Raw genomic sequence first — 114,447 nt, 5'->3', positions numbered from 1 at the left:
CCGTTTGTTCTTCCCCGTGACGATGATGATGTCCTCGATGCCTGAAGCGACGGCTTCCTCGACGATGAACTGGATCGTCGGCTTGTTGACAATCGGCAACATTTCTTTTGGCATGGCTTTCGTGGCAGGAAGGAAGCGGGTGCCGAGACCGGCGGCTGGGATGATGGCTTTACGTACTCGTGTCATAAGCATGGGCTCCTTTACTCGTTATGTAGAGAGTATACCCAAATTTTGTGCAAACTGACACAAAAGAGAGGTCATGACAATGTTGTCATGACCAATCATCATTCCGATGCGATTTGAGATAGTACCAAATGCCGAATCCAATGAGCAATACCAAGAAAAGAAATCCAAGCATCATCACGAAAATCGCCTCCCCATTCATGCTTCATTTTCTATATTCCCGCTCCAGATTGTTTCAGAACCACTTCTGTCCATGCGTTCGAATAAACCGAAGTTCCTCTTGGTAATGATCGTAATGTCCTTCGTCAATCATCTTTTGGAAGGCGACGTCTCCTTCCGCAGCTTTTCGTTTCATCAAGAGACAGAGCGCTTCAATCCGTCGTTGTAACATATCGAACAAGTCGACCTCCGCTTGATCCCAACCATAGGCTTCGAGAAACAAAGATACCCGCTCTTTATAGATCGCATCGTCTCGATCGGCATCATAATAGATGACTTCTCCCGTTTCAGCTTGGTGGCGACGACTGAGCGGAACGAACGTATAAAGTGCATAGACGATATCCCAAGCACGCGGTCCGGGTGCGGCCAAGTCAAAATCGATGATTCCTGCCACTTTTCCTTCATGGAAAATTGTATTGTAGACAGCGAAGTCGTTATGGCAGATGACCTCTAACGGTTGTGGTGTGTGATCGATTGGCTCCCATTCGGATGTCCATTCAAAATCGATTGACGCATCATGCAGTCGTCTCATCAAGCGCGCGACGTCTTGAATCGCCTCATCAGCCCACATATAGGATTTGAGAGGATAGTCTGCCGTCTCCCCCTCGATATAAGTGAGCACCTCTCTTCTTGTTTCATCGATCCCGACAAAGCGTGGCACGCCAGACAGTTGCTTCGCCTCCAAATGCTTTAAATAGCAATGGATGCGTTCACTCCCCACTTTTTGTGAACGATAGACGTAGTTCCCTTTTCGATGAACGATGGATACGTTCCCGCCACTCAACCTTTTTTCTTGTTTATTCGATTGGTCCATCCAATCTCCCCCTACTTTTTGTCTTTTACGTTCAGTATACAACACGAGGTCTCAATGACTAAGAAGTTCGACACAGAACGTTCGCGTCCGTCGAAGCGGTACCGTGACTCTTGCAGGAAAGCATCGGTGCCGCAAAGACGGATAGACGACCAATCAGCTTTTCCACCGTTGATTAAACGGATAAAAAACACACAAAAAAACAGGCCCGCCGATTGGCGAGCCTGAAACAATTAATCAATTATTTTTTAAGGTTGTAGAACGACTTGATGCCGTCGTATTTCGCTACATCGCCGAGCATGTCTTCGATGCGGAGAAGTTGGTTGTATTTCGCGATACGGTCTGTACGTGAAAGTGAACCAGTTTTGATTTGTCCAGCGTTTGTCGCAACAGCGATGTCTGCGATTGTCGCGTCTTCTGTTTCACCAGAACGGTGTGAGACGACTGCTGTGTAACCAGCTTTTTTAGCCATTTCGATCGCGTCGAATGTTTCTGTGAGCGTACCGATTTGGTTAACTTTGATGAGGATCGAGTTTGCGATTCCTTTTTTTTTATCTTCAGCAAGTTTAGATGTGTTCGTTACGAAGAGGTCATCCCCAACGAGTTGAACTTTGTGTCCGATTTTGTCTGTGAGAAGCTTGTGGCCATCCCAGTCGTTTTCGTCACAACCATCTTCGATTGAGAGGATTGGGTACTTGTCAACGAGCTCAGCGTAGAAGTCTACAAGCTCAGCAGTTGTGAGTGACTTGCCTTCGCCAGCGAGTTCGTATTTACCAGTTGATTTGTCGTAGAACTCAGAAGATGCAACGTCCATTGCGAGGTAGACGTCTTCACCTGGTTTGTAACCAGCTTTTTCGATCGCTTCAAGGATAACTGTGATCGCTTCTTCGTTAGACTTCAAGTTTGGTGCGAAACCACCTTCGTCACCGACAGCTGTGTTAAGACCCATACCAGAAAGAACTGATTTGAGGGCGTGGAATACTTCAGCACCCATGCGGAGCGCTTCACGGAATGTTGGCGCGCCGACAGGCATGATCATAAACTCTTGGAAGTCCACGTTGTTGTCCGCGTGCGAACCACCGTTGATGATGTTCATCATTGGTGTTGGAAGTGTCTTCGCGTTGAATCCACCAAGGTATGTGTAAAGTGGGAGACCGAGCTCATCTGCTGCTGCGTGAGCTGCTGCCATTGACACACCGAGGATTGCGTTTGCACCAAGTTTTGCTTTGTTTGGCGTACCATCGAGTTCGATCATTTTCGCATCGATTGCGTTTTGGTCGAATACATCGTAGCCGATAAGTTCTGGTGCGATCGTGTCGTTCACGTTCGCAACTGCTTTCAAGACACCTTTACCGAGGTAACGTGACTTGTCGCCATCGCGAAGCTCAACTGCTTCGTGCTCACCTGTTGATGCGCCTGATGGGACGAGGGCACGGCCGAAACCGCCGTCTTCTGTGAAGACTTCTACTTCTACTGATGGGTTACCGCGTGAATCTAAAATCTCGCGTGCGTAAATTTCTGTAAAAATTGACATGAAAAATCGCTAATTTTCGTTTGAAAAATAGTTGTATTATTTTGTAACGATTGACGAACCAGTCATTTCAGCTGGTTGCTCTCCACCGAGAAGGTGAAGAAGCGTTGGGGCGAGGTCGCAAAGCGCGCCTTCGAGAACTGGTTTCAGTTCGACTCCCTCTTTTGTGACGATACATGGAACAGGTTCCGTCGTGTGCGCCGTCATCGGCGAGCCATCCGGGTTCGTGACGATGTCCGCGTTCCCGTGGTCTGCTGTGATGATGGCCGCTCCACCTTTAGCAAGTAATGCGTCCACTACTTTACCGAGGCATTCGTCGACCGCTTCGATCGCTTTCTTCGTCGGCTCAAGCTTCCCTGAGTGACCAACCATATCCGGGTTTGCGAAGTTGATGATGTATGCATCATACTCATCTGATTCGATACGCTCGAGCAAGCCGTCCGTGAGTTCATATGCGCTCATTTCTGGTTGTAAGTCGTACGTCGCGACTTTCGGTGAAGGGACAAGGAGACGATCCTCACCTTCAAATGGTTGTTCTTTTTGTCCGTTCAAGAAGAACGTGACGTGTGGGTATTTCTCTGTTTCTGCGGCACGGAGTTGTTTGTATCCTTGCGCAGAGAGCGTTTCCCCGAGTGTGTTTTTCAAATCTTCCGGTGGGAACACGATATCCGTGTCGATATCATCTGAGTACTTCGTCATCGAAACGAGGAGAAGGTTCTCAGGATGCTTGTCCGAGAGTGTGAAGCCTTTGAATCCGGCTTTCTCTTTGAACACTTTCGACAACTGGATCGCCCGGTCTGGACGGAAGTTGAAGAACATGATGGCATCGTTGTCTTGGATTGTCGCGACCGGCTTGCCATCTTTTACGATGACAGTTGGTAAGACGAACTCATCCGTCAAATCGTTCTCGTAAGATGTCTTGAGAACTTCGACTGGGTCCGTGCCAACTTCGCCTTTACCGTTTACGAGGACGTCGTATACTTTCTCGACGCGCTCCCAACGGTTGTCGCGGTCCATGGCATAGTAACGACCAGACACGCTAGCGACTTGACCGACACCGAGTTCAGCAAGCTTTTCTTCTGTTTCCTTGAGGAAACCAGCTCCTGATTTCGGATCACAGTCACGGCCGTCCGTGAACGCGTGAATGTACACTTTTTCGATGCCGTGGAGTTTTGCGAACTCAACGATGGCAAACATGTGATTGATGTGCGAGTGAATCCCGCCATCTGATACGAGACCCATGATATGGAGGCTCGAATCATGCTTCTTCACATGACCTGCCAAATGGTTCATCGCCTGACGGTCGAATAACGAACGGTCTTTGATTGCGTTGTTCACGCGTGAGAGTGACTGATAGACGACTCGGCCGGCACCGATGTTCAAGTGACCGACTTCCGAGTTCCCCATCTGTCCTTCCGGAAGACCGACGTACTCGCCTTTTGCGTTTAAGAGCGTATGTGGATACTGCTCCCAGTAGCGATCGAAGTTCGGTTTGTTCGCAGCCATGACTGCGTTTCCGAACGATTCGTCACGCATCCCGAAACCATCTAAAATGATGAGTGCGACTGGTCTAGCCATTTAAATCGCCTCCAACAATTTGAGGAACGAAGCGGCTTCAAGTGAAGCACCGCCGACGAGTGCGCCGTCGATATCTTCCTGTGCCATATACTCTTTGATGTTCTCTGGTTTTACAGATCCACCGTATTGGATGCGTACTGCAGCCGCTACGTCTTCACCGTAAAGACCTTTCACCACGTCGCGAACATATTTACAAGAGCTTTGTGCGTCCGCTTCGTCCGCTGATTTCCCTGTACCGATCGCCCAAACTGGCTCGTACGCGATGACGAGTTGTTTGACTTGGTCAGCAGAGAGGTCAGCGAGGCCGCCTTCGACTTGTGTTTTGATGACTTCTTCGAACTTGTCGCCTTCGCGCTCCTCGAGAGTTTCACCGACACAAACGATTGGCGTAAGACCGTGTTCGAACGCTTTTTTTTTTTTTCTGTTGATGAACGCATCTGATTCGCCGAAGTACTCGCGACGTTCTGAGTGACCGAGGATGACGTAAGTCACGCCGAGGTCAGCGACCATAGCTGGGCTAATTTCGCCAGTGTAAGCACCGCTATCTTTGTCGTACATGTTTTGTGCACCGAGCTTCAAGTTTGACCCTTTAGCTGCTTCTACCATCGGTGCGAGGAAAAGTGCTGGAGCACCAATCGCTGCATCTACTTTGTCAGTAGATGGGATGTTGTTTTTTACTTCCTCAACGAAAGCAACAGCTTCCGAGAGTGTTTTGTTCATTTTCCAGTTACCTGCAATAATCGGTTTACGCATCGATAACCCTCCTCTAAATTACTTGTCGTTCAACGCCTCGACACCTGGAAGTTTTTTGCCTTCCATGAATTCGAGTGACGCGCCGCCACCAGTTGAGATGTGACTCATCTTGTCAGCAAGACCAAATTTGGCTGCCGCAGCTGCTGAGTCGCCACCACCGATGATTGAGTATGCATCGCTGTCCGCAAGCGCTTGAGCGACACCTTTCGTTCCGTTTGCGTATTTATCGAGTTCGAATACGCCCATCGGTCCGTTCCATACGACAAGTTTCGATTCGCGAATCGCGTCCGCGTAAAGTTCGACTGTCTTCGGTCCGATATCAAGACCCATGTGATCCGCTGGGATCGAGTCGATATCGACTGGGCCGACATACGTTTCTTCGCCAAATTCTTTCGTGATGACGCAGTCGACAGGCATCAAGAATTTCACGCCTTTGTCTTCTGCTTTCTTCATGAATTGACGAGCGAGGTCAAGCTTATCCTCTTCAAGGAGTGACGTTCCGACTTCGTGCCCGAGTGCTTTCGAGAACGTGTACGAGAGTCCGCCACCGATGATGAGTGTGTCAACGATGTCAAGAAGGTGGTCGATGACCCCAATCTTATCCGCTACTTTCGACCCGCCGATAATCGCCGTGAACGGACGGTCTGGGTTTGAAAGAGCTTTACCGAGAACTTCAAGTTCTTTTTCCATCAAGAGACCAGCAACGGCTGTGTCCACGTGGTGCGCAATCCCTTCAGTTGAAGCGTGTGCACGGTGAGCCGCGCCGAACGCGTCGTTGACGTATACGTCAGCAAGTGCTGCGAATCCTTTTGCAAGTTCAGGGTCGTTTTTTGTTTCACCTGGGTAGAAACGAACGTTCTCTAAAACGACGACATCGCCTTCAGAGAGGTTAGCGACCGCTTCTTCTGCGACCGGACCGTATGCTTCTTCGACGAGCGGTACATCTTTTCCGAGGAGCTCAGCGAGACGCTTCGCTACTGGAGCAAGTGAGAACTCAGGGTTCTTCTCGCCTTTTGGACGACCGAGGTGGCTCGCAAGGACGAGTTTCGCACCACCGTCAAGCAAGTGCTTGATCGTTGGAAGTGCGGCTTGGATCCGAGTTTCGTCTTGGATGACGCCATCTTTGAGTGGAACGTTGAAGTCAACGCGGCAAAAGACGCGTTTCCCTTTTACATCGATGTCACGAATAGACTGTTTGTTCATAACTTTCGCCTCCATATGTCGTGCGTGTCATTTCATAAATAGAGCGGAGAACAATCTCTTGTTTCCGCTCCTATTTGATTCTATTTAGTTCACGAAATTACTTCGCGATGTTAGCGAAGTGCTTAACTGTGCGAACCAATTGTGCAGTGTAAGACATTTCGTTGTCGTACCAAGAAACTGTTTTAACGAGTTGCTTGTCGCCAACTGTCATTACTTTCGTTTGAGTCGCGTCGAAGAGTGAACCGTATGTGATTCCAACGATGTCAGAAGAAACGATTTCGTCTTCAGTGTAACCGAATGACTCGTTCGCTGCTGCTTTCATTGCTGCGTTTACTTCGTCAACAGATACTTGCTTGTCGAGTACAGTTACGAGCTCAGTGAGTGAACCTGTAGCAACTGGTACACGTTGTGCAGCACCGTCAAGTTTTCCTTGAAGTTCTGGGATTACGAGACCGATTGCTTTCGCAGCACCTGTTGTGTTAGGAACGATGTTCGCTGCAGCTGCACGCGCACGACGGAAGTCACCTTTCGGGTGTGGAGCGTCAAGCGTGTTTTGGTCGCCAGTGTAAGCGTGGATTGTCGTCATGAGACCTTCAACGATTCCGAACTGGTCTTGAAGTACTTTAGCCATTGGCGCCAAGCAGTTTGTTGTACAAGAAGCACCTGAGATAACTGTTTCAGTACCATCGAGGATGTCGTGGTTTGTGTTGTAAACAACAGTCTTCATGTCACCTGTAGCAGGAGCCGAGATAACAACTTTCTTCGCGCCAGCTTTCAAGTGAAGCTCAGCTTTTTTTTTTTAAGTGAAGAATCCAGTACATTCGAGAACGATGTCTACACCGAGGTCTCCCCATGGAAGTTCTTCAGGGTTACGGTTAGCAAGCGTGATAACTTTCTCTCCGTTTACGAGGAAGTGATCGTCGTGTACTTCAACTTCTCCGTCGAAACGACCTTGAGTCGTGTCATACTTGAGAAGGTGCGCAAGCATCTTCGTGTCTGTCAAGTCGTTGATTGCAACAACTTCGATTCCTTCGTTTTTGATGATCTCGCGGAATGCCAAACGACCGATACGTCCAAATCCGTTAATACCAACTTTTACTGCCATGTTAATTTCCTCCTTAGGGTAGAAGCTATTTATTGAAGAGCCAACGGGGGGTCAACTCTTTAATAACAAGTTAATAATTCTTTCGCCGCACCTTCGTCTGTGACGAGGATGATGTTCGACGTGTGTTTCGCATAAGCGGCGATCGCCTGTGCCTTCGATTTTCCTCCGGCAACCGCGATGACGGCATCCATGTCATCCAGCTCTTCGAGTTGGATTCCAACCGTCTTGACGCGATGGACGATCTCACCTTCAGCATTGAAATAATATCCGAATGCCTCGGCGACGGCGTCATGCCGTTCAATCATCCGCAAATGCTCCGGTGATGCGTGACGGCGCTTTGCCATCGTTTCTGCCTCACCAATTCCATGTACCACAATTCGCGCCGCTCTAATCATTTCCAACACATTTTTGATGCTAGGTTCCTCCACCATCCGGTCGAACGTTTCTTGTGATACTTCATCCGGAATATGTAGAAGATGATAGTCTGCGTGGGCCCGGTCCGCCATGCGTGAACAGACGGTGTTCGCCTGAAGTTCAAGCGTTTCGCCGAGACCTCCGCGTGCGGGCACGAAATGCATCGGGCGTTCTTTTTTATCGGGCGACATCATCGCCGCGACCGATGCCATCGTCGTTCCTCCCGTTACCGCAATCACATTATCATCCGGTGCGAGCCGCGCTTTTAGTTGCGTGACCGCCGCCCGTCCGATATCGCGTTGGACCCAGAATGTCTCATCCGAGTCACCCGGTACGATGACGACTTGGCGAACCCCTAATTTCTCTTCGAGCTCTCTTGCCACTTCTGAGATCCCGAGAAGTTCTCCCATGATCTCGTGCAAGTCTCGTAAGACGTTTCGTCCCGTCTCACTGAGGGAAATTCCTTGAGTAGCGACGTAAAGAAGACCTTGATCTTTCAAAAAGTCGACTTCTCGTCTGAGTACCCGTTCGGTCAGTCCCAGGCTCGTTGCGAGTGTCCTGCGGCCAATCGGCTGCATCAAGCGGACATAATGTAAGATATCGTAACGATGTCGGAGCGTATCGAGCAGGTCAGGGACAATTTGCTTCTGAACGTGAATCAGTTGCTGGATCATGCTCATACCCCCTCGACTTTCAGTGTGGACAACTTTTGTCCCACTTTTTTATTTGCGTCCCACCGCTACGAGTTCATCTTATCAATCACTTTTCCGTCTGGCAACCCCTTCAAACGTTTTTTTTCTTTGTAAGCGTATACTTAACAAAATCTTCAACTTTGTTGTCATCATATCGCCCTTGACTGATGACCACACCTTCATGTATGAGAACGGGGATTTCAAAGAGGTACTTTGCCTCGAGCACCTCATCCCCGGTGATGTCGATTTGTTCGAGTTCGATCGGATAATCTTCCTGTAACCATTCGAGCATGACGACCGCCTCGTCACATAGTGAGCAATTATCACGTTTATATAAAGTAAGTTTCATTTTCGTCATCCCTTCCATACCTGTCGCTCGCGCTCGCGCGAATTACCGAATCCAAGCTCTTCCCGATAGTTCGTCACCGTCCGCCGGGTCACTTGATATCCGTATCGAATCAATTCATTCGCAAGCGCCTGATCACTTTGTGGTGCCTTTTCTCGTTGAATCAGTTCTGCGAGTGCCCGTTTAATCATAAATGGCGAATCCCCGCGACTTGAAGAAAAAACAAAAAAGTGTCGCCATTCCATGATGCCACTCTCGGTCTTGGCGAACTTCCCTTGGATGGCTCGTCCGACCGTCGATTCATGTTTTCCGATGAGCTGCGCGACCGTACGTCGGGTCAACGGATTAAGGACAAGTTCCCCTTTGAGCCACTCGGTCTGACGTGCTTCAATGATTGACCAAATCTCACGCAGCGTTTCGTTCCGCATCGAAAGGGACGTCATCCACCATTTCGCCTCACGGTCATTCCCGACACGCGACTCGTCGAGTTCCGGACTGAGCCACGTCGTGACGAGTGTCCCCTCTTCATAGCGTACCACGACTTCCGGAAAAACGTGACCCGTTTCTTCATATAATAGAGGACGTTTCGGAAGTGTCGCGACGATTCGTTCCAGTCTTGCCAATTCCTCCTCTGAAATAGCAAGAGCAGTCGTCATCTGTTGAGGACCCACCCCACTCTCAATCGCTTCGAATACATCGACGATGCGAGGGTCCTCATGTTCGATCGCATGTCGATATTGACACTCCCGTTCTGTTCTCGCCCCGATCCCCGTCGGTTCAAGAAATAAAAGCGCCTGCCTCGCCTGTTCGATTCGAGTGACGTCGACACCGAGTCGTGTCGCCAACACCTCGTTCGCATCCGGCAATAATCCCCGATGGTCGAGCAAGAGGACGAGTTGTCGTCGCAACGCTTTCTCATCCTCACTGCCGCTACCCTCATGAATCTGTGTGAACAGCTTCTCCTCAAACGAGCTCGCCGCATCTGCAATCCAATCGATGCTCCCGCTCCCGATTTGAATGTTCGTGTTATGTCGCGCAAGACGCGCCAGCCGGAATGCGAGCGCAAGACGGTCCGCCTCAAGGACCGGTAACCGCTGCACGAGGTCTTGCGTCATCTGTTGTTGCTGGATTTGTTTTTGCTCCTGCCGTTGCATCGTTCTCCCCCCTCTTTTCTATTGTATCGAACCCGCTTCCGTCGCGCTCAAAAAAGCTATGTGAACAGGATTGCTTTTTCAATAAAACAAATGTATAATAAATTCGTGTCACAGATATGCACCCGTAGCTCAGGGGATAGAGCACTGGTTTCCGGTGCCAGGTGTCGGGAGTTCGAATCTCTCCGGGTGTATCAGATGTAGAGGTCAGGCAGATTGCCTGGCCTCTTTTTCGTTTCACGATAAGAAAATCGAGGAATAGGTGAAAAACGATGACTATCGTTTGACCATCATTGACTATACAGGTATGATGAAATTACAACCTACATAAAGGAGGCAGATTCAATGTTAATTCCAACAGTTATCGAACAGACAGGCCGTGGGGAGCGCGCGTATGACATCTACTCACGCTTGCTTAAAGACCGCATCATCCTTCTCGGAAGTGCGATTGACGACAACGTCGCGAACTCAATCGTCGCACAGCTCCTCTTCCTTGCGGCTGAGGACCCAGAAAAGGACATCTCACTCTACATCAACAGCCCAGGTGGTTCGATCACAGCGGGTATGGCGATCTATGACACGATGAACTTCATCAAGCCGAACGTGTCGACGATTTGTATCGGAATGGCTGCATCGATGGGTGCCTTCTTGCTCCAAGCCGGTGAAAAAGGGAAACGCTTCGCATTACCGAACGCAGAAATCATGATTCACCAACCGCTCGGCGGCACACAAGGCCAAGCGTCAGACATCAAGATTCACGCAGAACGCATCATCAAGATGCGCGAGAAGTTGAACCAAATCATGGCAGAAAATACTGGACAGCCACTTGAAGTCATCGAGCGCGATACAGAGCGTGACTACTTCATGGCAGCTGACCAAGCGAAAGACTACGGTCTCATCGACAAAGTCATGACACGTTAATTTTCCGAAAGACACACAATCCTAATTGGATGTGTGTCTTTTTTATTGACTTCTGAAACCTGCAAATTAAAAAGATATTGACCCTATTTTCTGAACAAGAGACCTATAATAAATAGGAATATATAGATAATGTAGACCAAATCGGGAGATTTATTTTGAAAAAATTATTACATTTCAGTTCAATTATTCCGTTTGATGATTCGGATAATCATACTTCATTACTGGAATATTGGATGCATTCACCTGAAGCCCTATGTGCTCTTACTAAAGATGATGAAATTTGGTTCGTCAACCCTTCGTTCGAAAAGTTGCTTTCAGAATCCATCGAAGAATTTGTTGAAATACTGTCAAACGAATTGGACCCTTTTGCGGAATCCATGACTTCGTTACACGATGGGATTCAAGTTCGTCTTCAACCGTCGAATCGTCTATTTCAATTGATGCCCGTCCCTATTTCTGTTCACCCTGAGATTACCTTAGTGTTCTCGGTGATGGAGCGAACATATGAAAATGAGCTCGCACAAGAACGTATGCGCTTTGATGCTTATCGTCAAGTCTTCGGCGACATTCACGGTCTCGCCCTCTTTGAGTTCAATTTAGAGACTCACTATTTCGAGACATTTGGATCATTGAAAGATATGTTCGGACTTAGCACTATTTCATCGGATACACATACACCGCTACTCTTCAAACAGTTACTCCATCCAGATGATTTAAATGTGTATTTAAAGATTCTTGGTGAGTTGATGATCGACCCTGAGATTGAGATGCGGGAGTCTGTTGTTCGAATCTTTCATTTAGAAGAATCGCAATACCACCATTATGTCGTACGTAGCCATTTATCTATGGATCGAAAACTACTTACATGCGCGGTGATGGATCAATCGGTCTACCAAACTGACAATGAGAAGATTGAGAAATTCAATCAGTTTATCGAAGCCGGGATGATGGAGTTTGATTTTCAGAGCGATACGTTCCAACACATTTCTCCTGGCCTATTCCGTATGATTGGATTTGAGATTGAGCCTTCTGATATCACGCTCGAATTTTGGAAGCAGTTTCTTCATCCAGAAGATTTGGAACTACTCACCTCATCACGTCATGAGACGTTACAAGGAGAATCCGCTACTTACATATATCGCGTTTATGTAAAGGATGAATTGAAGTGGGTGGAAGAAAAGCGTGAACCTATCTGGGATCAGAATAAAAATGTAACCGGTTACCGCTCCTATTTGAAAAATATTACGCGACTGCAAGAACAGGAGCAAGAAATCACCACATTACGGACAGTTGACCCGATTACGGGAATTGCCAATCGAGATACGTTAAAGACACATATCGAAGAACTATTAGAAGAGGCGCAATCCGTCACGATGATTGGAATTTCCTTCAACCACTATGCGGAGGTCAAACAAACACTAGGCTTTGAATTAGCAGATGAATGGAATGCCGTAACGATCGGCACGCTCCAACCTTACGTTCCTGATGATGCCTTATTAGCTGTCATTCATGAAGATTTATATTGCATCGTGATTCCTAGTTATTGGACCGATGAGAGAGTCCGGCGTTTCGGTGAAAAGTTGACCACCTTGTCCGAACGCGCTTACAGCATCAGTGAGTATGAAATCTTCCCACACGTTTCCGTCGGTGTCTGTCGCTCCCCACATGACGGGATGACGGCGAACGAACTGATTGCCCATACCGTTCAGGTGACGAATCACGCTTACACACAGGGACATTCCAATCTGGCGTTCTATTCATCGAGCGTTGACTTGCCATCCTTGCGTCGCTATACGTTGATCAATGATTTACGCACCGCCATCAAAAATAGGGAGCTGTTTGTTGTCTATCAACCGAAAGTCCATGCGTGGACCGGTGAAATTGTTGGCGCTGAGGCACTGATGCGCTGGACACATCCAACTTGGGGACCCATCTCGCCTGCTGAATTTATTCCGTTGATTGAGCACAACCAACAGATTGTGGAATTGACGGACTTTTTAATCGAGGAAGTCTGTCGATTTATGAATCAGCTTCCGACATGCATCCCGATTTCAATAAACATTCCGGCTTCCTATTTCTATCTAGATAACTACATGCAACAAATTCAACAATCCTATACGAGACACAACATCCTACCTCATTATTTAGAAATCGAAATTCCAGAATCGACGCTATTGGAGAACCGAGATCGAATGAAGTCCGTGTTTGAGACATTGAATGCATTCGGCATCACCGTGTCATTTGACGACTTCGGTACCGGTTATTCTTCACTCGCGTACGTACAGGATTATAATATCCAAATCATGAAGATCGACCGAATTTTCGCACACGGCATTCATCAAAATGTGAAATCACAAGCCATCGTCCGTAGCTTGATGTATATCGCAAAAGAATTTGGCATGGATATCGTCGTCGAAGGTGTAGAATGTTTCCGTGATTTGAATTGGTTGCGGGACCATGGTGTCCAAACGATCCAAGGTTATCTCTTCAGTCCACCGGTCGAGAGCGAGCAGATGATTCGTCTCCTTGATCAAACGTATTTGCCTCCGACGGAAGTGAGTTCACTCGAGGGCCATACGATGCTGATTCCCGTTCAAATGATTTTTTCTCGCATCCAATCGTTCACGTCCGATTTGGGTCGAGCACCTGCTCTAGTGTCGATGGAAGATCGTAAGTCGTTCAAATTATATACGACCTTGTTTTTACCACCGAACGATTTTTTACAGTTCTCCATTCTGATGAAATCGCAGGACCAACCGATTCCTGTCAACATCATCGGAACTCCCGACTTCGAGGACGGGATTTACACATATGAATTAGAGCCAATTGAACAGAGTTTACTAGAGGGCGCTACTGAGCACGCCTTCCATCTCACTCCGGAGCAAGCTAAAAATACGTTACATCTCCATCATTTTCTCTAAAAAAGAACGCATCGATGGATGCGTTCTTTTTTCTATTCGATGGGCATCCAAATCTCAATGATGTCGTCCGCTCCACCTTGACCGTGAATATAGCGCTCGAAGTCGACCGCGTCTCGTAGCGTCACATCTGGAACGTTTACTAGCTGCTCATACGTAGACGGAATCATCGGGATGCCTCCCTGCACCGTCGCGACGATATAGTTCCCTTTCGTCAGTTCGACACTTCGCGCACTTTCTCCCGACACCGGCTTCGTCATCCCCGCGACATAACCGTTCTCCTGCGGGAGACAGACCCCGTACGACTCGTCTGTCGTCAATTCTGGTTGAAGCTTGGCCCACATGTTCGGAATCTCCTCTAACGTACCACCATATCCATAGACGGAAATGGCTTCATTCAACATCTCATATCGAATCTTCATGTCGTTCCCTCCTGATTGCATCAATCGAATCTGCCTCTCGATTCGATGAAGTCGTTCGATTTCTGCCTGGACTTCATCCAATCGTGTTTCTAGTAATGTATCAACCGGTAGACCCGATTGAATTTGTTCTAGACGGAGTCCAATTTGACGTAATCGTTTGATTTCACTTAACCGTCGAATCTCTTCCATCCCGTACATTCGATACTGATTCTCGGTCCGCGTCGGGCGGACCAATCCGCGCGCTTCATAAAATTTGATCGCCTTGACCGACAATCCGGTCACATGGGCGACTCTTCCGATTGGAATCACGGTTTCCCCACCTCCTACTTTCACTGTACAGTTGCCCCTTAGAGGCAGGTCAACCATTAGTTTTCAGGGACCCGGACACCGAAGACGTATCGGCTATCTCCTTGCGACCACTCTCCGCCGACTTCATAGAGATAGATGCCCGGCTCATCAGGAACGACGAGTTCGGAAGAGACGAGTTCTCCATCCTCGATTCGATTGAAACTCGATGTCATCGGTTCTGCATGATAGACGACATCGATCCGGTCTCCCGGTTTGACAGTGATCAGTTGAAGATCGTCCGCTTCCGGTAGTCCGTAATCGGCGCATGTCGCTTGATTGCCGGTCTCCCAACAGTACGTCGATTGTTCCACTTCTGCCGATACCGAACCAACCCGAATCGTTGGAAGCGGCGGCTTGACACTGTCCTCTCCATCCCCAAATAAGGTCATGGCGAAATAAACGATTCCCGCCCCGACAAGTACAAACAGTAAGATCATCCACACACGTCGATTTCGTTTCACGGTCTCATCTCCTTTCTTCACTAGTTCCCTGTCACGAGATAAAATCCAAAAATTAACAAAAAAAGACCCACTTTCGTGAGTCTTGTGCGTCATTTCGGGCGACGCAGTCCTTTCATCATATAACCGCCTTTGAAGTCGATTGGGTCAAATGCGACGAGGAACGCTTTCGGTTCATGCTTCTCGACGAGTTCACGCAGTTCTTTCATCCGGGTACGGGCCGCCAATACGTCAAGACGGTAACGGACCCCGTCACGTCCTTGACCTTGATAATGCGTAACTCCATATCCGTTGTCACGCATCTGTTGGATGAGTTCCGCTGGATATTCTTTCGTATGGACTTGAATCATGTTGTAACCGATGGCGAGTTTTCGTTCGACGAAACCGCCAAGTAAGATTCCGAGCCCGAAGCCGACCGCATACACGATCATACCGACCGTCGTCAGATCCTGGAACACGATGCCGAGCGCAAAAATATAGATGAGCGTTTCTAACGTTCCGAATAGACCGGCGATGACGGTCTTCCCTTTCACGAGCATGATCGTCCGGAGCGTTAACACCGGAACGTAGATTAGTTGTAGTAGTAGGATGAGTAAGATTTGACCCATTTGATCGACCTCCGTTCCAATTCATTATCACCACTATTCCAAATTTCTGAAAGAGATGCAACTAAAAAAGGCTGACCGGAGTCAACCTTTCACTTAGTTATCTAGATTCTTTACGCTCGTGAGCAACTCGTAGTCTTTACGAATGACTTCGTAGATTGCGTTCTTGTCCCCGTTCAACAACTCTTCCGCACGAAGCTGGTTCAAGAAGAGGCTTGTAGCGAACGTGACGAGTGCACTTTTCGGAATTCCGATTTCTTTAGCACGCTCTGTGATGACCTGGTCGAGCTTAGCGTCAATCGTGAGCGATAATCTTTTCTTTTCATTCGACATAATGATGAAGCTCCTTTTACTCGCTTTTCATAAAACCTATACACAATTGCTTATTATATAGGAAGAATGGTTTTGGCGCAACCGCATCACGAGGATGCGATCTCATCGCCGCTGCGCACGCGCTCGGCAATCTGGTCAATTTTACGAAGTCTATGGTTGATTCCTGACTTCGAGATCGGACCGGACTCGAGCATCTCCCCGAGCTCTTGTAACGAGACGTCTTGATGCGTAACGCGCAGTTCGGCGATTTCCCGCAATTTTTTTGGTAAGACGTCGAGTCCGACCGTCCGCTCCAAGAACTTGATGTTCTCGACTTGGCGCAATGCCGCACCGACCGTCTTGTTCAAGTTGGCCGTCTCACAGTTGACGAGACGGTTGACGGAGTTTCGCATATCTTTGATGATTCGTGCGTCTTCGAACTCCAACATACCCCGGGTCGCCCCGATCAACTTGAGGAAGTCCGAAATCTTTTCACTTTCTTTCATATACAGGATATGCCCTTTTTTTCGTTCGTGCGTCTTCGCATTCAACTCAAACCGGTTCGCCAAATCACGTAGTGCCTGGTTATGGTTTTCGTACAAGCTATAGATTTCGAGGTGGTACGAGGACGTTTTCGGATGGTTGATTGACCCGCCTGCGAGGAAGGCGCCACGCAAGTAAGCGCGCGCTAAGTTCTCGTCCCCCGTCATATCCGAGTTCAGTGTCCGAATCATCTCGTAATTCTCTCCGAGGATCTCAAGATCCCGAAGCATCGTTTCCGCATGCTGTGACACTCGGACGATGTAGACGTTGTTCTTTTTCAAACGCATTTTCTTCCGTACGAACAAGTCTAACGGATGGTCGTAAAGGCGTTTCATCAACGAGTAAATCCGCCGGGCGATCGAGGCGTTCTCCGTCGAGACGTCTAAGGTCATGCCTCGTCCAAGGGCGAGCGAGATGACCCCGTTCATCCGAACGAGTGCCGACAGTTCCGCTTTCGCTTCCGCGTCGGTCACTTCGAGTTGTGTCAATTCTTTCTTCACATCTGATGCAAAGCTCATCGAGTCCCCCTCCTTTCTATCTTTCCAACAATCTTTATTTCAGTTCCAATTCTTGAAACGAGCGCGGCTTCTTGATGCGGAGTACCCGCTGCATGACGAGTCCGGCGATGGCGTCGGAATCATGACGGATATACTCCCGATTATAGTCGACGATGTCCCCAGCGAGAACGTTCGTCCCATAGTTCCGGAGCTTCTTCCGATCGAAGCGGACCTCTTCCGATCCATCCTCACGGTAACGCTCCAAATACTCTTCTTCAATCGGTTCGTTGTTGACGACAATCGTGTCAATCGATGCCTTCCCAAGGTACGACTCGATGACTTTCAAGTGTTTCATCGCGTCATAGCCTTTCGTCTCACCTGGTTGCGTCATCACGTTACAAATATAGACGACCGGGACTTTCGAGCGGATGATGGCTTCCCGTACAGCTGGGATGAGCAAGTTCGGGATGATACTCGTATAGAGACTCCCTGGACCGAGCACGATGACATCTGCCTCTTCAATCGCCTCGACGACGCCCGGGGCCGGTTCAATGCCTTCTTCGAGTAAAAACATCCGTTTGATCGGTTGCTCATGAAGGGGGATCTTGGATTCCCCTTGGACGATAGTGCCGTCCTCAAACTCGGCTGCGAGGGTCATGAGCGTCTCAGTCACCGGCAATACTTTTCCTTGTGCGTTCAAGAGCTGCGACATGACATCGATCGCTTTGACAAACGAGCCTTCGCAGATGTGGGTCGCCGCCGTGAGCATCAAGTTTCCAAGGGAATGCCCTTCTAAACCAAATCCCGTATCGAAGCGGTATTGTAAAATCTTATCCATTAACGGTTCGACTTCCGACAATGCCAAGATGACATTACGGATATCGCCCGGAGGCAACATATGAAACTCGTCACGAAGACGTCCCGAGCTCCCCCCGTCGTCCCCGACCGTGACGATTGCCGTGATATCGAGTGGATAATGTTTCAACCCACGAACGAGAGTGGACAATCCTGTCCCTCCCCCGATAGCGACTACTTTCCGATCTCGTCTCATGTCACTTCTCCTTCGTCGCGTGAGCGAGGTCTCGGTGGACCGTCTTCACGTTATAACGTTCAGCAAAGTGCTCCGACACTTTCTCAGCGAAGGTAATCGACCGATGCTTCCCACCGGTGCAACCGAACGCCACGACGACTTGCGTCTTGCCTTCCCGTTTATATTGCGGGAGAAGGAACTCGAGCATGTCGATCAACTTTTTATAAAATGCTCGTGCCTCCGGATGAGACATGACGTATTCCTGTACTTCTGTCGTCTGACCCGTGAGTGGACGGAGCTCAGGGATATAGAATGGGTTCGTGATGAAGCGAACATCGAACAACAAGTCGATATCGAGCGGAACCCCATGTTTGAAACCGAATGACATGAAGTTGACTGTGAACGGGATCCGTTCTTCGTTGAACTGTTGGAGGATGCGGTCCTTCAACATCTGAGGCTTCAATTCACTCGTATCATACAGCGTGTGAGCCCGATCACGGAACCCTTCTAACAGTTCGCGCTCCATCTTGATGCCGACAAGTGGCGCATCTTCCGGTGCGAGCGGATGAGACCGTCGCGTCTCTTTATAACGGCGAACGAGCACGTCGTCCCGCGTCTCTAAATACAACAGGTGCGGATGCACATTCTTTTTTTCCAAATCGTCGATGACGATGAATAAGCTATCGATAAAGTCTCGTGTCCGTGTATCGATGGCGACCGCGATTTTCGGTCGGACCGAGCTGATGACATCAATCAATTGTGGCAAGAGCACCGGTGGCAAGTTGTCGACACAAAAATAGCCGAGGTCCTCGAAACTATTCATGGCGACCGACTTCCCAGCCCCGCTCATCCCACTGATGATGATCAATTCTTCTAATCCCTTAAAGTCTTCCATCTCGCTGACGCCCCCTTAAAATTGACAACCGAGCCGTGTGTGTAGCTCTCTCCATCTAGTATAAAAAACGTCCGAAAAAAAGAGAAGGACCGCGGTTCCCCGCAGTCCTACCTTCTTGAATCATGCGTTTTGTTCTTGCAACGATTCGAGGAGCCCCTCGATGAAGTGTTGAGCATTCTGAGCGGCAATCGACCCGTCGTTCGTCGCTGTGACGACTTGACGGAGCGTTTTCTCACGGACGTCACCGGCCGCGAAAATCCCTGGGATATTCGTTTCCATCGCCTCGTTCGTGACGATGTAACCTTGTTCGTTCGTGATGCCGAGGTCTTGAACGAATCCTGTAATCGGGTTCATCCCGATATAGATGAAGACGCCGTCAATCTCGTGGTCTGTCTCTGTCCCGTCAACTGTGCTGACGAGACGAGCTCCACCGACTTTCCCGTCTTTCTCTGTGATTTCTTTCAATGTGTGGTTCCAAATGAAATCGATTTTCTCATTGTCGAACGCACGTTTTTGAAGAATCTTCTGAGCGCGAAGCTCATCGCGACGGTGAACGATCGTCACCTTGTTCGCAAAGCGTGTCAAGAAGACACCTTCTTCAACAGCCGAGTCGCCACCACCGATGACGAACAAATCTTTCCCTTTGAAGAACGCTCCGTCACATACCGCACAATACGATACGCCACGACCACCGAGTTCTTCCTCTCCCGGTACGCCGATTTTCTTATACTGAGCACCAGAGGCGAGGATGATTGCACGTGCTTTATAGTCACGGTTGTGCGCATGCACGATTTTATATTGTGTTTCATCCGAGATGCTTTGCACGTCCCCATATGCATACTCCGCACCGAACGCTTTCGAATGGTCGAACATTTTTTGAGACAAGTCAGGACCAAGGATGCTGTCATAGCCCGGATAGTTCTCGATGTCTTCCGTGTTGGCCATCTGACCACCTGGAATCCCACGTTCAATCATAAGTGTTGAAAGGTTCGCACGTGAAGCATATAGCGCAGCGGTCATTCCGGCAGGACCGGCACCGATGATAATGACGTCATAAATTTTTTCTTCTGTCATGTTGATTCCACCTCTGCAAGAAATTGATTGCCTTTAGTATAAGAAACCTGTAAGGGTATCGTCTATCTTTATGCTTGTTCGAGTGTCCGTTTGAACGAACGAACCGTCTCTGTCAACGTGTCGACCGAGAGATGGAAGGCGTCCGCACAATCTTCGAGAATCAATGCGTCCCGTTTCGTATAAAACATCCAGACGAGCGCAGCGGCCGATGCCGTTACGTCCATGAATGATTCATCAGACAACAGAAGCGTCGCGAAACGTTCATAGAAGTCGCCCTCTAGGCTCATCCGTTCCGCTTCTGATACATGTGCTTCAGCCAAAACGAGCGCATCAAACGCACGCTTGATCCGGACGTCTCCTTTGAACGGTTGCTGACAAAGGTCGGCACGACACATCTCTGCGAACGCACGGACCGTCTCGTTTTCCGTCACCGCATTCGTGAGCGCAAGCGCTTCGAACGCTTCGTCATCTTTTAAGTTGGCGATGATTCGGATAATCTCGATTCGAGCCAAGTCGCTCTCTTGACGCAATCCTTGGACGAGTGCCGAACGAAATTCGAGGTTTTCTCGGATGTCGAAGCTTTGTTTCTCTTCAAACTGTTTCATCTCTTCATTGTTCAAGTAGGTGGCTGCCTCTTCAAGTCGTCCTGTCTTATAGGCAGACACGCTGAGCCAATGCCCAAACAATGGGTCCCCACGGAATCCGCGGTCTTTCAATAGACGCAGTTCTTCATATGCACGGTCGTAATGTCCGACAAGCGCGAGTGTCGTCGCCAATTTATAACGTAAGTCAAATTGGAGTGGACGGACACGTGTGAGCGGTGTCGACAACTGCAGGGCCACTTCCGATTGACCCGCTTCATGGAGCAAGAGAATCGTGTTCAAGATTGCATGCAAGTTGCCTGGATTTTGGTCGAGCACGTATTCGAGCGTCCGGAATGCCGCTTGGTCATCACCAAGGTAAAAACTGACGACCGACAGATTGTTGTATGCTGGCCAAAACGATGGATATTGACCGATGAGACGCTCGAGTGTCGCCTTTGCCGCAAACAATCGTCCTTTATCGATTTGACGCTGCGCTTCCGTATGCCACGTGATCAATTCGTCTTCTTCCTCGTCCTCTAGCTCTTGTTCGAGTTCGATCAGTTCAAGAAGGGATTGCACGGCTTCCGTGAAGTGACCTTTCGTGTCACGGGCGAGATATTCGGATGCATAGTGCGCCGCTTCCTCATATTGAGAGACATAGGCACAGTTGCTTGCTAAGTGATACAGTGCCTCTGTTGCGGTCTCATCGAGCTCTAATACTCGTTTCCACACGTCATTGGCGTGGTAGACCTCCCCTACTTCAAATAACAGTTCTGCGTACTGTTTATGATAGTCGACGCGATGCGTGGCTGCCGCTGTCGCTTCAGACATGAAAAAAGTCGCTTCATCCAGGCGACCTTCACGTAACGCACGACGACCTCTATAGTAGTGGAGCTCCGCAGCGAGCGGAGATTCTGGTTCGGGTAGCGTCATTACTGCTTCATAGTTCGCTTCCATATTCTAAATCCTCCACATCATCTCTAAATCTTTTTTTTGTTGCAGGGATAAGAATACCGCACTCGAACAGCGAGGGCAACTGAAAAAGATAAAAAAAATTGCGACTATATTCCCTCTATAATGAATATTTTTTACTATGTTCAAAAATTGTTTTTGAACGAAAATATGATAGCTTCATTTCTGTACATTTATCCATGAAAAAGCGGCATCTCTTTAAAAAAAAGTGATACCGCTCAAGTATTATTGATTCTGTATGAACAAAATACTCATGAAAACATTTTGCGAAAAATTGTGTCAAATATGTGTCAACGATTGAAGCTTTGAACCGATGACCCGCTCTCCTGGTAAGACGTCACGGTGCACGACCGCGCCCGCGCCGATGACGGCACCGTCCCCGATGGTTACCCCTGGCAGGATGGTAACGTTCGCACCGATCAATACGCCATCACCGATGATGACGTCCCCGATCCGATACTCGTCTACGAGATACTCATGACAGAGGATCGTCGAATTGAATCCGATGACCGTATTGCGACCAATCGTGATACGTTCCGGGAACATGACGTCCGGTGTGACCATGAGAGCAAGGGCACTATATTCTCCGATATTCATCCCGAGGAACGTCTGGTAAAGCCAACGCTTTGCCTTCACCGACGGAAAGTAACGACCGACCAGAACGACAGTCGTGTTTTTGAAGACACGCAGAAAGCGAATCGTCTGATACATTTGCCAAAGCGGATTCGGTCCCTCGATGTGATATCGTGTCGTCTTACGCATGAATACTGACCTCGTCTAGCCACGCCTCGAAATGTTCCATCGAGTCGATGATGACGTCCGGTTCGAGCGATTCGAGGAATGGACGCCCTTTGAGGGCCCAGCCGACAGCGACCGTCTTCGTTCCGGCATTTTTCCCGCTGAAGATATCCGTGTCGTTGTCTCCGACCATGACGGCGCGTTCTGGTGACGAGTCGAGTGCTTGTAGTGCACGCTCGACCGGTTCAGCGTGAGGTTTTTCGTTCTCGACATCATCCGCTGTCACGACGACGTCAAATAAGTGGTCGATGTTGAACAATCGAAGACCGCGCTCGACGACTGGACGACCTTTCGACGTGACGATGCCCATCTTGTATCCTTTCGCATGAAGGCGATATAGCCCCTCGATGACTCCTGGGTACTCTGCGACGAGTTGGTCATGCATGGCGATGTTGAAGCTCCGATAGAAGGCTTGCATCTCTTTCCATTCCGGCTCGTTGAGTTCACGGAACGACTTTTCGAGCGTCGGTCCGATGAATCGATAAATGTCTTCATCCCGATACGTATGTTCCGGGAAATAATAGTCGAACGTATGGCGGAAACTCGCGATAATGAGTGGGTTCGTATCGAGTAATGTACCGTCTAAATCAAATAAGAGCGTATCCATTAATCAAACAATCCTTTCTCTGATGGGTCGTTGTAACGTTTCGCCTTGCGACGAAGAATCATCGTGACGATACCGAAGAGGATCAAGGCGATTGACACCATTTGCGCCGCACGCAAATCTCCTGACATGAGACTATCCGTACGAAGTCCCTCGATATAGAAGCGACCGATTGAGTACCAGACGAGGTATGACAAGAAGATATACCCACGTCGTGGATTGCCAATCATGCGCCACGCGACGAGAAGGATGACCCCGATGATATTCCATACACTTTCATATAAGAAGGTCGGGATATAATACGTCCCATCGATGTACATCTGATTGACGATCCAGTCTGGTAGCATGAGCGTATCTTGCAAGAAACTACGCGTCGTCTCGCCACCATGTGCCTCTTGGTTCATAAAGTTTCCCCAACGCCCAATGGCTTGTCCAAGAAGAAGCGATGGCGCCAAGATGTCCGTCACTTTCCAGAACGACATCGACTTTCGCATACAATAGACGATGACGACAAGGAGAGCACCGAAGATGGCTCCATGAATGGCAATCCCACCTTGACGAATGTCGATGATTTGTCCGAGGTTCTCTGAATAATAATCCCATTGGAACGTCACGTAATAAATGCGCGCGAAGACGATGCTGATCGGAATCGACCAGATGACGACATCCACGAGTCGTTCCGAATCATAATTGATACGTTTTGCTTCGTATAAGGCGAGGACGAGACCAAGCATCGCCCCGAAGGCGATAATCATGCCGTACCAATAGATTGGCAAAGAGCCAATCTCAAACGCCACACGATCAAATGTCGGTTCTACCATGCTCACAAGTCTCCTTCAGTATCCTGAATCGCGTTCGCGAGACGTTCTGCGAACTCTTCAGCCGTATTGATTCCCATATTTTGCAGACGATAGTTCATCGCTGCGACCTCGATGATGACTGCCAAGTTTCGACCAGGTCGAACGGGGATGGTTAAGAGCGGAACTTCACTATCGATGATTTTCATCGTGTTGTGGTCGAGTCCGACACGGTCGTATACTTTGCCCGCGTCCCAGTTCTCCAAGTTGACGATGAGACTGATCTTTTTATGCGACCGAACCGCACCCGCACCGAACAACGTCATGACGTCGATGATGCCAATCCCACGAATCTCGAGCAGGTGACGAATGAGCTTCGGTGCTGATCCGACGAGGAGCTGGTCCCCCGTTTGACGAATCTCGACTGAATCATCGGCGACGAGGCGGTGCCCCCGTTTGACGAGTTCAAGTGCCGTCTCAGATTTCCCGACACCACTCTGGCCCTTGATGAGGACACCAACACCGTAAATATCGACCAGCACACCGTGCATCGCCGTCATCGGTGCTAGTTCCATCTCTAGGAAGTTCGTAATTTGTGATTCGATCGATGTCGTCACCGCATTCGTCCGCATGAGAGGAACGTTTGCCGCTTCCGCCTCTTCTTCGATTTCTTTTGGAATATCGAAGCCACGCGTGATTAAAATTCCTGGCGTCTGTTCCGTACACAAGATTTTAGCTCGTTCACGACGCTTCTCTTCCGAGAGGCTCGCATAGAATGTCAACTCCGTCTTCCCAAGCACTTGCAGGCGGTTTTTGGCATAGTGCGTATAATAGCCAGCAAGGACGAGACCCGGTCGACTCAGGTCGGGTGTTGCGACCGGTCGATGAAGTCCTTCCTCTCCCGCAATAACTTGAAGTTTAAAACGCTCAACAACTTGAGCGGTACGTACGATATTTTGCATCAGTATCTGCCCCTTTCACGCTCATTATTGTATCATAGCTCTTTCTAAGACGGGCTAGGGAAGTGATGAAGAACGTGTCAAAAAATTGTTGAAACCATCCTATTACACCGTTCGTATGTAGGGTATAGGCTAACTAGGAGGTGGAATAATGGAAGGTTTATTTGGAATTGTCATCTTATTTGCGCTAGTGATTGGAATTGGGTCCCTCGTTTACATCATCAAATCGTTAATCGATATGTGGAAAGAATAAGCCGCGACGAAAAACGAGACGATCTTGCTCTTGTTCATCTTGAACATAATCGGATTCTTCTTGTCCGGAGCGCTCATCTCCATGATTGTCGCCATCATCTTCTATTGGAATCGCTCGAAGTCGATGCGCCTTCTTGGAATCATTCTCTTGATTGCCGGACCGGTCCTCTTCATCGTGTTTGCTATCAGCGCCTTCACTCTGTTTGATACACAGATGATGGATTGGCAACAGATGGAGTACGAAATGAATCTATAATCAAAAAATCCCGAAGGCTCAGCCTTCGGGATTTTCTTATTGTTGATGGAACGGATTGTTCAAATCGCCCGGGTCGACAGGATCGACCGGGTCAGCCGGTTCCACTTTATCTTCATCGAGGAATGTGGATGGCGTATAGACCGAACCGTGCTCCAAATCGATTGTACCGGTACGCGTCCCCGCCTCTACTTCGATACGAGGGGTTTGACCGCGACCTGATAAGAATTCTAGACGACGCTGTGCGACGTCCTTGCGGTCACGGATGATTTCAAGCTCATCAAGCAAGCAATGCAGACCACCGAAGTTCGTCTCGAGCTCCCCTTCGACCTCGACGCCGTGTGGTAACACGAGTCGAATGTTCCCGGCGAGTGACGCAAGTTCAAACTTCGCAGGACGAGCTGTCGCCAGTTCCGCGCGGATGTTTCCGTTCCCGGTCTTGAGGGAGGCTTTATCGTACTTCCCACCGACGATGACGGCACCGTTTCCGGTCCGAACGTGAACGAGTTCCGCTTCGACACCTTCGACCTCGACCGTCCCATTCCCAGTGTTCAGTAATAGTTCGGATGCATGCACGTCATGGAGCACGACACGCCCGTTTGCGGTTTGCACACGAACGTTCTCGACATCGAGACCATCGGCACGGACTTCACCGTTCAACGTTTGAACAAGAAGATGGTTGAAATGGTGGTGCGGGACGTACAGTTCCACGTGGGCCCGGACGAGTTTATCACGGAGCGAAACGACGAGACGATCACCAATGACAGAGTGCTTAACCGCAGACTGTAACTGTTCGAGCGCCTTATCCGCGTCTTGTTGGCGAAGCGGACGACCCGTGACAATCAGTTCACAATCTTCGGCATCAGACGAAACAATTGTCGCCGACGCGTTGAACAGGTCGAGCGAGATATCGCTACCTGTGAACGGGAACGACTTCGAATAAGTCACTTCCGGACCAAAGTTCGAGCTGAATGAAAAGTCGCTGTCGCGAAGTTTCGTCACGAGCCCTTCCACTGCAGATGTCAGTTTCGTTGTGAGCGATTCAACCGAATAGGCATCGACCTTTTCTGTATCCTGTCGCTCTTCAAGCGCTTGAACCTGTTCCGGTTCAAGTCGCTCGAGACGTTCGAGTTGCGTCATCGCCTCCTCGATCGTCATCTTGCCTTCCTTCACTTGCTGGAGAATCAGTTCACGCATTTCTTGTTTCACGTTCGTTTTCCCCCTTCAATTTGGTTGCACGTCAATTACCTTCCCGTTTCTCACCATTTCTATACTTATTTCTTTTTTCTTTCTTTCGGTTTCACTCGGGCTGCATCTCGTTCGAGAACCGGCTTCAAATACTTACCGGTATACGAGCCTGACACTTCCGCGACTTCTTCTGGTGTCCCCGTTGCGACGATGAGTCCGCCACCATCTCCACCCTCTGGTCCGAGGTCAATCAAATAATCGGCCGACTTGATGACATCGAGGTTATGCTCGATGACGAGCACCGTGTCCCCGTTCTCGACAAGACGTTGCAACACTTTCAACAAGCGCGCGATGTCGTCGACGTGAAGACCGGTCGTCGGTTCGTCCAGAATATAAATCGTTTTCCCGGTCGACCGTTTATGAAGTTCCGAAGCGAGTTTGACACGCTGGGCTTCCCCACCCGAAAGTTCCGTCGCCGGCTGACCGAGTTTCATATAGCCAAGACCGACGTCATAAATCGTTTGAATCTTCCGCTTGATTTTCGGAATCTTGTCAAAGAATTCGAGTCCTTCCTCAATCGTCATATCAAGGACGTCTGCGATCGTCTTTCCTTTGTACTTCACTTCGAGCGTTTCACGATTATAGCGTTTCCCGTGACAGACCTCACACGGAACGTAGACGTCAGGAAGGAAGTGCATCTCGATTTTGATGATCCCATCCCCACGACATGCTTCACAGCGCCCGCCTTTAACGTTGAAACTGAAACGTCCCTTCTTATAGCCGCGCATCTTCGCTTCATTCGTCGAGGCGAAGACGTCACGAATATCATCAAAGACACCCGTATACGTGGCCGGGTTCGAACGAGGGGTCCGTCCAATCGGGGATTGGTCGATATCGATGACCTTATCGATATGCTCAAGTCCTTCAATCTTCTTGTGCTTGCCTGGCTTCGCTTTGGCCCGGTTCATATTGTGCGCGAGCGATTTGTAGAGAATCTCATTGATGAGGGTCGATTTACCCGATCCCGAGACCCCTGTTACGGCAACGAACATCCCGAGTGGAATGGAAACGTCGACGTCTTTTAGGTTGTTCTCTTCTGCTTTGACGATCTTTAAGAAACGTTCGTCTGGCATCTTCCGTTCAGCCGGAAGTGGGATGAACTTCTTCCCGGCAAGATATTGACCGGTGAGCGAGTTTTTATTTTTCATCAATTGTTTCGGTGTCCCGGCTGCGATGACCTGTCCGCCATGTTCTCCTGCGCCTGGTCCGATATCGATCAAGTAGTCGGCTTCCATCATCGTGTCCTCGTCATGCTCGACGACGATGAGCGTGTTTCCGATGTCCCGCATCTGTTTGAGGGTCGAAATCAACCGGTCGTTATCACGTTGATGAAGACCGATGGATGGTTCGTCAAGGACATACAAGACACCCGTGAGACGAGACCCAATTTGTGTCGCGAGACGAATCCGCTGAGCCTCCCCACCCGAGAGTGTTCCAGCGGCACGAGAGAGCGTCAAGTAGTCGAGACCGACGTTATTCAAAAAACTGAGTCGTTCCCGAATCTCTTGGAGGATGAGACGGGCGATGGCGATCTCTTTCTCGCTCAACTGCTCGTTGAGTCCTTCAAAGAACGCGAGTGCGTTCACGACCGATTTCTCCGTCACTTGCCCGACGTGCTGACCCGTGATCTTGACGGCGAGCGACTCTTCTTTCAAGCGATAGCCGTGACATGTCGGACACGCATGTGTCGCCATGTACATTTCCATCTGCTCACGGATATAGTCGGATGTCGTCTCCCGGTAACGGCGCTCGATGTTACGGAGCACCCCTTCAAAGAAAATGGTATTCGTCCGTACTTGACCGAAGTCGTTCTCGTAGCGGAAGAGGAACGATTCCTCCGAAGATCCGTTCAAGACGAGGTCCTGATCACGTTTTGATAGGCGCTCGAACGGCACGTCCATGTCGATGTTGAAATGCTGGCACATCGCAGCCAAAAGTTGTGGATAGTACTGGGAACTTGTCGGTTGCCATGCGGCAATCGCCCCCTCTTTCAACGTCTTCGACGGGTCCGGGATGACGAGTTCTGGGTCAACGTCTAGTTTCGTCCCAAGACCATCACACGTCGGACATGCACCGAATGGCGAGTTGAATGAGAACATCCGAGGTTCGAGTTCGCCGATGGAGAATCCGCAGATCGGACAGGCGTGATGCTCACTGAAGAGAAGCTCGGTGCCATCCATCTTATCGATAATGACACGGCCGTCCGCAAGACGTAATGCCGTCTCGAGTGAGTCGGCGAGGCGCCCTTCGACGTCAGGTCGGACGACGAGGCGGTCGACGACGACTTCAATCGAATGCTTCTTGTTTTTATCGAGCTCAATCTCATCCGTCAATTCAATCGTTTCACCATTGACACGGACACGGACGAATCCCTCTTTCTTTAACGAGTCGAATACTTTCACGTGCGTCCCTTTCCGACCCGACACGATTGGCGCCAAAATCTGGAGTCGTGTCCGCTCCGGCAACTCCATCACCTGGTCGACCATCTGCGAAATCGTTTGACTCGAAATTTCGATGCCGTGGTTCGGACAGACCGGTTTCCCGATTCTTGCAAACAATAGACGAAGGTAATCATAAATCTCGGTCACCGTCCCGACCGTCGAACGCGGGTTACGACTCGTCGTCTTCTGGTCAATTGAGATGGCCGGGCTAAGTCCTTCAATCGTATCGACGTCTGGCTTATCCATCTGTCCAAGGAACTGACGGGCATAGGCGGATAAGCTCTCGACGTACCGACGCTGTCCTTCCGCATAAATCGTATCGAACGCAAGTGACGATTTCCCGGAGCCGGACAAGCCCGTCAAGACGACGAGCTGGTCACGTGGGATATCGATGTCAATATTTTTTAAATTGTTGACGCGTGCCCCTTTGATGACAATCGCATTTTTCTTTTCAGCCATTTAATTCCCTACCTTCAACTCCAAGATTAAGTCACGCAATTCGGCCGCGCGTTCGAACTGGAGATCGCGTGCCGCTTGCTTCATTTCTTCTTCCAACTTGGCAATCGCCGCCTCGCGTTCGGCCGGCTTCATCGTACTGAGCGATTCGAGTGCTTCCTCTTCCGCCTCGACCGTCGCCCGAATGACCCCTCGGACGTCTTTTCGAATCGTCTGCGGGGTGATGCCATGTTCTTCATTATAAGCCTGTTGAATCGACCGACGACGATCCGTCTCTTCGATGGCACGCGCCATCGAATCGGTCATCTTGTCCGCGAACAAGATGACATGTCCGTTCGCGTTACGCGCCGCTCGTCCAATCGTCTGGATGAGCGAACGATCTGAACGAAGGAATCCTTCCTTATCGGCATCGAGAATCGTCACGAGACTGACCTCTGGAATGTCAAGACCCTCCCGCAACAAGTTGATTCCGACGAGCACGTCATATTTACCGAGACGAAGGTCACGAATGATTTCGATTCGCTCGAGCGTCTTGATTTCGGAGTGCATATAGTTGACCTTGATTCCCGCTTCGCGTAAGTAATCGGATAGGTCCTCTGCCATCTTCTTCGTGAGCGTCGTCACGAGCACGCGCTCGTCGCGCTTGATGCGTTCGCGAATCTGATCCATCAAGTAGTCAATCTGACCTTTGATCGGATGAATCTCGATTGTCGGATCAAGTAACCCGGTCGGACGGATGATTTGCTCAATCATGTTCGGCGTATGTTCGAGTTCGTACGGACCTGGTGTCGCCGAGATGAAAATCGCTTGTGAGACTTTCTTCTCGAACTCATCGAACTTGAGCGGACGGTTATCCTTCGCCGAAGGGAGACGGAAGCCGTGGTCGACGAGCACTTGTTTCCGTGCCTGATCCCCGTTGTACATCCCGCGTACTTGTGGGAGCGTCACGTGCGACTCATCAGCGACGAGTAAAAAATCTTCCGGGAAGTAATCGATTAACGTGTACGGGGTTGAACCTTCAGGCATCAAGTTCAAGTGTCGCGAATAGTTCTCGATTCCTGAACAATACCCCATCTCACGCATCATTTCCAAATCGTAATGCGTTCGTTGCTCGAGTCGTTGCGCTTCTAAGAGCTTCCCTTCTTCGCGGAACTTCTCAAGTTGTTCCTCAAGTTCCGCTTCGATGTTGACGATTGCCTTTTGCAATTTTTTGTCGCGTGTGACGAAGTGGGATGCCGGGAAGATGGCGACGTGATCACGGTCTGCGATGATTTCACCCGTCAACGGATCCATCTCACGGATGCGGTCGATCTCGTCTCCGAAGAACTCGATGCGCATGCAGTGTTCGTCACGCGATGCTGGAAAGATCTCGACGACGTCCCCGCGGACACGGAAACGTCCACGCTGGAAATCGATATCGTTTCGTTCATATTGAATGTCGATGAGTTTACGTAACATCTCGTCACGTCCCATCTCTTTCCCGACGCGAAGGCTCAAGACGAGGCTCCGATATTCTTCCGGGTTACCGAGACCATAAATACAGGAGACAGATGCGACGATGATGACGTCATCGCGCTCAAAGAGAGCCGACGTCGCTGAGTGACGCAGCTTATCGATTTCATCATTGATTGAAGCATCCTTCTCAATGAACGTATCCGTCGACGGCACGTACGCTTCCGGTTGATAGTAGTCATAGTAACTGACGAAGTACTCGACCGCGTTGTTCGGGAAGAACTCTTTGAACTCCGAGTAGAGCTGACCGGCGAGCGTCTTGTTATGGGCGAGAACGAGTGTCGGCTTCTTTACTTCTTGAATGACGTTCGAGACGGTAAACGTTTTACCCGTACCCGTTGCACCGAGGAGCGTCTGATACCGGTCACCTCGATTTACACCTTCGACAAGCTGTCGAATCGCTTCAGGCTGGTCGCCTCCTGGTTGAAATTCAGATTGTAATGCAAACGGAATCGATTCCATAAGATACTCCTCACCTTCTCATTTCATAAGTGTCTTGATTATACCATAGACACGAACAAATATTCGCTTATTAGCTTGTAGGTTAATTCATTTTATTTCTTTTTTTCATTCTATCCATTGTTCATTTCTTTTTCCTTTACTGTGTCAAAAGAAACATCTTGTTCCATCCAAATCATCACATCAAGATTTCAACAGAATCACTTTTGTGGCATAAAGCATTACACTTTTCAGATTGGACTATGTCCCTAGTAAATTGGAATGCTTGAAAAAAAAGAAAAAAACATCCACTTCGTGAACGTTTCGCTCTGCTTCTTAACTCTTTTGTGAAGTTTACAGCTGTAAATGTGAACATTTGTAGGAAAAAAGTAGGATTTTTTTAAAACACTGTTTTAAAACGCTTACATTTTGGGCATATAATGAAGTGGTAAGTCAAATTGCATAAGGGAGAAAGGGGAGTATCACATGTCAGCATTTGTCAGTGAAATTATTGGTACGATGCTATTGATTCTGCTCGGTAACGGTGTCGTCGCCGGCGTCGTCCTCCGCCATTCCAAAGCGGAAAACTCTGGCTGGATTGTCATCACAATGGGTTGGGGTCTTGCCGTTATGGTCGGGGTCTACGCAGCCGGAATTTACGGAGGCGCTCACATCAACCCTGCCGTCACGATTGGTCTCGCGACAGCAGGCGAATTCCCATGGGCTGATGTCCCACTTTATATCCTCGCTCAGTTTATTGGAGCCATCATCGGGGCATGTTTGGTTTATGTCCACTACAAGCCGCACTATGATGCGACAGACGATCCTGGTTTAAAACTGGCGACGTTCTCGACAGCTCCAGGTATTCGAAGCACGCCGTACAACTTGATTGGTGAGATTATCGGAACATTCGTCCTTGTCTTTGCATTGTTGTCATTCGGGGCAAACACATTCGCAGACGGACTCAATCCACTCATCGTTGGTTTCTTGATTGTATCGATTGGTCTTTCGCTCGGTGGTACGACGGGATATGCGATCAACCCGGCACGTGACCTTGGGCCACGTATCGCACACGCATTCCTTCCAATTAAAGGAAAAGGATCTTCAGATTGGGGTTATTCATGGATCCCGGTCGTCGGTCCGATTATCGGTGCGATTATTGCCGCACTCATCTACGGTATTCTCGTCCCTTAACACATAATTTTGAAGGAGGAAATCACATATGGCGAAAGAAAAACGTTATATTTTAGCATTGGACCAAGGAACGACAAGTTCACGGGCAATCATCTTTGATCATGATGGAAAAATTGTCACAGTCGCACAGCGCGAATTCAAACAATACTTCCCAAAACCAGGCTGGGTCGAGCACAACGCCAATGAGATTTGGGGCTCTGTTCTCGCCGTTATGGCGGAAGCGTTCGGTTCTGCTGATATCGACCCGAATGAGATTGCCGGAATCGGGATCACAAACCAACGTGAAACAGCTGTCGTTTGGGAGAAGGAAACAGGACGCCCTGTCTATAACGCCGTCGTCTGGCAATCCCGTCAAACCGCCGACATCTGTGAAGAGCTGAAAGCAGCCGGTCATTCCGATATGGTCCGCGACAAAACAGGTCTCCTCATCGATGCCTACTTCTCAGGAACGAAAGTCAAATGGATTCTTGACAACGTCGAGGGTGCACGTGAAAAAGCTGAGAACGGCGAACTCCTCTTCGGGACAATCGACACGTGGCTCATCTGGAAACTCTCTGGTGGAAAAGCACACGTAACCGATTACTCGAACGCATCGCGTACACTCATGTACAACATCTACGAGCAGAAGTGGGATGACGAGTTACTCGACATCTTGACAGTGCCTAAATCAATGCTTCCTGAAGTCAAACCGTCAAGTGAAGTCTATGCGAACACGATTCCATACCACTTCTTCGGATTCGAAGTCCCGATTGCCGGAGCTGCAGGTGACCAACAGGCCGCCTTGTTCGGACAAACTTGCTTCGAAAAAGGTGAGGCGAAAAACACGTATGGAACAGGTTGTTTCATGCTCATGAACACGGGAGAAGAAGCCGTCAAATCTGATCACGGTCTCTTGACGACAATCGCTTGGGGCTATAACGGGAAAGTAGAATACGCGCTCGAAGGTTCGATCTTCGTCGCCGGTTCGGCGATCCAGTGGCTCCGTGACGGATTGCGGATGTTGAAGTCAGCGAAAGACTCGGAACAGTATGCGACACGAATCGAATCAACTGACGGTGTCTACGTCGTTCCTGCCTTCGTCGGTCTCGGTGCACCGTATTGGAACTCGGACGTCCGTGGTGCCATCTTCGGTCTCACACGTGGGACAGAGAAAGAACAGATGGTCCGGGCGACAATCGAGTCACTCGCTTACCAGACACGTGACGTCCTCACGTCGATGGAGAGTGACTCAGGCATCAACTTGAAGACGCTTCGCGTCGACGGTGGGGCCGTCAGTAACAACTTCCTCATGCAGTTCCAATCGGACATTCTCAACGTCCCGGTCGAGCGTCCTGAAGTGAGTGAAACGACTGCACTCGGTGCCGCCTACTTGGCAGGTCTCGCCGTTGGATTCTGGAAAGACCAAGCCGAAGTCAAAGAACAGTGGAAACTCGACAAGAAATTCGATCCAAACATGGATGAGTCTCATCGCGAAGCCCTCTACAAAGGATGGCAACACGCTGTCGAAGCCACAATGGCATTCAAGCCTTCAAAACTTGATGTATAAGACGAACGGGCATCCTCACGGGTGCCCTATTTGTATGCAAAAAAGAGTACCCATGACGGATACTCTTACAGTTTACGTAAGCGAACTCTCGGGCTCGTTGGTTCCCCGACGAACAAAATTCCGAGCTCATGTGGATCGGTCTCATACATCGCTCGTTGAACGAATCGGATATCCCCGTTCAGATTCAATACTTCCAGTTTGATGTACGGCTTATGTTGCTGGAGCGCCTCATAAAAACTATGCCCTCCTGTGATGACCGTCCCGTTGACTTTATAGATCGATTCACCCGGGATGAGCTGCATCGTCTCCCCAGGTGAGTTTGGTAACGTGTCGACGATGACCGCCCCACGGTTTCCATTGATGAAAACGGGTGTCGTTCCCCGATTCTCGCGTTTGATCCATTGTAAGCCGAGCTCATAGAGGACGAATAGCGTCAATACTACATAGTCGACATATGGAATCTCAAACGCATATGAGAGGCCGAATAAACCGAGAGCGATCAAAGCGAGTACGGCACGATAATTGCTCAATCGTGCGAGAAGCGTTCCTGGTAAGGCGCCGGTCGACAATAAACTGACCCCGATGGGAATCGGAAGAATGATGGGCACCATCGGCCAGTCGAGACCGAACATCGGTGGCACGAAGACGACGAGCGGGAAAAACCAAATCCGTTTGACGACATGCCCTCCGATAAACTGCCCCCGTTTCGACAAGATCAAGGTCGGGGATGTCTCTTTTGGTCCGTTCCAGCGCAAGAGAATCGCTTCCGCAAGGGTGACGAGGCCGAATGTGAGCGCATAGACCGTCCAATCGACCTGAGCGAGTGCTGCTACCCAATCACGAAGCGCCCCATATGCGACAACATCGCGTAACAAGACGACCCCGAACAACACGAGAAGAGGCAGCACCGGATTAAAGAATCGCGGATGCATCGTCAAGACGACGAGCGTATAGAGAATCGTGAACGAGACGGCCCACTCAAACGTGATGGTCGTCTCGAGTAAAATCGTCACGGCCGATGAGAGGACCGCTAACAGAAGACTCGGCCAGATGAAATGTCTCCATTCCGACTTCGGTGAGCGACGTCTCGAACGGAACATGGCCCGTTCTCGCTTGACCCGTGTCAGCGATATGTATGTAAGGGCGACAAGTGTCACCCAAAACAGCGGACTACCTAACAACGTCAATAAAGCCGTAACACCCATTCGTACAACTTCCACGCGGTCCAACCCTTTCTTTCATACAACGTTATTTTGCGGCTTCTTCAAGCGCACGATTCAATTGGGCGTCATTCGCCTCATCTTGAATCGCTTCGAGCAACTTCGCTTCGAGTGCAGAGGCTGTCTCTTCATCGACAGTTCCAGAAGCCTCGAGACCATTGTCTGTTTGGAATGCTTTCACGGCGTTCGCCATCGTGTCCCCGTAATATCCCGGCTGACCGCCTGGCTCATAGCCGATTCCAGTTAAAATTTTATGCAAGTTCGAGACGGCGTCACCGTAATCTCCGACTTGGAGCGACTCTTCTTCTGTCAGGACACGGGTCACGTTGAAGAAGTCCGGTTGCTCCACTTCAATGTCCGGCTCGATGCCCTTCTTGTTAATCCAATTTCCGTCCGGTGTGAGCCATTTGCTCGTCGTCAATTTCAAGTTACTGCCGTCCTCTAAGTCGAACGCCGTCTGGACGACACCTTTTCCGAACGTCTTCGTCCCGATGATGGTCGCGCCTGCTCCTTCTTTCATCGCACCAGTCAAAATCTCAGATGCCGAGGCAGAACCCTCATCCGTCAAGACAAACAGGTCATACGGTTTCGCTTCACGAGCGCGACCGTTTTGTGCATCACGGTCACCGTCCGCATTCTCGATTTGGACGACCGGTTTTGATGTCGGGACGAACCCTTCCGACATCTCGATGACGGCAGGCAAGAGACCTCCCGGATTTCCACGAACATCGATGATCAAGCTATCGATTTCTTCTGACTCGAGTTGCTCGAGTTGTTCGAGGAATTCATCAGCCGTCGGTTCTGAGAATTGGGTGACTTGGAGATACCCAATCTTTTTACCGTCTTTCTCTTTCACTTCAGAGAAGACCGTCTCGATTGGAATCGTGTCACGTATGATCTCGTAGTCCGCCGTCTGACTTCCACGGCGAATCGTCAATGTGACGGTCGTCCCTTTTTCTCCTCGAATCAATTGGACGGCCTCCTGTACATCCATCCCTTCAATCGACTCCCCGTCGACCGCTGTGATGATGTCACCAGGACGAAGTCCAGCCTCTTCGGCCGGAGCGCCTTTGATCGGAGCGACAATTAAGATGTCCTCTCCTTTCTTCTCCAAAGTCGCGCCGATTCCTTCAAAACTCGATTCAATCGAGTCCGTAAATTGTGACGTTTCTTCCGCATCCAAGAAATCCGAATACGGGTCGTTCAGCGCTGCGGTCATCCCGTCGAGCGCACCGGTCAATAAATCGTCTTCTGAGATGTCCTGTAACGAATGTTCTTCAATCAAATCACGTACTTGGTCGACTTTATCCCAGCCTTCCGCATTCGTGTGAATGGGAAGCGATGTGTCTGTAAACGCCATCGTCGCAAGGCCTGCACCGGCCCCAGCCACGAACGTTGTGCCAGCGAGTAGTCCTGCGGTTGAATTTTTCACGGGTTGGTCCCTCATTTCTCTTTGTAAGTCTTTTCATTAGTATAGCAAAAACTAGAGGAAAAGCGGACGCGTTCCACATATTTGGGACGCGTCCGCTTCTGTCAGTATCCAATATACGGGGTCGGGTCAATCGCGTTCGGCTGTCCCGGTGCCCATTTCCCTCGGTGTAACTCAAAATGAAGATGGGGTCCCGTCGACCAGCCGGTATTGCCAAGCGTTCCGACCGTCTGTCCCGCCGCCACTTGTTGACCGGCTCCGACTGTGATCGCATTTAAATGGGCATAGACGGTCGTCCAAATCTCACCGTTGATGACATGCGAAACGAAGACGACATTTCCATACCCGGTCGCCGGTGCCGCCTTGATGACGACACCTGGTGCGCTTGACACGATTGGTGTTCCAGACGCATTGACGAGGTCAATGCCCTTGTGAATCTCCGGCACACCTGTCAACGGGTTGTCTCGTGGACCGAACGGACTAGACACATAACCGGACACAGGACGAACGAATCCCGTGGACGTGGACACATTCGTCGGTGTTTCGATTGGTGCGGTCACTTCTGGTGCCTCCTCGACCTCCGACTCACGGGCTTCCGCTTCTGCTTGTGCTCGCTCTTCAGCGGCACGCGCCTCAGCTTCACGTTTGGCACGTTCCGCTGCCTCTGCGGCTTCTCGTTCGGCAGTCGCAATCGCCTCTAGTTGTTCACTGATGATGCGGTTCTGTTCAGCCATGACCGCCTGCTCTTCACTGCGCGTCATCTTTTCGAGCTCGAGCTGCTCTACTTGTTCGTTCAGTTCAACCAACAGGTCACGTTTCTTCTCGGCCGTCCGGTCAAGGTCTTGCTTGGTGATGACGAGCTCGCGCTCTTTTTGCTTGATGAAAGAGAGCTGGGTACGTTGTGTCGACTCGAGCGACTCCAAACGTTCCATCTCACTCATATAATTATGTATGAGCTCCCGGTCCTGTTCAGCGATCGTGCGGGCCGTCATAGCCCGTGTCACGAAGTCGCCGAAGGAACAGGACTCAAAAATGACTTGTAAATAGGAAGTGTCTTCATGTACTTGCAAAACGCGAAGGCGCTCGTTCACGAGTTCCTTCTGGCTTTCCAAGTATTCTTCCTGAACGGAAAGTTGTTGGCGGGTCGACTCGAGTTCTGCCCGGGCTGTATCGACCTCATGCTGCTGAATGGCGATTTGTTCGCTCAATTCATTCAACCGGTCGTCGACGACGTGTATTTCCGTCTTCACGGCATCACGCTCTGCCTCGGTGATCTCGAGTTCGGCATCCGTCTCGGCCTGCGCTTTTTTCGACTCCTCCAACTCATTGGACAGTCGATCTTGTCGAGCTTTCAACGTGTCTTTCTCTGTCGCCATGACCGGCATGGCAAGTAACGATACACACAACCCTAGCGCAAGCGAACGTTTCATCCGCCAACTCCTCCTTATTTAAGTTAGATTTTCAAGAAACGACCGAGCGATGTCGTCGATCCCCAGATTCCGATGAACGCACCAAGTGCAAGTAAAACAAGCGATACTTGGACTGTTAGCGTCGATGGATCAATCAACTTAAATATATCACTATTCAATTGATCAAGCGATGGTTGTAAAGCACTATATGCAACGTCATATCCGAAATAAATGACAAGAATCGGGACGAGAGCCCCAAGCATTCCAAGGAGCAATCCTTCGATAAAGAACGGCCAGCGGATAAAGCTGTTTTTTTTTCCGACGAGTCGCATGATTTCAATCTCACGGCGACGCGAGAAGATTGTCATTTTAATCGTATTTGAGATCAAGAACATCGCCATCAATGTCAAACCGACAATCAACGCGAGTCCACCGATGCGAATCCCGTTGAAGAAGGCAAACATTTTATCGATGTAGTCTTTTCCGTATTTCACATCGTCCACATTATCGAGTGAACCGACCGATTTGGCCACTTCCTCTAGTTCTGTCGGGTCTTGTGCTTTGACGATATAGCGGGCGTGGAGCGGGTTGTCTTTTTCGACCGTTCCGTATGCAGCCGCATCATCGCCGAGCTGGTCTTGGAACTTCGCTAGCTCATCTTCTTTTGAACTGAACGTGACCGTCGAGACACCCGGCACCTGTTCAATGTTCTCTCCGAGTTTCTCAACCGAGTTCTCATCCGCTGTACGAGTGATGAACACTTGAATCTCGACATCATTTTCGACGTTATCTGAAATTTCATTGATGTTGAACATGACGAGTGCGAATACACCGACAAGTAGCAACGTAATGGTCACGGCACTAATGGCCGCGAACGACATCCATCCATTCCGAAGTGTTCCTTTGAACCCTTCACGCAAATGGCGCAATCCAGTCTTAAATATCATAGCCATATGCTCCTTTCTCTTCATCGCGCACGACTTTCCCGTTCTCAATCGCGATGACGCGGTGACGAATCTTATCGACGATGTCACGGTTGTGTGTCGCCATGACGATTGTCGCTCCGCGGCGGTGAATCTCTTCAAACACTTCCATGATACCCCATGCTGTTTCCGGGTCTAAGTTTCCTGTCGGCTCATCGGCGATAATCAATTTTGGCTTATTGACGATTGCGCGAGCAATCGAGACACGTTGTTGTTCTCCACCTGATAGTTCGTCCGGATAGTTGCGCGCCTTGTTCTTCAATCCGACAAGGTTCAACACATCCATGACTTGTTTCCGAATCGAAGACGTGTCCGCTCCTACAACTTCTAATGCGAACGCTACGTTCTCATATACCGTAAGTGACGGCAACAATTTAAAGTCTTGGAAGATAACGCCGAGTTGACGGCGTAGCTTCGGTACGTGTCGGTCTTTAATTTTCCCGACATCGAGTCCGTCAATCAACAATTGACCGGCTGTCGGCTTCTCCTCACGATAAATCATCTTCATGAACGTCGACTTTCCGGCACCGGAAGGCCCGACGACATAAAGGAACTCGCCGTCGCGAATCTCTAGATCGAGGTCATCCATGGCGACGACGCCGTTCGGATATACTTTACTGACTTTTTGCATCGAGATCATAACGTATTCCCTACCCTTTTTTTTTTATTTTTAAGCATCTATGACGAATTTGAATCAATTGTTTTAGTTACTGTATATTTCGCCTAGAGTCTTTTTTACAGGAAACGACTTCCTCTGTCAAGGTGTCGCTTTTTTATGTTAGCCTGGTCAAAAAATCATCTAGGGCATATGTTGAAGCGACTACAATTATATCAATCCGACTTTTAAAACACCATTACAGGATTGTTTCAGTTCGATTGAGTTCGATGTGAAAATGTCGCGAAGAAACTCGCTTTCTTATTCCCTAAGAGAATGTTGAAACCGCACTTCAAATGATACTACCTTCGGATTCTTTATGAATGTATCGATTTTCTTTGAGCCTATTTTTTCGATTTAAGATTTGTTGTATAACCTCGTTTCAATCAAAAAAAAAATAAAAAAAGCATGAGGTAGAACACACCCCATGCTGTCACATCTTATTTTTTCTCAGCGAGCCAAGCGGCGACCGCTGTGATTTCTTCGTCTTTTTCAATGACGTTCGCAGGCATCGCGCCTTGACCGTTTCGAATGACGTTTTCAATCTCTTCTGCCGACAGACGAGCACCGACTTGCTCGAGTGACGGACCACTCATTCCTTCAAGGTTCGCACCGTGACATGCCGCACAGTTTTGTGCGTATACCGCTTCCGCGTCAACCGATGCCGTGTTCGAGCCCGAATCCCCGTTGCTCGATGTATCCTCTTCTTCACCGCCGCCACATGCGCCGAGTGTCAGCATGGCGCCGAGGCCGATGGCCATCATCCATTTTTTCATAACCACGTTCCCCTCCTAAGTTGTAGAAATGACCTACATTTACCATTATAGCCGTTAACGTATGCTTTCTAACCTAATCTCACGAAAAGTACACAAAGATTCCACAACTTACGGTACGTTGATGTAACGCTTATCGGACGTAAACCCTTGTCCTAGCACCTCATGTGCCTCACTGAAGACAAGGAATGCCTCCGGGTCAATCCGACGGATGATTTCCTTCAATCGACTCACTTCGCTCTGACGGACAACAATCATGAGCATCGGACGGTCGAGACGTGAGTATGCTCCGATTGCTTGGATCTCTGTCGCACCACGGTCAAGCTCCTCGAAGACGGCCCGGACGATGAAGTCTCGCTTCTCCGAGATGACGTAAGCCATCTTGTCCTGTGTGAACCCGAGCTGGACGAAGTCGATCATCTTGACCGTGATGAATAATGCGATGAGTGCATAGAGCCCGGTCGTGAACGAGAACGTCAAGGCCGCGGTCAAGACGACCATGCCATCGAGGATGGCGATACAGAGATAGAGCGGGATGTGCGTGAACTTATGTAAGATCTGAGCGATCAAGTCCATTCCCCCTGTCGAGGCGCGTCCACGGAAGATGAGTCCGAGTCCGACACCGACGCCGACACCACCGAAGATGGCCGCGAGGAGCGTATCGTCCACAGCCGCACCGGCATCGATCGCCTCATAGAAAAGAATGACACCCGGTAAAAAGATGGAGCCGACGAGCGACTTCACACCGAAGCCGAGGCCGAGGATGGCCCACCCGATAATCAGAAGTAACACGTTCGCCACGAGCTGGAACGCCCCCGGCGAGATGCCGAACAGTTCATAAGTGATGACCGAGATCCCGCTCACCCCACCTGATGCCAGATTGTTTGGCAACAGAAATAAGCTGAAGGCCGAGGCGACGAACACTGAGCCGGTCAACAAATACAGATAGTCTTTGACGATTTGCTTCATTAAAGAAAGTCTCCTTTACACACAACATGGCCCAAAGACAGGTGTCTTTGAGCCACATGCATCACATATTTGTTTTACGAAGGTAGGCATCGATGAACGGCATGACGTCACCGTCCATGACGCCACTCGTGTTCCCAACTTCATGGTTCGTCCGGTGGTCTTTGACCATCGAATACGGGTGGAAGACATACGAACGGATTTGGCTACCCCAACCGATGTCCGTCTTCTCCCCACGGATCTCGTCGAGTTTTCGTTGCTGCTCGTCGAGTTCGCGTTGGTACAATTTCGCTTTCAACATCTTCATCGCCGACTCACGGTTCTTGATCTGTGAGCGCTCGGTCTGACACGAAACGACGACGCCCGTCGGCACGTGCGTGATCCGGACGGCAGAGTCCGTCGTGTTGATGTGCTGACCGCCGGCACCTGATGCACGGTACGTGTCGATACGGAGGTCTTCTGTCCGTACTTCGATCTCGATGTCGTCATCGAATTCCGGCATGACGTCACATGACACGAACGACGTATGACGACGGCCAGACGAGTCGAATGGCGAGATGCGGACCAAGCGGTGAATCCCTTTCTCCGCCTTCAAGTAGCCGTATGCGTTATGACCGACGATGCGGAGCGTGACCGACTTGACGCCCGCCTCTTCACCCGGGAGGTAATCGACCGTCTCGACTTTCCAGCCTTGTTTGTCAGCGAAACGTTGATACATCCGAAGGAGCATCGATGCCCAGTCCTGTGACTCGGTACCGCCCGCACCCGGGTGCAATTCGAGGATGGCGTTGTTCGCATCGTACGGTCCGTTCAAGAGGATCTCGAGTTCGAAGTCATCAAACTCCTTCTTGAGCGCTTGAATCGATTCCCCGAGCTCTTCTTGCATCTCGGCGTCCGGCTCTTCCTTGATGAGTTCGAGCGTCACTTCGCCGTCCTCATGTTGGTTCGCGAGGTCTTGATACTTGTCGACCATCGCCTTGAGACCGTTTGACTCGTCGATGACTTTTTGTGCCTTCTCCTGGTTGTCCCAGAAGTCTGGATACGTCATCTCGTTCTCGAGCTCGGCGATACGTGCTTCTTTCTCTGTCAAGTTGAGAGACGCTCTGTAATTCTCGAGGCGTTTCGCCATCGCCTCTAGTTCGTTCCGAATATCTGAAATTTCCATAGTGTGATTCACCTTTCCGTAGGAAAGAGGCGAGCGGACCCGCCTCTTCAATAATTAAGCCTGTTGTCTACCGTGACAGTTCTTGAACTTCTTACCAGAACCGCACCAGCACGGGTCGTTCCGACCGATGCTGTCTTCTTTCGAACGACGGACCGGCTTCTTCTTGACCGGTGTATCGCTCTTGCCTGATACGGCGACTTCCTCTTCGACGACTTTCTCGCGTCGGAGGTTGTCCCCGACTTCGGCACGAAGGACGAAGCCTGTCACTTCTTCTGAGATCGCCGCGTTCATCGCGTCGAACATGTTAATCCCTTCCGCTTGATACTCACGAAGCGGATCGTTCTGTCCGTAGGCGCGGAGATGAATCCCTTGGCGCAACTGGTCCATATGGTCGATATGGGACATCCAGTGCGAGTCGACGGCACGGAGCACGATAATCTTCTCAAACTCGTTGAAGCGTTCCGGTGGCGCGAGTTCACGTTTCGCCTCGTACTGCTCGTTTACGCGCTCCATGAGAAGCTCGATGATTTCTTCACGCTCTTTGCCGTAGAAGTCTTTGCCTTCGACCGTCTTCTCGAGCGCGAGCGTCTGGTTGGCCCAGTGCGCGAGCTCGTCGATGTTCCATTCTTCCGGTACGAGTTCGATCGGCGTGTATTGACCGACACCGAGTTCGACCGTCTGTGCCATCATCGAACGGACGATATCCGTGACCGACTCGTTCTCGAGGATGCTCGAGCGGTCTTTGTACATGACCTTCCGTTGGTCCGCCATGACGTTGTCGTAACCGAGAAGCTGCTTCCGCGCATCGTAGTTGTTTCCTTCGACACGTTTTTGCGCTGACTCGACCGCTTTCGAGACCATGCGGCTCTCAATCGGTTGCGTGTCATCCATCCCGAGACGCTCCATCATGCTTTGGAGGCTATCCGTTCCGAAGCGACGCATGAGCTCATCTTCGAGTGATAAGTAGAACTGGGATTTACCCGGGTCCCCTTGACGGCCCGCACGACCACGTAGCTGGTTATCGATTCGGCGTGATTCGTGACGCTCTGTCCCGATGATGTAAAGACCACCGAGGTCGATGACACCTTCTCCGAGCTTGATGTCGGTACCACGACCGGCCATGTTCGTCGCAATCGTGACGGAACCTTTTTGACCGGCGTTCTCGATGATTTCCGCCTCACGCGCGTGGTTCTTCGCGTTTAAGACATCGTGACGAATCTTCTTCTTCGTCAAAAGCTTGCTCAAGTATTCAGATGTCTCGACGGCGACCGTACCGACGAGGATCGGTTGTCCCGTTGCGTGAACTGCCGAAATCTCTTCCACGACGGCTTTGAACTTGCCTTCCATCGATTTGAAGATGAGGTCTGCCTTGTCATCCCGGAGAATCGGTTTGTTCGTCGGAATCGTCACGACTTGCATGTTGTAGATGTTACGGAACTCTTCTTCCTCTGTCTTCGCTGTACCGGTCATCCCGGCAAGTTTCTCGTACATCCGGAAGTAGTTCTGATACGTGATTGTGGCGAGCGTCATCGATTCGCGTTGAATCTCGACGCCTTCTTTCGCCTCGATTGCCTGGTGAAGACCTTCCGAGTAGCGGCGTCCGTCCATGACACGACCCGTGAATTGGTCGATGATCATGACTTGCCCCTCACGTACCATATAGTCGATATCGTGATGCATGACCGCGTTTGCACGAAGGGCGAGCCCGACGTGGTGGTTGACGGCGACGTGCTCGATTGCGAACAGGTTGTCGATGCCGAAGAACTTCTCGGCGAGGTCGACCCCTTGGTCCGTCAAGAGGACCGACTTCGTCTTCACGTCGACCGTGTAATCGTCTTCCTCTTTCAACGTACGGACGAACGCATCCGCGCGCGTGTAGAGTTCAGTCGACTTTTGAGCCGATCCTGAGATGATGAGCGGAGTACGCGCCTCATCGACGAGGATTGAGTCGACTTCATCGACGATCGTGTAGTAGAGCTCACGTTGAACACGGTCTTCTTTATAAAGGACCATGTTGTCACGGAGGTAGTCGAATCCGAGCTCGTTGTTCGTCGAGTACGTGATATCACAGTTATAGGCCGCTTGTTTCTCGACACGGTCCATGTTCGACACGTTGAGGCCGACTGAAAGACCGAGTGCGAAGTAGAGCGGCTCCATGAGTTCTTTATCTCGTTTCGCCAAATATTCGTTGACCGTTACGACGTGTACGCCACGGCCAGTGAGCGCGTTCAAGTAGACAGGAAGTGTCGCGACGAGCGTCTTCCCTTCACCGGTTTTCATTTCGGCGATGTCGCCGTTATGGAGCACATAGCCCCCGATGAGCTGGACACGGTAATGACGCATCCCGAGCACACGCTCCGATGCCTCACGACAGACCGCGAACGCCTCCGGCAAGAGGTCGTCAAGTGTCTCGCCTTTTGCCAGACGTTCCCGGAACTCTTCCGTCTTCGCCTGAAGCTGTTCGTCGGACAATGCTTTGATTGGTTCGGCGAACGACTCGATCAAGTCGGCCGCTTTCTCTGCTTTTTTCAACATTCGTTTCTGTGGAGCAAATAACTCTTTCAAAAAGTTCGCCATACTCATATCTCCTAAACACTCACTAAAAAATGCATGTTTTTTCCCTAATGTACAGTTTAACCGAAGTGGTGCCACCTTTCAAGGAAAGGCAAAAGGAAACGACCCCCCGAAGCCGGGAGGTCGTGTAGTGTCAAGTTTATTATTCAGGTTCGATCAAGCCGTACTTCCCATCTTTACGACGGTAGACGACGTTCGTGTTGCCCGTTTCTGCGTCTGAGAAGACGAAGAAGCTGTGACCGAGCATATCCATTTGAAGAATCGCCTCTTCCGTGTCCATCGGTTTCAACGTGAAGCGTTTCGTCCGCACGAGTTCGAGTTCTGCCTCGTCCTCATCGTAGACGGCCGGTGTATCATCAGGTCCTTCTAAAGACTTGAAGTACTCGCCGACGCCACCTTCTTTCCCGCGTCCTTTACGGTTGAGTTTCGTTTTGTGTTTACGGATTTGACGTTCCAATTTATCGACGACGAGGTCGATTGCCGCATACATGTCGAGGTTGATGTCCTCAGCACGGAGCAACAAGTTCGGCATCGGGATCGTCACTTCCACTTTTTTTTTTTTGTTATACACTTTCAAGTTGACGTAAGCCGTCTGTGCATCCGTAGGAGTTGTGAAATACCGAGTCAACTTCTCCAGCTTTTTCTCGACATAGTCTTTGATTGCTGGTGTGACCTCAATGTTTTCGCCGCGAATGTTATAAATCATCTGAACTCCTCCTTAGAAATAACCGCTTGAACCAATGATTCGTCGAACGAGACGGAATCTCCTGCTTCATTTCTTAAAAAAGAAAGGGGAACCAGGTGGCTCACTCATATTATACCCCGAAAACGCTGCGATTGAAAACGTTATCATCAGAAAATAATGACAATTTTGTTCCGAATTCAACATTTCCTAGAACGAGCGAAAGGTATAGAAAGAAAATACCCATTCCACTCATTTTTAAACGCCTTTTTTTATTTTGTAGAAAAAATAAAAGCCGACTCCCAAGGGAGTCGGCTTCGTGGTTTGAAATTATAATTTTACAACGTTAGCCGCTTGTGGGCCACGCTCGCCATCAACGATTTCAAACTCTACATCTTGACCTTCGTCAAGTGATTTGTAGCCTTCAGATTGGATTGCTGAGAAGTGTACGAACACGTCTTTGCCGCCTTCAACTTCGATGAATCCAAAACCTTTTTCTGAGTTAAACCATTTTACTTTACCTACCATGTGTAAATCCATTCCTTTCACCATTGGAGAATACAGAGGATTGTCCTCTACGGCTAATCTTACCACCTTCTTGTAAGCGTGACAAATACTTTCTCAAATATTTGTAAACGTTTCGTCATTTGGCTTTCATTGGAATTATATTTCCCTACTTTTCATATTGTCTTGTTGAATTTACATTTTTTGTGATATATCATTGAAGGGACGATTTAGGTTTGTGCCGTTTGTCTTTAGCCGATCCTGAAAATCTAATACGAGGAGGATGGTGCAGCGTATGCGCTCCTAAAATTCTGAGGAAAAATATCGCATCACAAAGCGAACCGTGGCGATTCTCCCTTGCTTTGACATCATGAAGCAGTCACGGATCATTCTCGAGGATGGCACCGAGATTTCAACCCCGCTCCGGCCGTACCAGTTGTTGCAACTTTCTTGCCGCCAGTACAACAGCTCGATCGAGGAAAGAATCTTCATCGCCAAACGCGTCGCCGGCGTAAAAGGGAAAGTCCCTGTCGTGATTGAACCGACAACTGGACTCGTCTTCTTCCCGACGAAGTCTCCAAAACGAGACGATTGTGAATGGTATGCCTGGTCCCATATTCGAGACATACTGAACATTGAGGGTGAGCCGAACGGGCTTGTCCTCACGACTGATGGACATCAAATCCAAACGAACGCAACACCGTACGTCCTCCGGAACCAGCTCAAAGCGACAGGTGAACTTGTCGCCCGGTTCCAACAATTGAACGCGAGCCCCGTGCTCGAGTCCTGACACGCCTTCCGTCGAAAAGACGGAAGGTTTTTTTCTTTTGTATCGCTTCATTTTTTTAAAAAGAGGTCGATATTATGGTCGAGGTGACAAACATGCAAATTCAAGCCCAAGCGACCGCCGTCAGTTCGGTCTTACCAGGCATCCAGACGAACCGGACGTACAAGGCCGAACTCGTCAAACAAACAGGACCCGACTCCGCGATTGTCAAGATCAACGGTGAAGAAGTCGAGGTCACATTTAAAGATGGGCTTCCGAAAACGAACCCGTTCCAAGTGACGCTCGCCGAACAGGACGGCGTCTTGATGGCGACCGTCGTTCCTCCAAAGGAAGAGACACTTGAATCCGCACCACCTGCGTCCGCGTCGTCAAAGCTTGATGCGAAGATTCAGACGCTCCTCGCTTCCCTTCCACCTGAAGTACGAAGCGCGGTCAGCCGTCTGCTACAATCCGGACGCTTGCCGATGAACGAAGACACGGTACGCCTTCTCGAGACGGCGTTCAAAGGGGACATGCGGGACGTCATCCTACATTTGAAGACGCTCGACACTCCGACCGTTCCTCGTGAGATGGCTCGGGAAATCGCCGTCCTCTCTTTGAACGAAGCGAAACAACAGATCACACCGCCGGCGCCGAACGCTCCTTACCCACAAAAAGAGCGGTATGTCGAACTCGTCAATCTGTCACGTCCCGTGAGTGAACGCGTCACGCCGACACCGGAAACGATTGACCGGGTCATCCGTGACCTCACGCCGACGACACCGATATCATCGCGTCCGATTGAATCTGAATCGCGCCAAGCGATGCCGCTTCCTCCAATCAACGGGAAGCAAGTGATGGTGAAGGAAGTGACGTCACATCTAGCGACCGTCACGAACACGTTCCGAAACGAGCAGGCGACCGTCACGAAACAACTCGGACAAGTTGCTACGTTGATCGAGACGAACCCGCATGCGGCACGCCCTGCCCTCGAGACCGTCTCGACCCGTCTGACACAACTCGTCCAAAAGACGGACGCCTTGCTTCATACCGACGTGACTCAAGAGAAGCAATTGGTCGCCATGACGGCCAAACTCGACGTCGCGTTGTCGTTGCTTGCGACGAAACCACAAGAGAGTGCGACACTCGTCAAAGAGGTCCGAGCGGCACTGAATGATTTCCGTTATGCGCCGAACCAGACACGCATCGAATATATCCCACACGGGGCGACACGTGCCGGCGAGATGCCGACCGTCGCGCCACTCAAGCTCGATTCGACATTATCTGGACGACACATCCAGGAAGTAGCGCAACGTGTGCAGACACAGGCACAGCTCGCCCAAGCGACGTCCAATACGCCGACATCAGCTTTATCGGTACGTGGAGATACGACGAACCCCGAGGCGCAACGCCTCGCCTCGTTCTTCCAAGTCCAACAGACGCTCAACCGCCTTGATGGCGGTCAGCTCCATCAACTCTTGTTCGCCCTACCGGCAAAAGTTCAAGAGATCGACACCGGAATCCATGTTCATATCCAAAACCGGGAGGCCGGGGACGTTGTCGACTGGGAGAACAGTGTCCTCTACATTCGTTTAGAGACCCCACGTCTTGGAGAAATTGGTGTCAAACTCGAAGCAAAAGATCGAAACCTCCGACTCACACTCGAGCACGACGATTCGACGGTCGAGCGACTCGCTCGTCCCCTTCTCGGGAAAATCGAACAAACGCTCGAGACGATTGGATATAAGAGTGTGACGACCCAGTTCAAACCGCTCACGAAAGCTGATCGTGTCATCGAAGAGCCTACGATAGCACCGACGACAGGATATGACTTTAGAATTTAGGAGGTCCCGATGTACCAACGCATGGATTTGACGAAACGTAAGACGGCCGCGGTCGTCCGCTATGATGAAACGACGGATAAAGCGCCCGTCATCGTCGCCCGCGGGACCGGAGCCATCGCTGAAAAGATTTTACAGGAAGCACGTGCCCGAGGAGTAGCGGTCGAGAACGACCATTCCTTGCTTGGCCATTTGCTCGACCTTGACCTAGGAGACGCCATCCCACCCCAACTTTATGATGTGATGGCAGAAGTGTTGTTGTTGATAGAGGAACTTGATTCGATCAAAGGAGAACAAAGATGAATTCAACCCAATTATATGAAATGAGGCCGGAAGAGCTGACTCAGGCGATGCTTCACGCACTCGTCTATCACTATAAACATGCGCAAGATTCGACGATTGCCGAACGAAACCGTCATCTTCGTCAAGCCCGTGAACTTTTAGTCAAACTTCACCAAGGACTCCATGACGGCGGCGGGATTATCGCGGCTCAACTGGATGAAATTTATCTATATATGGCAAACGCCAGCGTCGAAGCTATCATCGACAAGGATAAGGAAAAAATCGCCGAACTACATACGCTCGCAAGCGACCTCGATCAAACATGGGGTGAAGCAATGGAGCGTGCCAAGACCCAACCTGTCACGACTGGAGGAAACCGTTATGAAAATTACGAATAACGTCCAAGCATTAAAAGCGTATACATCTCTTTCCCTGAATCAAACGTCAATGAAAAAAACGATGGATCGCCTCTCAAGTGGGATTCGCATCAACAAGGCATCTGATGATGCGGCAGGACTCGCCATCTCAGAGAAAATGCGGATGCGCCTCGACTCGCTCTCGATGGCAGAACGCAACACGCTCGACAGTATCTCACTCACGCAGACACTCGAAGGCGGGATGAACGAAACACACGCCCTTCTCCAACGGATGCGTGAATTATCGGTTCAATCAGCAAATGGAACGCTCAGTGAAGACGACGCCAAAGCTGTCCAGGAAGAAATTAACGCGTTGACTGCCGAAGTGACACGAATTGCCGAAACGACGGAATTCAACTCAAAGAAAATTATGAATGGCGAATACATGCAAGGCAATAATACGTTATTCTTCCAAATCGGTGCAGGTAACAATGAAGCCGTCATCTTAAATGTGGAAGATATGCGGGCGCATGCACTCAATATCACGATGACGACACCCGGTGGCGGAGAACTTCCTACCGTCGACCATGACAACGATTCGACGACACCCACTGAAACGTATTATGCATTGAGTGTATTGACACCTGAGGATGCGGGTGATGCCATTTCGAAATTCGATGCAGCCATCAACAAAGTGTCACTCGAACGTTCAAAACTCGGAGCCATCCAAAATCGCTTGGAGGCGAACGTCAGCGTCGTCGCCATCGGCTCAGAAAACTTAACGGCGTCTGAGTCACGAATACGTGATGCCGACATGGCCCGTGAAATGATGGACTTCGCACGTCTAAACATTTTGAACCAGTCCGGCATGGCGATGATTGCCCAGTCGAACGCATTGCCGCAAGGCGTGTTACAATTATTGAACTAACCTAAAGAAAGGACGGTTGCCCATATGGACATTCGTCGCATCATGGAGACGCAATCGCTCCTCGGCTCAAGTAAGGCAAAGCGCGCCGAAGTCGAACCCGGTGTCTCCTTCCAAAATGTGATCGGTCAGAAGCGCGAAGATCGAGAGCATGAACGCTTCCAACGTCAAATCGCCGCGATTCATGAACAAGGAGAACTTCTAGCTGAAAGTCAGACCGTCGAAGCGCTTGCCGAATACAAACAAATGATTAAAGACTTTATGAAAGAGGCCGTTGACGCGGCACTCCGTCTCGAAGATAAACGCGGATTCAATCGCCGCGGGCGCGCGAAGATTTATAAGGTCGTCGAACAAGTCGACCAAAAACTCCTCGCGCTGACAGATCAGGTCATCTCGGGTGAGGCCTCTCGCCTTTCCCTACTCGACCAAGTCGGTGAAATTCGCGGATTGCTCGTCAATGTCTATGTGTGAGGTGTCGAGATGGCAGAACATTTGTTTTTGAAGAAAGTCAAATGTCCGTATTGTTTACAAGAAAGTAAGACGAACCGTGTCTTATCACGTCACATCCGTCCACTCGAAGTTGAGAAGGATGGCTACACAACGTATGATGGACCGAATCCTTATTTATACGAACCGACCGTCTGTGACAATTGTCACCTCGTCTTTCACGACTCGTTCGACAAGGTGCGCAAACATAACCGAGAAGCGCTTGAGACGAACTACTTCAATCAAGTGAATCCGGATGTGTTGAAAGGCGACCGTTCATATGAGCACGTCATCCTTCTCTATAAGTTCGCCGTCATGACGGCCCAGTTGAGCGGACAAAAACCATCTGTCATCGCTATGCTCGGGATGCGAATCGTATGGATGTACCGATTGATCGGGGATGCAGCGTCTGAAAAGGAATGGATGCAGCGGACGCTCGATAAATACAATGAGGTGCAAGAAGCGTATACGGACCCGATTCGGACCGGATTACCGTACGACCAGCTCATGTTGCGGATTGCCGATTTGTCGGCCGCGCTCGACTACTACGAGGACGCGCGCCGCTGGTATGGGATTCTCTTAAGCAGTAAAGAAGTATCGGAGCGCATCCGAAACCAGGCCCGTGATCATTGGGAAGAGTTTCGATTGGAACATGCCTAATCAGAAGTGTGGGACCTTGTGTCTCACACTATTTGAATACAAAAAATCGCACTCATCCACTCACATTCAAACGCAATCGGCACAATTGATGAATAAGAGATCCACACAACATTGACTACCCAGTACCCTCATGTCGACTATGCGGTGACGTCTTGCAGGATGTATCACATGGAATCTCAATTGCTATAACATTAATTTAATTTTTAGTGGGATAGATATGGGGTATATTCAAAGCAGATACATACGAAGAGGAGGATCTTTTCATGTTTGAAACGCAATATCTCGATACCGTACGTGCTACGTTTAAAAGCCAGAAACAACTCGCTGAGCGTGCGCTCGTCCAAGTGAGTGAAGAGGACCTGCACAAGACACTTGCGCCGGACACACTCTCGCTCGCCCTGATCATCCAGCACATGGCGAATAACATGAAGTCGCGTTGGACCGATTTTTTGACGACAGACGGCGAGAAGCCGGACCGTGACCGGGACGCCGAGTTCGAGGACCAGCAGCTATCCCGTGCGGAGCTCATGAAGGTTTGGGACGAGCGTTGGCAACTGTTGGATAATGTCTTAGCTGATTTGACACCAGATGACTTAGGGAAGAACGTGATGATTCGAGGGGAAGCGCATTCCGTGATTGACGCGATCGAACGTCAAGTGTCGCATTATGGGTATCATGTCGGACAAATCGTCTATCTGTCGAAGCTATTCGCCGGGAGCGACTGGAATGTGTTGTCGATTCCGTTGCCGCATCAGCGTAAATAATAATTCCTGTTGCAACACTTCAACGAGATATTATTTCAATGAAGCACTTTTTTGTACATCAAGACAATTGAATCAGTCAACTTAATGGGGGTTACAAAATGGATATGACTTTAAAGCAATTGCCTGAGACTGAAATTGCATTTATCAGACGTACGGGTAGCTATTTTGAACCACAAGAACATTGGGGGAAATTAATACATTGGGCGACGGAACACAACCTTTACCCTCCATCAAGTCAATTTATCGGTATTTCATTAGATAATCCGAACGATGTTGATCCTCATGAATGTAGACATGATGCTTGTGTCACAGTTCCTAAAAACTTTGATAAAACAGGGCACGGGGAGATACAATTTAAAATGCTAGAAGGTGGTCAATACATCGTGCACCATTTCTACGATACTCCAGAAAAACTGAGTGAGACGTATAAATATATTTTTGAAGAATGGTTACCAGAACGCGAATATTCAGTGGACGAATCTAGAAATACCTTGGAGTTCAATTTGAACAATCCAGCTGAAGATCCCGACGGAAAATCTAAAGTCGATTTATATGTACCCATTAAGAATTAAGATTAAAAAAAAAGAAAAAATTAAGATACAAGGAACTCTCAAAATATGAGAATCCCTTCTCATATTCTCTATGCTAACTACTATGCTTATTGTGTAGTAATAATCAACCATGAGACTAGGCGTACCGATTTTATTCGGCACGCCTACTCTTATTTCGTCACGTTAATTGTATATTCGTAGCGGTCTTCTGCCACTTTGTCGAAGTTCTCGTTGAATGGTCCATCGATGACGACTTTCAAGTCCGTCAGCTCTTCTGGTTTTGCTTTCACGAAGAAGAGGACGTTCCCTTCTTTCTTCACCTTTCCTAAAAATTCTCCACCGACGTCATCTGAGAACCATAAGTCCGAAGACACCTGCTCCCCTGTGTTCGTCACCAGTGTCGCCTGGTTCGGATGGAAGCTCATCGTCTCGTCGACCGTATTCTCGACCAACATGTTCATCGCGACGACCGTCACCTCTTCTTGTCCATCGAATGAGTCGCTATAAGCTTCTGCGACCGTGAGGCGTGACGTCTGTACTTTGTCGATGGCGAATTGAATCGGACCCATCGTCTCCGTGACCGTGAGTGCCTTATTCTTCATGTAGATCTTGTTCGTACCGAGTTCACTTTCTTGGACGTCCGCCTCTTCAGCAGTCGTCTCCTCTGGTACGTTCGCTTCCGCCTCTGCCACTTCTTCCGTATCCGTCGCAGTCGTCTTCAGTTCGTCTGCTTCCCCACAACCGACAAGTAGTGCGAGCGGTACCGCCACCAGTAAGCCAAATCGTTTCATGTTCATCTTCATCTTCATCTCTCCCTTTTCTTAATCCAAGTGATGTTGTGTTAAGACGAATATAACGAATTGACAGACGGTACCGTATTAAGAAAAAGTTCCAGGTAAAATAAAAGTCAAGGTCCATAATCGGACCTTGACATGTATACTTATCCTCTTGATTTCAGCTCTTCTTCCTCGTACGGGTCGGGACGATCCTCAAACGGCGTATCGTCCTCGACGTACGCCTCGAGTTTCGGGTCCCGTTCGACGTATTCATCGTACGCTCCCTCTGGACCATAGACGAAATAACGGCGCTTCCGTGACGATATCGGTTTGGACTCTTTCTCACGCATCTCGTTTCCCTCCTCTTTCCAGAAAAGAAGCAACGGCTACATTGATGTTTACCCGATTATAGCGGAAAACAGACGTCATTTCATCTATACCCTTTGTATGAAACTTTTCCTTTCCACAGCCGTATACATTTACAACGATTCGATGAAAGGAAGATTCATATGCAAATATTGAAAAAAGGAATACTACGGAGTCTCATTTGGTCGCTGCCATTCGCGATACTTGCTCTCTATCAAGGGTGGTCAGGGAATGCAGAGGCTGTGCATGGAATGTTTATCTACGCAGGAGTCGCCTTCTTCCTCGGGCTCACAAGCGTTATTTATGAAGTCAAACAGTGGTCGTTCAAGAAACAAATCTTCATTCATTGGGGCGTTATGCACGTGACAATCCTACCACTTCTCTGGTTCGGTCAATCTACGCCAATCACATCGCTTCAAGATGCCGCACGTCTCTATTTAAACTTCACGGTGAGTGGTCTGATTTTATTTACCGCTTCTTATTTCATCATCCGGATGCGTCGACAAGTCAAAGCCTCTTAACACAAAAGCTCGAAGGCATATGCCCTCGAGCTTTTTACGTCTGTTGGTCGAACAGACCGGAAAAGTTAGAATCGACGTCTTCATATGGGTCGACATACGATTTGACCGTCTTTCGTTCCATCCGGGCTGTCCCGAGCGTCATCCCTAGACGCTGGTGTTCAGCTTCAATTAGACGAGAAATCTTTTGACTGTCGTCGACGAGTTGCCTGAGGACCTTTTGATCGGCTTTTTCCAAATCGGGACCGTGTGCTGCGAGCAACTGTTCCCGATCATCCAAGAGCTCATGGATTTGTTCCATCCATGTATCATACGTCGGTTCTTCCGGGACTTGTGCGAGCAGTTCTTTCAAGCGTTGCGTCTTTAAGATGATTTCATCAATCGGTCTCATGACTGCTTCGCGAGTTTCATCGCTTCCTTCCACGTATCACGTAGTTCGGTCGTAAAATCAAGTACCTCGTCAAGGATAGCTGTATCGTTCTTGACGTTCGCATCAACGAGGCGGCGCCACATGTAGTCATAGAGCGAATCTAAGTTCGCTGAGACAGCGATGTCTTTATTGAGTGTCAGACGAAGTTCCCGAAAGATAGCTTGCGTCTTTTGAATGTTGACGTTCTTTAAATCAGGGTTACCTTGATCGATTGCAAGCTTGGCGAGGCGCATGAACTTGAGCGCTCCGTCATAAAGCATAAGCGTCAGTTCCTGTGGATTTGCGGTCGTGACCGCATTGTTTTGATATGCTGCATATGGATTGGCTACCATTTAAACTCCTCCTCTTACATGCCTCCGCCTAAAAACTGTGACAGCGATGCCGCTTGAGCATTCGCTTGGTTCATCGCTGTTTCCATCGCTGTGAAACGACGGTAATAGGCGTTTTCTTTATCGACGAGTAAATCATTTAACCGCTTGATACGCGAATCAATATCGGTCATTTCTTTCCCCATCGAATGGGTTTGTGCGCCAGAACCTTCCGCTCCTGCGATTCGTGTAATCGTATCGCGCGAATCTTTGGCAGCATCTCGGATTTGTGGCAATAATCCAGTTTCAGCATCTGTAAACAACTGATATACTTGCTCCGGATCTTTTTCGATAGCCGCTTTCAGCTTCTCTTCATTGAGTTCGATTTTACCACCATTGGTGAAATCCGCTCCAGTCGAAAGACCGATTTGGAACAATCGTGACATCTCGACGTCATTCGATGCAGCTGTAGCACCCGACCACTTGCTCCGAAGATTGTCCATGGTTCCGCGTAAAATCGTATCACCGCGGAGCATACCGCTCATCGCTTTTTTTTTCCACTTCTTGATTTCGTCTTCAGATAACTCATCACGTTGAGCTTGAGTCAACGGTGAAAACGAACGGAATCGTTCTTCTCGTGTCTTTTTGTTCATGAGGTCGATGGTCTCATTGTATTTATCAACGAACCCTTTAATTCCGTCAAAGATTTTTTGAGTGTCTGTCGCAGAGGACAAGTTTACTTTAGTGCCATCATTGAATGAGGACTTCAATGTGATGGTCATATTATCAATCGTAAAGGTGTTTGAACTTTGGGTCAACGTAATGCCGTTCACATCCACAGATGCATTCGTCCCGGCTACGGATCCATTTAAACCAAATAGTGCTTTAGCTGCAGTGCCTTCAAATTCGATAATCGATTTCACGCCCGTGTCTTTACGTGTTAATGAAATCTGCCCTGAAGTTTGATCAAAGAACGCACTAATTCCCGTCTTCGTGCCATTCAACGCGGTAACGAGATCTTTAAACTTAGCATTCTCATCAACATATACTGTCTGTAAAGCTCCACCGTCTTCATTACGGAAACGAACTTGATAGCCAGCTTCATACACGACTTGTGCACCTTCAGGGATTGTCACTCCACTATCGAACGTAATCTTCCCAGTTGCCGCATCGTACGTATGTGCTAACGAAATCGCATTACCATCTTTATCCGTAAAAGTTGGCGGATTATTCGGTAGCGGTTTCACTACGAGTTCAGTTGTTCCCGCAGTTAACGTTTGTTTCCGAATACCAACCTCCAACCCGAGTGTCGAAACTGCCGTGTCATTTGTGATGCCTCCACCATTTGCCACCGCTACATGAGAAGCCGAGGTAGCCAACGTCGCTGAATTGATAGTAAGCGAAGCGTTTCCACTTGATGGACCTGCAACGACAGATACACGCGATTCATCAGAGGATGAAGCCGTTTTTGCGTAATAGTTTCGGCTGAACATCATATCGACCGCGCTGTTTCGTAATGCTAACAGTGAACGGTTGACCTCACGATAAGAGTCACGCCGCCATTCGGTCAATTGTTTTTTCTGTTCTAAACGATCTACTGGAATTCGTTCTGCTTGCATCATTTGTTTAATGATACTATCGGTATCGATCCCACTGGCTAATCCGCCAAATCGAATTGGTGATGTCATATGCCCACTCCTTTTTTTTTTTCGTTCGTCGAATAAATGATTAAACTCCATAAACGCCGCAAAGAAATCCATTGATTTTTTACTTGGGATTTCACGGATTACTTCATTGTTCGCATCGACGATTTGAATATAATAATCATTCAGTTTTTCGTGCTTCATAAATTTCAAGCCGGTACGTTGCTTTTCAAGGACTTGATTCGCCTTCTCGACCGCTGCCTCTAACTTTGTAATGTGTTGAGGCGTCGGAAGAATAACAATACCTTCATCGGCGAGTTGAGTTTGATTGGCCTCAACGAACACATTTTTAGTTTGCTCATACGGTAATACAGAAGAAGGCAAGTGAAGTCTGACTTCAGAAATGGTCGGATTCATAGTCTTCTACTCCCTCACATGTTATGGTCTCATTTCTTATATCGGTCAAAATACTTTTTCCTTAAGTTTCTTCTTCTTTCTCACACATAATAAAGAGGCGACGTAACCGCCGCCTCGACAATCATCTTATTTACTAAATCAAATCCCAACTCATTGGTGTTCCACGCTCGATATCTTTTCTTGCCACTTTACCAAGAATGGAATCGATATGTTTCGGAGCCAATCCATGTCCCGGACGAATTGACCTGACATGTTCAGTCGTGAAGACTTCCCCAGCTTGAATATCTTTCACAACAAATAAAGAACGTGCGAACTCACGATTCTTCACTTTTTTTTTTTTTTATTGATAGTCGACGCGCCCTAGTGCTTGTTCCGCTTCTCGAACAGCATCGACCATCGCTTTAAACTCATGAGGCTCTAAAGAAAAACTAGCGTCTGGGCCACCAATTGATTTATCTAAAATAAAATGTTTTTCAATCACCTTCGCTCCCAATGCAACGGACACAATCGGTGCAGTGATTCCAAGCGTGTGATCCGACAATCCGACTTCGACACCGAAAGTCTCTTTCATATTTTGCATCGTTACGAGATTCGCATCCTCAATTTTTGCTGGATAGGCTGACGTACATTTCAATAATATGATTTGCTCGTTTCCAACTTTACGACAAACGGATACTGCATCTTCAATTTCTTGAAGCGTTGCAATTCCAGTTGAAATGATGATTGGTTTGTTCTTGGAGGCAACATATTCTATGAGTGGTAAATCAGTGATTTCAAATGAAGCGATTTTGTATGCAGGTACCTGTAAGCTTTCTAATAAATCCACAGCAGTAGGGTCGAAAGGACTTGAAAAACAAACGATATCCAACTCTTTTGCATAGTCCATTAACTCTTTATGCCACTCCCACGGTGTATAGGCCTCTTGGTACAAGTCATAAAGTGTGCGACCATCCCAAATCGTACCACTTTTAATTGTAAAATATTCTTTACTTGATTGGATGGTAATGGTGTCAGGAGTATAAGTTTGTAACTTAATTGCATCTGCACCAGAATCCTTTGCAGCTTTTATTGTATCAAGTGCGAGCTGAATATCTTGATTATGGTTCGCCGATAATTCCGCGATAATAAATGTACTTTTAGAATTCTTTGTAAAAATATCTTGAATATTAATAGGCATTCTTATACACACCTCGTAGTTAATCACATTTAAATAATTTCATAGTCAACTATTTTTAAAACATTGTCTTTACACCGTACATAGTAGTCACTATCGATTTTCTCAATTACGCCAATATTGTCCAAGTTACTTATTGAATCAGAGCATTGAATTACTTTATGAATAATTATCTTACTGCCATTCTTCAAATAATAATAAGCACCTGGATATGGTTTAGCTTGTGCTCTCACAAAATTAATTACTTCAAAAGTATTTTTAAAAAAATCTATGTAGCCCATTTCAGGAGTTCTTCTTCCAAAGTAACTTCCTTGACTTTCATTCTGTACTTTAGGCAATATTCCACTCTGTATATCTGTCAAAGAGTCCAATAGTAAGTCCGGGTATTCTTTTTTAAACTTTATCAACAAGTCATACCCAGTATCATCTTCCTCAATTTTAATTCGTATCTGCTTAATTATATTTCCAGTATCTACACCTTCGTCAATTAAGTGTGAAGTAACACCGCTGTATGTTTCGCCATTTATGATACTCCAAACGTGTGGGGTTCTTCCTCTATATTTTGGTAATAATGACCCATGAAGGTTTATAGCCACCTCCACAGAATTAATGATTTTAGAAGGTAAAATATATCTGTAATTTACACTCACTAGATAGATAGAATTCTCGATTAAGATTTGTTCCAGTAGCTTATTTCCTTCTTTCCTTACATCTATATAGGAATAGGGAATATTATTAACTTCACAGTATGAATCCACACTATGCTCACTCATGTCTTTATGAGTTAATACAAACACAACATCATACTTGTTTTGAATTAAAGTATCTAAACAAACTTTTCCTAGTTTACCAAAACCACAAAATATCATCCTCATTACAACAAACACCTCTACTTTAACAATCGATCAACTATTCTCTTACATCCACGACCATCAATTAAACCTTTTGATCTATGATAGAACTCTAATCTACTGTCATAAGTTTTTAAGCGATTAATCTCAAAAAGTAAGATTTCAATCCAAAAAGGATCATCTGAGTCAATCAAACAATTAATTACATTGAAATCAAACAATCCATTTATATTGTTTTGTTGATTTTCAGCAGTTTTGATTGGTATGAAAGGAGTATTCGTAGCAGTTAATTCATATACAGTTTGTCCAGCAGCAGTAATAGAAAAATCGGAATCAATCATTAACTCTTTCATTTCATAAGCACTTGCATTATTAATAATATTTACATTCTCGATTCTATTTTCGTCTATAAGTTCAGGACTGCTTTTTCCGTTCCCTAACACTATATCAAAAGAGAATAATGGAAAATGGGGAATTACTTTCTTGATTATTTCTTCTGTCAATCCTTTTGCGTCTGATCCACCTAGAGTAACAAGGACTTTTTTTTTTTTCTCATTAATGATTCGTTCTCGCTTGTTAGTGAATTCTTTACGCAAAATAATATAATCTGGTCCGCTCAGTTCATTCTCGTTATTTTTAACTGATGATTCTTTGATTAATGCAGGAGTCAAAGTAATTCCTTTTGGATAATTTAGTCTATTGTAATCATCAATATACATACAATTAACTGATTTTAACTTAATATATTCAAGCACTTCTATATCAGCAATATATGAATCAATGATGCAATATGTTTGGTCAAATGAATTCCTTTCAAGATAGGATAAAGATAACCAATCAGCTATCTCATATTCTTTATTGGATAACATTTCAATTCTTTCTAAATCGGTATTAACAATGAGTTTTGCATTCAATCCCCTCAATACAATTTCATCATATAATGCACTACATCTAGAAATATGACCAAATCCGTTATCGTTTCCACCCTCAGTGAAAATTATAATATTCATACAAATACATATCCTTTGTCAGATCTACATTAATATTTTTTTTTTTTTTTATGAGAATTGATGATACTTAGATCTGGGTTATTTTCCAATAGATTTAAAATTTCAGATAAATAAAATGAGTGAGTTCCTGTATAAAGTTTCTTATATATGCTTGTAATCAGTTCTAAGTCTTCTTCAGTATCTAAAGTCAATCGATAGTTCGATGCATTTATTGGGTTAATATGATGATATACATTTTGACTTTTTTCATACATATAGGGTGTAACATGTTCTATATGATAATCTTCACTATGGTTATTAAATGCATCGCTTAGTAATTCACTCGAGAAAATTTCAATATCTAAACCTCGTGGAAATGTTCTTTTACTCAAATCCTGGCCCGCATTTGTTACAATGTCGTATCGATTATTATGATACGTTTCAATCATTTGGTCTATTACGAAAGGATCTATCAAGGGACAATCTGAAGTGATTCGAATCACCACATCAGCTTCGGCTTCCATAGCTGCCTCATAGTATCGACTCAGTACGTTATCTGAACTTCCTCGATACACACGAACACCATATCGCTTTGCTTCCTCCGACAATACATCGTCTTCACTCAAAGTTGTCGTTGCAACGATGATTTCATCAATTAATTTCGCTTGTTTTACTCGAGTAATCACATGGTCAAGCACCGTGCGACCTTGCAGTTTAATCAATACTTTCCCAGGAAGCCTCGTTGAGCCCATCCGTGCTTGAATAATCGCCACCGTTTTCATAGCCATTTTTCACTTCCCATATCGTTTTAACACTTTTTTCACCGCATCGATCACATCGTACACATCTTCCTCAGTCATCGCAGGAAATAGAGGGAGTGTAATGATATCTTCATATAGCGTTTCTGCGTGTGGACAAATCCCTTTTTCATACCCTAGCTCTTGATAATATGGCATCCAATGAACAGGAATATAGTGGACGTTGACTCCAATGTTTTCATTTAATAAGGCCTCAAATAGTTCTTTCCGTGAACCGTTTAACCGGTTTTGATTTAAGCGAATGATATATAAGTGCCAGCTGGACTCTCCACTTTCATCTTGATGCGGTATCGTAATTTCAGATAACTCGCGAAATGCCTCATTATATAAAGAAACATAGTATTTTCGTAACTCAATAAATCGTTCAATCTTCTTCAATTGGCTTGTTCCAAGGACAGCTTGAATATCTGTCATTCGATAAAAGAAACCCAAAAACTGCATTTCGTAGTACCAAGGACCATGGTGATCAACTAACTGTTCAGCACTTTTTGTAATTCCATGGGTCCGAAATTGTAATAATTTACGATAATACACTTCATCATTTGTCGTGATGATTCCACCTTCACCCGAAGTAATATGTTTAACAGGATGAAAACTAAACATCGTCATATCACTTAGTGCACCGATTCGTTTCCCTTGATAGGTGGCACCTAACGCATGAGCCGCATCTTCAATGACGACTAAGTCATGTTGTTCGGCAATTCGATGAATCTCCTGCATCGCTGCAGGTTGACCTGTAAAGTGGACAGGGATGATGGCTTTTGTGCGTGGAGTGATGGCTTGTTCAATCGCATTCGGGTCTAAGTTATACGTCGTTGGATCAATGTCAGCAAATACAGGTATTCCTTTTTGATAAAGAACACAATTCGCACTAGCTGCAAATGTCATCGGAGTGGTAATTACTTCATCCCCTTCACCAATTCCTGCTGCAAAACAGGCACCGTGTAGGGCGGCCGTCCCATTAGAAAAGGAGACAGCATATCGAGCTCCAACATACTGAGCGATTGCTTGTTCAAACTCATCAACAGCAGGACCAGTTGTTAAAAAGTCACCTCGTAACGTGTCGACCACAGCTTGAATATCTTCTTCATCGATCCATTGTCTGCCATAAGGCAGAAACGTGTTTCTTACAGGTTGATCAATCACTCTAAACTTACTCTCATCAAAAAATGACTATGCCGTCTTCCTCACTTCACTAACTCTCTTAATTCATCGACCGATAGCCACTGATTGTTTACATTACTGACGTATGTAAACCCTTCTGGTAACGACTTTCCACCATTTGAATACTCTGCACTCCACCAAGGGAACTCAGGTTGAATGACAAAATAATCGTCGTACTCTAACGTGTGCCGTGCATCATCTTCCGTAATCATTGCCTCATGTAATTTCTCACCTGGACGAATCCCCACAATTTTGATGTCGCACTCAGGAGCAATCGCCTCAGCCAAATCAAGAATCGACATACTTGGGATTTTCGGAATAAAAATCTCTCCACCGTTCATACGTGTCAAACTATCGATAACAAACTGGACACCTTGGTCTAATGTAATCCAAAAGCGAGTCATCCGATCATCGGTCACTGGAATGACTGTTGCTCCGTCTTGCTTCAACTTCTTGAAGAATGGTACAACGCTGCCTCGGCTTCCGACGACATTACCGTATCGGACGACAGCAAATCGTGTGTCTTTATCCCCGGCATATGAGTTACCAGCGACAAACAATTTATCTGATGCCAATTTAGTTGCACCATACAAGTTAATCGGACTTGCAGCCTTATCCGTACTTAGTGCGATAACTTTTTTGACACCACGATCAATAGCCGCTTCAATAATATTTTGAGCACCATGAATATTTGTTTTCACGGCCTCGAATGGATTATACTCGCAAGCTCCGACATGCTTGAGCGCCGCGGCATGGATGACAATATCCACTCCATCAAATGCACGATAAAGGCGTTCTTTATCACGAACATCCCCAATGAAGAAACGAATGCGGGGATCGGTAAATTCTTGTGCCATTTCATATTGTTTTAACTCATCACGACTAAATACGATGACCTTTTTTTTTTTTTGTTTTAATACGGCGGAGATGAATTTTTTCCCAAAAGATCCTGTACCACCCGTGACTAAAATTGTCTGATTTGTAAACATGCTTATATACTTCCTCTCTCATGCACAATGTCTAATAAATATATGATTGGCGCTACTTGTTACTTAATGGTTTCTGCATACGCTTGTTTTATCGTGTGAAGTTGAGTTTGTAGTTCTTGAATCGACTCAAACATTCGCGACAAAATCGAAAGACGTAATGCACTCGTTCGATTATATCGATTATGGAATTTAATTTTATTTTGAATGATTAATAAATTGACGAGTTGAAGCGGCATGATATGTGTGCGGAAAGATGGCGCTTCAATCATCGCATCCCAATCCCGTAGCATTTTTTCAAACTCATCGATGGTGACCGCTTTTTGATTTATAGCGCGACCCAATCGTTTTTCAAGCATTTGCAATCGTTCGCTCACACTATCAAGTAATTGTTGTACATGCTCAATCGGGACATTCAATTCTGATTCTTTGACTTGTTCAAGTTTCTGTTTTTGAATCGGTGTGGTGTGGAGCCTTTCAAGGGATTGATACGAAACTCCCTCAATTCGAGCACCTTTCTCCGCGTAGTTGACTAGTTTTTCTTTTAATCCGAGCTGTGACTTGATTAATGCTTGGTAACTAGTTAAAAAACCAAATAAGATTGGTGTGGTTTTCCCCATCTCACCATTATTCAATGGTACGTCATATAACGTTTTAGTGAACTGACCATCGTTTGAAGAAGCTTGTTTGACCGAAGCACTATAATATTCACCTTCTCGCAATGCTAAATCTTGTCCGATCAATCCAATTGAATCAAAGTCCAAATAGTTCGCAAATGCAACCGCTGCTAACGCCACCGTAGGGTACGTACTGAAAACTATTTTTGTATAAGGTAGCAAATCTTGTGTAATCTTGGCATCAGCATAAGGGACAAGTAACCCCTTTGCTCGTTGTGGAATCTGATGATTCACTTGTAACGAATAGACAAGTGGGACATCAATTTCAATATCGTTGAAGAAATGAGCGTTAGCTTCACCAGCGTCAATCGATATGACAAAGTCCGGTCGGATTTCATTCTCCAGTAAAACTTTAACTGTCTGACCAATCGCAATGATATAGTAAGCGTGCTGAGCCTGTTTAAGATAAGGGATTGCATCTTCTAGTGAAGGCCCCCCTGCAATCATTAGCGCATGGCTTCCTTTATATTTATGTTTGAGACAATCGATGTTAAAAAGACGATCTGAATGCCGGTTTAGGTAGCTCGCATTTTGAAACGATTCTTGATACCAGCTCTCCGTGTACACTTTACGTGTCGTTAAATCAATTCGACTTTCGCTCAAATAATTTCGAACCAATTTTAATAATTCAAGTAACGTTTTTGTATCCTCATAAAGTGGATGTTTAATAACTTCCGTTTTCAAACCAATAAACGATTGAAACTTTGATTGCAATAACGTTTTATAATCGTCTTGCGAATCAAGAAAAGACAAGACTGAATCACTTTTAATATTTGACGGTAAGTTGAGGGGATCAATCGTCAAGACATGATATTGTTTTATCAATTCAGCATGAAACAGCCCACTTCCATACCCTAAAAGGATAATAGCTTCCGTGTCATCAGCAATCTCGGCTCGCAACCGCTCAAACTCTAAAAGCGTTTCACTCACAAAATAGTGGCTACTATCGTTCTGCTTTATAAGAGCCATCTCGTTCTCATGATAGCGGAACGGGAAGACGATTTGATTCTGATGTTCTACTTCTATTAATGCTTCATATTCTGTAATTAATAATTGCAAATTATCATAGACAACATTGACATACAGTTGTAAATTCTCTTTCTTGATGGCTTGGAGATCCGATACATGTTCTACTGTACGAATTCCATTAGAATGAATATTTTCGCCAAATAGTCGAATGATTCCCACAATCTCGTCGAGGACATCCCACTTTTCGTTTTCAACTAAGAGGACAACTTGATTTGAGATGTCCCGAAGCTCTTTTACGATGTTTCGCAGTTGTGACATAAGGTACTCCTTTATGTTTTAAAAGTTCATCTGTATATAGTATACAATTTCAATATATGAATATCGATAGACTGACAAATTTATTTAAAAAAAGGGAAACAGACTTTATGTCCGTTTCCCTTTTTATATGGTTTTAAATGAATCTTAACGTAACAACTGAAGTACAGCTTGTGGCTGTTGGTTCGCTTGAGCAAGCATTGCTTGTGCAGCTTGGTTCAAGATGTTGTTTTTCGTGAAGTTCATCATTTCTTTCGCCATATCTACGTCACGTACACGTGATTCAGCAGCTTGAAGGTTTTCAGCTCCAACGTTCAAGTTGTTGATTGTGTGCTCAAGACGGTTTTGTGTTGCCCCGAGTTTCGCACGCTCAGAAGATACAGTTTCAATTGCGTTGTTGATAACAGTGATTGCGCTGTTAGCACCTGTTTGTGTTTCGATGTCAACTGTATCAACAGAAAGACCAGTAGCTGTCATATCTGAAAGTTCAAGTGTAATGTTTTGTCCTGAGTTCGCACCGATATGGAACTTAAGACCGTTTGCAGCACCTGAGAAATCACCATTCATCAAAGTCTTCGTGTTGAACTCAGTGTTGTTCGCGATACGCGAAATTTCACTTGTCAACTCTGTTACTTCTTTTTGAAGCTCTTCACGGTCTGTTTGTGTGTTCGTGTCGTTTGACGATTGAACAGCGAGTTCACGCATACGTTGAAGGATAGAGTGTGTTTCGTTCAATGCACCTTCAGCTGTTTGGATGAGTGAGATTCCGTCTTGTGCGTTACGTGACGCTTGATCAAGACCGCGAATTTGTCCACGCATTTTTTTAGAGATTGCAAGACCAGCAGCGTCATCGCCAGCACGGTTGATGCGAAGACCTGAAGAAAGTTTCTCCATTGCCTTCCCAGAGTTAGTTGTGTTGAACGCCATGTTGCGGTGTGCGTTCATTGCGTTAAGGTTGTGGTTGATAATCATTGTAATTTCCCTCCATAGGTTTGAGTTTTTCCGCTCTTCCAAATCCGTTTGTCCGAGCATGTAAGGTTTAGGCCGGCCCCTCACCTTACATTTGTTGGAACGTTTTATCGTTTCCATACTCTATATCGGAGTGAAGGCTCGGCAGTTTAGTCTTTTTACAACTTTTTTTATTTTTTCTTCAAATTTTATATTTATGTAATGAAAAACGCCCCATCATTGGGACGTTTTCAACCTTCTTACACTTCTACTTTCATCTGTTCCGTCTCATTCTGCAAACTCTCTGCGACGCGAACGAGCTCTGACATCGCCCCGTTCACTTCACCAAGACTTGCCGCTTGCTGGCTCGCCGCTGATGTCACTTCATTCGCATAACGCGATGCTTCTTCGACCATGCCAACGATGCCCGCCGAGTTTGTCACAACCGAATCGATCTGACCACGTGACTCATCAAGGAGTGAATCGACCGAATGGACATGACTGTATACTTCATTTGCGGAATTGTGAATCGATGCGAACGCACCACCTGCTTTTTTAACTAAACCGACACCTGTCTCCACTTCTGCTTTGACGTTCGCCATTGAAGACGATGTATCGCCAACGAGACGCTTCACGTCTACGATGAGATCCGTGATTTCTTGAGTCGAGTTCGCTGTTTGTTCCGCGAGTTTTTTCACTTCTGCCGCAACGACAGCGAATCCACGCCCATGCTCTCCGGCACGTGCCGCTTCAATCGATGCGTTCAAGGCAAGCAAGTTTGTCTGTGCTGAGATGTCACTAATAACATCCGTGATACGTGAGATCTCGCCTGTCATTTCCGTCAACTGGCTGTTGAGCGTCGATGACTGTTCGACTTTCCCGGCAATCGCATGCATCGCATGAACTGAAGACGAGGCAAGACCTTTCCCGCTCTCTGCTTCCTGTTGCATCTCGCTCGCCGAATCAAGCGCCGATGACATCTCTTGGCGGATGCTCTCCATCGTACGCGCGACCGCTCCGAGCAAGTCCATCGAGTTATATGTCGCACTGACGTTATCTTCTAACATCTTGTTGAGAGAATCCATCGCAGAACGGATACTTTCTCCTGCAACGTTCCCTTCTTGAACTGAAGCTGCAATTTCCTGTGCCGAACCCGTCAATTGGTCAGCCGTGTAACGCATGTTCGTGCCTTGTTCCCGAAGGTGTTCGACCATGTTGTCCATCGACAAGAGCAAACGTCCCATCTCTGAACGATCTGTCGTCTTCTCGTCGGCGAAGTGCACCGTCAAATCACCATTCCCGACTTCGACAGCTTTTTCAGAAGCCATCTCGACCGCTTTCAGTGGACGACGGGCAATCAAGTAAATGACGATTCCGCCGAGTGATGAGATGAGTAATGCCACGACCGTACCGACGAGCATGACTTGACCTTGTTCCATCTCGAGTTCCGTCAAGAGTAATAGGGTGATGTAACCGACCGCTCCGCCCGTGATAAAGGACGTGACCAAAATCCACGCGAGCAATTGCGTCGTAAAGTTTTTAAATACTTTCACTGTTTGTTCCTCCTCATTGTGTTCATCACTTACTATATCGTCCAATTTCCAATGAATGTATAGCGTTTTCAGTTGAACGTTTGGTCAATGAAAAAACGTACTCCGTCAAGGAGTACGTTTCATCAAAATGCTTCATCGTCACGTTCAACATGGATCACACGGCGTGGTGTCGTCGCCGCATCAATTGCGAGCGCGATGGCAGCCGCCCAGTGTAGCATCATCCCGACAAATGGAATGAAGCCGAGCACCGAGGCCGCAATTCCGACCGCCGCACCGTAAGAGAAGCGACTCAATCGACTGAACGAAAGAATCAACACGATCACGTGGTAGACGAACATGAAACCGAGGGGCGAATAGCCCATTCCGATGATGAAGAGACCGCCAAGAAGCGGAATCCCGAGGAAGGCTTCAAACGCCGCGCCGAGCCATTTCAGATTTTTCACCATGTGGTTCACCTCACACTTCAATCATATAAAACTCATAGCCACCATTCTCCGCAAAACCGGCACGTTTATAAATCTCGAGCGCCGCCTTGTTTTCCGTCTCGACATCGAGCTCGACTTTCGTCCGGCCCATGCGGAACAGTTGTTGGACCATCTGTTTCAACATTTTCGTACCGTAGCCTTTGCCTTGTTCGCCTGCTTTGACCCCGAACGCATGGATGCTTGCCGCATCATCCCCAGTGAGAAGGGCGCGAATCACACCGATCGGTTTGCCGTCCACTTCACCGATATACGTCACGCGGTCTGGCGTATCGATTTGTTGATAGATGTTTTCCGTCACATCGACCGGATCTCCGAACGCCTCGCTGAGCGTCGCGATGATGAGCGGACGGTCGTCTGCTGTCGCCTCACGTAGCGATACCTCGTCCGGCTTCAAGAAGAGTTCCGCTTTTTTCAAGACGAGATTGTATTCCGAGAACTGATACGCCGCCTGAAGATGCTCGAGCACCGCTTTCCCGGATGCCGAGTTTCGGTCGATGACGAACGTGAATGCTTCGCAACCGTTCAACTTCGCGTCTTGTTTTGCCGTTTCGAGTAGTGCCGTGAAGACACTTTGTTTCCGGTATTCAGGATGGACAAGCGCATTCACTTCATACTCGTTCGGAAGATACGGGAAAAGCATGAGATAACCAACGAGCGTCTCCCCGTCATATACCGCATAGTCGTTCTGCCCGACCGACTCATGCCCAACCTTTACATCGATTTTGTCGTTTGCGTTGACCGCTTGTTCTAACGCCTTGACGTCATCTGCCTGTCTTACTTCTTCTACTGTCCAATTCATTCATATCACCTCATTTGTATTGTAGCACATAGGAAAAAGCCCGCCGTAGCGAGCAGACATTCAATGATTTATATCATTCTGAAAAAAATGAGTCAATTCTCGCATCATGACTGAGATGACGATGACGAAAGCCAAGGTGAAAAAGCTTTCTTGTTTCGGTAAATCAAATATATACATCGCGACGATAAACAGAAGGATTACAATCAATCCCTCCGAATAATCTCGTCTTCGGCTTGGTAATGTCTTTCGCACACGTCCCCCACCTCTCTGAAAAAGACTACAAACGATTCAGCCGTCTGCAGTCTCTCCATGTTATAACGTTCGGAACTCTAACTCAGGAAGTGTCTCGATCAACTCGGCAATCTCGTCCGTATGCGCCTCCGCACCTGGGACGGCCTCTGTCGGTTCGACCCAGAAGAACGTCTTGTCGTTCGTCCCGAGGTAGTTGCCGTAGCCAATTTCTGTCGCGAACGCCTCTTGAGTCAATTCGCGGTCGATCAAGTCTAGGTGGAACAAGAGTTGGTCGTCCCCGTGCTCAACGTTATAGTATAAATCGAACGTACCGTAGCTCTTCGTGTCCCCGATGTCGACGACGTCCTGCGCCTTTTCGATATAGACATCACCTCGCTCGATCGCCTCGACAATCTTCGACGGCAAGATGATCTCATAGCCGAGCTCACGGTCACGAATCGTCTGCGTCGTATCCTCTGTCCGTCCCCGGGACGAGACGACACCGACTGTCGCCACCAATGCACCTGTCACACCGAGCGCGAGCGCCCATTTCATCGATTTGTTCACAAGAACCACTCCTCACTTGTTAATGTCTTCACTTGATTATCCCACAAGTTAACGACTTTTCATTAAATATTCTGAAAAAATGTTTCCCCTTACATTGACGAGTGTCCGTCAATCCCATACGATGGTAGTAACGTACTATAGAAAAGAGGAACTGACATGTCTAACGAAACTACTTTGACGCGCGCTCAGCTGGACGCGCTCTTGAAAAACGTCTTCGCCCTTCAAATCCCGGTCATCGAGAAATTCATGACGGATTTGTTTAAACAATATGTCTCGACGGCATCTACGTTCAAACAGGACATGGACACGATGAAAGCGACGGACTGGCATAAGCAAATCTTCGGTCAAAAAGTGATGCCTCACCTCTTCATCGAGAACCTCGGTTTCGGCGCATCGTTCCGTCACCAAGGTCAAGAGAAGGTCGTCAGCATCCCCGAGAACATGACGGTCGTCAAGCCGGACTCGGACGCGCAAATCAAAGAAATCTTAGAGAATCTCGACCAGACGCTCGCATCGATGGACGGCGTCAAAAACAAAGGACTCGTCAAGAAGTTCTATAAAGAGACGCTCGAACTCATCTGCCAACTCGGTAGCCGTACCGGTATGATGGATGATTTCTATGACAAAGTCAAAGGCAGTTTGACAACAAGTTGATGACAATCCCCTCGTCCATAAGAGCGAGGGGATTTTTTATGCCTCTTGTCGCACGACGGTCGGGAGCTCCATAAACTGACTCCGACTGTGGAAGACGACTCCAATCATGACGAGCGCGATTCCGGACAAGGCGATCGGCGAGGGCATGACGGCATGCAGGAAGACGAGTTCCCCGATGAGCGCGAACAGGACTTCGAGCGCTTGCGTCGCTTCGACGGATGCCAGTCTTCCCATGTCCTGTTTGACGAGATCGGTCGCCATGAAGAAGAGCACGGTCGCGACAACCCCGGACAACAGGGCGACGAGGAACGTCTGCCCGAGCTGACTTGATGAGGGGCGTCCCGTCGTCAACCCGTACCCGAATAACAATAGCCAGACCGGGAGTGACCCGAGACACATCCCGAGGATTCGCTCGAACACGTCGAGGTCCGTATGTTGCATCATCTTCCGGTTCCCGAGCGGGTAGGCGAACGCGGCGATGATGACCGGCACGACCCCGAGCCAAAGGAAGCGTGGTTCGAACGACTCGAAAAACTCCACTTGCATCATTACGACCCCAATGAGAATCAAGACCGAGAAGCGAAGTCCGCGCCATGGGATTCGCTCCCGTGTTCCGTCTGCCTTCTTGAAGAGCGGGGACAACAGTGCCCCGGCGACAATCGTCACTTGCCACGTGCCCGCAATCAGCCACGGGGGTGCGACCTCGGCTGCGAGACAAATCGGGACGTAAAATAGTCCGAACCCGACCGTCCCCCAAAGAATCCATGGACGAGGATTCGCTTTCAATGCTGAGAGGACTCGCTTGAGTCCACCACGAAACGCGACCACAACTAGCAGTAACGGAATCATCCACAAAAAGCGGAGCGAGGCACTATAGGCAAAGCTGCCACCTCCGACTTGCATCACTTCGTTCAACACGAACGTGCTCGCAAAAAACAAGGCGGCGAAGACACCGAGTATGAGTGGACGCATACGTTCCCTCCTTTCCGAATCCTGTCATGTTCTCGACATCTCGCCAAATCTCCTGCAAAAAACGGACGACCCTTGGCCATCCGTCTCTTTATTCCTTCTTGGTCATGTCCGGAGTTCGAGTGCGGCAATCCGCTCCATCCGCTCGAGGATTGGTTTCGCCTGATCGATATACGCCCTCACTTCAACAAGCGACAACGACGCCGCATGCGCCTCCTCATTTCGCCATACTTCATAGACGAATACGGTATCCGCCTCATCGAGCGACACGTGGACCCGATACGATTCACAATCCGATGTCGCCTCCATCTCCCGCGCCGCTTCCGACAAAATTGCTACGAGTCTATCGCGTTGCCCCGCTTTCGTGACAAGCTTTCCAATCAGTGCGTACATTTCCAATCCTCCCCTTTCTCTTGCATCGACTTCTTCCACTTACCATATGCGATTTCCTGCTTGGTCGGTTCACACGTGTAGAGGTTAAAAAAACGGACGACCCTTGGCCATCCGTTAATGAATATCGCGTTTTTGGAAGTTCCCGCCTTTGACCTCTGTCACCTCATACACGACGACGAACGCTTTCGAGTCGACATCATCGATGATGTCTTTGATTTTTCGTTCTTCGAGCCGGTTGATGACACACGTGATTTCGTAATAACTTTCTTTGGAATATGCTCCTTGGATTTGATTCAACGTGGCGCTCCGTCCGAGACGGTCCCGAATCGTCTCGACCATCTCCTGCGGTTCACTCGTGATGATTTTGAACGTCTTCGCCCCGCTCAGTCCCTCTTCGACGATATGAATCACTTTCGAGGCGATGAAGTAGGCGATGGCGGACAAGACCGCTCCTTGAAGACCAAACACCGTCGAGACGACGATAAAGACGAACGTATTTAAAAATAAAATCAAATCACTCGTACCGAACGGCAATTTACGTGATAACAGGACCGCCAACATGTCGATGCCGTCAAGCGCTCCCCCGTTGCGAAGCGAAATCCCCATCCCGAACCCGAGGATGATCCCACCGACCACCGTAATGAGGAGCGCGTCCCCTTCGATGATAGTCGGAACATGGTGCATAATGATCGTACCGACAGACAAAGACGCAATCCCGGTGACTGAAAGGATGGCGAAGCTCTTCCCGATTTGTTTATAACCCAGATAGACAAACGGAATATTTAACACACCGATGAAAATACCGAGCGGCAGTCCCGTCAGTTGTGACCCGACAATACTGATCCCAGTGACGCCCCCGTCCGAAACGTTATTCGGAATGAGGACCGATTCCAATCCATACGCCGCGATGAGTCCCCCGATGATGTTCATCATCATTTGAAATGCCATCAACCACGTTTTGTTTTCTCGTTTCATCCTATAGACCTCCATCCATTGTTCAACAACCTTTTTAGCCTAACATAAAACAATACCAAAATAATTTATCAAGAATCCTCCATCAATTCTGAATATTCATGTCAGATTCTCTGTCGTAAATGATTGTCGGTTCGTATCATTTGTTATACTTAAGAAAATGGAAAGGGGGCACCATGTATGCAGCGTACACCCATGCCTTCCCCGACACCGGAGGAAGTGCAGCGCTTAAGGCGCGAACATAATCCGATCAAGGCGTCCGAACTGTTTGTAAAAGTCGTCCTTTTGCTGCTCGGCTCCCTCGTCTTTGCCGTCGGCTTGGAGGCGTTCCTCGTACCGAATCAAATCATCGACGGTGGTATCGTCGGCGTCTCGATTATCGTGTCGTACTTGACGGAAACGAAGCTCGCGATTTGGCTCGTCCTCTTCAACTTACCGTTCATCTACTTCGGGTATCGGCAAATCGGAAAGACGTTCGCCGTCGTCACGTTGACAGCCATCCTGCTCATGTCAGCCTTCACCATCGTCCTTCACGACATCAAGCCGTTCACAGACGACCTCCTCTTGTCGACCGTCTTCGGCGGTTTCTTACTCGGTGCCGGAATCGGGCTCGTCATCCGGGCGGGAGGATCACTCGATGGAACAGAAATTCTTGCCGTTTCCTTCACGAACCGATTACCATTCTCCGTCGGAGAGATTGTCATGTTTTTCAATATCTTTATCCTCGGGACGGCCGGATTCGTCTTCAGTTGGGACCGGGCCATGTATTCGCTCCTCACCTATTTCATCGCATTCAAGACGATCGATGTTGTCCTAGAAGGAATTGACCAGTCGAAAGCGGCCTGGATCATCACGTCCGCACCAGACGATATCGGGCAAGCCATCATGGACCGGCTCGGTCGAGGTGTGACGTATCTTCATGGAGAAGGCGCCTACACAGGTGACGGGAAGAAAGTCGTCTTCACAGTCATCAGTCGATTAGAAGAAACGAAATTAAAAGATATTCTCGATGACTATGATGAAAAAGCGTTCCTCGCCATTGGCAACATTCACGACGTCCGCGGCGGACAATTAAAGAAGAAAAACATTCACTAAACGTGAAATCCCCTATAACCGCTGGACCATCATCGCCAACGGTTATAGGGGATTTTTACGCAAATTTGACCTGATTCCGACCATTTCGCTTTGCTTCATATAATGCTTCATCTGCTCTTTCGAACACGACCATGCTCGGTTCATGCCCTGCAATCGCTGCACCGATTGAAATAGTCATCGGAATAGTTTCACCCTGAAATTCGAATGGTGTTCGCTGTACCATTTGCACGATGTTTTCTGCCACCTTCACCATACCTTCACTACCTTCAATGACGAGCAAAAATTCTTCGCCACCGTATCGTCCGACAAATCCAGACGGCGGACAGCTCCGCTCCAACGTTTGTCCGATATGACGAAGTGCTGCGTCTCCTGCTAAGTGCCCATATGTATCGTTCAACTGTTTAAAATGATCGACGTCGATAACGAGTAACGTCCACGGTTTCCCGGACATTTCCAAATCGTTCATCTGTTCGAGCGTCCGATAACGGTTTGGAAGTCCCGTCAACTCATCAATGGTCGCCCGGTGCGTATGTAGGAGAAACATCCATAGATGCGTCTCGAGCTTCTTTGCGGCCCAATAACAGAGCCAGGCCCCAAAAGATAACATGAGAAAATAAGGAACAAATACATTTATAAAGACCGTCTCATTCACACTGCCGCTCACTTGAATCAAGACGAGGAGCGCACCTAACCCGATGTAGATGGCATACCCTCTCCCTCGACGAATCGGTAAGCGTGTCATGACAAAAAAAAATAAAAAGAAGACAAATAACAGTAGTAACGAGTCTACGAACGGAGCACTCATTCCGTGCAGCGTCGTGCGTCCGATGAAGATCAGACCGAGCGTGACGATAGCTCCGAACGGTCCAGCGAACGTTGCGGATAAGGCAATCGGGATGAGACGAAGGTCGATTCGTGCATCCCCTAATTCGATGGAGTTGATGGTTAAGAGAATTGCCGTCAATCCGTTAGAGACTCCAAACCAAAAGCGTACGAACAACGGGGAAGTCGGCTGAATCGGTAAAACTGTCCGCATCACATAGAGTGTGAGCGACATGAATAAAAAGATCAGACTGATGTTGATAAAAAAACTATTAATACCTGTTTCCACCGATTCCCCTCCTTCCTTTCACGTTTCCATCCTATTCCAACCCATCGAGCGCTGTCATCCATCAATTACCGGATTCATGAAAAAAGTCGAAAGCTCACGCTTCCGACTGCTTTTGAATCATCTGCTTCATCAAGTTAGCACTGTTTCGTGCCGACTCGTTCTCTTCCTGCATCTGAATGTACACCTCATGACGATGAATATCGATATGACGCGGGGCATCAATCCCGAGCTTCACTTGGTCGCCTTCGATGGCGAGTACCGTGAGCGTCACATCGTCGCCGATATGGATGGCCTCACCTTGTTTTCGTTTCAATACGAGCATCAGCGCACCTCCGCTTTCGTGCCACCGAGTGGATAACGAGCTGGATACGCATCGTCTAGGATGACTTGTTTCCCGCGACGTTCCTTCGTCTCGATGACGATCGGTGCTTTCAAGTTGAGCGTCGATGAATCAAAAGGTTCACGAAGCGTCACAATAGAATAGACCGATACGTGTTCCGCCTCCTCGATTCCAAGTTGGTCTTTCGCGCCATCCGACAATTCAAACGCATAGTCCGACTTATGCCAAAACGGATTCGTCACGACGAACGCGCATGCCTGTTCCTCAATCGACTGAAGCGACCAGAACGGCAAATCTTCCCCATACGGAATCAACACGAACGTCTTTGATTCCGGGAATCCCGGAATCTCACTGACGAAGGTGATCGTCTCCGCTTCGTTTATTTCAATCTTGCCAAAGTAGTCTGTTTCAATGAACATGGATTGTCCTCACTTTCAACGCGTTTCATCATACATCCCACCGACCGGCCACATCTCGAGTGAAGCCTGTTGACGGAGCGAAATGTCCGTCGTCCACGGCGTGAACGAGATGTCGGTCGGAGTGAGCGATACATCAATTTGGGGTGGTGTGATATTCCACTCGATTTTCACATCCGCCGGCGTATACGTCAACTTGACACGATCGATTGATTTTGGCATGTAGCCCATGTCAACAATCGGATATGGGTCATTCACTTTCTCAGCCGCTATCGAAGGGATTGGATTCCCGTTCTCGATTCGCATCATGCGGTCGCCGTCTCGAGCGATATTCGCCATCGCTTCTCGGGCACCTTGTTCCCCAATCCGCCCGAAATGTTTACCGAGTTCGAGCACACCCTTCAGATTGCTCTCACTTCTCGCTACTGATGAATCAACCTCAAGCTTCCCTTGTGTCGTCTGTTGCGTCATCTCGGCTCTCCCTTGTTGGATGGACAGGTCGGCCCGTCCCTGACGCATCTCGAGTACCGGTCGATTGGATGTCATCTGGATTGCGGCCTGTGTCTGCCGCATCTCAAGTCTCGCGAGATTCATCATCAATTACCGTAAGAAGTCGAGGAGCGTCGGCTGAATGATGCGGGCACCTGCAGATAACGCTGCACGGTGTACAGTTTCATGTGACTTCAGCTCCATAATGACTTTTTCTACATCGATGTCTTCATTATCAGACATGATGGTCTTGGCGATAATCTCATGATCTTGAAGACGATTGTCGACGAGCTCCAAACGGTTTGCTCGGGCACCGAGCTCCGCCCGTTCCGTGATCAAGTTTTGACCGAGTGTGTCGAGCGTATCAAGTTCTGCAGACAAATCTGCCCCGGCAGTCGTTGGATCATTAAGAAGTGTAGTTAATTTATGAAGCCCTTCAAATAACTCCTTACCAAAAACCGTTTCCGGTTGCATGTTCACTTGTACAGTAATTCCTTTTGACACTTCAAATTTGATCTCCCCACTTGTTGCAGGTGCCGTTCCACTCTCATAAATTGAATCGACAGAACCAGCCGGATTCGCTAAATACGCTTTTAACTGGTCGACATTGATGAGAGGTTGATCTGTCTTCGTACCGTTATAAATATACTTTTCACCTGCTTTTGAGTTCGCAAGTGAACCGATGTGTTCGATCAATTGATCGACCTCGCTCTTGATGATGGCACGTTGCGACGATTCATACGTATCGTTCGCCGCTTGTGTCGTCAACTCACGAATCCGCTTGACAGCTTCCGTGACTTCGTTCAATGTCGAGTCCGTCAAATCCATCCAACTTGTCGCTTCGCTGACGTTCCGTCGGAATTGGTCGACTTCACGCACCTCGGTCCGGTAACGGATTCCCTGCATCGCAACGACTGGATCCTCCGATGCTTTTTGAATCCGTTTCCCGCTGATGAGTTGTTCCTGGACACGAGCGAGTGTGTTGTAACTACTTGATAAATGCTTCAAGTTCGTCTGTGTGAGCATTGTCTGTGTGACACGCATCAGTCATTACCTCCCTACGACACCCATGCCGTTAATGATTTTGTCTAACATTTCATCGACAGCTGTGATATTTCGAGCCGCCGCATTATAAGCGTGTTGATATTGAATCATCATCGTCATTTCTTCATCGAGCGAGACTGCGCTGACCGATAACCGACGTTGGTCCGAACTACTTAAGAGAGCAAATGTACTCTTTGCCAAGTTCGCGTTTTGGCTAGCCTCGACTGCCATGTTTCCGATAACATTTTGATAGTACTTGCCGATCGAGGTTGAGGTCGTAACCGAACCCGCAAAGTTAAGCGCACTTTCTTTCAATTGCGCAAGTTCGAGAGCACCACTTCCATCCCCGATGTTCCCGTCCTTAGATGCTGCAATTAAATCTAAGTTCTTCATGAAATCAGGGTTCACAGTAATGGTAGCGGCGCTAGAAATACCAACGAAAAAGTCAGTTCGACCGGCATTCCCGTCCGCGTCCATGTTTGTTCCATGCGCAGTATTAAATGCTGATGCGAAGACGTTCGCCATCTCATCTAAGTCCTTGAGCATGTTGGTGAATGCCCCGTCAATCGCCTCTGGACCAGTTGCACTTCCGTACATTTCAACAAGAGCCTTCCATTTTCCGTTAGGCATGTCGGCATGCGTCATCGATGTATTCGTACCTGCAGCATCGGTCATAGTCATCCCATCAAATTTCCCGACTCCGCCCGTAAGACCGTCTACGAGTTTTACTTCTGTACCACCGACGACTACACGAATATCGATTCGTCCTTCTGCGACACGTTGCGAGTTCCCACGTGTTTCGCCGTTCGTGTAATCCACCGGCACACGTTCGAACTCAATGTATTGCGACAACTCATCCATGTAGCGATCGCGCTCATCATACAATTCATTTGGCAGAACACCAAGAGGCTCTGCATCACCGATTTGACGGTTGACGTCACTGATTTTCGTCAACAAATCATTGATTTTTTTCGTGACGACCCCTGCTTCGGTCTTTAAGTCATCCTGTACTTTAGTCAATGATGAAGACATATAGTTAAATGTCTGTGCCAACGTCAATGCTCGTTGCCGAACTACGCTTCGCGCACCCGTATCGTCCGGGTTGACCGACAAGTCTTGAAGTGATGCCCAGAACAAGTCGAGCGATTTAGCGAGTCCGTTTTCAGACGGTTCATTGATGATGTCTTCCATCCGACCGAACGCGGCTTCTTTCGTCGCATAGAAGGCGTTCTTCACCGACTCGTCACGATACTGTTGATCGATCATAAGATCGCGAATTCGGGCGAGCGTCTCCCCGCGTACACCTGTCCCGAATTGTCCGGCTTTCGTCCCGCCAAAATTGACCGAGAGCTGTTCGGTCATCCCGAGTGTGAGTCGTTGGCGCGAATAGCCAGGGTTTGAGGCGTTCGCCACGTTATTCCCGGTCGCTTGAAGCGCCCATTGGTGTGTCGAGAGACTGCGGCGTGCCGTCTCTAATCCCATAAATGTTGAACCCATTCCACTTCCTCCTTAAACGTCACGGCTGAACGAGCGTGTTTCGAACGCTTGTTGTCCGTATGTAAAATCATCTGCTTCCGGCATGAGCATATCCAGATGCCAAGTAATATAACGAAGGGATTGTTCGAGCAACGTCGCGTTCAATTCGTTCTGTCGCTTTAACTCGAACAAGACCGGTCTCAATTCCTCTATCTCTTCATCGTCCAATTCATACGTCCCTTGAAGTCGTTCCGCTTCTTTTTGTGAAATTTGTCGGACGAGTTTCGCTTCTTCTTTGACGAGCGTGCTAAATGCCACCATGTCATTTTGAATGAGTTGCTGTTCTTTTGCGTAAGCCAATTCGAGTAACCGTTTATGTAATGTGAGCATGAGTCTATCCTTTTTCAAAAAAAGAGCCGACTAAAGAAAGGGGTACCCCTTATTTAGTCAGCTTCCGTGCCGTGTTATTCAGTGCGAAGGCCTCAAACGGACCTCGCTTCCATTCATCCTTGTAGAAAGCGTTTAGCGATTTCGCGCGCGTCCCGTGAATATGTGCCTGCATCAATCTCCGCTTTTAAAGCGTCGATTTTAGCGAGACGGTCCGGATGTTTCACCGGTTCTTCAAACCGGGCGCGAGCTTCCGCCGAAATTGACAATTGGTCCGTTTGGCTTGATTGCGCGGGCTTCGGCTCGACTTGCGTTTTCTTTTCATAAGTGTTTGGTAAGTGTACCCACTTGGCTGAATCGATGCGCATGCGTCTTCCCCCTCTTCATGATGTTAATCCAAACGATAAGCGCGGATACTCGACTTTTTCGCCAAGCCCTCCTGCATCTCCTGTAGACTGGACAGTTCCTTCTGCATTTCTCTCTGGCAGTTCGAACAGATTTTTCCTTCATTCGTAGGCCGACCACAACGGACGCAGCTGATGGCAAGCGCCGGATTGTCTTTGATGATCAAGCGTCCTTCGTGGATATATCGCGTGATATCAAGTTCAGAGACACCTGTCGCTTCGACGAGGGCTCCGATGGTCGTCTGTTTGTTGGCTGGTTCACGAATGAAATCGCGGACTTTCAAGAAGTTTTTATAATCGACTTCATTACATGATGGACAGTACGGTGAACGTCCCTGTTTCATAAACAAGCGCCCACACATTTGGCAAGTTGCTGCATCCATTGGTTTCACCTCTGCCCTTTATATCGGACGCGATTTTGATTTGTTTAGCGCCCGAAACAAGCAAATCGCAGAAACTTCTGATGCACCTGCCTGTCGCAACGAAAATGCCGCCTGATGAAGGGTCGTTCCTGTCGTATAGACGTCGTCTACAAGAATGATTTTCCCATATTTCACTGAAGTTGGTACAGTGAAAGGGTTCGTTCGGTGTCGTCTTCCTTCTTTCCCGAGTTCACGTTGACTTGAAACCTCCGTTTTTTCGAGAATTTGCCGCGTCGGACCGATGTATCGCGCGAGCTCCTCGGCCTGATTGAAACGACGTGTCTGAAGTCGCTCCTTACTCAACGGAATCGGAACATAGGTCACGCCAGATGAACGCAATGCCCGAAGCGCTGGGGCAACCGATGAGGCAATGACGACATCCCCGCTGAATTTATATCGATGTAGCCAGTCAATTCCTGCATCATCGTACGCGTACAGGCAGCGGACGGTCAAGTCGAGACCGAGTGCGAGCCAGCGGATGCAGTCCGGACACGTCTTACCGGTCTCATTTGGTTGACCGCAGCGTGGGCAACCTGTCCCGAGCGGCGTCAGTTTCGACTCGCAAGAGGGACACACCCAGTCCCGTCGCCATAACGTGTCAGGTGTCCACGGGACGGTCATCGACTCATGACAAAGAAGACATTTCATCGCCGATTCGCCTCCCTGATCTTCTGGATGGCAACATCTTGTCGGAATGTCCGCTCCTTGTAAAAGAAACAGACCTCTCCTGTCGGTGTGTCCGGTTTTCGCCCCGCCCGACCCGCCATCTGAATGAGACCCCGCGTCGAGAAGAGACGATGTTCACTTTCAACCACGGCGACCTGCACGTCGCGAACCGTCATCCCTCGCTCCCAGATTGAGGTCGCAAAGACGATCCCTTTCGTTTCTTGAAGCCAATGGAGTGTATCCAACCGTTCTTCCGTGTCAGCAGAAACGGTTTGACACGTGATACCTGCCTCTTGTAACCGACTTTCATATCGCTCCAAATCAGGCTTCGTCGGCACAAACAAGAGACGGGGTTTCAAGGCGTGACGTCGACAGAAGTCTAGGAGTCGTTCATCGGACTGTTTGACAAGTGTCGGGACCGGCAAATCGAATCCGTGATAGCGCCGCGACAGATGAACCTTCGGAAGCAATTGTTGCCAAACGGTCGGGGTCGCCGTGATAAATAAGAAGACATTTCTCCCGGCCCGACGGATTGTATTCCAAAGTGCCACATCAAAGGCAAACGGGAAGGCATCGGACTCATCGACGAGCACATAATCGAACACGTCACGTAAATTCATGAGTAACGGTGCGGTCGCCACCGTGATCATCCCAATGGAGTCTTTTTCTCCCCCTCCATATCGTTTAGTGACAGGGACTGTGAACGCCTGTTCTAATCGTTCGACCCATTCGATGGCGACATCTTTCCTCGGAGAGACAACCAACACTCGCTTCCCTTCATTGACAACACGCTCAATCACGGGAAACGTCATCTCGGTCTTCCCAGCGCCACACACCGCATGCACAAGTCCCGTCCTCCGTTCGTCCCACCACGTGAGCAGTTGGTTCGCGACCCGCTTTTGGTCTGGGACGAGCTCGAATGGCATCGTCAATTCGGTCGTCTCGGTTGGAGTTGTGATGTCCCGTTCCTGTAGAAAATCACATCGGCAGACACGCCCGAGGTACAAACAATTTCGGCAATAGGCACAGCGTCCATGATGACAAGTGAACGTCCGGACGTGCGTGCTGAGACAGCGTTGGCAGATGCCGAAGCGGATGGCTCGTTTTCCTTTCGGTGCGACAATAAGTTCTCCCATAACCTGACTCCTTTTTGTCATCACGCTACCAAAATACCTATGTAAATACGATTCAACTTATCAAAAACAACATAGGTCTACTACACAAATAGGACCCGACGAAAAAGTCGGGTCCCATCTGTTAAATCTGTTTATAGAACATGATCGCCTCATATGGACGAAGAGACAACGACATTCCGTCGAGCTCAGGCACGTCGTAGTTGTGACTGACGACGTTCACCCGCTCGAATCCTTCTGGAATCGTGTACGTCGTTTCAATTCCATAGAAGTTGGCGACGACGAGTAGCTCCTCTCGGTCCGTCTTCCGTGTATATGCCCAAACGTCTAGCGAATCAGGAGTAAGAAGCGTGTAGTCTCCGTCCGTCAAAACGTCAAGTTCTTTTCGTAATGCAATCAAGTGTTTGTAGTGGTAGAACACTGAGTTCGGATCACGAAGCGCCGTTTCAACGTTCACGTCCTCATAGTTCGGCGCCACGTTGATCCACGGTGTGCCGCTCGTGAAGCCGGCATGTGTCGTTGCATCCCACTGCATCGGCGTTCGCGAGTTGTCGCGTGACTTCTGTTTGATGGCGGCCATCATGTCATCATGCGACACACCCTCTTCCCGCTTCAACTTGTAGATGTTGAGCGTTTCGATATCCCGATATTCATCGAGCGAGTCGAAGCCGGGGTTCGTCATCCCGATTTCTTCCCCTTGATAGATGTACGGCGTCCCTTGAAGGCCGTGGAGCACTGTCGCAAGCATCTTCGCGCTCTCTACGCGGTGGTTCGTGTCGTTCCCAAAACGGCTGACGACACGTGGTTGGTCATGGTTGCACCAGAAGATGGCGTTCCATCCTTTTCCGTGCATCCCACGTTGCCACGTCGACATAATGTCTTTTAATTGAATGAAATCGAACGGCGCCGCGACGAATTTCTCGCCGTTCGGATAGTCGACTTTCAAGTGGTGGAAGCTGAACGTCATGCTGAGCTCGTTCTCGTCCGGGTTTGAATAGCGTACGCAGTGATCGAGCGTCGTCGAAGACATCTCCCCGACCGTGATGACGTCATGCCCATCAAATACTTCTCGGTTCATTTCTTTTAAATATTCGTGGATGCGTGGACCGTCCGTATAGAACTTGCGACCGTCCGATGCGTCTTCTGGGAAGTTCTGTTCTTTTGAAATGAGGTTGATGACGTCGAGACGGAATCCTTTGATTCCTTTTTTACGCCAGAACCGCATCATCTCGTAGACGTCCTCGCGCATCTGTTCATTCTCCCAGTTCAGGTCAGCTTGTGTCACGTCGAACAAGTGGAGATAATATTGTCCGCTCTTCTCATCATATTCCCACGCATTCCCACCGAACTTCGATTCCCAGTTCGTCGGTTCGTCGCGCCAGATGTAGTAGTCACGGTACCGCTCGTCTCCCGCCAATGATTTTTGGAACCATTCGTGCTCGGTCGAAGAGTGGTTGACGACGATGTCCATCATGAGGCCGATGCCCCGCGCCTCTGCTTCACGAATCAATTCGTCGAGGTCCTCCATCGTTCCGTAAGACGGGTCGATGGCATAATAATCACTCACGTCATAGCCATTATCGTGTTGAGGTGACTGATAGACAGGCGTCATCCAAATGTATTCGATGCCGAGTTCTGCCAAGTAATCCAGCTTCGCCGTCACCCCTTTAATCGATCCGGTCGCGTTCCCTTCCGGACTGTAAAAACTTTTCGGGTAAATTTGATAGACGACTGATTTGCGCCAATTTTTCTGTGTCATCAACGACATCTCCTTTTTTTAAGAGTTTTCATTTCAATAGGAAAGAGGGAAGAACTGCCGTCCCTCCCTCCCGAGTCATTACTTATGCGACTTTGTTTTCTTCAAGTTCACCTTTCTTCATGTAACGCTTCGACAAGATGAAAGTGAGCGCGAACGGAACGATGATCGCGATGACCATGCCCACGATGAAGAGAAGGATCTTATCTGTGAAGATTGAGAGGAATCCAGGGAGTCCTCCGACACCGATGGCGATTGCTTGCACATCGTTCAATGTGATAAAGATAGCAGCGATTGCCGACCCGATCATAGCTGAGTAGAACGGGAATTTATTTGGTAAGTTGACCCCGAACATGGCCGGCTCTGTGATTCCGAAATAAGCCGAGATGGCTGAAGTCGATGCCATGCTCTTTTGTTTCGCGTTGTGCTTGTAGACGAAGAACATCGCGAGTGCGGCCGAACCTTGAGCAATGTTTGAGAGTGCGATCATCGGCCAGATGAACGTACCGCCTGTATCTGCGATCAACTGAAGGTCGATGGCGATGAACAAGTGGTGCATCCCGGTGACGACGAGCGGTGCGTAGAACAATCCGAAGAGGAGTGCCCCGACGACCGGTACGGCTTCGAACGTGTTGACGAGTCCTGTCGCGATCACGTTCCCGATTCCACGAGTGACCGGTCCAACGATTGCGAGTGCGAGGAATCCTGTGACAACGATTGTTGTGATTGGAACGACCAAGAGTTGGATGGCGTTCGGTACACGTTTTTTCAAGAACATCTCGATTTGGCTCAAGATATAGGCAGCGGCGAGTACCGGCAAGATTTGACCTTGGTAGCCGACTTTCTCGATTTCGAAGAGTCCGAGGATATCAAACGTCGGGACATCTCCTTCAAGTGCTGCCGTTCCGTAGCCCCATGCATTCAAGAGGTCCGGGTGAACGAGCAAGAGACCCATGACGATCCCGAGTACTTCGCTCCCACCGAATCGTTTCGTCGCCGACCAACCGACGAGTGCAGGTAAGAACACGAATGACGTATTCGCCATCATGTTGATGAGATCCCAAAGTCCTTGTAGGTTCGGATACGCCTCGATGAGCGTTTGTCCTTCGATGAAGAGACCTTCCGATGCAAGTAAGTTGTTGATCCCCATAAGGAGACCGGCTACGATGATGGCTGGAATGATTGGCATAAAGACGTCAGAGAAGACTTTGACGAGTTTTTGAAGCGGATTCATTTTTTTGCCGCCCGCGGATTTGACCTCGGCGACCGTCGCCGCCTCAAGTCCAGCGAGCTTGATGAACTCGGCATAGACGCGATCGACATCGCCGGCTCCGATGACGATTTGATACACGCCGGAGTTCTCGAACGCCCCTTTGACGAGGTCGATTTCTTTCACGCGTGCCTCATCGACTTTTGATTGATCCTTGAGGGAGAGACGTAGACGCGTCACACAGTGCGCGGCCTTGTCCACGTTGTCTTTGCCCCCAATCGCTTCTAAGATCTCAGCGGCAATTTGACGATAATCTGCCTTCATGTTGAATGTCCTCCTTTGTTTGAAAATTGTAAATGAAAACGGTTACTTATGAGTACAAACAAAGTATAACTTATCTATATAAGTTAAGTCAACAACTTATATATACAAGTTAAACATGAAAGTTTTGCGTCGTGATTTACTGTTAAAATTCCCCTATTTTGACTTAGAACAAACAAAAAACCCCTTCCTGTACGAAAGAGGCTTACCTACGGGCGACGTCGCTAAACTGGAACTTGTCCAATCGGTGACGCGACTCCGTATATTCAAATTGTTGTCCTTCATATAAGAACGTATCGTTCGTGATGACGATGACGTATTCATAGTCATGCAAGTCGAGCCGTTTCCGGTCAAGTTCCGTCACGTCTTCAGCTGCAATCTTCCGTTTCGCATAGCTGATTTGTAGCCCAAGCTCATCTTCGATATATCCATAAATCGATCGAGCCGCAATCTCTTCTGTCAGACCGGGGACGAGATCTTTGACGAAATAGTTGATATCTAAGATAACGTTCTCCCCGTCAAAGTTTCGAACCCGTTCGATGCGAAACACATGCGTCCCTGGCGTTAAGTTCATCCGTTCGGCGAGCCATGTCGGGGCTTCTATCTCTTCGAACGAAGCGACGTGGGTCTGAATGGAACGACCGAGCATGCTCGCGTAGACCTCTGAAAAACTGACGATGCCATTGAATTGAAACTCGATCTGGTCACGTTTCAACACGAACACGCCTTTTCCATGATGCTTCCGGACATACCCGTTCTCCTGTAAAAGATCGAGCGCTTTCCGGACCGTCCCCCGGCTGGCCTCGAACTGATGCATCAACTCGGTTTCAGACGGAAGCTTTGAGTCAGCGGGTCTCGTGCCATTTCGCATCTCTTCTGCCAGACGCTCAAAGATTTGGCGATATTTCGCCATTTCATTCCCTCCTCCATTGAAAAAGACGACCTTAGACGGTCGTCTCTCTTACCATTCGCGACGATACCATGTGATGCCGATTGCACCAGGTCCGAGATGCGTTCCGATGACGGGACCGAAATGGCTTCCCGAGATATGTGCTTTCGGGAACTTCTGCTTCATCGAAGCGATCTCTTCCGCCTGACGCTCCGGGCAGTTGGCGTGAATGATACCAATGCAGTACCCTTCCCCATCTCCGACAATCGATTCGTCCATCATCTCTTCGATTCGGCGTACGGCCTTCTTGTATGTCCGAATCTTCTCGAACGGGACAATCAATTTATCTTGGAAATGAAGGACCGGTTTGATTTGCAAGAACGATCCGACGAGCGCTTGCGCCGCGCTCAACCGTCCACCGCGTTGTAAGTGGTCGAGGTCATCGACGACGAAGTACGCGCGAATCGAATCACGGACCGTTTCAAGTCGGGCGATGATTTCTTCTGGTGTCGCCCCGTTGTCACGGAGGTGAAGGGCCTCTTCGACCATGAACGCTTGCGGCATACACGAAATCTCTGAGTCAAACGCATGAACCGTCACATCGACCATGTCATTTAGCGCGACCATCGATTGGTACGTTCCGCTGATTCCACTGGAGAGCGTGATCGCAATCACGTCCGTCACATCGTCCGGCAAGCTCTCAATCAATTCCACCGTCTCACCGATGACCGGTTGCGACGTCGTCGGCAGGTTACCCGCCTCGATACGCTCATAAAACGCCTCGGTCGACATATCAATCGACTCGCGGTACGACGCGCCATCGAAGATGACACTGAGTGGTGCGACATGGACGTCATGTCGCGCCAAAAAATCATCCGACAGATAGGCGGTACTGTCGGTTAAAATCGCAATGTTTCCCATACTATATCCTCACTTTACGTCGTTTCATTTTTTCAATTATGTTAGGATTCCATTCCATATTGTAACACAAAAACGAGGTAAAGCATCGGTGACGCTCAAATCTCGACCCAACCCCGGCGAATCGCATCCACGACGGCTTGCGTCCGGTCGTTCACGTCCATTTTACGAAGTACGGAGGAGACGTGGTTTTTGACCGTCTTCTCACTGATAAACAGCATGTCACTGATGTCTCGGTTCGAGCGACCGTCGGCGAGAAGGTGCAACACCTCGACCTCACGGCGCGACAATAATTGATAGACCGGGTCATCTGTACGGCTCTCGACGCCACGTCCCGCCTGTTCCCCTTTGAATTGTAAGAGACGGCGGTAATCCTTCAGTACGTTCGTTGTCACTTTCGGATGAAGATACGCCCCATCCTTTGCGACGGCACGGACTGCCGAGATCAATTCTGTCGATGCGACTTCTTTTAATAAGAATCCTGATGCCCCCGCTTCAAGCGCATGTGTGATATACGACTCATCATCATGGATTGACAGAATGAGGACACGTGTCTCTGGTGAAAGAAGTGACAGTTGCTTCGTCGCCTCGATTCCGTTCATGTCCGGCATGTTGATATCCATAATTAGAATTTCCGGTTTTTGCTCGCCAGCGATGCGGATTGCTTCGCGTCCCGTACGCCCTTCGGCGACAACTTTAAATTCATACTCCAAATCAAAAATCCGCTTCAATCCCTCGCGGAACAGTTCGTGATCATCCACGATCGCAATGCGTGTCTGTGTCATTTCCATGTATGTCTTCCCCCTTGTTCTCTCACGGAATCGGAATCGACATCCGGACGACTGTCCCTTTGCCGACTTCCGAGTCGATGGTGATGCTTCCGTTCACCAATTCAATTCGTTCGCGCATTCCGACAATCCCAAACGACTCTTCGCCAATTGCGCTCGGTTCAAACCCGATGCCATAGTCGCGGACGTGGATGTGAATCACGTCGCTCGCTTGCTCGACATTGACGATGATTTCGGCTGTTTTTGCATGTTTGATCGCATTTTGTACCGATTCTTGAACGAGACGGAACACGTTAATCTCCAGCTTCTCCGGTAATCGCGCACGCGACCCTCGATAGTTGAGACGTGTCTTGATTGCCGTATACTCCTCCGTTTGATGGAGATAGCGCTAGAGCGTCGGCAAAAAGCCTAAATCATCAAGCGACATCGGACGTAAATCATAAATCAAACGACGGACGTCGACGAGTGCCCCACGAATTAGCTTTTTCAATTCATGTAATTCGGCAAACGCCTCATCTTTCCCTCGTTTATCAAACGTCTTTTCAATCAGGTCGGCCCGTATCAGAATATGAGCAAGCGATTGCGCTGGTCCATCGTGCATCTCGCGGGCGAGATGGCGCCGTTCGCGCTCAGCAGCTTCGAATACGCCGATGGCCATTTCTTGTTTTTTCATCATGTCCGAATACTCTTGCTGTAAGTCATCCCTTAAGAAGTTCAAGACGACACTCACGCGACCAATCAACTTTTCGGCACGTTCGATCGTGTCCTCTAAGATGAGCAGACGACGTTCTAAGTCGTTCCGGCGTTGCTGTGCCGCCATCTCTTCTTTTTGGACAAGAAAACGTTCGAGTTGCATTTGATTCGCCCGTTCGTAGGCTTCGCGAATTTCTTGTTCACTATGTATATGAAACTTTTTACTGACTTGAACGAGCTTGGCCTTTGCAGCTTTCACGAGTCGGTCGAGTCGATCGGACTCCTCGATGTAGAACTCGATTTTATCCGTCAATTCTTTTAACTCGTTTTGAATTGCTGAATATTCAGTTGCAGAACTTTCGGTTATACGGACAATCTCCTCTTTACTTTCCGTCACCGTTTCAATCATATTTGTTATGATATGTTCTAAAGCTGTCCGATCGGTAATATGATTCACGATGCCATCCCCTAATAGTTCGGTAGTTAATCCTCATCTATTCTTATATATCGTCCCACTCTAAACAGGTTTGTAGCGGACATGAGAGATTTTCTATAAATCCATTCGCTATAAGAAGCGTATGTGCCTACTTAAATTATAAAAAAAATATTTAAAAATAGAAAGGAGAATTTTCAGAAATGTCTATTGAGTCAAATTATACTATAAAACAAAGTGGAACATACGAAGTCGTTATCCAAAAGTCAAAATTTATTGCTCATTTCAAACGTGTCGAAACAGAGGAAGAGGCGCAGGCGTTCATCCAAGCTATCAAGAAAGAGCATTGGAACGCGAACCACAACTGTTCAGCGTACATCATCGGGGAACGAAACGAGCACCAAAAAGCGAACGACGACGGTGAGCCAAGCGGTACGGCCGGCATGCCGATGCTCGAGGTGTTACGCAAACGCCACTTAAAAGATACGGTCGTCGTCGTGACACGTTATTTCGGTGGAATCAAGCTCGGTGGCGGCGGACTCATTCGTGCCTACGGTGGAACCGTAAGCGAAGGACTTGATGCGGTCGGCATCGTCGAACGCCTACCGATGCAACAATTGACACTCACCGTCGACTATACATGGATTGGAAAAGTCGAAAACGAGTTGAGACAGTCTAGCTATCTGCTCGATGACATCATCTACGCCGACCTCGTCACGTTTCATGTCTCGGTACCCGTGGAAGAGACAGAGGAGGCGCTCGCTTGGCTGACAGACATGACGAACGGTCAAGGTCAGCTTCAAACTCATGGGATCCGCATCATCGAACGTGATTTCAAACGCTGAAACGCCTATACTAAAAGAAACGACTGAAATGAGGAAACAACATGAAAACACCCCCACGCAAGAAAAGATCACCTTTGAAAATTGTCCTCATCGTGTTGGGTGTCGTATTGCTCATCGGTGGTTCCGCTTTCGGCTATTTTGTCTTCAAAGCGAATGAAACCGCCGAAAACGCGAACAAGGCGTTGGAACGTGGCGACAAGTCAGAACGTCGCGACGAGACCATCGACTTGACGAAAGATCACTTTTCCGTCCTGTTAGCAGGAGTCGATGGCGGCGCCTCGCTCGAGGAAGGACGGACTGATTCGCTCATGGTCGCCACGTTCAACAAGGAATCGCGGCAAGTGACGCTCGTCAGCATCCCACGCGACTCGTATGTCGACATCATCATCGACGATGAGGATCCGTTCAAAGACAAGATCAACCATGCTTACGCTTATGGAGGCATTGACACGACCATCGCGACCGTCGAGAACCTGCTCGACATCCCGATCGATTACTATGCGACCATCAACTTTGATGGAATCGAAGATTTGGTCGATGCGGTCGGTGGCGTCGAGATCGATGTCCTCATCCCCATCTCCGGAAAAGCGACCGGAAATGTCGAGCTAGAGCCTGGCGTTCAAGTCTTGAACGGAAAAGAAGCACTCGCCTATGCCCGGATGCGGAAGCAAGACCCTGCCGGCGACATCGGTCGAGCCGGTCGACAACAGCAAGTTATCGAGGCCATCATCAATGAGGCGACGACCATCAACTCGTTTACGAAGCTGAACCGGATCATGAATGCTGTCGGCGAGAACATCCGGACGAACATGACGTTGTCAGAGGCCTCACAACTTCAGCCTTACGCAAAATCGCTGAAGTCGTTCAACCGCGAAACACTTGAAGGGACGGACCTGACGCTGAACGGGGTCTACTATTATGAAATCGACTCGGCTGACCTTCGTGACGCCCAGGCCCTTCTCCAGACGGAGCTCGGCATGCCCGTTACAGCGGATGAACCATCAACTGACGAAACAGACGATACGATGACTGAGACAATCACGTACTAAAACAAAAATAGCCAGTATCGCGCGGCGATACTGGCTATTTTTTAGGTTCGCGGTCGACCGAGCAGTCGTCGGGACGTGCGAATGATCGGTTTATAATTTGGATGAATCAGTTCGGTTGATTCCACGATCAATTCGATGACAATCAACACGACGATGAACGTGATGACCGCACCGAGCATCGTCGTCTTGGCGAACAAGATGGATGAGATGCCAAAGAACAAGGTCATCCCGTACATGAGCAAGACGGCTTGCCGTGTCGTGAAGCCCATATCGATCAACTGATGATGCATATGCGATTTATCCGGCGACATCGGCGGTCGCCCTTGGACGAGCCGGCGCACGATGGCGAAAATTGTATCCGAGATCGGCAACCCGAGCAAGAGGACCGGGACGACGAGCGAGAACAATGTCACGTTCTTAAACCCGATGAGCGAGAAGACGGCGAGCATGTACCCGAGGAACAGTGCTCCCGTATCGCCCATAAAGATTTTCGCCGGATAAAAATTATGAACGAGAAACCCGAGCGTACTCGCAAGAAGCAAGAGCGCCATCATCGTCAAATAGACGTTCCCTTGAATGATGGCTAACACGGCAATCGTCCCGAGAGCGATGCTCGACACACCGGCGGCGAGACCATCGAGACCGTCAATCAAGTTGATGGCATTCGTGATCCCGATCAGCCAAAGGACGGTGATCGGGATGCTCCATGACCCGAGGTAGAGTTGCTGGTCGAACGGAAGATTGATGAGTTCAATTCGCATCCCCGAGTTCAAGACAACGACCGTCGCAATCATCTGTCCCATCAACTTGACACGGGCTGATAACTGGAACCGGTCATCGATCAGTCCGGTAAGGAGAATGACGACAGCGCCAATCAAGATAGCGTCGTTATATCGACTCGTCGGAAGCAGCAAGGAGTAGCCGATGAAAAATGCGATAAAAATCGCGAGACCCCCGATTCGTGGCATCGTCCGTAAATGTACTTTTCGTGCGTTCGGATGATCGACTGCACCGATGAAAAATGCGAATCGACGAACGAGCGGTGTAATCAAGATGGCCATCACAAAACTGACCAACATGGCAATCCATAGCATGGGCCGACAGTAACTCTCTCAAAAAAATAGACTCTGGCGAATTATATCACATTTTGAATCGAGGAGTGGATATCAGTCCGTTTACAATAAAAGCCGATGAGGCGTTCCCCATCAGCTCTGGATCATGAAAGTGTCGCTGCCACTTCTTCTGTCGGTTCGTATGTATACAAGCCGCGACCAATTTTTTTGATTTCCGGGTTGACCCCTTCAATTTTCACCATCAATTGGTAAATGTTGCTGATGTGATGACGGTAACGAAGTTCAAGTTCCATTTGAATATCACGCACGCTCATCGTCTGACGCTCTTTCAGTAAATCCGTCACTTGATGAACGTACACCTCGAGCGGATAACGCTGGTTCACACGGCGCGGACGTAGGCGTTTTGACGCATCAGTCATGGAGTCCTTATCTTCTCTATCTCGACTCAATTCCGCAATCAAATACTCGGCACGTCGTTGCAATTGGCGATACGACTCCTCAATTTCCATCAATTCTCGATAAATGTGGTCATTGACATTCGTAGATTCCATACACAAATCCCCTTCTACATCCAATTATAATTTGGAATTCCCTAATTTAAATCAGTAATTCCTAATAATCCCTCTATATCTTCTATAAAAGTGTAACGGATTTGTAATGTGTTTGTCATCTCTTTTTGGGCAATTCTGTCTATTTAGGACTTTTGACTCAAAAAAGACGACGACTGTTCGGGGCAGTCGTCGTCTCACGGAAGATGATTGTAGTCATTTACACGTGAACGCGTTCGAGGATGCGTTCAAGTGACAGTTCGTCAGTAGAAGCGACGATGAGGTCTGCATGACCAAGCATCGATTCTTCTCCGACGGCGACAGCAAACATATTTGCCGCTTTGATTGCAGTTACACCGGCAGCCGCGTCTTCAACGCCGATGGCGAGTTCGGGTTTCACGCCAAGGGCAGAAGCGGCCTTCAAAAACACTTCGGGGTGTGGTTTTGATTGGGCGACAGTTGCTGCGTCGACAATATGGTCGAAGTAATGTCGGACCCCAAGTGCGTCAACGACCGCAAATGCGTTCTTTGAAGCAGAAGCCATTCCGATTTTGAGTCCCGCCTCTTTGATTTCATCGAGGAATGAAACGATACCAGGAAGAAGATCGTCGGATGAGATATGTTGAATAAGTTCAACGTAGTGCTCGTTTTTCTTTTGTGCGAGTTCTGCTTTCTCTTCCGGTGTGAAATCGTTTTGTTTACCGCCGAGCGTAAGGATCCGCTCAAGCGACTCAGTCCGACTCACGCCTTTGAGCGTTTCGTTGAATTCGCGGTCAAATGGAATTCCGAGCTCTTCACCGAGCTGCTTCCAAGCGAGATAATGGTACTCTGCCGTGTCAGTGATGACACCGTCCAAATCGAAAATCACTGCTTCAATCGTTGACATACATGCTTTCCGCCTTTCCTTCAAATGCTTGTGTCGTCAGACTACATTTAGGGAACTTGACAAGTACCCGTCGCACGTTTGGTCAATGATGCAAACGGTTGCACTTGTTCGATTTCTATTATAAATGAAAACGTTCTCTTGATGCAACCGTTTTCACAAAAATCAAAAAAAGAGAAGAGCATGCGCTCTCCCCTTCCTTATTACAGCTGAATACCGACCACTTTGACGTTCACAGAACGTGGTGTCATCGCAAGCATCGTGTCCATATCTTGCGTGATGCGCTCTTGGACGGCCGTCACCGTTTTGATGATCGACTGTCCGTACGCGATATAAAGCGATAGGTTGATGGTGATGCCTTCGTCCGACTCATCGACTTTCACATGTTTCATGAGAGCACGCTCTGACAATTTCGTATCTTCTTGCGTGAACGAGACGTGTTTCGTTTCTTTGACCGCGACCGCGGCAATCATTTCAACGACGTGACGTGATACGTTCACGTCGCCTTCTGTGCTGTGCATTCCATTTTCGTATGGCATAGGGTCACTTCCTTAACTCTAGTTTCGTTTCTTCTTAATAAAGTGTAGCGGAAATGAAGCGTTTAGAAAAGACTTTACCCTTTTACACCCTTTGTATTTTGGACACGCTTCACGTCAATCTCGACGAGCGGGCGCAAGAGACGGACCATCGGTGGACTGATAATCACGAGGACCATCACAAAGGCGACACCGAACAAGACGAGTAGTTGCATCCAAGATGTTGGCATGAACCCTGCCGGTATAAACGCCTTCCAGGCGACGACAAAGAAGACGTGGACAAGATAGACGTACAGACTATACTGTCCGGCACGCGAGAAAATCGGGAGCTGTCGTCCCGGTATGATGAGCGCGAAGCTGATTGACATGAGGAGCGACACCGTATAGAAGAACAAAAAGGCGAACGGTCCGCTCCACATCGCCTCAGGGACGGCCGTGTCATAGGCGAAACGGAACTTGAACAAGTTCCCGATATGATAGAACGTATCGTCTTGTTGGACGCGCATGGAGACCAAGAGTCCCAGTGTGAGCGTGGTGAAGACAATCGCCCCGCCGATGCGATATCGATTCCGGTGTTCGGCACGTTTCGGTAACTCAAAGAAGTTGAGCGTATTGCGCTCGGACATCCAGTTCCCGATCAAGAAGAACGGATAGAACATGATGACTTTCCGTAACGCGAAATACCCCGTCGCCTCGGCTTGGAATCCGAACAGAAGCGCAAATAATAGTGCATACAACACGTACCCCTTCAGTTGTGTCACGTACGGGGTGATGATGTACCAGAAAATGATGGCCATCAGATACCAAAGCGCCCAATACGGCTTCAACAAATTCAGACCCGGATTTTCAAGTGAGAAAATCGGAATCCCTTCTGTAAATGCGAACCATGACCCAAGAATGACCTGCCAAATGACATAGACCACGAATAGCTGGATCACGCGCAAATAGCGGTTCTCCCGATAAAAGTAACCGCTCAACATGATGAACAACGGCATGTGGAAGGTATACAGGAACAGATACACCCACTTTGGTAAAATATCGTCATAAGCGCCGCGGACATCGGTCAACAAGTGTCCGAAGACGACGAGTAGGACGAGCACTCCTTTAATATTGTCATACCAATAATTTCTCATAACATTCCCTCTAGTTCTCTATGATGACTGCAATGAAGCTGACCTTCATGTTTTCACGTTCTCTTTACAGACAGAATCCATGAAAAACATGGAAAAATCCCTCACCTATCATAAGCGATTCCTGTGCCAAGTGAAATTACGTTTCAACAAAATTTTCATGTCTTCACTGTCATCATTCCCATAATTCGAGGAATACAAGAAGAAACGTCAAAAAATCCTCACGATTCAGCATGTTGTGTGCGTATTCAAATAGACGGGATTGGGTACAGTATAGTATAGTGGTGTTACCAAATATTCAGAATATTCTAATAAAGGAGGTGGAGAGAATGGCATCGATCATCCGGAATCGACATCATATGGTGCATGACCCAAAACGTTCATTCTCTAACTTCGGATTCTGGTGGTTCGTCAGCGTCTTTTCCGTCGGATTGCTCCTTGTCGCCTTCGAGTCCGTCCGCAACGGGTTCTCTGCCATTCATCCTGTCTTATCTAGCATGGCTTTCCTCGGTCTCACGTTCGTGCTCGGTGTCTGCGCTAAACTGGCTCGTGACGTCTGGTGGCTCAACTACTTGCTCGAGCGCACCCAAAACCGCTACTTATATATCGGTGGCGACACGCTCCAAAGTTGGCAGTATACGCTCGACTCGATTTGGTTGCTCACGAAAACCTCACAAAAAAAGCTCGGCCGATTGTATATCCAAATCGACCGAACTGTGCGTGCTGAGGAAGCGAAACGTTTATTCGCCGCCTATTTGATTGACCGAGGGGTCCTCGTCGTCTATACTCGTCCGAACAAACCGAAAAAAATGGCTTGAATGAATCAGTCGAGGTATGCAGCAATCCATGTCCGTGCTGCCTCGACTTCTTCCATGCGAAGTTCATGTCCCCCCGAGTGATAGAAGAGCTCGACGTCCGCTCCCGCGTTTCGGAGTGTCGACGTCAGCTCTTCTGTTTCTGTTTTCGGGCAAATCGGGTCGCGTTCGCCAGCCGAGATGAACACGTTCGTTCCTGACAAGTCAGGTAGCGTCAATGAACGGTCCGGTACCATCGGGTGGAATAGGAGTGAAGCAGTGAACGCCGGATGACGGTAAAGTGCCGACCCGATCAAATTCGCCCCGTTCGAGTAGCCGAGCGGAATCATCTTATCCCGGTCGATGCCATACGTTGTCGCCGCTTCATCTAAAAAATGAAGGAAGCGCTCTGTCTGTTTCTTTAAATCTTCAAGGTCGAGCACCCCTTCCGCGTGGCGACGGAAGAAACGGGACATCCCGTTTTCAATGACATCCCCTCGAAGCGTCAAGATGTTCGCCTCGGTCGATAGTTCTTTCGCGAGCGGAATCAAATCCTGCTCGGTCCCTCCAGTTCCGTGTAATAAAACGAGTGTCGTATCTTTTGTACCTTGAATGAATTGATGAATCATATGTGTTCTCCTCTCGGTATCGTGATTGCTGGTAGTGTGCGGACGATTTTATCTCGGTCCGCTTCGAGCCATGTTGGCAAGCGCAACGTCTCACCGAGCGTGTCAACGGATTCGTCCACAGTGAATCCAGGTACGTCCGTCGCAAGTTCGTGCAGGATACGTCCGGCATCATGGAAATAGACAGAGCGGAAATAATTTCGTTCTTTCACTTCGGTCGGTCTTAACCCAAGATCAAAGATGGCGTCTTGCCAGGTCGGATAATGGTCTCCGTCGGTAACGCGCCACGCGATGTGATGAACCGTTCCCGTTCCAGGGACCCCGTTTGGTAAAATCGTTTTCTTCACATCGATGACGTTCCCGTAATCGGCTGACCCTTTCAAACGGATCCACTCTTCATCCTCTGCGACCCGTTTAAAGCCGAACAGTTTCGTCAACAAGCGCACGGTTTCGTCCGGTGCTTTCGACAACAAAGTCGCTCCTGCGAATCCGACAATCGCTTCACGTTCTGTGATACCGGGGATGACCCAGCGTGTCTGTTTAGAGCTCGGTCGGGCGACGAGTTCGACGACGAGTCCGTCCGGGTCTTCAAATAAAAGTGATGCCTCGCTGAACCGTTCAGTGGCGACGGTCGCGATGCCGTGCTGTTGTAGTCTTTCTTCCCAGAACGGTAAACTTCCTGCCGGTACGAGATAAGTCGTCACGCCAACCTGTCCGCTCCCGACCTGCCCTTTCCCTAAGCCCGGGATTGGAAAGAACGTGATCACCGTCCCTGGTGTCCCGACTTCGTCCCCAAAATAGAGATGATACGTACCAGGGTCATCAAAGTTAACGGTCTGTTTCACGAAGCGGAGACCGAGCACCTGTCCATAAAAATCTAGCGTACGTTGCGGGTCTTGTACCATCGACGAAATGTGATGGATTCCCGTAGACTGCGTTTTCATTGTCATCCTCCTTTTATTATCTTGATTTCAAGATAAATCATTTACCAGAAAAAGTGAAACTTTTTGCTCAAGGTGGCGTACGATAGAAGAAGAGACATTCTAAGGAGGTAATAGAATATGGCATTACATATCGAACGCGTCACCAAGGAATTCGGTGACTTTAAAGCTGTCGATGACCTCACGTTCCGCGTCCCACAAGGGGAAATGTTTGGTCTGCTCGGTGCAAACGGTGCCGGAAAGACAACGACATTCCGCATGATCCTCGACATCTTGAAGCCGACCGATGGGAGTATCACGTGGAACGATAAAGCAGTCGACCATCGCATCGTCGGCTATTTGCCCGAGGAACGTGGCCTGTATCCTAAATCCCAAGTGCGTGAACAGCTCGTCTTTCTCGCAAGCCTAAAGGGCATGCGCGGGAGCGATGCCAAACGCGCGATCAAGTCATGGCTCGAACGCCTTGAAATTCCTCAATACGAAACGATGCGCGTCGAACAGCTATCAAAAGGGAATCAACAGAAGATTCAGCTCGTCGCCGCCCTGCTCCATAACCCGGAACTCGTCATCTTAGACGAACCGTTCAGCGGCCTCGACCCGGTCAACGTCGAAATCCTGAAGCGTGAAGTTCTCGCGTTGCGTGACGCCGGGACGACCATCGTCTTCTCTAGTCATCGAATGGAACATGTCGAAGAATTGTGCCAACACGTCGGTATCTTGAAAGGTGGCCGTGCCGTCGTAAGCGGTGACGTTCCGACAATCAAGTCGAGATACGAAGAGCCTGCCCTCTTTATTGAAACGGACCAGATTCACATTCTCGAGTCGCTCCCAGTCGTGGAGACAATCGAGCCTTACAAATCCGGTCATCTAGTTCGCTTACATTCTTTCGAAGACAGTGACGCCGTCCTGTCGGCACTCGTCCGTCATCAGGCGAACGTGAAGACGTTCATGCGCCAACCGGTATCGCTCAATGACATCTTCATCAAGGAGGTCGGACAGCATGTTTCATAACTTTGGACCGCTCTATGCGTTCACACTCAAATCGAGAATTCGTTCAAAAGCATTCCTCATCTCGACGGCGCTAACCATCCTGTTCATCTTCGGGTTCACGAACATCGACCGCATCATGTCTACGTTTGAGGATTCCGAGCAAGCGAGCGCACTCGTCGTGTCTGAGAACAAAGAAATCGTCGACACGATGAAGTCACTCGGCTATGAAGACGTCGCATCTAGCGAAATCACGGAAGAAGAGGCACGGACCGGCATCAACGACGGAGAGTATGGGGTCGTCGCTTTTGTCGACGGCTATGATGCCCGCGTCATCTCCGAACGACCGGAACAGGAGTTCACGACCATCTTGCAAACATCTTTACAACAGTTGCGCAATGCGGAATTGATTGAATCGTCCGATGTCGACCCGGCCGTCATCGCTGCTCTCAGCGAACCGATCCAACTCGACGAGTCCTATCTCGGACGCGGTGGAGAGAACTCGGATGAGCTCCTCTCGTCTTCGGCGCTCGTTTACGTCATGTTGATGCTCCTGTACATTTCAATCATCACGTACGGATCGATGATTTCAACAGAAGTGACGACGGAGAAGTCATCGCGTGTCATGGAGCTCATCATCTCAACGACTCATCCAGTGACCCATATGCTTGCGAAAGTGACCGCTATCGGGACACTCGCCCTCATCCAAATCGGAATCTTCCTTGGGTTTGGTTATGTAAGTGCGAGTGGTAGCGAACTGGCGACGACGGTCATCGAGAACGCCGGCAACGCACGGGCTGTCATCTATCTACTCGTCTTCTTCTTGCTCGGGTACTTGTTGTACGCCTCACTCTTCGCTGTCCTCGGTTCACTTGTCAGCCGTGTCGAAGAGTCACAACAGATGGTCATGCCGGTCATCATGCTCCTCGTCGCTGCGTTCTTAGTCGCGATGTTTGGATTGAACAACCCGGATGCGACCATCGTGACCATCCTCTCGTTCGTCCCGTTCTTCGCTCCGATGCTCATGTTCCTTCGCGTCATGCTCGTCGATGTGGCCGTATGGGAAGTGGCGCTCTCGATCGGGTTACTCATCGGAACGATCGGTATTACACTGTGGATCGGCTCGAAATTCTATCGTGGCGGCGTCTTGTTCTATGGAACGAACGCTATTAAACAATGGCGACAAATATTACAAAACCGTCAATAACGTTTACAGCAAATTCGTTTTCGTTTACTCTAAAGAATGTGCAAAATGAGGAGGAAAACGAACTATGCGATCACGATTACTCGCAGCCTTAATCTTTACGTTTATGACGACGCTCACGACGTTCATCTGTTATACCGTCTTCTTAGACGCGGATGCGTTATGGCAAATCCTGCTTGCCTATGCAGGCAGTACGTTCATCGGAACGCTCGCGTTTTGGTATCCGGTCAGCAGACGCTCTCAAACGTCCCGCTTCGGTGGCGCATGGATCGGCATCATGATTACTGCAACGACACTCATTGGCTTCACCGTCATCCGCTTCACATTCCGCGGGGACGCAGCAGCATTGCTCGACTGGCAAACGATGCTGGCGAGTCTTGCCTACACATTCGGTTATGTCGGATGGGTGCTCACAATCTTGAATATCGTGCTCGGCTTCTTACTCGCCGGCACACGTCCAAAAGTACGCTACGAAGCGCGTCCGATGCGCTGATTGAAGTGACCAGGGGATTCTCCTGGTCACTTTTTTGTGCACAAAAAACCGTAGAATGCTCTACGGTCATTGCAATTTATACGATTTATCCACGACACCATACTCCGCGTACTGGAATGAGTTGTCTGCGAATTGGTCTGGGACAAGCCGTTCCACATAGCGTGCGAACGGGACGATGTGACGCGTCGTGTCATGTGACCGTCCGAGATCAAGCACCGCATCGACGAGCGCTTCGAGTGCATGATGCGTCGTCGGCTCTTCATCTTGGTCAAAGATTCGTTGTAACTCTTCTTCGTGCATCAAGTCAAAGATGCGCATCCGCTCTTCGAGTTGCCGTTGCATTTCTTCGACGGACTTCCCATGCATCGCTTCTTCATAGGCGAGCTTCATCTGTTCGAGTTCCGGCACTTTTCCTCGCATGAGGACTTTGAGCGACTCGCCCGTCCAAATATGGCGTGCCAAATAGTTCGGGTCGATTTGCAAAGCGTCTGCGAGCGCCTCTATGTAAGGCATGGTCGGATAGACCTCACTCAGTTCGGTACGTCGGATAAAGTACGGTGCGACACCAATCTGTTCTGCAAGCGTTTCAATCGACAATCCGGCCCGTTCCCGTAATATTCGAATCCGATCCCCGTATCCCCGGTATGGTGCATTTTTTCCATCCATCTCAATTCCCCCTTCCCTCTCTTCATTATAATTCAAAAATTCGCAAAAAAATACTCGGAAGCCTAAGCTCCCGAGTCATGGATCGTCTTCTTATTTCTTTGTCAACTCGACGACTTCCGAAGATCCAGCTGTCACCGTGTCGCCTTCTGCGACAAGTTTGTTCACGCCGAAGCTGTCGTGGTTCGTGATGATGATCGGAGTGATCGTCGATGGCGCGTTCGCTTTGATGAAATCGAGGTCGAACGTGACGAGTGGGTCGCCTGCTTTGACAGATTGACCTTCTGTAACGTGTGTCTCGAAGCCTTCACCTTTAAGGTTTACCGTATCCAAACCGATGTGAATCAAGTATTCCGCACCGTTGTCCGCGTTGATACCGATCGCGTGTTTTGTTGGGAATACTGTCGCGATTGTTCCGCTAACCGGTGAGACGACTTTTCCTTCAGTCGGCTCGATTGCGATCCCGTCACCCATCATTTTTTGTGAGAATACTTGGTCCGGTACGTTCGTGATGTCGACGACCTTTCCTGTAAGCGGTGAAACCGCGTTGAGTTGTTCTTCTTTACCACCAAAAAGTTTTTTAAAGAATCCCATAGCTTAATCCCTCCAACATGTTCTATTGAATCGAAGTCTCCACTTTTATACCCGAAAAGCTAATACTTCAATCCCTACCCCATTAACGGTATAGTTGTAATAAGGTAGTGCGAAATCGTTTTACACATCGTAAGAATACGAGTGTGCAATCGCTTTTGCAAGCCCTTTTTACACTTTGTAAAAATTTCACACGATGGAGGCGCTTACAATGACGACTTTCACAAAATTGTCATATGAACGGCCCGACTTGGACGCTTTAAACAGCAGATTGTCGGACTATTCTGCCGAATTACAGCAAGCCAGCACACTCGAGGAAGCGAACGAACTCATTCGCCAAATCAACAAAGAACGGAACGACTTTGAGACACAAAGTCAACTCGTCGCGATCCGACATTCGGTCGACACACGCGATTCGTTTTACGAAGAAGAACAAGCCTTCTTTGACGACGCACTTCCGGTCTATGAAAAGGAGATTCAAGCGTACTATCGCGTCTTGACGAACCACGAGCTTCGCACTGAACTCGAAGCGGAATGGGGCAGCCAACTGTTCTCTCTCGCCGAGCGCGCACTTGAAACGTTCGAGGAGTCACTCATCCCGAAACTGCAGGAAGAAAACCGCCTCGCGACAGCTTATCAGAAGGTCATGTCCGCTGCGCAAATCGAGTTTGACGGCAAGACACTCAACTTGTCACAGTTCGGCCCATATCTTCAATCACCAGACCGTGATGTCCGAAAAGCCGCATCTGTCGCCCGCTATACATACCTTTCTGATAACGGCGATGAGCTCGACCGCATTTATGGGGAACTCGTACGCGTCCGTACGGAAATCGCTCACGCCCTTGGCTTCCCGTCATTCGTCGAACTCGGTTATGCACGGATGCAGCGTGTCGGTTATGACGAGTCGATGGTCGACAACTTCCGGAAACAAGTCCGTGACGTCATCGTCCCGCTCGCTTCTGCTTTGAAAGAAAAGCAGGCGAAACGAATCGATGTCGACCACCTCTATTACTATGACGAGTCGTTCGTCTTCCCAGACGGAAACGCGACACCGCAAGGCGATGAGTCGTTCATCATCGAAGGCGGAAACAAAATGTATCGTGAACTCTCAAATGAGACGGACGAGTTCTTCAAGTACATGCAGGAACGCGGCGCCCTCGACTTGACGGCGAAACCAGGGAAATCTGGCGGCGGATACTGCACGTACTTACCGTCTGAAGGACTTCCGTTCATCTTCTCGAACTTCAACGGGACGGCAGGCGACATCGATGTTCTCACGCACGAAGTCGGTCATGCCTTCCAAGTGTATGAAAGCCGTCATTTGACGACACCGGAATACGCCTTCCCGACTTATGAGGCGTGTGAGATCCACTCGATGTCGATGGAATTCTTCTGTTGGCCATGGATGGAGCTCTTCTTCGGCGACCAAGTCGACAAGTATAAGTTCAATCACTTGGCAGGTAGCATGACGTTCCTTCCGTATGGCGTGCTCGTCGATGAGTTCCAACACGTCGTCTACCGCAACCCAGAGATGACAGCTGCAGAGCGTCGTCAGGCGTGGCGCGATTTGGAGAAGGTCTATCTCCCGCACCGTGATTATGAGACGAATGACTATCTCGAATCGGGCGCATGGTGGCACCAACAAGGTCACATCTTCCAAAGCCCGTTCTACTATATCGACTATACGCTCGCACAAGTATGTGCATTCCAGTTCTGGGTGCGCATGCATGAAGACCGCGAAGCGGCATGGAGCGATTACCTCACGCTCTGTCAGGCAGGCGGAAGCCGTTCGTTCCTCGAACTCGTCGAACTGGCAGGTCTCAAATCACCATTCGCAGACGGCCTGTTGAAAGAAACGATTGATCAAATCGAAGACTATCTCTTGAAACATCCGCTAGCGAACTGATCAGTAAGACCATCGGAAGCTTCCGGTGGTCTTTTCATTTGGGTTCACTTCGTACTGAAGTGTGAAAGGCAAATCAATCTTTTTATTCCCTAAAAAAGAGAGGAGAATTTGATATGTATATGTCAAATTTCCGCTTCTAACCCTAACATCGCCCCTACATATTGGGATGCTGTCATAAACGTAATAAAGGCACACAATTCACTAATTTCCGCCTCCGTGAATGTTTCTTTTAACACCTCAATGATAGAAGATGGAATTTCTCCTTTCATTTTTAAGAAAACTTCCGCAAAACCTACGGCAACCGCTGTTTGTTCATCGAATTGAATTTGATTTGGCTTTCCTTTTGCTCGACAATATTCACATCCATTTCGTTGCGCAAGTGTTCGACGGACTTGTTCTTTCAATGTGGGAGAAAGTTGACCAGCATTATTCAATGATTCCTCTAATTTTGACCAATTTCCTTGAATTTCGATATTATGACCAAGTAAACGTTCAAACTTTGTTCTTCCATGCTCCGCTAACTTAATTCTTGGCATTTCCTTCACCTCCTGTACTTATATGATAAAAGGTCTATCTATTCAACTCCATTTCATCCACAATCAATATGTACCTATGAACATTCAATAAATAACGAAATGAGGCAAAATACGTGTCATGCTAAAAATCGATGAAATTGATTACAAACTCATCCATGAATTAGAGCACGACAGTCGTCTTTCCATGAGCGAACTTGGACGACGTATCAATCTTTCCGCTCCTTCTGTTAGCGAGCGGGTTCGACGACTAGAATCATTTGGAGTCATCAAACAATACTCGCTTGTACTTGATCACGAAAAGCTAGGTCTTCCAATTCAATGTATCATCGAGGCAACAGTGAAGAATGGCCAATATGAAGCGTTCATTCATTATTTAAAACAACAACCGAATGTTTCATTTTGTTATCGCATATCGGGTGACGCCTGTTATCTCATCAAAATGCAATTCTCGTCTTTTTCTGCAGCTGAATCTTTTATCGATGAAGTGATTCCAAAAAAACAAACAAAAACACAATTCATCTTTTCAGAAATCGATATTTAATCAACGTGAACATGCAAAAGGACTGGCAAAATTGCCAGTCCTTTATCGTTTTAAATGACGTCTAGCGGTTGTTTCGTCGTCGGTGGTGGGAATGCCTCATCGAGCGAAGCAAAATCTTCCTCACTCATGTCGAGCAAGAGCGCTGCCGCATTCTCCTCGACATGCTCGGCCTGCCCGGCTTTCGGGATGGCGATGACGTGTCCGCTCCGAATCGTCCAAGCAAGTAAGATTTGCGCGACTGAGGCACTATACGCCTCCGCGATCCGATTGATCGTTTCGTTATTGAAGACCTCTTCTTTCACGTCACTTCCTTCAGCGAGCGGAGCGTATGCCATGACAGGAATCCCTTGTTCTTTTAGATAAGGAAGGAGGTCATACTCTATCCCGCGACTGCCAAGATGATAGAGCACTTGGTTGACCGCACAGTTGTCTCCATCCGGTAGCGACAGCAATTCCTTCATATCGTCCACGTCGAAGTTCGAGACTCCCCATGCCCGAATCTTTCCGTCCGCTTTGAGCTGTTCCATCCCTTGAATCGTCTCCTCGAGCGGGGCATCGCCTCGCCAATGGAGTAAGTAAAGATCCAGGTAGTCCGTCCCGAGTCGTTCTAGCGACGCATCACATGCGCTGACGAGTTTGTCGCCATACGCATTGTATGGATACACTTTCGAGACGAGAAAGACATCTTCGCGTCGGTCTTGGATTGCTTCCCCTACCAACTTCTCAGACTCCCCTTCCCCATACATTTCCGCCGTGTCGATGACATGGAGTCCGCAGTCGATTCCTGTCCGAAGTGCCTCAACCTCGGCATCATGCTTCGATTTGTCTTCCCCCATGCGCCATGTACCTTGTCCGAGTGCGCGCATCTCGCGCCCGTCTTTCAATTTGACGACGTTTTGCTTCAAAGCTGCAAGTAATAAAGAATGTGGTAGTCGTTGATTCATAACGTTTCCTCCTTTGTCCATGCTTCATGTAGTGGACCCGTCGTCCCGAAGACGGGGTCAAACTTCGGTTTTTCGACTTGTTCGATTCGCTTTACGTTGTCCGGTCGTTCTTCCGTCTTTCCTGTCAACGTGTCATAGTCACGACCGTCCGGGTATGCCCCGACCACTTGAAAATCTTCGCTCGCCTCGATGCGACGATGTCCCGTTCCCGCCGGTAAGACGAGGACATCACCTAGGCGGACGCGGACGAGGTCACCGTTCGTCCCTCCGAGTTGAAGCGTCGCTTCACCTTGTAATATGCCCAATACCTCATGCGTGTTGCTGTGATAGTGATGATAGTCGAACACCCCGTTCACCCAACTGTTCGTCCATTCATTATGGGCAAACGTCTCTCGCATCCCGCTCGGGTCATCAAAGACGCCACGATAGAGGAGCGCCGGATAATCCGGATGGTTGGGAATGGAGCCGTCATCTGTAAACAAAAAAGTTTTCACGTCCATCCTAATTCCCTCCTTGTCTCTGTCCCTGTACCCGACTTGTCACTACGAAAAACGGTCGCCCGTATTGGACGACCGTGATGGTTATGAAATGACCTCTTCACCGGACTGATCGATATGGCACTCGCCCCAGGCGCACATGGCGTCCAAGATTGGCTTGAGTGACCATCCGTACTCAGAGAGTGAGTAAATGACTTTCGGCGGAACTTGCTCGAACACCGTACGAACGACGACACCATCCGCTTCGAGCTCACGCAATTGTTGGGTGAGCATTTTTTGCGTTTTGTTCGGCATGAGTTTACGCAGTTCACTCGTCCGTCGCTCCCCTTTAATCAAGTGACACATGATGACGACTTTCCACTTACCGCCGATGACGTCAAGTGTCGCTTCGACCGGAATATTATATGGCATTTCGTTTCCTCCATTCCTTACATAGGCACTTTTTTTTGCCTACCGCACTAAAAAGTACGTACTTCTCAAACTGTTTTCATGCACTTATGATAGCAACTGTAGCAAATCTATACAAGTTCATTTCGCTTGTAACATCCCCTTGAGACGGTAAGGTACTTTTTTGACCGTACTGAACAATAGAGGAAAGTGAGATGTCTTTGCTATCCGGAGACGAAGGGCCCTCGTCTTCCACACTATTCATTTATTTTAGGAGGAACTACTCATGAATCAACCGTACACACAACCTGTCGAAGAACAGGCACCTAAAAATGGAGGGTTGGCATTACTCGCCCTCGCGATCAGCGCTTTCGGTATCGGAACGACCGAGTTCGTCCCGGTCGGTCTCCTCGCATCGATCGCTAGTGATTTAAACATCGGCATCACACTCGCGGGTCTCATTATCTCGGGTTACGCGATCGGCGTAGCTGTCGGTGCACCGATTTTGACGGCACTGACGAACCGGATGAACCGCAAGACGTTACTCATGGCACTCATGGTCGTCTTCATCGGCGGAAACTTGGTGTCGGCCATGTCGACCAGCTTTGAACTGTTGATCGTCGCCCGATTTATCACCGCGTTCTCGCATGGCGTCTTCTTCTCAATCGGCGCAACGATTGCCGTACAACTTGTACCCCCGCATAAAAAAGCGAGTGCCATCGCACTCATGTTCACAGGTTTAACTGTCGCGACCGTCACAGGGGTCCCACTCGGTACCTTCATCGGACAAGCGTTCGGATGGCGCGCCACATTTTTCGCCGTCGCAGCACTCGGTGTCGTTTCAATCATCGCAAGTTTCTTCTTGATCCCGAAAGATTTGAAACAATCACCACCAGCGAAGTTCTCTGATATGAAGAAATTACTCACGAACGGTCGTCTCATGCTCGGATTCTTGATCACAGCACTCGGTTACGGCGGAACGTTCGTCGCCTTCACGTACTTGACACCCATCATGCAAGACGTGACAAAGATCAGCCCGAACTTGATCAGTGTCGTCTTACTCGTTTACGGAATCGCGGTCGCCATCGGGAACGCGGTCGGTGGAAAGCTCGCCAACGAAAATCCAGCGAAAGCATTGTTCTATATGTTTATCGTTCACGCAGCGGTCATGATCATCATGTCGTTCATGATTCCGTTCAAAGTGGCAGGTTTGATTGCCATCGTCTTGATGGGACTCCTCGCCTTCATGAACGTGCCTGGACTTCAACTGTATATCGTACAATTGGCTGAAAAATATGTACCTGCCGCTGTCGATGTCGCGTCCGCACTCAACATCGCGGCCTTCAACATCGGGATTGCCCTCGGCGCAACAATCGGTGGACTCGTCACCGATTCAATCGGACTTGTGCATACCCCTTGGGTCGGTGGCATCATGGTCATCATCGCCGTCATCTTGACAGCCATTTCACGTCGTTTGGAAGCCAACTAAGGAGGCGCTTATGTTCAACAATCATAGAAGCTACAACCGGATGTACCGGGAGGGCGAGCTCACGCTCGGCCTCCACATTCCTTTAGAAAATTTTAAAATGCGTACCCCGACCCTCGAGCGTCAAGTCGAGCTTGCCCAAAAGGCAGACGACTATGGCTTCACAGCGCTATGGTTACGTGATGTCTTACTTAAAGACCCAAACTTCTTAGACCCGGCTGTCGGTCAAATTTACGATATGCTAATCTACGGAACACATTTACTTGGTCAAACGAAAAACATTGCGCTCGGTACGTCCGCGCTCGTCTTGCCACTCCGTCACCCCCTTCGTTCGGCGAAGGAAGTCGCAACGATTGAAGCATTGTTCCCAGAACGATTGATTCTCGGGATCTCTTCAGGTGACCGTCGTGCCGATTTCAAAGGGCTCGGAATCGATCACCCGACACGTGGCGACCAGTTCAAAGAATCACTTCGTGTCATGGAGCAGGCGCTCTATAACAACTACCCAACTATTGAATCACCTTATGGGGAGGTCGAACAGGCAACGCTCGTGCCACGTCCGAAGAAGCGGATCCCGACGATGATCACCGGGTTCGCACAACAAGACATGGACTGGCTTGGGGCGAACGGAGACGGGTGGATGTACTACCCGCAGGCACCTTTCGCCCAGCAACAAGTGCTGAACGATTGGCGCGAATCAGGTCAGACGCATGGAAAAGGGTTCCGTCCGTTCTCGATGCCGATGCATCTCGATTTGGCACATGACCCGGACGAACTGCCGACTCCAATCCGGCTCGGCTTCCGTGTCGGTCGCAATCAGTTAATCAAACTGCTCGAGGCGTATCGGGCCATCGGCGTCAATCATTTGTTCTTCGCTTTGTTCGACGGGCAACGTCCGGCCGACGAGGTCATCGAGGAGCTTGGGGAATATGTGCTCCCCCATTTCCCACCGTTTTCGTAAACTCCAGGTATTCAAAAAGACGACCTCCCCCGTGAAAGTCGTCTTTTGCGTTACAGCCAATGGCTCGGTCGCGTGTAAACGGGTGCCAGTCTTGTCTGCCGGTCCCCTTTCATCGCGTTCACTTGCATCTGTGTCAAAAACAGACCGTCGGTTAATACAGCTCCTCGCACATCGAGATCTCGTACGTCGGCGCCCATGAAGTCGACATAGGACAGGTCTTGCCCACGTAAGTTAGCGCCAATCAACAGGGCACCCCGGTAACACGTGCCTCTGACATCGTGTCGACTCAAGTTTCGACCAATCAAATCGGCCCGGTCTTGTTCGTGTCGTGACGTCAACTTCAGGTCGTCCTGTTTCAATCCTTCCACACGTATATGCTGACTGAGTCGGACGAACAATGGGCGGGCTTGTTGTCGGAATGCCATCAGCGCCGTCCCGGTCAACTGTTCAGGCGGCAACTCACGGAAAGCCAGTAGCTCTCCCAATAACGTCTCGAGTAACCGAGCATCGTGCCCAGGAATCTCCCAGGTCAGGATGTCAGTGATGTAGAGCAACAGCTCATGGACTTGGTTCATGATTGGTACCGTCGCGAACATACGCGTGCCGTCTACATCGTCCTCCCGCCAGCTTCGTCCGTGAAACGTCACTTGTGACACGAACTGCCCGGCCCCGAGACAGTCGTACACCGTACATCCTTTGAAGCCTCGCTCACGCAGTTCGGAATGGATGTTGCAGGCATACGAATCTGCCAAATGGACACACGGCTGTCCTGCGGGTTTATCAATCGGGAAATCCTCAGACTTCAAGTAGTGGAACGCCACACAACAGAGACCGAAACAATTCGCACAATCCGGTTTGAGCGATTCACGCAGCATATGCAGATCGGGCATCGCCATTCATTGTCACTCCTTCCTTGTATGTCTTGACTCTATACGTATAAGTATAAGGAATGTCCCTATTTTTCCATAGTCTTTATTCAATCAATTAGCGTTGCTTTCATCCTTTTCCCCATAAAGCAGTTGCTCCCTCGTTCGCCTTTTCTGCTCTGCCTCGGATATTTCTTTGTAAAGCGCAATCACAGCATCGAACGAGCTTTTGACGTCAATCCGCTCTTCTAACAGTTGATCTTCATAGAATCCGTGACGCAAATCCTCAAGGTAGAGATCCGCTGCTTGATGAAACATCATCTCAAACTGCTCTTTTGCATCTTGAATCTCATCATGTGGTTCCCAATCCGTTAAAAGTCGCTGGTCGAAGGGATCTGTTGAATGAATAAACTCTTCCCATTCTTCAGGAGATAGCATGGCTTTCCAGTAATCAAATTTTGATTCAAAACGTTGTAACGGCCGACCTGATGGAAAAGATTTTTCGGCATAAGCTTCGTACAGATTTTAACAGTGATGAAAAAACCAATCGATGATTGCCATATCCCAGTCCATAAATATTTCTGATTTGTCATGTTCGACATATTGGACTCTTCCGTCCTTATACGTTACTTCATAACGAATCGTCCCTTGAATTGACGTATCACGATAAAACATGTCATCGCGATACTCCATATCATCTAAATCGAGATTTGCCGGCTTCTCATATGTTTCAAGTGCATTCGCAAGCGATTGGACCTTTCCTGTCATCAAATCGATAAAAGTCACATCAATCTGTTTGATGGTTCGGGGTGCTTTGATGATTCCTTCGTCATAACAGAAGGCCAATACGAGTGGTCGTAGGCAATCCGTTGAATTTGGAATTGCAATCCACTCATTTAACAGCGGGTCATGGTAATATCCCTTTTTGTTTAATTCTTTTGTGTTAAGCGTATCATTTTCAATAATTGAATATAGTAGGATGTCGAAGTCTTGAATTTTACCGTAAGGAACTATTCCATAGTCGTTTTCCTCGAGTATGTTACCCGTCCGGAAGTCCCGACCGTTGCGCCACTCCACAACAAAACGCCACCGTTCGACAAGCCACCATATCCACTCACCGCCATTCATACCTGTTTGCCATTCATTCCGTTTATAGTCAATCCACTCATCTTTGTCGTATGAAACAGACTGAGAGGTACCGTCTTCATATCGGACATGATACGTCAAGATTCCATGTAGCGTGTCGCGATGGAGTAAAGAGTAGGCGGACTCGTTTAAAAACAGCATGAAATCAATAAAGTTCACTGCTTCCTCAGACCCTGCTTCTTGAAACCATAACTCAATCGATTCAATGACTCGTGCTTCCATCGATAGCTTTCCTCCCTACTGTTTGTAATCATACATACAAAAACCAACCTGATTTTTTTAGATTGGTTTACTGTCTTAGTTCACTTTATCTTCCAATTGTTTCAACTTTGTCGAGTAATACTCGATGATGTCACGGCGTCGGATGATGCCGATGAAATACTTCCCATCATCGACGACCGGCACGAAGTTTTGGTCCGTGATCGCATCGACGAGCTCTTCAATTTGTGCCGTAATCGAGACCGGCTTATAGCGAACGCGTTGCTTGATGTCTTTTAGACGTGTCCGGAGCACTTTTTCATAGTCTTCTTCCCCGCGAAGCTGTTCTGCGAGTGCCCAGAGTAAATCCCCCTCTGTCATCGTCCCGGCGTAAAATCCGTTCTCCGAAACGAGTGGGACAGACGTGAATCGATGATGCTTCATCTTTTCAAGTGCTTGTCGTACCGTTGATTCGGGGTCCAAATATTTGACGTCTTCTTTCGGATATAAAAAGAAAGCGATATTCATTTAAATCTCTCCTCAATCTGTTAATCCACCCCGCTATTGTACCATGAATGGTAGGACAGGTTGAACTAAATCCATGTTCTAATCTAGTTTCATCCCCCTTTCTCCAAAACAAAACAAAAAAACATCGTGACTCTAGTCACAGCGATGTTAAAATGATTCAAAAAATGGAAGGGAACTCCAATTGAATTATACCCGTTTTTTTTTTTTCTTACCCTTATCGACATACAAAAAGCCCCCGATTCGGAGGCCATCGATTATTGAACAAACTGCAACAACGTATCGTTAAATTTCTCTCGTTCATCCAGCACCGTACCGTGTCCACTCTCTTCAAAGCGCTCGATTCGCGCGTTCGAGATGCCTTGTTCCATCTGCTCGGCGAATGCGAAAGGACAGATCTTGTCATGTACTCCATGGATGATCAACGTCTCGACATCAATTTTCGGCAGGGCATCTCGTAAATCTTCGTCACGTAACGCCTGTGCCGAGGCAATCGTCCCATGGCTCGACGCGACGAGCGCGAGATGGTGGAACCAGTTTTGCATCGGTTTCGAATGTTCTTTCTCGAAGAAGATTTCTCCGAACCCTTCGAGCATCTTCGGTCGGTCGGCCCGTGTATCGTCAATCAACGCGTCGACTTCGTCCGTTGTCATTCCATATGGATAATCTGCACGCTGTGTGAAGATTGGTGCTGCTGCTCCCGCTAACACTAACTTTTTCAGACCATCCTCTTTATAGTCGGCAGCGTAGCGAACTGCAATCGCACCACCCATTGAAAAACCGACGAGCGTGAAATCTTTTAAGCCAAGTCCGTAAACGACCATATGCACATCAGACGCCATTGTCTCATAGTCATAACCTGTCGCCGGGGCATCAGATTTCCCGTATCCTCTGAAATCAATGCCGATGTAGCGATATCCCGCTTCGACGAGCGCATTCTTCTGATACTCGAACATATTGTTGTTTGCTGGCCAGCCGTGCAAGAAGACAATCGGTTCCCCAGACCCGACATCCTCTACGTATAGATTTGTACCGTCATGTGCTGTAATATATCCCATCATCCAACCTCCACAGTCATTATTTAGCGAAAACACTCACAACTTCATTGTTCCCTATTCCAACTTCGAGAAACCCTCTTATGTGTCGCGCCAGAGCGCTTCACCTTTTAGATAACCTTCAACGGCTTTCGCTCCTTCTCGTAAAACAGCTTCTCGCCAATCCGCGTTTTCCGGATAGAACATCGCCATGAATTCGTTTTGAATACCGTTTCGTGCCTCAGGGTCCTTTGTCCCTTCAAAGAACAGCCGGTTCTCTAAAATAATCGTTAAAAATTCACGGATGGATGCTTTTGTCGACGTCCCAAACGTACCGAATTCAAATAAGGCAGAAACGAGACCCTTGTCCGGGTATTCCGTATCGCGCACGTAGTAAAAATGATTCGTCGAATCTCCGAGTACCTCGTCCGGGTCATACACGTTGACGTTGACTAGACCGTACGCTTGTTTTAACTCATCTTCCGTGCGACCGTCCCGTTTGCTGATGACCATCGTAACCTCGTTCGTCGGTCCGAGTGCGGTATGCCAATCGAGATGGACGACTTTTCCGTAGCGCTCAAGTAAATCATGTTGAATCCCTTTTAAAAAGATGGCAGACGGTTCGTCTTCTTCTCCCCCGTAATACACACCTTTCGGGAATTGATATTGCCCCATCCCTTTTGCTCCACTCATCGCTTTGAAGCCATCAAGCTTAATTCCAGAGCCGAGAAATGAATAGATCTGTTCACGCGCCTCATGGTAGTCGTCAATTACTCCGTCCGGTACGAAGAGATGGCGCATCAGCTCATATTCACGGTTCACGTTATATGGGACCGACTCACGATCAATGACGTAATTTCTGTTCAAATCGACATTGTGTTCATTGACACGTCGAAAGTGTTTCATCCCCCATGGATTCACTGCATGTATGAGACAAATCCCCGTCGTCTCATGATGGACATGCGCGAGTTGCGTTTGTACAAATTGATGGGTCACCGCGGCGCCCGCATACCCTTCAATCCCATGTTCCCCGATCGTCATGAGAATCATCGCTTTTCGTTCTCGTTTCGGTTCTCCTAAAATGACGTCGATACTCTCATCCCCGATCGAGTGTGTCAACAGCTCCGCTTTCGGATAAAATCGTTTCACTTCAGACAGTAAGTTCAAGAACTTCTCACGCGACTCTTCGAAAGATGATGAAAAATACTGGCTCATCGCACTCTCCTCCAATCTTTCTTCTCTCTATCCTTTCCCATCCTGAGGCAATCTAAAAACGCCTCCTTTGAGAGGAAGCGTTTCAATCAAGGGGTGCGGATTCGTTTCGAATGTTGACGTCGGAACGCCATCAGATAAAAGATTGGTCCAATTAAGACGGCACCGAACAACCAGTAGAGACCAGCATTCGCATACAGTCCTTCGAAAGAACGGAACACCCAAGCGAGAATGGTGAAGGCGACCATCAACTCGATGGTCCACAGTAGCCCACGACGAACCGCTAGGAAGACAGTGTTCGTTTTTTGGAAGAAGGCTGCGACGAATGCGATTAAGAATGCCGGAAAACTCGAAAGCCACAACATTCGATTCAACGAACTTTCAGCAAAGTACGAGTTGCCAAGAGACATGGTGATCAGAAAATGCATCAAGAGGACAAGCACGACGACAATCCAACCGACCAATACATCCCGCTCCATTTTTTTCATCACAACCAGCTTCCTCTCTGAAGAGTTGAATATTATATATTTACCCGCTTTTCTCTTCTTCTCGTCCTCTTCAACTAAAAAACGCACTCTGTTATCAGAATGCGTTTCGTGTATTATCCGACCAACTCACGCGCCCACGCTTTCGCGCGTTCGAGTTCGCCTTCCTTCAACATCTCCGTCGTCCCATCGACGAGGAACGACTCTTTTTGGACACCCGTCGCCCCTTTTTTTTTTATTTCCCCTTCGACCCGATTGACGGCATGACCGAACCAATCAATGATTTTACCAAGTATCGGATTCTGTTTCTCTTTGACGACACTCGTGTCAAAGGCAGCCGTCC

Annotated in this window: 122 protein-coding genes, 1 tRNA gene and 2 pseudogenes (2 of these 125 only partly in view); 28 read left to right on the top strand and 97 right to left on the bottom strand. The window is 48.5% G+C overall.

What is annotated here, in order from left to right; all coding sequences use genetic code 11:
• The 10 genes and pseudogenes from galU to BBB58_RS06565 form a co-directional block, all read right to left on the bottom strand.
• On the bottom strand, positions 1–186 hold the beginning of the coding sequence (gene galU / locus BBB58_RS06610) for a UTP--glucose-1-phosphate uridylyltransferase GalU (protein WP_143180231.1). Its footprint begins 696 nt before the window's first position; 186 of the gene's 882 nt are visible here — the first part of the coding sequence; its start codon is at positions 184–186; the stop codon falls past the left edge of the window.
• Positions 187–418: 232 nt separating this feature from the next.
• Positions 419–1,216, bottom strand: coding sequence for a phosphotransferase enzyme family protein (locus BBB58_RS06605; RefSeq protein WP_074036304.1), 798 nt, complete (start codon positions 1,214–1,216; stop codon positions 419–421).
• 238 nt (positions 1,217–1,454) lie between these two features.
• Positions 1,455–2,747, bottom strand: a complete 1,293-nt coding sequence (eno, locus tag BBB58_RS06600) for a phosphopyruvate hydratase (RefSeq protein ID WP_074036302.1) — start codon at positions 2,745–2,747, stop codon at positions 1,455–1,457.
• 36 nt (positions 2,748–2,783) lie between these two features.
• Positions 2,784–4,322: a 2,3-bisphosphoglycerate-independent phosphoglycerate mutase gene (gene gpmI / locus BBB58_RS06595; protein ID WP_074036300.1), complete on the bottom strand. Its 1,539-nt coding sequence runs from the start codon at positions 4,320–4,322 to the stop codon at positions 2,784–2,786.
• A complete protein-coding gene (tpiA, locus tag BBB58_RS06590) occupies positions 4,323–5,075 on the bottom strand; it encodes a triose-phosphate isomerase (RefSeq protein ID WP_074036298.1) in 753 nt (250 codons plus the stop codon).
• An 18-nt stretch (positions 5,076–5,093) separates the two neighbouring features.
• On the bottom strand, positions 5,094–6,278 hold the full coding sequence (locus BBB58_RS06585) for a phosphoglycerate kinase (protein ID WP_074036297.1): 1,185 nt from the start codon (positions 6,276–6,278) through the stop codon (positions 5,094–5,096).
• Between the two features lie 97 nt (positions 6,279–6,375).
• Positions 6,376–7,383 (bottom strand): annotated as a pseudogene (gene gap, locus BBB58_RS06580) (type I glyceraldehyde-3-phosphate dehydrogenase).
• A gap of 59 nt (positions 7,384–7,442) precedes the next feature.
• Positions 7,443–8,471, bottom strand: a complete 1,029-nt coding sequence (locus BBB58_RS06575; protein ID WP_084543053.1) for a sugar-binding transcriptional regulator — start codon at positions 8,469–8,471, stop codon at positions 7,443–7,445.
• 109 nt (positions 8,472–8,580) lie between these two features.
• Complete coding sequence (locus tag BBB58_RS06570; RefSeq protein ID WP_074037895.1) at positions 8,581–8,838, bottom strand: glutaredoxin family protein; 258 nt, start codon at positions 8,836–8,838, stop codon at positions 8,581–8,583.
• Between the two features lie 5 nt (positions 8,839–8,843).
• The gene (locus tag BBB58_RS06565) at positions 8,844–9,989 is read right to left on the bottom strand and encodes an RNA polymerase factor sigma-54 (protein WP_074036295.1); all 1,146 of its coding nucleotides are present in this window, start codon (positions 9,987–9,989) and stop codon (positions 8,844–8,846) included.
• Between the two features lie 118 nt (positions 9,990–10,107).
• Between BBB58_RS06565 and BBB58_RS06560 the strand changes: the two genes are divergently transcribed.
• The 3 genes from BBB58_RS06560 to BBB58_RS06550 all read left to right on the top strand — a co-directional run bounded on the left by BBB58_RS06560 (position 10,108) and on the right by BBB58_RS06550 (position 13,828).
• A tRNA-Arg gene (locus BBB58_RS06560) sits at positions 10,108–10,180 on the top strand.
• A 151-nt stretch (positions 10,181–10,331) separates the two neighbouring features.
• Positions 10,332–10,907: an ATP-dependent Clp endopeptidase proteolytic subunit ClpP gene (gene clpP, locus BBB58_RS06555; protein WP_012726916.1), complete on the top strand. Its 576-nt coding sequence runs from the start codon at positions 10,332–10,334 to the stop codon at positions 10,905–10,907.
• A gap of 155 nt (positions 10,908–11,062) precedes the next feature.
• Entirely contained in the window at positions 11,063–13,828 is a 2,766-nt protein-coding gene (locus BBB58_RS06550; RefSeq protein WP_074036293.1) for a putative bifunctional diguanylate cyclase/phosphodiesterase, read from the top strand.
• Positions 13,829–13,860: 32 nt separating this feature from the next.
• Here BBB58_RS06550 and BBB58_RS06545 read toward each other — a convergent pair whose 3' ends face one another.
• The 13 genes from BBB58_RS06545 to hprK form a co-directional block, all read right to left on the bottom strand.
• The gene (locus tag BBB58_RS06545) at positions 13,861–14,556 is read right to left on the bottom strand and encodes a MerR family transcriptional regulator (RefSeq protein WP_074036291.1); all 696 of its coding nucleotides are present in this window, start codon (positions 14,554–14,556) and stop codon (positions 13,861–13,863) included.
• A 56-nt stretch (positions 14,557–14,612) separates the two neighbouring features.
• Positions 14,613–15,056, bottom strand: a complete 444-nt coding sequence (locus BBB58_RS06540; RefSeq protein WP_236548933.1) for a hypothetical protein — start codon at positions 15,054–15,056, stop codon at positions 14,613–14,615.
• Between the two features lie 89 nt (positions 15,057–15,145).
• On the bottom strand, positions 15,146–15,661 hold the full coding sequence (locus tag BBB58_RS06535; RefSeq protein ID WP_012726919.1) for a DUF2179 domain-containing protein: 516 nt from the start codon (positions 15,659–15,661) through the stop codon (positions 15,146–15,148).
• A gap of 93 nt (positions 15,662–15,754) precedes the next feature.
• Positions 15,755–15,991, bottom strand: a complete 237-nt coding sequence (locus tag BBB58_RS06530; protein ID WP_012726920.1) for a hypothetical protein — start codon at positions 15,989–15,991, stop codon at positions 15,755–15,757.
• 86 nt (positions 15,992–16,077) lie between these two features.
• Positions 16,078–17,031: a DNA-binding protein WhiA gene (gene whiA / locus BBB58_RS06525; RefSeq protein ID WP_074036287.1), complete on the bottom strand. Its 954-nt coding sequence runs from the start codon at positions 17,029–17,031 to the stop codon at positions 16,078–16,080.
• 34 nt (positions 17,032–17,065) lie between these two features.
• Entirely contained in the window at positions 17,066–18,061 is a 996-nt protein-coding gene (mgfK, locus tag BBB58_RS06520) for a gluconeogenesis morphogenetic factor MgfK (RefSeq protein WP_074036285.1), read from the bottom strand.
• 1 nt (position 18,062) lies between these two features.
• Positions 18,063–18,935 carry an RNase adapter RapZ gene (gene rapZ, locus BBB58_RS06515; RefSeq protein ID WP_031422867.1) on the bottom strand — a complete coding sequence of 291 codons (873 nt, stop codon included), beginning with the start codon at positions 18,933–18,935 and terminating at the stop codon, positions 18,063–18,065.
• Between the two features lie 120 nt (positions 18,936–19,055).
• Positions 19,056–20,009 carry a thioredoxin-disulfide reductase gene (gene trxB / locus BBB58_RS06510; RefSeq protein WP_074036283.1) on the bottom strand — a complete coding sequence of 318 codons (954 nt, stop codon included), beginning with the start codon at positions 20,007–20,009 and terminating at the stop codon, positions 19,056–19,058.
• 68 nt (positions 20,010–20,077) lie between these two features.
• Entirely contained in the window at positions 20,078–21,550 is a 1,473-nt protein-coding gene (locus tag BBB58_RS06505) for a tetratricopeptide repeat protein (protein ID WP_074036281.1), read from the bottom strand.
• Positions 21,551–21,844: 294 nt separating this feature from the next.
• Positions 21,845–22,327, bottom strand: a complete 483-nt coding sequence (locus BBB58_RS06500) for an acyltransferase (protein WP_074036278.1) — start codon at positions 22,325–22,327, stop codon at positions 21,845–21,847.
• Positions 22,320–22,970 (bottom strand): pyrophosphatase PpaX, encoded by a 651-nt coding sequence (gene ppaX, locus BBB58_RS06495; RefSeq protein WP_074036276.1) that lies wholly within the window; start codon positions 22,968–22,970, stop codon positions 22,320–22,322. The genes BBB58_RS06500 and ppaX overlap by 8 nt, the downstream gene beginning before the upstream one ends.
• The gene (gene lgt, locus BBB58_RS06490) at positions 22,970–23,788 is read right to left on the bottom strand and encodes a prolipoprotein diacylglyceryl transferase (protein WP_074036274.1); all 819 of its coding nucleotides are present in this window, start codon (positions 23,786–23,788) and stop codon (positions 22,970–22,972) included. The genes ppaX and lgt overlap by 1 nt, the downstream gene beginning before the upstream one ends.
• Before the next feature lie 2 nt (positions 23,789–23,790).
• A complete protein-coding gene (hprK, locus tag BBB58_RS06485) occupies positions 23,791–24,726 on the bottom strand; it encodes an HPr(Ser) kinase/phosphatase (RefSeq protein ID WP_012726929.1) in 936 nt (311 codons plus the stop codon).
• Between the two features lie 274 nt (positions 24,727–25,000).
• On the opposite strand from hprK, the gene BBB58_RS15375 reads away from it, so the two are divergent.
• Positions 25,001–25,231, top strand: a complete 231-nt coding sequence (locus tag BBB58_RS15375; protein WP_244150695.1) for a hypothetical protein — start codon at positions 25,001–25,003, stop codon at positions 25,229–25,231.
• A gap of 36 nt (positions 25,232–25,267) precedes the next feature.
• Here the strand turns inward: BBB58_RS15375 and BBB58_RS06475 are convergent, their stop codons facing one another.
• From BBB58_RS06475 to uvrB, 3 genes are all read right to left on the bottom strand, one after another.
• Positions 25,268–26,437, bottom strand: coding sequence for a DUF4097 family beta strand repeat-containing protein (locus BBB58_RS06475; protein WP_012726931.1), 1,170 nt, complete (start codon positions 26,435–26,437; stop codon positions 25,268–25,270).
• 65 nt (positions 26,438–26,502) lie between these two features.
• Complete coding sequence (gene uvrA, locus BBB58_RS06470; RefSeq protein WP_074036272.1) at positions 26,503–29,376, bottom strand: excinuclease ABC subunit UvrA; 2,874 nt, start codon at positions 29,374–29,376, stop codon at positions 26,503–26,505.
• Complete coding sequence (gene uvrB, locus BBB58_RS06465; RefSeq protein WP_074036270.1) at positions 29,377–31,347, bottom strand: excinuclease ABC subunit UvrB; 1,971 nt, start codon at positions 31,345–31,347, stop codon at positions 29,377–29,379.
• 462 nt (positions 31,348–31,809) lie between these two features.
• Between uvrB and BBB58_RS06460 the strand changes: the two genes are divergently transcribed.
• Both BBB58_RS06460 and glpK read left to right on the top strand, forming a co-directional pair.
• Complete coding sequence (locus tag BBB58_RS06460) at positions 31,810–32,517, top strand: MIP/aquaporin family protein (protein ID WP_047795079.1); 708 nt, start codon at positions 31,810–31,812, stop codon at positions 32,515–32,517.
• Between the two features lie 28 nt (positions 32,518–32,545).
• A complete protein-coding gene (glpK, locus tag BBB58_RS06455) occupies positions 32,546–34,063 on the top strand; it encodes a glycerol kinase GlpK (protein WP_074036268.1) in 1,518 nt (505 codons plus the stop codon).
• Positions 34,064–34,128: 65 nt separating this feature from the next.
• Here the strand turns inward: glpK and BBB58_RS06450 are convergent, their stop codons facing one another.
• The 11 genes from BBB58_RS06450 to cspD form a co-directional block, all read right to left on the bottom strand.
• Entirely contained in the window at positions 34,129–35,283 is a 1,155-nt protein-coding gene (locus tag BBB58_RS06450; protein ID WP_244150694.1) for a PDZ domain-containing protein, read from the bottom strand.
• 28 nt (positions 35,284–35,311) lie between these two features.
• On the bottom strand, positions 35,312–36,715 hold the full coding sequence (locus tag BBB58_RS06445) for a S41 family peptidase (RefSeq protein WP_074036264.1): 1,404 nt from the start codon (positions 36,713–36,715) through the stop codon (positions 35,312–35,314).
• Positions 36,716–36,816: 101 nt separating this feature from the next.
• Positions 36,817–38,142 (bottom strand): murein hydrolase activator EnvC family protein, encoded by a 1,326-nt coding sequence (locus BBB58_RS06440; protein ID WP_074036262.1) that lies wholly within the window; start codon positions 38,140–38,142, stop codon positions 36,817–36,819.
• A 23-nt stretch (positions 38,143–38,165) separates the two neighbouring features.
• A complete protein-coding gene (gene ftsX / locus BBB58_RS06435) occupies positions 38,166–39,068 on the bottom strand; it encodes a permease-like cell division protein FtsX (RefSeq protein WP_074036260.1) in 903 nt (300 codons plus the stop codon).
• On the bottom strand, positions 39,058–39,744 hold the full coding sequence (ftsE, locus tag BBB58_RS06430; protein ID WP_047795074.1) for a cell division ATP-binding protein FtsE: 687 nt from the start codon (positions 39,742–39,744) through the stop codon (positions 39,058–39,060). The genes ftsX and ftsE overlap by 11 nt, the downstream gene beginning before the upstream one ends.
• Before the next feature lie 455 nt (positions 39,745–40,199).
• Positions 40,200–40,535 carry a cytochrome c551 gene (cccB, locus tag BBB58_RS06425; protein WP_031422851.1) on the bottom strand — a complete coding sequence of 112 codons (336 nt, stop codon included), beginning with the start codon at positions 40,533–40,535 and terminating at the stop codon, positions 40,200–40,202.
• Positions 40,536–40,643: 108 nt separating this feature from the next.
• Positions 40,644–41,501, bottom strand: a complete 858-nt coding sequence (locus BBB58_RS06420; RefSeq protein WP_012726942.1) for a YitT family protein — start codon at positions 41,499–41,501, stop codon at positions 40,644–40,646.
• 61 nt (positions 41,502–41,562) lie between these two features.
• Complete coding sequence (gene prfB, locus BBB58_RS06415) at positions 41,563–42,663, bottom strand: peptide chain release factor 2 (protein ID WP_035387837.1); 1,101 nt, start codon at positions 42,661–42,663, stop codon at positions 41,563–41,565.
• A gap of 54 nt (positions 42,664–42,717) precedes the next feature.
• Positions 42,718–45,240, bottom strand: coding sequence for a preprotein translocase subunit SecA (gene secA / locus BBB58_RS06410; protein WP_074036258.1), 2,523 nt, complete (start codon positions 45,238–45,240; stop codon positions 42,718–42,720).
• Between the two features lie 139 nt (positions 45,241–45,379).
• Positions 45,380–45,943: a ribosome hibernation-promoting factor, HPF/YfiA family gene (gene hpf / locus BBB58_RS06405; protein WP_074036256.1), complete on the bottom strand. Its 564-nt coding sequence runs from the start codon at positions 45,941–45,943 to the stop codon at positions 45,380–45,382.
• Between the two features lie 306 nt (positions 45,944–46,249).
• Positions 46,250–46,447, bottom strand: coding sequence for a cold-shock protein CspD (gene cspD, locus BBB58_RS06400; protein WP_012726946.1), 198 nt, complete (start codon positions 46,445–46,447; stop codon positions 46,250–46,252).
• Positions 46,448–46,766: 319 nt separating this feature from the next.
• Between cspD and BBB58_RS06395 the strand changes: the two genes are divergently transcribed.
• The 9 genes from BBB58_RS06395 to BBB58_RS06355 all read left to right on the top strand — a co-directional run bounded on the left by BBB58_RS06395 (position 46,767) and on the right by BBB58_RS06355 (position 53,075).
• Positions 46,767–47,213, top strand: coding sequence for a competence protein ComK (locus BBB58_RS06395; RefSeq protein ID WP_244150693.1), 447 nt, complete (start codon positions 46,767–46,769; stop codon positions 47,211–47,213).
• Positions 47,214–47,287: 74 nt separating this feature from the next.
• A complete protein-coding gene (locus BBB58_RS06390; RefSeq protein WP_074036254.1) occupies positions 47,288–49,033 on the top strand; it encodes a hypothetical protein in 1,746 nt (581 codons plus the stop codon).
• 9 nt (positions 49,034–49,042) lie between these two features.
• The gene (locus tag BBB58_RS06385) at positions 49,043–49,333 is read left to right on the top strand and encodes an EscU/YscU/HrcU family type III secretion system export apparatus switch protein (protein WP_074036252.1); all 291 of its coding nucleotides are present in this window, start codon (positions 49,043–49,045) and stop codon (positions 49,331–49,333) included.
• The gene (locus tag BBB58_RS06380; protein WP_074036250.1) at positions 49,330–49,710 is read left to right on the top strand and encodes a flagellar protein FliS; all 381 of its coding nucleotides are present in this window, start codon (positions 49,330–49,332) and stop codon (positions 49,708–49,710) included. Before BBB58_RS06385 ends, BBB58_RS06380 begins: the two co-directional genes overlap by 4 nt.
• A complete protein-coding gene (locus tag BBB58_RS06375) occupies positions 49,694–50,596 on the top strand; it encodes a flagellin N-terminal helical domain-containing protein (RefSeq protein WP_074036248.1) in 903 nt (300 codons plus the stop codon). The genes BBB58_RS06380 and BBB58_RS06375 overlap by 17 nt, the downstream gene beginning before the upstream one ends.
• Before the next feature lie 24 nt (positions 50,597–50,620).
• Positions 50,621–51,064, top strand: a complete 444-nt coding sequence (locus BBB58_RS06370; RefSeq protein WP_074036246.1) for a YaaR family protein — start codon at positions 50,621–50,623, stop codon at positions 51,062–51,064.
• 9 nt (positions 51,065–51,073) lie between these two features.
• Positions 51,074–51,739, top strand: coding sequence for a DUF2225 domain-containing protein (locus tag BBB58_RS06365; protein WP_074036244.1), 666 nt, complete (start codon positions 51,074–51,076; stop codon positions 51,737–51,739).
• A 263-nt stretch (positions 51,740–52,002) separates the two neighbouring features.
• Positions 52,003–52,503 carry a DUF1572 family protein gene (locus tag BBB58_RS06360; RefSeq protein ID WP_074036242.1) on the top strand — a complete coding sequence of 167 codons (501 nt, stop codon included), beginning with the start codon at positions 52,003–52,005 and terminating at the stop codon, positions 52,501–52,503.
• Positions 52,504–52,601: 98 nt separating this feature from the next.
• Positions 52,602–53,075: an AraC family transcriptional regulator gene (locus BBB58_RS06355; RefSeq protein ID WP_074036240.1), complete on the top strand. Its 474-nt coding sequence runs from the start codon at positions 52,602–52,604 to the stop codon at positions 53,073–53,075.
• A gap of 149 nt (positions 53,076–53,224) precedes the next feature.
• Here the strand turns inward: BBB58_RS06355 and BBB58_RS06350 are convergent, their stop codons facing one another.
• Positions 53,225–53,857: a DUF5068 domain-containing protein gene (locus tag BBB58_RS06350; protein ID WP_244150692.1), complete on the bottom strand. Its 633-nt coding sequence runs from the start codon at positions 53,855–53,857 to the stop codon at positions 53,225–53,227.
• A 137-nt stretch (positions 53,858–53,994) separates the two neighbouring features.
• Positions 53,995–54,180 carry a hypothetical protein gene (locus tag BBB58_RS06345; protein WP_012726958.1) on the bottom strand — a complete coding sequence of 62 codons (186 nt, stop codon included), beginning with the start codon at positions 54,178–54,180 and terminating at the stop codon, positions 53,995–53,997.
• 159 nt (positions 54,181–54,339) lie between these two features.
• Between BBB58_RS06345 and BBB58_RS06340 the strand changes: the two genes are divergently transcribed.
• On the top strand, positions 54,340–54,717 hold the full coding sequence (locus BBB58_RS06340; RefSeq protein WP_074036238.1) for a DUF3021 family protein: 378 nt from the start codon (positions 54,340–54,342) through the stop codon (positions 54,715–54,717).
• 34 nt (positions 54,718–54,751) lie between these two features.
• Here the strand turns inward: BBB58_RS06340 and fliT are convergent, their stop codons facing one another.
• The 16 genes and pseudogenes from fliT to BBB58_RS06255 form a co-directional block, all read right to left on the bottom strand.
• Positions 54,752–55,105 carry a flagellar protein FliT gene (gene fliT, locus BBB58_RS06335; protein ID WP_074036236.1) on the bottom strand — a complete coding sequence of 118 codons (354 nt, stop codon included), beginning with the start codon at positions 55,103–55,105 and terminating at the stop codon, positions 54,752–54,754.
• Positions 55,102–55,476 carry a flagellar export chaperone FliS gene (gene fliS / locus BBB58_RS06330; protein ID WP_074036234.1) on the bottom strand — a complete coding sequence of 125 codons (375 nt, stop codon included), beginning with the start codon at positions 55,474–55,476 and terminating at the stop codon, positions 55,102–55,104. Before fliS ends, fliT begins: the two co-directional genes overlap by 4 nt.
• 14 nt (positions 55,477–55,490) lie before the next feature.
• A complete protein-coding gene (fliD, locus tag BBB58_RS06325) occupies positions 55,491–57,512 on the bottom strand; it encodes a flagellar filament capping protein FliD (RefSeq protein WP_084543050.1) in 2,022 nt (673 codons plus the stop codon).
• A gap of 133 nt (positions 57,513–57,645) precedes the next feature.
• Positions 57,646–58,689 (bottom strand): annotated as a pseudogene (gene pseI, locus BBB58_RS06315) (pseudaminic acid synthase).
• A gap of 29 nt (positions 58,690–58,718) precedes the next feature.
• The gene (locus BBB58_RS06310; protein WP_074036232.1) at positions 58,719–59,561 is read right to left on the bottom strand and encodes a methionyl-tRNA formyltransferase; all 843 of its coding nucleotides are present in this window, start codon (positions 59,559–59,561) and stop codon (positions 58,719–58,721) included.
• Positions 59,562–59,575: 14 nt separating this feature from the next.
• Entirely contained in the window at positions 59,576–60,547 is a 972-nt protein-coding gene (locus BBB58_RS06305) for a PseG/SpsG family protein (protein ID WP_074036230.1), read from the bottom strand.
• A gap of 29 nt (positions 60,548–60,576) precedes the next feature.
• Positions 60,577–61,314: a cytidylyltransferase domain-containing protein gene (locus BBB58_RS06300; RefSeq protein ID WP_244150691.1), complete on the bottom strand. Its 738-nt coding sequence runs from the start codon at positions 61,312–61,314 to the stop codon at positions 60,577–60,579.
• A gap of 3 nt (positions 61,315–61,317) precedes the next feature.
• Complete coding sequence (gene pseC, locus BBB58_RS06295) at positions 61,318–62,490, bottom strand: UDP-4-amino-4,6-dideoxy-N-acetyl-beta-L-altrosamine transaminase (RefSeq protein ID WP_074036228.1); 1,173 nt, start codon at positions 62,488–62,490, stop codon at positions 61,318–61,320.
• Positions 62,491–62,531: 41 nt separating this feature from the next.
• The gene (pseB, locus tag BBB58_RS06290) at positions 62,532–63,497 is read right to left on the bottom strand and encodes a UDP-N-acetylglucosamine 4,6-dehydratase (inverting) (protein WP_074036226.1); all 966 of its coding nucleotides are present in this window, start codon (positions 63,495–63,497) and stop codon (positions 62,532–62,534) included.
• A gap of 59 nt (positions 63,498–63,556) precedes the next feature.
• A complete protein-coding gene (locus BBB58_RS06285; RefSeq protein WP_074036224.1) occupies positions 63,557–65,458 on the bottom strand; it encodes a motility associated factor glycosyltransferase family protein in 1,902 nt (633 codons plus the stop codon).
• A 144-nt stretch (positions 65,459–65,602) separates the two neighbouring features.
• The gene (locus tag BBB58_RS06280; protein WP_074036222.1) at positions 65,603–66,427 is read right to left on the bottom strand and encodes a flagellin N-terminal helical domain-containing protein; all 825 of its coding nucleotides are present in this window, start codon (positions 66,425–66,427) and stop codon (positions 65,603–65,605) included.
• Positions 66,428–66,663: 236 nt separating this feature from the next.
• Positions 66,664–67,956: a methyl-accepting chemotaxis protein gene (locus BBB58_RS06275; RefSeq protein WP_074036220.1), complete on the bottom strand. Its 1,293-nt coding sequence runs from the start codon at positions 67,954–67,956 to the stop codon at positions 66,664–66,666.
• 122 nt (positions 67,957–68,078) lie between these two features.
• Positions 68,079–68,402, bottom strand: coding sequence for a hypothetical protein (locus tag BBB58_RS06270; RefSeq protein WP_074036219.1), 324 nt, complete (start codon positions 68,400–68,402; stop codon positions 68,079–68,081).
• A gap of 10 nt (positions 68,403–68,412) precedes the next feature.
• Entirely contained in the window at positions 68,413–69,240 is an 828-nt protein-coding gene (locus tag BBB58_RS06265; RefSeq protein WP_074036217.1) for a GNAT family N-acetyltransferase, read from the bottom strand.
• A 60-nt stretch (positions 69,241–69,300) separates the two neighbouring features.
• Positions 69,301–69,492 carry a hypothetical protein gene (locus BBB58_RS06260; protein WP_074036216.1) on the bottom strand — a complete coding sequence of 64 codons (192 nt, stop codon included), beginning with the start codon at positions 69,490–69,492 and terminating at the stop codon, positions 69,301–69,303.
• Positions 69,493–69,552: 60 nt separating this feature from the next.
• Complete coding sequence (locus BBB58_RS06255; protein ID WP_074036214.1) at positions 69,553–70,038, bottom strand: hypothetical protein; 486 nt, start codon at positions 70,036–70,038, stop codon at positions 69,553–69,555.
• Between the two features lie 156 nt (positions 70,039–70,194).
• On the opposite strand from BBB58_RS06255, the gene BBB58_RS06250 reads away from it, so the two are divergent.
• Complete coding sequence (locus tag BBB58_RS06250; protein WP_074036213.1) at positions 70,195–70,692, top strand: hypothetical protein; 498 nt, start codon at positions 70,195–70,197, stop codon at positions 70,690–70,692.
• A 36-nt stretch (positions 70,693–70,728) separates the two neighbouring features.
• Here BBB58_RS06250 and BBB58_RS06245 read toward each other — a convergent pair whose 3' ends face one another.
• The 3 genes from BBB58_RS06245 to BBB58_RS06235 all read right to left on the bottom strand — a co-directional run bounded on the left by BBB58_RS06245 (position 70,729) and on the right by BBB58_RS06235 (position 73,029).
• Complete coding sequence (locus tag BBB58_RS06245) at positions 70,729–71,664, bottom strand: DMT family transporter (protein ID WP_074036211.1); 936 nt, start codon at positions 71,662–71,664, stop codon at positions 70,729–70,731.
• Positions 71,665–71,766: 102 nt separating this feature from the next.
• On the bottom strand, positions 71,767–72,054 hold the full coding sequence (locus BBB58_RS06240) for a putative quinol monooxygenase (RefSeq protein WP_074036210.1): 288 nt from the start codon (positions 72,052–72,054) through the stop codon (positions 71,767–71,769).
• Positions 72,055–72,168: 114 nt separating this feature from the next.
• Positions 72,169–73,029 carry a YitT family protein gene (locus BBB58_RS06235; protein WP_074036209.1) on the bottom strand — a complete coding sequence of 287 codons (861 nt, stop codon included), beginning with the start codon at positions 73,027–73,029 and terminating at the stop codon, positions 72,169–72,171.
• A 177-nt stretch (positions 73,030–73,206) separates the two neighbouring features.
• On the opposite strand from BBB58_RS06235, the gene BBB58_RS06230 reads away from it, so the two are divergent.
• Complete coding sequence (locus BBB58_RS06230) at positions 73,207–74,121, top strand: YitT family protein (RefSeq protein ID WP_084543049.1); 915 nt, start codon at positions 73,207–73,209, stop codon at positions 74,119–74,121.
• A gap of 55 nt (positions 74,122–74,176) precedes the next feature.
• On the opposite strand, the gene BBB58_RS06225 is transcribed toward BBB58_RS06230, so the two are convergent.
• From BBB58_RS06225 to BBB58_RS06145, 18 genes are all read right to left on the bottom strand, one after another.
• Positions 74,177–75,232, bottom strand: coding sequence for a GGDEF domain-containing protein (locus BBB58_RS06225; protein WP_244150690.1), 1,056 nt, complete (start codon positions 75,230–75,232; stop codon positions 74,177–74,179).
• Between the two features lie 94 nt (positions 75,233–75,326).
• Positions 75,327–75,554: a carbon storage regulator CsrA gene (gene csrA, locus BBB58_RS06220; protein WP_012726976.1), complete on the bottom strand. Its 228-nt coding sequence runs from the start codon at positions 75,552–75,554 to the stop codon at positions 75,327–75,329.
• On the bottom strand, positions 75,554–75,991 hold the full coding sequence (fliW, locus tag BBB58_RS06215) for a flagellar assembly protein FliW (protein WP_074036208.1): 438 nt from the start codon (positions 75,989–75,991) through the stop codon (positions 75,554–75,556). The genes csrA and fliW overlap by 1 nt, the downstream gene beginning before the upstream one ends.
• 15 nt (positions 75,992–76,006) lie before the next feature.
• Entirely contained in the window at positions 76,007–76,582 is a 576-nt protein-coding gene (locus BBB58_RS06210; RefSeq protein WP_074036207.1) for a DUF6470 family protein, read from the bottom strand.
• A 6-nt stretch (positions 76,583–76,588) separates the two neighbouring features.
• Positions 76,589–77,521, bottom strand: a complete 933-nt coding sequence (gene flgL / locus BBB58_RS06205) for a flagellar hook-associated protein FlgL (RefSeq protein WP_074036205.1) — start codon at positions 77,519–77,521, stop codon at positions 76,589–76,591.
• A 6-nt stretch (positions 77,522–77,527) separates the two neighbouring features.
• Positions 77,528–79,018, bottom strand: coding sequence for a flagellar hook-associated protein FlgK (gene flgK / locus BBB58_RS06200; protein ID WP_074036204.1), 1,491 nt, complete (start codon positions 79,016–79,018; stop codon positions 77,528–77,530).
• A 12-nt stretch (positions 79,019–79,030) separates the two neighbouring features.
• The gene (flgN, locus tag BBB58_RS06195) at positions 79,031–79,387 is read right to left on the bottom strand and encodes a flagellar export chaperone FlgN (RefSeq protein WP_074036203.1); all 357 of its coding nucleotides are present in this window, start codon (positions 79,385–79,387) and stop codon (positions 79,031–79,033) included.
• Between the two features lie 113 nt (positions 79,388–79,500).
• Positions 79,501–79,752 (bottom strand): flagellar biosynthesis anti-sigma factor FlgM, encoded by a 252-nt coding sequence (locus BBB58_RS06190; RefSeq protein WP_074036202.1) that lies wholly within the window; start codon positions 79,750–79,752, stop codon positions 79,501–79,503.
• Between the two features lie 23 nt (positions 79,753–79,775).
• On the bottom strand, positions 79,776–80,171 hold the full coding sequence (locus BBB58_RS06185; RefSeq protein ID WP_074036201.1) for a flagellar protein: 396 nt from the start codon (positions 80,169–80,171) through the stop codon (positions 79,776–79,778).
• Positions 80,172–80,189: 18 nt separating this feature from the next.
• The gene (locus BBB58_RS06180) at positions 80,190–80,858 is read right to left on the bottom strand and encodes a ComFC family protein (RefSeq protein ID WP_074036200.1); all 669 of its coding nucleotides are present in this window, start codon (positions 80,856–80,858) and stop codon (positions 80,190–80,192) included.
• Positions 80,855–82,012 (bottom strand): DEAD/DEAH box helicase family protein, encoded by a 1,158-nt coding sequence (locus BBB58_RS06175; protein ID WP_074036198.1) that lies wholly within the window; start codon positions 82,010–82,012, stop codon positions 80,855–80,857. The genes BBB58_RS06180 and BBB58_RS06175 overlap by 4 nt, the downstream gene beginning before the upstream one ends.
• 121 nt (positions 82,013–82,133) lie before the next feature.
• Entirely contained in the window at positions 82,134–83,768 is a 1,635-nt protein-coding gene (gene treC, locus BBB58_RS06170; protein ID WP_208606704.1) for an alpha,alpha-phosphotrehalase, read from the bottom strand.
• Between the two features lie 82 nt (positions 83,769–83,850).
• On the bottom strand, positions 83,851–85,299 hold the full coding sequence (treP, locus tag BBB58_RS06165) for a PTS system trehalose-specific EIIBC component (RefSeq protein ID WP_074036194.1): 1,449 nt from the start codon (positions 85,297–85,299) through the stop codon (positions 83,851–83,853).
• A gap of 202 nt (positions 85,300–85,501) precedes the next feature.
• Positions 85,502–86,209 (bottom strand): trehalose operon repressor, encoded by a 708-nt coding sequence (gene treR / locus BBB58_RS06160; protein WP_074036192.1) that lies wholly within the window; start codon positions 86,207–86,209, stop codon positions 85,502–85,504.
• Positions 86,210–86,257: 48 nt separating this feature from the next.
• Positions 86,258–87,106 carry a DegV family protein gene (locus tag BBB58_RS06155; RefSeq protein WP_074036190.1) on the bottom strand — a complete coding sequence of 283 codons (849 nt, stop codon included), beginning with the start codon at positions 87,104–87,106 and terminating at the stop codon, positions 86,258–86,260.
• A gap of 95 nt (positions 87,107–87,201) precedes the next feature.
• Positions 87,202–87,894: a response regulator transcription factor gene (locus tag BBB58_RS06150; RefSeq protein ID WP_074036189.1), complete on the bottom strand. Its 693-nt coding sequence runs from the start codon at positions 87,892–87,894 to the stop codon at positions 87,202–87,204.
• Positions 87,895–87,916: 22 nt separating this feature from the next.
• Complete coding sequence (locus BBB58_RS15370; RefSeq protein WP_338082751.1) at positions 87,917–88,246, bottom strand: sensor histidine kinase; 330 nt, start codon at positions 88,244–88,246, stop codon at positions 87,917–87,919.
• 33 nt (positions 88,247–88,279) lie between these two features.
• Complete coding sequence (locus tag BBB58_RS06145; protein ID WP_244150688.1) at positions 88,280–89,041, bottom strand: sensor histidine kinase; 762 nt, start codon at positions 89,039–89,041, stop codon at positions 88,280–88,282.
• A 179-nt stretch (positions 89,042–89,220) separates the two neighbouring features.
• On the opposite strand from BBB58_RS06145, the gene BBB58_RS06140 reads away from it, so the two are divergent.
• Together BBB58_RS06140 and BBB58_RS06135 are read left to right on the top strand one after the other, a co-directional pair.
• A complete protein-coding gene (locus tag BBB58_RS06140) occupies positions 89,221–89,862 on the top strand; it encodes a YigZ family protein (protein WP_074036188.1) in 642 nt (213 codons plus the stop codon).
• Between the two features lie 41 nt (positions 89,863–89,903).
• Positions 89,904–90,911 carry an LCP family protein gene (locus BBB58_RS06135; protein ID WP_074036187.1) on the top strand — a complete coding sequence of 336 codons (1,008 nt, stop codon included), beginning with the start codon at positions 89,904–89,906 and terminating at the stop codon, positions 90,909–90,911.
• Between the two features lie 41 nt (positions 90,912–90,952).
• Here BBB58_RS06135 and BBB58_RS06130 read toward each other — a convergent pair whose 3' ends face one another.
• The 5 genes from BBB58_RS06130 to BBB58_RS06110 form a co-directional block, all read right to left on the bottom strand.
• Positions 90,953–92,005 carry a glycosyltransferase family 4 protein gene (locus BBB58_RS06130; protein ID WP_074036186.1) on the bottom strand — a complete coding sequence of 351 codons (1,053 nt, stop codon included), beginning with the start codon at positions 92,003–92,005 and terminating at the stop codon, positions 90,953–90,955.
• 122 nt (positions 92,006–92,127) lie between these two features.
• Positions 92,128–92,535 (bottom strand): Rok-like winged helix domain-containing protein, encoded by a 408-nt coding sequence (locus BBB58_RS06125; protein ID WP_074036184.1) that lies wholly within the window; start codon positions 92,533–92,535, stop codon positions 92,128–92,130.
• Positions 92,536–92,752: 217 nt separating this feature from the next.
• Positions 92,753–93,418, bottom strand: coding sequence for a beta-phosphoglucomutase (pgmB, locus tag BBB58_RS06120; RefSeq protein WP_074036182.1), 666 nt, complete (start codon positions 93,416–93,418; stop codon positions 92,753–92,755).
• Positions 93,419–93,618: 200 nt separating this feature from the next.
• Complete coding sequence (locus tag BBB58_RS06115; RefSeq protein WP_012726997.1) at positions 93,619–93,954, bottom strand: Asp23/Gls24 family envelope stress response protein; 336 nt, start codon at positions 93,952–93,954, stop codon at positions 93,619–93,621.
• A gap of 74 nt (positions 93,955–94,028) precedes the next feature.
• Complete coding sequence (locus BBB58_RS06110; RefSeq protein ID WP_074036180.1) at positions 94,029–95,084, bottom strand: acyltransferase family protein; 1,056 nt, start codon at positions 95,082–95,084, stop codon at positions 94,029–94,031.
• A gap of 326 nt (positions 95,085–95,410) precedes the next feature.
• On the opposite strand from BBB58_RS06110, the gene BBB58_RS06105 reads away from it, so the two are divergent.
• Complete coding sequence (locus BBB58_RS06105; RefSeq protein WP_074036178.1) at positions 95,411–95,899, top strand: hypothetical protein; 489 nt, start codon at positions 95,411–95,413, stop codon at positions 95,897–95,899.
• A 5-nt stretch (positions 95,900–95,904) separates the two neighbouring features.
• Here the strand turns inward: BBB58_RS06105 and BBB58_RS06100 are convergent, their stop codons facing one another.
• Together BBB58_RS06100 and BBB58_RS06095 are read right to left on the bottom strand one after the other, a co-directional pair.
• On the bottom strand, positions 95,905–96,504 hold the full coding sequence (locus tag BBB58_RS06100; protein ID WP_074036177.1) for an alpha/beta hydrolase: 600 nt from the start codon (positions 96,502–96,504) through the stop codon (positions 95,905–95,907).
• Positions 96,501–97,445, bottom strand: a complete 945-nt coding sequence (locus BBB58_RS06095) for a VOC family protein (RefSeq protein ID WP_074036176.1) — start codon at positions 97,443–97,445, stop codon at positions 96,501–96,503. Before BBB58_RS06095 ends, BBB58_RS06100 begins: the two co-directional genes overlap by 4 nt.
• 117 nt (positions 97,446–97,562) lie before the next feature.
• Here BBB58_RS06095 and BBB58_RS06090 point away from each other — a divergent pair, with 117 nt between their 5' ends.
• From BBB58_RS06090 to BBB58_RS06080, 3 genes are all read left to right on the top strand, one after another.
• Positions 97,563–98,453, top strand: coding sequence for an ABC transporter ATP-binding protein (locus BBB58_RS06090; RefSeq protein ID WP_074036175.1), 891 nt, complete (start codon positions 97,563–97,565; stop codon positions 98,451–98,453).
• A complete protein-coding gene (locus tag BBB58_RS06085) occupies positions 98,443–99,636 on the top strand; it encodes an ABC transporter permease (protein WP_031422760.1) in 1,194 nt (397 codons plus the stop codon). Before BBB58_RS06090 ends, BBB58_RS06085 begins: the two co-directional genes overlap by 11 nt.
• A gap of 64 nt (positions 99,637–99,700) precedes the next feature.
• A complete protein-coding gene (locus tag BBB58_RS06080) occupies positions 99,701–100,126 on the top strand; it encodes a hypothetical protein (protein ID WP_026825360.1) in 426 nt (141 codons plus the stop codon).
• A gap of 66 nt (positions 100,127–100,192) precedes the next feature.
• Here the strand turns inward: BBB58_RS06080 and BBB58_RS06075 are convergent, their stop codons facing one another.
• Both BBB58_RS06075 and BBB58_RS06070 read right to left on the bottom strand, forming a co-directional pair.
• Positions 100,193–100,792, bottom strand: a complete 600-nt coding sequence (locus BBB58_RS06075) for a helix-turn-helix domain-containing protein (protein WP_074036173.1) — start codon at positions 100,790–100,792, stop codon at positions 100,193–100,195.
• A gap of 90 nt (positions 100,793–100,882) precedes the next feature.
• Positions 100,883–101,383: a PTS sugar transporter subunit IIA gene (locus BBB58_RS06070; RefSeq protein ID WP_012727005.1), complete on the bottom strand. Its 501-nt coding sequence runs from the start codon at positions 101,381–101,383 to the stop codon at positions 100,883–100,885.
• A gap of 208 nt (positions 101,384–101,591) precedes the next feature.
• On the opposite strand from BBB58_RS06070, the gene BBB58_RS06065 reads away from it, so the two are divergent.
• Entirely contained in the window at positions 101,592–103,286 is a 1,695-nt protein-coding gene (locus BBB58_RS06065; protein WP_074036171.1) for a M3 family oligoendopeptidase, read from the top strand.
• A 122-nt stretch (positions 103,287–103,408) separates the two neighbouring features.
• Here BBB58_RS06065 and BBB58_RS06060 read toward each other — a convergent pair whose 3' ends face one another.
• Entirely contained in the window at positions 103,409–103,822 is a 414-nt protein-coding gene (locus BBB58_RS06060; RefSeq protein WP_074036169.1) for a carboxymuconolactone decarboxylase family protein, read from the bottom strand.
• 118 nt (positions 103,823–103,940) lie between these two features.
• Here BBB58_RS06060 and BBB58_RS06055 point away from each other — a divergent pair, with 118 nt between their 5' ends.
• Positions 103,941–104,363, top strand: a complete 423-nt coding sequence (locus tag BBB58_RS06055) for an Lrp/AsnC family transcriptional regulator (RefSeq protein WP_074036167.1) — start codon at positions 103,941–103,943, stop codon at positions 104,361–104,363.
• 50 nt (positions 104,364–104,413) lie between these two features.
• Here BBB58_RS06055 and BBB58_RS06050 read toward each other — a convergent pair whose 3' ends face one another.
• The 3 genes from BBB58_RS06050 to BBB58_RS06040 form a co-directional block, all read right to left on the bottom strand.
• Positions 104,414–105,307, bottom strand: coding sequence for an aldo/keto reductase (locus BBB58_RS06050; protein ID WP_074036166.1), 894 nt, complete (start codon positions 105,305–105,307; stop codon positions 104,414–104,416).
• On the bottom strand, positions 105,304–105,807 hold the full coding sequence (locus BBB58_RS06045) for a cupin domain-containing protein (protein ID WP_074036164.1): 504 nt from the start codon (positions 105,805–105,807) through the stop codon (positions 105,304–105,306). Before BBB58_RS06045 ends, BBB58_RS06050 begins: the two co-directional genes overlap by 4 nt.
• 81 nt (positions 105,808–105,888) lie before the next feature.
• Positions 105,889–106,215 carry a winged helix-turn-helix transcriptional regulator gene (locus BBB58_RS06040; RefSeq protein ID WP_074036163.1) on the bottom strand — a complete coding sequence of 109 codons (327 nt, stop codon included), beginning with the start codon at positions 106,213–106,215 and terminating at the stop codon, positions 105,889–105,891.
• 262 nt (positions 106,216–106,477) lie between these two features.
• On the opposite strand from BBB58_RS06040, the gene BBB58_RS06035 reads away from it, so the two are divergent.
• Both BBB58_RS06035 and BBB58_RS06030 read left to right on the top strand, forming a co-directional pair.
• Positions 106,478–107,680, top strand: a complete 1,203-nt coding sequence (locus BBB58_RS06035) for an MFS transporter (RefSeq protein ID WP_074036162.1) — start codon at positions 106,478–106,480, stop codon at positions 107,678–107,680.
• A gap of 10 nt (positions 107,681–107,690) precedes the next feature.
• A complete protein-coding gene (locus BBB58_RS06030) occupies positions 107,691–108,638 on the top strand; it encodes an LLM class oxidoreductase (RefSeq protein ID WP_074036160.1) in 948 nt (315 codons plus the stop codon).
• Between the two features lie 50 nt (positions 108,639–108,688).
• Here BBB58_RS06030 and BBB58_RS06025 read toward each other — a convergent pair whose 3' ends face one another.
• From BBB58_RS06025 to BBB58_RS05990, 8 genes are all read right to left on the bottom strand, one after another.
• On the bottom strand, positions 108,689–109,534 hold the full coding sequence (locus BBB58_RS06025; protein WP_074036158.1) for a pentapeptide repeat-containing protein: 846 nt from the start codon (positions 109,532–109,534) through the stop codon (positions 108,689–108,691).
• A gap of 84 nt (positions 109,535–109,618) precedes the next feature.
• The gene (locus tag BBB58_RS06020) at positions 109,619–109,942 is read right to left on the bottom strand and encodes a hypothetical protein (RefSeq protein WP_074036157.1); all 324 of its coding nucleotides are present in this window, start codon (positions 109,940–109,942) and stop codon (positions 109,619–109,621) included.
• Positions 109,943–110,029: 87 nt separating this feature from the next.
• The gene (locus BBB58_RS06015) at positions 110,030–110,872 is read right to left on the bottom strand and encodes a hypothetical protein (protein ID WP_074036156.1); all 843 of its coding nucleotides are present in this window, start codon (positions 110,870–110,872) and stop codon (positions 110,030–110,032) included.
• 75 nt (positions 110,873–110,947) lie between these two features.
• Positions 110,948–111,376 (bottom strand): CBS domain-containing protein, encoded by a 429-nt coding sequence (locus tag BBB58_RS06010; protein ID WP_074036155.1) that lies wholly within the window; start codon positions 111,374–111,376, stop codon positions 110,948–110,950.
• A 254-nt stretch (positions 111,377–111,630) separates the two neighbouring features.
• Positions 111,631–112,434: an alpha/beta fold hydrolase gene (locus tag BBB58_RS06005; protein WP_041917926.1), complete on the bottom strand. Its 804-nt coding sequence runs from the start codon at positions 112,432–112,434 to the stop codon at positions 111,631–111,633.
• A 75-nt stretch (positions 112,435–112,509) separates the two neighbouring features.
• Entirely contained in the window at positions 112,510–113,622 is a 1,113-nt protein-coding gene (locus BBB58_RS06000) for a M14 family metallopeptidase (protein WP_074036153.1), read from the bottom strand.
• 86 nt (positions 113,623–113,708) lie between these two features.
• Positions 113,709–114,107, bottom strand: coding sequence for a hypothetical protein (locus tag BBB58_RS05995; RefSeq protein WP_012727017.1), 399 nt, complete (start codon positions 114,105–114,107; stop codon positions 113,709–113,711).
• 113 nt (positions 114,108–114,220) lie between these two features.
• Positions 114,221–114,447 carry the 3' end of a flavodoxin family protein gene (locus tag BBB58_RS05990; protein ID WP_074036151.1) on the bottom strand. Its footprint extends 241 nt past the window's final position, so the window shows 227 of its 468 coding nt (coding positions 242–468); its start codon lies off the right edge, out of view — the gene reads right to left on this strand; the stop codon is at positions 114,221–114,223.

The organism is Exiguobacterium profundum (genome assembly GCF_001909285.1).
Classification (GTDB): Bacteria; Bacillota; Bacilli; order Exiguobacteriales; family Exiguobacteriaceae; genus Exiguobacterium; species Exiguobacterium profundum.
This window is presented reverse-complemented; position numbering and strand designations above follow the sequence as displayed.

What these genes read in the sequence shown, in the direction of transcription:
- BBB58_RS06605 (WP_074036304.1), bottom strand. Translation starts at nt 1,216, where the DNA reads ATGGACCAATCGAATAAACAAGAAAAAAGGTTGAGTGGCGGGAACGTA.
- eno (WP_074036302.1), bottom strand. Translation starts at nt 2,747, where the DNA reads ATGTCAATTTTTACAGAAATTTACGCACGCGAGATTTTAGATTCACGC.
- gpmI (WP_074036300.1), bottom strand. Translation starts at nt 4,322, where the DNA reads ATGGCTAGACCAGTCGCACTCATCATTTTAGATGGTTTCGGGATGCGT.
- tpiA (WP_074036298.1), bottom strand. Translation starts at nt 5,075, where the DNA reads ATGCGTAAACCGATTATTGCAGGTAACTGGAAAATGAACAAAACACTC.
- BBB58_RS06585 (WP_074036297.1), bottom strand. Translation starts at nt 6,278, where the DNA reads ATGAACAAACAGTCTATTCGTGACATCGATGTAAAAGGGAAACGCGTC.
- BBB58_RS06575 (WP_084543053.1), bottom strand. Translation starts at nt 8,471, where the DNA reads ATGATCCAGCAACTGATTCACGTTCAGAAGCAAATTGTCCCTGACCTG.
- BBB58_RS06570 (WP_074037895.1), bottom strand. Translation starts at nt 8,838, where the DNA reads ATGAAACTTACTTTATATAAACGTGATAATTGCTCACTATGTGACGAG.
- BBB58_RS06565 (WP_074036295.1), bottom strand. Translation starts at nt 9,989, where the DNA reads ATGCAACGGCAGGAGCAAAAACAAATCCAGCAACAACAGATGACGCAA.
- clpP (WP_012726916.1), top strand. Translation starts at nt 10,332, where the DNA reads ATGTTAATTCCAACAGTTATCGAACAGACAGGCCGTGGGGAGCGCGCG.
- BBB58_RS06535 (WP_012726919.1), bottom strand. Translation starts at nt 15,661, where the DNA reads ATGGGTCAAATCTTACTCATCCTACTACTACAACTAATCTACGTTCCG.
- BBB58_RS06530 (WP_012726920.1), bottom strand. Translation starts at nt 15,991, where the DNA reads ATGTCGAATGAAAAGAAAAGATTATCGCTCACGATTGACGCTAAGCTC.
- whiA (WP_074036287.1), bottom strand. Translation starts at nt 17,031, where the DNA reads ATGAGCTTTGCATCAGATGTGAAGAAAGAATTGACACAACTCGAAGTG.
- mgfK (WP_074036285.1), bottom strand. Translation starts at nt 18,061, where the DNA reads ATGAGACGAGATCGGAAAGTAGTCGCTATCGGGGGAGGGACAGGATTG.
- rapZ (WP_031422867.1), bottom strand. Translation starts at nt 18,935, where the DNA reads ATGGAAGACTTTAAGGGATTAGAAGAATTGATCATCATCAGTGGGATG.
- trxB (WP_074036283.1), bottom strand. Translation starts at nt 20,009, where the DNA reads ATGACAGAAGAAAAAATTTATGACGTCATTATCATCGGTGCCGGTCCT.
- BBB58_RS06505 (WP_074036281.1), bottom strand. Translation starts at nt 21,550, where the DNA reads ATGGAAGCGAACTATGAAGCAGTAATGACGCTACCCGAACCAGAATCT.
- BBB58_RS06500 (WP_074036278.1), bottom strand. Translation starts at nt 22,327, where the DNA reads ATGCGTAAGACGACACGATATCACATCGAGGGACCGAATCCGCTTTGG.
- ppaX (WP_074036276.1), bottom strand. Translation starts at nt 22,970, where the DNA reads ATGGATACGCTCTTATTTGATTTAGACGGTACATTACTCGATACGAAC.
- lgt (WP_074036274.1), bottom strand. Translation starts at nt 23,788, where the DNA reads ATGGTAGAACCGACATTTGATCGTGTGGCGTTTGAGATTGGCTCTTTG.
- hprK (WP_012726929.1), bottom strand. Translation starts at nt 24,726, where the DNA reads ATGCAAAATATCGTACGTACCGCTCAAGTTGTTGAGCGTTTTAAACTT.
- uvrA (WP_074036272.1), bottom strand. Translation starts at nt 29,376, where the DNA reads ATGGCTGAAAAGAAAAATGCGATTGTCATCAAAGGGGCACGCGTCAAC.
- uvrB (WP_074036270.1), bottom strand. Translation starts at nt 31,347, where the DNA reads ATGGAATCGATTCCGTTTGCATTACAATCTGAATTTCAACCAGGAGGC.
- BBB58_RS06460 (WP_047795079.1), top strand. Translation starts at nt 31,810, where the DNA reads ATGTCAGCATTTGTCAGTGAAATTATTGGTACGATGCTATTGATTCTG.
- glpK (WP_074036268.1), top strand. Translation starts at nt 32,546, where the DNA reads ATGGCGAAAGAAAAACGTTATATTTTAGCATTGGACCAAGGAACGACA.
- BBB58_RS06440 (WP_074036262.1), bottom strand. Translation starts at nt 38,142, where the DNA reads ATGAAACGTTCGCTTGCGCTAGGGTTGTGTGTATCGTTACTTGCCATG.
- ftsX (WP_074036260.1), bottom strand. Translation starts at nt 39,068, where the DNA reads ATGATATTTAAGACTGGATTGCGCCATTTGCGTGAAGGGTTCAAAGGA.
- ftsE (WP_047795074.1), bottom strand. Translation starts at nt 39,744, where the DNA reads ATGATCTCGATGCAAAAAGTCAGTAAAGTATATCCGAACGGCGTCGTC.
- cccB (WP_031422851.1), bottom strand. Translation starts at nt 40,535, where the DNA reads ATGAAAAAATGGATGATGGCCATCGGCCTCGGCGCCATGCTGACACTC.
- BBB58_RS06420 (WP_012726942.1), bottom strand. Translation starts at nt 41,501, where the DNA reads ATGAAGCAAATCGTCAAAGACTATCTGTATTTGTTGACCGGCTCAGTG.
- prfB (WP_035387837.1), bottom strand. Translation starts at nt 42,663, where the DNA reads ATGGAAATTTCAGATATTCGGAACGAACTAGAGGCGATGGCGAAACGC.
- secA (WP_074036258.1), bottom strand. Translation starts at nt 45,240, where the DNA reads ATGGCGAACTTTTTGAAAGAGTTATTTGCTCCACAGAAACGAATGTTG.
- hpf (WP_074036256.1), bottom strand. Translation starts at nt 45,943, where the DNA reads ATGATTTATAACATTCGCGGCGAAAACATTGAGGTCACACCAGCAATC.
- cspD (WP_012726946.1), bottom strand. Translation starts at nt 46,447, where the DNA reads ATGGTAGGTAAAGTAAAATGGTTTAACTCAGAAAAAGGTTTTGGATTC.
- BBB58_RS06390 (WP_074036254.1), top strand. Translation starts at nt 47,288, where the DNA reads ATGGTCGAGGTGACAAACATGCAAATTCAAGCCCAAGCGACCGCCGTC.
- BBB58_RS06385 (WP_074036252.1), top strand. Translation starts at nt 49,043, where the DNA reads ATGTACCAACGCATGGATTTGACGAAACGTAAGACGGCCGCGGTCGTC.
- BBB58_RS06380 (WP_074036250.1), top strand. Translation starts at nt 49,330, where the DNA reads ATGAATTCAACCCAATTATATGAAATGAGGCCGGAAGAGCTGACTCAG.
- BBB58_RS06375 (WP_074036248.1), top strand. Translation starts at nt 49,694, where the DNA reads ATGAAAATTACGAATAACGTCCAAGCATTAAAAGCGTATACATCTCTT.
- BBB58_RS06370 (WP_074036246.1), top strand. Translation starts at nt 50,621, where the DNA reads ATGGACATTCGTCGCATCATGGAGACGCAATCGCTCCTCGGCTCAAGT.
- BBB58_RS06365 (WP_074036244.1), top strand. Translation starts at nt 51,074, where the DNA reads ATGGCAGAACATTTGTTTTTGAAGAAAGTCAAATGTCCGTATTGTTTA.
- BBB58_RS06360 (WP_074036242.1), top strand. Translation starts at nt 52,003, where the DNA reads ATGTTTGAAACGCAATATCTCGATACCGTACGTGCTACGTTTAAAAGC.
- BBB58_RS06355 (WP_074036240.1), top strand. Translation starts at nt 52,602, where the DNA reads ATGGATATGACTTTAAAGCAATTGCCTGAGACTGAAATTGCATTTATC.
- BBB58_RS06350 (WP_244150692.1), bottom strand. Translation starts at nt 53,857, where the DNA reads ATGAAGATGAACATGAAACGATTTGGCTTACTGGTGGCGGTACCGCTC.
- BBB58_RS06345 (WP_012726958.1), bottom strand. Translation starts at nt 54,180, where the DNA reads ATGCGTGAGAAAGAGTCCAAACCGATATCGTCACGGAAGCGCCGTTAT.
- BBB58_RS06340 (WP_074036238.1), top strand. Translation starts at nt 54,340, where the DNA reads ATGCAAATATTGAAAAAAGGAATACTACGGAGTCTCATTTGGTCGCTG.
- fliT (WP_074036236.1), bottom strand. Translation starts at nt 55,105, where the DNA reads ATGAGACCGATTGATGAAATCATCTTAAAGACGCAACGCTTGAAAGAA.
- fliS (WP_074036234.1), bottom strand. Translation starts at nt 55,476, where the DNA reads ATGGTAGCCAATCCATATGCAGCATATCAAAACAATGCGGTCACGACC.
- fliD (WP_084543050.1), bottom strand. Translation starts at nt 57,512, where the DNA reads ATGAATCCGACCATTTCTGAAGTCAGACTTCACTTGCCTTCTTCTGTA.
- BBB58_RS06310 (WP_074036232.1), bottom strand. Translation starts at nt 59,561, where the DNA reads ATGAGGATGATATTTTGTGGTTTTGGTAAACTAGGAAAAGTTTGTTTA.
- BBB58_RS06305 (WP_074036230.1), bottom strand. Translation starts at nt 60,547, where the DNA reads ATGAATATTATAATTTTCACTGAGGGTGGAAACGATAACGGATTTGGT.
- BBB58_RS06300 (WP_244150691.1), bottom strand. Translation starts at nt 61,314, where the DNA reads ATGGCTATGAAAACGGTGGCGATTATTCAAGCACGGATGGGCTCAACG.
- pseB (WP_074036226.1), bottom strand. Translation starts at nt 63,497, where the DNA reads ATGTTTACAAATCAGACAATTTTAGTCACGGGTGGTACAGGATCTTTT.
- BBB58_RS06285 (WP_074036224.1), bottom strand. Translation starts at nt 65,458, where the DNA reads ATGTCACAACTGCGAAACATCGTAAAAGAGCTTCGGGACATCTCAAAT.
- BBB58_RS06280 (WP_074036222.1), bottom strand. Translation starts at nt 66,427, where the DNA reads ATGATTATCAACCACAACCTTAACGCAATGAACGCACACCGCAACATG.
- BBB58_RS06270 (WP_074036219.1), bottom strand. Translation starts at nt 68,402, where the DNA reads ATGGTGAAAAATCTGAAATGGCTCGGCGCGGCGTTTGAAGCCTTCCTC.
- BBB58_RS06265 (WP_074036217.1), bottom strand. Translation starts at nt 69,240, where the DNA reads ATGAATTGGACAGTAGAAGAAGTAAGACAGGCAGATGACGTCAAGGCG.
- BBB58_RS06250 (WP_074036213.1), top strand. Translation starts at nt 70,195, where the DNA reads ATGTCTAACGAAACTACTTTGACGCGCGCTCAGCTGGACGCGCTCTTG.
- BBB58_RS06245 (WP_074036211.1), bottom strand. Translation starts at nt 71,664, where the DNA reads ATGCGTCCACTCATACTCGGTGTCTTCGCCGCCTTGTTTTTTGCGAGC.
- BBB58_RS06240 (WP_074036210.1), bottom strand. Translation starts at nt 72,054, where the DNA reads ATGTACGCACTGATTGGAAAGCTTGTCACGAAAGCGGGGCAACGCGAT.
- BBB58_RS06235 (WP_074036209.1), bottom strand. Translation starts at nt 73,029, where the DNA reads ATGAAACGAGAAAACAAAACGTGGTTGATGGCATTTCAAATGATGATG.
- BBB58_RS06230 (WP_084543049.1), top strand. Translation starts at nt 73,207, where the DNA reads ATGCAGCGTACACCCATGCCTTCCCCGACACCGGAGGAAGTGCAGCGC.
- csrA (WP_012726976.1), bottom strand. Translation starts at nt 75,554, where the DNA reads ATGCTCGTATTGAAACGAAAACAAGGTGAGGCCATCCATATCGGCGAC.
- fliW (WP_074036208.1), bottom strand. Translation starts at nt 75,991, where the DNA reads ATGTTCATTGAAACAGACTACTTTGGCAAGATTGAAATAAACGAAGCG.
- BBB58_RS06210 (WP_074036207.1), bottom strand. Translation starts at nt 76,582, where the DNA reads ATGAATCTCGCGAGACTTGAGATGCGGCAGACACAGGCCGCAATCCAG.
- flgL (WP_074036205.1), bottom strand. Translation starts at nt 77,521, where the DNA reads ATGCGTGTCACACAGACAATGCTCACACAGACGAACTTGAAGCATTTA.
- flgK (WP_074036204.1), bottom strand. Translation starts at nt 79,018, where the DNA reads ATGGGTTCAACATTTATGGGATTAGAGACGGCACGCCGCAGTCTCTCG.
- flgN (WP_074036203.1), bottom strand. Translation starts at nt 79,387, where the DNA reads ATGCTCACATTACATAAACGGTTACTCGAATTGGCTTACGCAAAAGAA.
- BBB58_RS06190 (WP_074036202.1), bottom strand. Translation starts at nt 79,752, where the DNA reads ATGCGCATCGATTCAGCCAAGTGGGTACACTTACCAAACACTTATGAA.
- BBB58_RS06185 (WP_074036201.1), bottom strand. Translation starts at nt 80,171, where the DNA reads ATGGATGCAGCAACTTGCCAAATGTGTGGGCGCTTGTTTATGAAACAG.
- BBB58_RS06180 (WP_074036200.1), bottom strand. Translation starts at nt 80,858, where the DNA reads ATGAAATGTCTTCTTTGTCATGAGTCGATGACCGTCCCGTGGACACCT.
- BBB58_RS06175 (WP_074036198.1), bottom strand. Translation starts at nt 82,012, where the DNA reads ATGGGAGAACTTATTGTCGCACCGAAAGGAAAACGAGCCATCCGCTTC.
- treC (WP_208606704.1), bottom strand. Translation starts at nt 83,768, where the DNA reads ATGACACAGAAAAATTGGCGCAAATCAGTCGTCTATCAAATTTACCCG.
- treP (WP_074036194.1), bottom strand. Translation starts at nt 85,299, where the DNA reads ATGAAGGCAGATTATCGTCAAATTGCCGCTGAGATCTTAGAAGCGATT.
- treR (WP_074036192.1), bottom strand. Translation starts at nt 86,209, where the DNA reads ATGGCGAAATATCGCCAAATCTTTGAGCGTCTGGCAGAAGAGATGCGA.
- BBB58_RS06155 (WP_074036190.1), bottom strand. Translation starts at nt 87,106, where the DNA reads ATGGGAAACATTGCGATTTTAACCGACAGTACCGCCTATCTGTCGGAT.
- BBB58_RS06150 (WP_074036189.1), bottom strand. Translation starts at nt 87,894, where the DNA reads ATGGAAATGACACAGACACGCATTGCGATCGTGGATGATCACGAACTG.
- BBB58_RS06140 (WP_074036188.1), top strand. Translation starts at nt 89,221, where the DNA reads ATGTCTATTGAGTCAAATTATACTATAAAACAAAGTGGAACATACGAA.
- BBB58_RS06135 (WP_074036187.1), top strand. Translation starts at nt 89,904, where the DNA reads ATGAAAACACCCCCACGCAAGAAAAGATCACCTTTGAAAATTGTCCTC.
- BBB58_RS06130 (WP_074036186.1), bottom strand. Translation starts at nt 92,005, where the DNA reads ATGCTATGGATTGCCATGTTGGTCAGTTTTGTGATGGCCATCTTGATT.
- BBB58_RS06125 (WP_074036184.1), bottom strand. Translation starts at nt 92,535, where the DNA reads ATGGAATCTACGAATGTCAATGACCACATTTATCGAGAATTGATGGAA.
- pgmB (WP_074036182.1), bottom strand. Translation starts at nt 93,418, where the DNA reads ATGTCAACGATTGAAGCAGTGATTTTCGATTTGGACGGTGTCATCACT.
- BBB58_RS06115 (WP_012726997.1), bottom strand. Translation starts at nt 93,954, where the DNA reads ATGCCATACGAAAATGGAATGCACAGCACAGAAGGCGACGTGAACGTA.
- BBB58_RS06110 (WP_074036180.1), bottom strand. Translation starts at nt 95,084, where the DNA reads ATGAGAAATTATTGGTATGACAATATTAAAGGAGTGCTCGTCCTACTC.
- BBB58_RS06105 (WP_074036178.1), top strand. Translation starts at nt 95,411, where the DNA reads ATGGCATCGATCATCCGGAATCGACATCATATGGTGCATGACCCAAAA.
- BBB58_RS06100 (WP_074036177.1), bottom strand. Translation starts at nt 96,504, where the DNA reads ATGATTCATCAATTCATTCAAGGTACAAAAGATACGACACTCGTTTTA.
- BBB58_RS06095 (WP_074036176.1), bottom strand. Translation starts at nt 97,445, where the DNA reads ATGAAAACGCAGTCTACGGGAATCCATCACATTTCGTCGATGGTACAA.
- BBB58_RS06090 (WP_074036175.1), top strand. Translation starts at nt 97,563, where the DNA reads ATGGCATTACATATCGAACGCGTCACCAAGGAATTCGGTGACTTTAAA.
- BBB58_RS06085 (WP_031422760.1), top strand. Translation starts at nt 98,443, where the DNA reads ATGTTTCATAACTTTGGACCGCTCTATGCGTTCACACTCAAATCGAGA.
- BBB58_RS06080 (WP_026825360.1), top strand. Translation starts at nt 99,701, where the DNA reads ATGCGATCACGATTACTCGCAGCCTTAATCTTTACGTTTATGACGACG.
- BBB58_RS06075 (WP_074036173.1), bottom strand. Translation starts at nt 100,792, where the DNA reads ATGGATGGAAAAAATGCACCATACCGGGGATACGGGGATCGGATTCGA.
- BBB58_RS06070 (WP_012727005.1), bottom strand. Translation starts at nt 101,383, where the DNA reads ATGGGATTCTTTAAAAAACTTTTTGGTGGTAAAGAAGAACAACTCAAC.
- BBB58_RS06065 (WP_074036171.1), top strand. Translation starts at nt 101,592, where the DNA reads ATGACGACTTTCACAAAATTGTCATATGAACGGCCCGACTTGGACGCT.
- BBB58_RS06060 (WP_074036169.1), bottom strand. Translation starts at nt 103,822, where the DNA reads ATGCCAAGAATTAAGTTAGCGGAGCATGGAAGAACAAAGTTTGAACGT.
- BBB58_RS06055 (WP_074036167.1), top strand. Translation starts at nt 103,941, where the DNA reads ATGCTAAAAATCGATGAAATTGATTACAAACTCATCCATGAATTAGAG.
- BBB58_RS06050 (WP_074036166.1), bottom strand. Translation starts at nt 105,307, where the DNA reads ATGAATCAACGACTACCACATTCTTTATTACTTGCAGCTTTGAAGCAA.
- BBB58_RS06045 (WP_074036164.1), bottom strand. Translation starts at nt 105,807, where the DNA reads ATGGACGTGAAAACTTTTTTGTTTACAGATGACGGCTCCATTCCCAAC.
- BBB58_RS06040 (WP_074036163.1), bottom strand. Translation starts at nt 106,215, where the DNA reads ATGCCATATAATATTCCGGTCGAAGCGACACTTGACGTCATCGGCGGT.
- BBB58_RS06035 (WP_074036162.1), top strand. Translation starts at nt 106,478, where the DNA reads ATGAATCAACCGTACACACAACCTGTCGAAGAACAGGCACCTAAAAAT.
- BBB58_RS06030 (WP_074036160.1), top strand. Translation starts at nt 107,691, where the DNA reads ATGTTCAACAATCATAGAAGCTACAACCGGATGTACCGGGAGGGCGAG.
- BBB58_RS06025 (WP_074036158.1), bottom strand. Translation starts at nt 109,534, where the DNA reads ATGGCGATGCCCGATCTGCATATGCTGCGTGAATCGCTCAAACCGGAT.
- BBB58_RS06020 (WP_074036157.1), bottom strand. Translation starts at nt 109,942, where the DNA reads ATGCTATCTCCTGAAGAATGGGAAGAGTTTATTCATTCAACAGATCCC.
- BBB58_RS06015 (WP_074036156.1), bottom strand. Translation starts at nt 110,872, where the DNA reads ATGGAAGCACGAGTCATTGAATCGATTGAGTTATGGTTTCAAGAAGCA.
- BBB58_RS06010 (WP_074036155.1), bottom strand. Translation starts at nt 111,376, where the DNA reads ATGAATATCGCTTTCTTTTTATATCCGAAAGAAGACGTCAAATATTTG.
- BBB58_RS06005 (WP_041917926.1), bottom strand. Translation starts at nt 112,434, where the DNA reads ATGATGGGATATATTACAGCACATGACGGTACAAATCTATACGTAGAG.
- BBB58_RS06000 (WP_074036153.1), bottom strand. Translation starts at nt 113,622, where the DNA reads ATGAGCCAGTATTTTTCATCATCTTTCGAAGAGTCGCGTGAGAAGTTC.
- BBB58_RS05995 (WP_012727017.1), bottom strand. Translation starts at nt 114,107, where the DNA reads ATGAAAAAAATGGAGCGGGATGTATTGGTCGGTTGGATTGTCGTCGTG.